The 114,200-nt window shown below is 60.0% G+C and carries 105 protein-coding genes and 4 pseudogenes (1 of these 109 running past the window's edge); 59 read left to right on the top strand and 50 right to left on the bottom strand.

The genetic code is table 11. The features are described from left to right. From M2267_RS13110 to M2267_RS13095, 4 genes are all read right to left on the bottom strand, one after another. Positions 1–893 carry the 5' portion of an HAD family hydrolase gene (locus M2267_RS13110; RefSeq protein WP_429114907.1) on the bottom strand. 94 nt of this gene lie to the left of the window's left edge, so 893 of the gene's 987 nt are visible here — the first part of the coding sequence; it begins with the start codon at positions 891–893; its stop codon lies beyond the left edge, outside the window. A gap of 75 nt (positions 894–968) precedes the next feature. Further along, positions 969–1,241 carry a hypothetical protein gene (locus M2267_RS13105; protein ID WP_429114906.1) on the bottom strand — a complete coding sequence of 91 codons (273 nt, stop codon included), beginning with the start codon at positions 1,239–1,241 and terminating at the stop codon, positions 969–971. 205 nt (positions 1,242–1,446) lie between these two features. Continuing rightward, the gene (locus M2267_RS13100; protein WP_429114905.1) at positions 1,447–3,192 is read right to left on the bottom strand and encodes a tetratricopeptide repeat protein; all 1,746 of its coding nucleotides are present in this window, start codon (positions 3,190–3,192) and stop codon (positions 1,447–1,449) included. A gap of 382 nt (positions 3,193–3,574) precedes the next feature. After that, positions 3,575–5,350 carry a tetratricopeptide repeat protein gene (locus M2267_RS13095; RefSeq protein WP_429114904.1) on the bottom strand — a complete coding sequence of 592 codons (1,776 nt, stop codon included), beginning with the start codon at positions 5,348–5,350 and terminating at the stop codon, positions 3,575–3,577. Between the two features lie 666 nt (positions 5,351–6,016). On the opposite strand from M2267_RS13095, the gene M2267_RS13090 reads away from it, so the two are divergent. The 9 genes from M2267_RS13090 to M2267_RS13050 all read left to right on the top strand — a co-directional run bounded on the left by M2267_RS13090 (position 6,017) and on the right by M2267_RS13050 (position 15,761). After that, positions 6,017–7,591 carry an arylsulfatase gene (locus M2267_RS13090; protein ID WP_429114903.1) on the top strand — a complete coding sequence of 525 codons (1,575 nt, stop codon included), beginning with the start codon at positions 6,017–6,019 and terminating at the stop codon, positions 7,589–7,591. Positions 7,592–8,063: 472 nt separating this feature from the next. Beyond that, a complete protein-coding gene (locus M2267_RS13085) occupies positions 8,064–9,062 on the top strand; it encodes a LacI family DNA-binding transcriptional regulator (RefSeq protein ID WP_429114902.1) in 999 nt (332 codons plus the stop codon). Between the two features lie 40 nt (positions 9,063–9,102). Then, the gene (locus M2267_RS13080) at positions 9,103–10,407 is read left to right on the top strand and encodes an ABC transporter substrate-binding protein (RefSeq protein WP_429114901.1); all 1,305 of its coding nucleotides are present in this window, start codon (positions 9,103–9,105) and stop codon (positions 10,405–10,407) included. 72 nt (positions 10,408–10,479) lie between these two features. Beyond that, on the top strand, positions 10,480–11,412 hold the full coding sequence (locus M2267_RS13075; protein ID WP_429114900.1) for a carbohydrate ABC transporter permease: 933 nt from the start codon (positions 10,480–10,482) through the stop codon (positions 11,410–11,412). Further along, a complete protein-coding gene (locus tag M2267_RS13070; RefSeq protein WP_429114899.1) occupies positions 11,405–12,298 on the top strand; it encodes a carbohydrate ABC transporter permease in 894 nt (297 codons plus the stop codon). Before M2267_RS13075 ends, M2267_RS13070 begins: the two co-directional genes overlap by 8 nt. Before the next feature lie 2 nt (positions 12,299–12,300). Next, positions 12,301–14,007 carry a GH32 C-terminal domain-containing protein gene (locus M2267_RS13065; RefSeq protein ID WP_429114898.1) on the top strand — a complete coding sequence of 569 codons (1,707 nt, stop codon included), beginning with the start codon at positions 12,301–12,303 and terminating at the stop codon, positions 14,005–14,007. Between the two features lie 13 nt (positions 14,008–14,020). Next, complete coding sequence (locus tag M2267_RS13060; protein WP_429114897.1) at positions 14,021–15,067, top strand: ABC transporter ATP-binding protein; 1,047 nt, start codon at positions 14,021–14,023, stop codon at positions 15,065–15,067. Between the two features lie 158 nt (positions 15,068–15,225). After that, the gene (locus tag M2267_RS13055) at positions 15,226–15,474 is read left to right on the top strand and encodes a CopG family ribbon-helix-helix protein (protein WP_183928836.1); all 249 of its coding nucleotides are present in this window, start codon (positions 15,226–15,228) and stop codon (positions 15,472–15,474) included. Continuing rightward, the gene (locus tag M2267_RS13050) at positions 15,471–15,761 is read left to right on the top strand and encodes a type II toxin-antitoxin system RelE/ParE family toxin (RefSeq protein WP_429114896.1); all 291 of its coding nucleotides are present in this window, start codon (positions 15,471–15,473) and stop codon (positions 15,759–15,761) included. Before M2267_RS13055 ends, M2267_RS13050 begins: the two co-directional genes overlap by 4 nt. 341 nt (positions 15,762–16,102) lie before the next feature. Here M2267_RS13050 and groL read toward each other — a convergent pair whose 3' ends face one another. Beyond that, positions 16,103–17,731, bottom strand: coding sequence for a chaperonin GroEL (gene groL / locus M2267_RS13045; protein WP_429114895.1), 1,629 nt, complete (start codon positions 17,729–17,731; stop codon positions 16,103–16,105). A gap of 54 nt (positions 17,732–17,785) precedes the next feature. Further along, complete coding sequence (locus tag M2267_RS13040) at positions 17,786–18,100, bottom strand: co-chaperone GroES (RefSeq protein ID WP_429114894.1); 315 nt, start codon at positions 18,098–18,100, stop codon at positions 17,786–17,788. A gap of 280 nt (positions 18,101–18,380) precedes the next feature. Between M2267_RS13040 and M2267_RS13035 the strand changes: the two genes are divergently transcribed. The 5 genes from M2267_RS13035 (at position 18,381) to M2267_RS13015 (ending at position 21,575) form a co-directional block, all read left to right on the top strand. Beyond that, positions 18,381–18,653, top strand: a complete 273-nt coding sequence (locus M2267_RS13035) for an usg protein (RefSeq protein WP_429114893.1) — start codon at positions 18,381–18,383, stop codon at positions 18,651–18,653. 207 nt (positions 18,654–18,860) lie between these two features. Then, on the top strand, positions 18,861–19,334 hold the full coding sequence (locus M2267_RS13030; protein WP_429114892.1) for an Hsp20 family protein: 474 nt from the start codon (positions 18,861–18,863) through the stop codon (positions 19,332–19,334). Between the two features lie 70 nt (positions 19,335–19,404). After that, on the top strand, positions 19,405–19,761 hold the full coding sequence (locus M2267_RS13025; RefSeq protein WP_429114891.1) for a DUF982 domain-containing protein: 357 nt from the start codon (positions 19,405–19,407) through the stop codon (positions 19,759–19,761). Beyond that, entirely contained in the window at positions 19,754–20,056 is a 303-nt protein-coding gene (locus tag M2267_RS13020; protein WP_429114890.1) for a DUF982 domain-containing protein, read from the top strand. The genes M2267_RS13025 and M2267_RS13020 overlap by 8 nt, the downstream gene beginning before the upstream one ends. A gap of 739 nt (positions 20,057–20,795) precedes the next feature. Continuing rightward, entirely contained in the window at positions 20,796–21,575 is a 780-nt protein-coding gene (locus M2267_RS13015) for an ABC transporter permease (RefSeq protein ID WP_429115112.1), read from the top strand. A gap of 45 nt (positions 21,576–21,620) precedes the next feature. Here M2267_RS13015 and M2267_RS13010 read toward each other — a convergent pair whose 3' ends face one another. From M2267_RS13010 to M2267_RS12995, 4 genes are all read right to left on the bottom strand, one after another. Next, positions 21,621–22,640, bottom strand: coding sequence for an ABC transporter substrate-binding protein (locus M2267_RS13010; protein WP_429115111.1), 1,020 nt, complete (start codon positions 22,638–22,640; stop codon positions 21,621–21,623). Positions 22,641–22,733: 93 nt separating this feature from the next. Then, positions 22,734–24,497, bottom strand: coding sequence for a flagellin (locus M2267_RS13005; protein WP_429115110.1), 1,764 nt, complete (start codon positions 24,495–24,497; stop codon positions 22,734–22,736). A 317-nt stretch (positions 24,498–24,814) separates the two neighbouring features. Then, positions 24,815–25,468: a hypothetical protein gene (locus tag M2267_RS13000; RefSeq protein WP_429114889.1), complete on the bottom strand. Its 654-nt coding sequence runs from the start codon at positions 25,466–25,468 to the stop codon at positions 24,815–24,817. A 376-nt stretch (positions 25,469–25,844) separates the two neighbouring features. Beyond that, positions 25,845–29,990: a PAS domain-containing protein gene (locus tag M2267_RS12995; protein ID WP_429114888.1), complete on the bottom strand. Its 4,146-nt coding sequence runs from the start codon at positions 29,988–29,990 to the stop codon at positions 25,845–25,847. A 352-nt stretch (positions 29,991–30,342) separates the two neighbouring features. Here M2267_RS12995 and M2267_RS12990 point away from each other — a divergent pair, with 352 nt between their 5' ends. From M2267_RS12990 to M2267_RS12975, 4 genes and pseudogenes are all read left to right on the top strand, one after another. Then, positions 30,343–33,345 (top strand): PAS domain-containing protein, encoded by a 3,003-nt coding sequence (locus tag M2267_RS12990; RefSeq protein ID WP_429114887.1) that lies wholly within the window; start codon positions 30,343–30,345, stop codon positions 33,343–33,345. Continuing rightward, positions 33,342–33,974, top strand: a pseudogene (locus tag M2267_RS12985) (response regulator transcription factor); the annotation flags it as partial. The gene M2267_RS12990 and the pseudogene M2267_RS12985, both read left to right, overlap by 4 nt. Continuing rightward, positions 33,975–34,376, top strand: a complete 402-nt coding sequence (locus tag M2267_RS12980; protein ID WP_429115109.1) for a response regulator — start codon at positions 33,975–33,977, stop codon at positions 34,374–34,376. Positions 34,377–34,481: 105 nt separating this feature from the next. Further along, positions 34,482–35,120: a response regulator transcription factor gene (locus M2267_RS12975; protein ID WP_429115108.1), complete on the top strand. Its 639-nt coding sequence runs from the start codon at positions 34,482–34,484 to the stop codon at positions 35,118–35,120. Positions 35,121–35,444: 324 nt separating this feature from the next. Here the strand turns inward: M2267_RS12975 and M2267_RS12970 are convergent, their stop codons facing one another. The 6 genes from M2267_RS12970 to M2267_RS12945 form a co-directional block, all read right to left on the bottom strand. Next, positions 35,445–36,080: a response regulator transcription factor gene (locus M2267_RS12970; RefSeq protein ID WP_429114886.1), complete on the bottom strand. Its 636-nt coding sequence runs from the start codon at positions 36,078–36,080 to the stop codon at positions 35,445–35,447. Between the two features lie 139 nt (positions 36,081–36,219). Continuing rightward, positions 36,220–36,681 carry a Rid family hydrolase gene (locus tag M2267_RS12965; RefSeq protein WP_429114885.1) on the bottom strand — a complete coding sequence of 154 codons (462 nt, stop codon included), beginning with the start codon at positions 36,679–36,681 and terminating at the stop codon, positions 36,220–36,222. 116 nt (positions 36,682–36,797) lie between these two features. Continuing rightward, the gene (locus M2267_RS12960; RefSeq protein ID WP_429114884.1) at positions 36,798–37,649 is read right to left on the bottom strand and encodes an alpha/beta fold hydrolase; all 852 of its coding nucleotides are present in this window, start codon (positions 37,647–37,649) and stop codon (positions 36,798–36,800) included. Positions 37,650–37,918: 269 nt separating this feature from the next. After that, the gene (locus M2267_RS12955) at positions 37,919–39,082 is read right to left on the bottom strand and encodes an adenylate/guanylate cyclase domain-containing protein (protein WP_429114883.1); all 1,164 of its coding nucleotides are present in this window, start codon (positions 39,080–39,082) and stop codon (positions 37,919–37,921) included. A 165-nt stretch (positions 39,083–39,247) separates the two neighbouring features. Beyond that, positions 39,248–40,177: an MBL fold metallo-hydrolase gene (locus M2267_RS12950; RefSeq protein ID WP_429114882.1), complete on the bottom strand. Its 930-nt coding sequence runs from the start codon at positions 40,175–40,177 to the stop codon at positions 39,248–39,250. 570 nt (positions 40,178–40,747) lie between these two features. Beyond that, positions 40,748–42,343 carry a winged helix-turn-helix domain-containing tetratricopeptide repeat protein gene (locus M2267_RS12945; RefSeq protein WP_429114881.1) on the bottom strand — a complete coding sequence of 532 codons (1,596 nt, stop codon included), beginning with the start codon at positions 42,341–42,343 and terminating at the stop codon, positions 40,748–40,750. Between the two features lie 202 nt (positions 42,344–42,545). Here M2267_RS12945 and M2267_RS12940 point away from each other — a divergent pair, with 202 nt between their 5' ends. The 8 genes from M2267_RS12940 to M2267_RS12905 all read left to right on the top strand — a co-directional run bounded on the left by M2267_RS12940 (position 42,546) and on the right by M2267_RS12905 (position 51,655). Further along, entirely contained in the window at positions 42,546–43,298 is a 753-nt protein-coding gene (locus M2267_RS12940; RefSeq protein WP_429114880.1) for an SDR family oxidoreductase, read from the top strand. Between the two features lie 109 nt (positions 43,299–43,407). Then, on the top strand, positions 43,408–44,502 hold the full coding sequence (locus M2267_RS12935; protein ID WP_429114879.1) for an HlyD family secretion protein: 1,095 nt from the start codon (positions 43,408–43,410) through the stop codon (positions 44,500–44,502). Beyond that, entirely contained in the window at positions 44,499–46,094 is a 1,596-nt protein-coding gene (locus M2267_RS12930; RefSeq protein ID WP_429114878.1) for a DHA2 family efflux MFS transporter permease subunit, read from the top strand. The genes M2267_RS12935 and M2267_RS12930 overlap by 4 nt, the downstream gene beginning before the upstream one ends. A 108-nt stretch (positions 46,095–46,202) precedes the next feature. Beyond that, positions 46,203–47,150 (top strand): MBL fold metallo-hydrolase, encoded by a 948-nt coding sequence (locus tag M2267_RS12925; RefSeq protein ID WP_429114877.1) that lies wholly within the window; start codon positions 46,203–46,205, stop codon positions 47,148–47,150. 187 nt (positions 47,151–47,337) lie between these two features. Then, positions 47,338–48,825, top strand: a complete 1,488-nt coding sequence (locus tag M2267_RS12920) for a cyclic nucleotide-binding domain-containing protein (protein ID WP_429114876.1) — start codon at positions 47,338–47,340, stop codon at positions 48,823–48,825. 143 nt (positions 48,826–48,968) lie between these two features. Continuing rightward, positions 48,969–49,379: a cupin domain-containing protein gene (locus M2267_RS12915; protein WP_058323728.1), complete on the top strand. Its 411-nt coding sequence runs from the start codon at positions 48,969–48,971 to the stop codon at positions 49,377–49,379. 57 nt (positions 49,380–49,436) lie between these two features. Then, on the top strand, positions 49,437–50,195 hold the full coding sequence (locus M2267_RS12910; RefSeq protein ID WP_429114875.1) for an SDR family oxidoreductase: 759 nt from the start codon (positions 49,437–49,439) through the stop codon (positions 50,193–50,195). Between the two features lie 266 nt (positions 50,196–50,461). Next, a complete protein-coding gene (locus tag M2267_RS12905) occupies positions 50,462–51,655 on the top strand; it encodes an MFS transporter (RefSeq protein ID WP_429114874.1) in 1,194 nt (397 codons plus the stop codon). Between the two features lie 10 nt (positions 51,656–51,665). On the opposite strand, the gene M2267_RS12900 is transcribed toward M2267_RS12905, so the two are convergent. Then, complete coding sequence (locus M2267_RS12900) at positions 51,666–53,186, bottom strand: PAS domain-containing sensor histidine kinase (RefSeq protein ID WP_429114873.1); 1,521 nt, start codon at positions 53,184–53,186, stop codon at positions 51,666–51,668. 253 nt (positions 53,187–53,439) lie between these two features. Here M2267_RS12900 and M2267_RS12895 point away from each other — a divergent pair, with 253 nt between their 5' ends. The 3 genes and pseudogenes from M2267_RS12895 to M2267_RS12885 all read left to right on the top strand — a co-directional run. Further along, the gene (locus M2267_RS12895; RefSeq protein ID WP_429114872.1) at positions 53,440–53,916 is read left to right on the top strand and encodes a carboxymuconolactone decarboxylase family protein; all 477 of its coding nucleotides are present in this window, start codon (positions 53,440–53,442) and stop codon (positions 53,914–53,916) included. An 18-nt stretch (positions 53,917–53,934) separates the two neighbouring features. Next, positions 53,935–55,206 (top strand): alpha/beta hydrolase, encoded by a 1,272-nt coding sequence (locus tag M2267_RS12890; protein ID WP_429114871.1) that lies wholly within the window; start codon positions 53,935–53,937, stop codon positions 55,204–55,206. A gap of 311 nt (positions 55,207–55,517) precedes the next feature. Further along, positions 55,518–55,751, top strand: a pseudogene (locus M2267_RS12885) (alpha-hydroxy-acid oxidizing protein); the annotation flags it as partial. Between the two features lie 178 nt (positions 55,752–55,929). Here the strand turns inward: M2267_RS12885 and M2267_RS12880 are convergent. Then, positions 55,930–56,055 carry a hypothetical protein gene (locus M2267_RS12880; RefSeq protein WP_256436324.1) on the bottom strand — a complete coding sequence of 42 codons (126 nt, stop codon included), beginning with the start codon at positions 56,053–56,055 and terminating at the stop codon, positions 55,930–55,932. A 73-nt stretch (positions 56,056–56,128) separates the two neighbouring features. On the opposite strand from M2267_RS12880, the gene M2267_RS12875 reads away from it, so the two are divergent. The 3 genes from M2267_RS12875 (at position 56,129) to M2267_RS12865 (ending at position 58,327) form a co-directional block, all read left to right on the top strand. Next, positions 56,129–56,965 (top strand): alpha/beta fold hydrolase, encoded by an 837-nt coding sequence (locus M2267_RS12875; protein WP_429114870.1) that lies wholly within the window; start codon positions 56,129–56,131, stop codon positions 56,963–56,965. A gap of 99 nt (positions 56,966–57,064) precedes the next feature. Further along, positions 57,065–57,523 carry a Rid family hydrolase gene (locus M2267_RS12870; RefSeq protein WP_429114869.1) on the top strand — a complete coding sequence of 153 codons (459 nt, stop codon included), beginning with the start codon at positions 57,065–57,067 and terminating at the stop codon, positions 57,521–57,523. A gap of 75 nt (positions 57,524–57,598) precedes the next feature. Further along, positions 57,599–58,327 (top strand): gamma-glutamylcyclotransferase, encoded by a 729-nt coding sequence (locus M2267_RS12865; RefSeq protein WP_429114868.1) that lies wholly within the window; start codon positions 57,599–57,601, stop codon positions 58,325–58,327. Between the two features lie 40 nt (positions 58,328–58,367). On the opposite strand, the gene M2267_RS12860 is transcribed toward M2267_RS12865, so the two are convergent. After that, on the bottom strand, positions 58,368–59,267 hold the full coding sequence (locus tag M2267_RS12860) for a LysR family transcriptional regulator (RefSeq protein WP_429115107.1): 900 nt from the start codon (positions 59,265–59,267) through the stop codon (positions 58,368–58,370). A 109-nt stretch (positions 59,268–59,376) separates the two neighbouring features. On the opposite strand from M2267_RS12860, the gene M2267_RS12855 reads away from it, so the two are divergent. From M2267_RS12855 to M2267_RS12830, 6 genes are all read left to right on the top strand, one after another. Then, a complete protein-coding gene (locus tag M2267_RS12855) occupies positions 59,377–60,309 on the top strand; it encodes a VOC family protein (RefSeq protein ID WP_429114867.1) in 933 nt (310 codons plus the stop codon). A gap of 313 nt (positions 60,310–60,622) precedes the next feature. Beyond that, on the top strand, positions 60,623–61,312 hold the full coding sequence (locus M2267_RS12850) for a hydrolase (protein ID WP_429114866.1): 690 nt from the start codon (positions 60,623–60,625) through the stop codon (positions 61,310–61,312). Positions 61,313–61,375: 63 nt separating this feature from the next. Then, positions 61,376–61,654 carry a XapX domain-containing protein gene (locus M2267_RS12845; RefSeq protein WP_429114865.1) on the top strand — a complete coding sequence of 93 codons (279 nt, stop codon included), beginning with the start codon at positions 61,376–61,378 and terminating at the stop codon, positions 61,652–61,654. Next, positions 61,654–63,636 carry an amidohydrolase gene (locus tag M2267_RS12840; protein WP_429114864.1) on the top strand — a complete coding sequence of 661 codons (1,983 nt, stop codon included), beginning with the start codon at positions 61,654–61,656 and terminating at the stop codon, positions 63,634–63,636. The genes M2267_RS12845 and M2267_RS12840 overlap by 1 nt, the downstream gene beginning before the upstream one ends. A gap of 160 nt (positions 63,637–63,796) precedes the next feature. Further along, complete coding sequence (locus M2267_RS12835) at positions 63,797–64,240, top strand: DoxX family protein (RefSeq protein ID WP_429115106.1); 444 nt, start codon at positions 63,797–63,799, stop codon at positions 64,238–64,240. After that, positions 64,237–65,835 carry an MFS transporter gene (locus M2267_RS12830; protein WP_429114863.1) on the top strand — a complete coding sequence of 533 codons (1,599 nt, stop codon included), beginning with the start codon at positions 64,237–64,239 and terminating at the stop codon, positions 65,833–65,835. The genes M2267_RS12835 and M2267_RS12830 overlap by 4 nt, the downstream gene beginning before the upstream one ends. 268 nt (positions 65,836–66,103) lie before the next feature. Here the strand turns inward: M2267_RS12830 and M2267_RS12825 are convergent, their stop codons facing one another. Further along, entirely contained in the window at positions 66,104–66,625 is a 522-nt protein-coding gene (locus M2267_RS12825) for a DUF6428 family protein (protein ID WP_429114862.1), read from the bottom strand. Positions 66,626–66,668: 43 nt separating this feature from the next. Here M2267_RS12825 and M2267_RS12820 point away from each other — a divergent pair, with 43 nt between their 5' ends. Further along, positions 66,669–67,010, top strand: a complete 342-nt coding sequence (locus M2267_RS12820) for an ArsR/SmtB family transcription factor (protein WP_429114861.1) — start codon at positions 66,669–66,671, stop codon at positions 67,008–67,010. 19 nt (positions 67,011–67,029) lie between these two features. Beyond that, positions 67,030–68,229 carry an arsenite efflux MFS transporter ArsK gene (arsK, locus tag M2267_RS12815; RefSeq protein WP_429115105.1) on the top strand — a complete coding sequence of 400 codons (1,200 nt, stop codon included), beginning with the start codon at positions 67,030–67,032 and terminating at the stop codon, positions 68,227–68,229. A gap of 176 nt (positions 68,230–68,405) precedes the next feature. Here the strand turns inward: arsK and M2267_RS12810 are convergent, their stop codons facing one another. The 9 genes and pseudogenes from M2267_RS12810 to M2267_RS12770 form a co-directional block, all read right to left on the bottom strand. Continuing rightward, entirely contained in the window at positions 68,406–69,434 is a 1,029-nt protein-coding gene (locus tag M2267_RS12810) for an EamA family transporter (RefSeq protein WP_429114860.1), read from the bottom strand. A gap of 261 nt (positions 69,435–69,695) precedes the next feature. Next, positions 69,696–70,424, bottom strand: coding sequence for an arsenical resistance protein ArsH (arsH, locus tag M2267_RS12805; RefSeq protein ID WP_429115104.1), 729 nt, complete (start codon positions 70,422–70,424; stop codon positions 69,696–69,698). After that, positions 70,399–70,821 carry an arsenate reductase (glutaredoxin) gene (gene arsC, locus M2267_RS12800; RefSeq protein ID WP_429114859.1) on the bottom strand — a complete coding sequence of 141 codons (423 nt, stop codon included), beginning with the start codon at positions 70,819–70,821 and terminating at the stop codon, positions 70,399–70,401. Before arsC ends, arsH begins: the two co-directional genes overlap by 26 nt. 2 nt (positions 70,822–70,823) lie before the next feature. Continuing rightward, complete coding sequence (gene arsB, locus M2267_RS12795; RefSeq protein WP_429114858.1) at positions 70,824–71,882, bottom strand: ACR3 family arsenite efflux transporter; 1,059 nt, start codon at positions 71,880–71,882, stop codon at positions 70,824–70,826. A gap of 1 nt (position 71,883) precedes the next feature. Further along, positions 71,884–72,411 carry an arsenate reductase ArsC gene (locus M2267_RS12790; RefSeq protein ID WP_429114857.1) on the bottom strand — a complete coding sequence of 176 codons (528 nt, stop codon included), beginning with the start codon at positions 72,409–72,411 and terminating at the stop codon, positions 71,884–71,886. 15 nt (positions 72,412–72,426) lie between these two features. Next, positions 72,427–72,867, bottom strand: a complete 441-nt coding sequence (gene arsN2 / locus M2267_RS12785) for an arsenic resistance N-acetyltransferase ArsN2 (protein ID WP_429114856.1) — start codon at positions 72,865–72,867, stop codon at positions 72,427–72,429. Next, the gene (locus M2267_RS12780; protein WP_429114855.1) at positions 72,864–73,217 is read right to left on the bottom strand and encodes an ArsR/SmtB family transcription factor; all 354 of its coding nucleotides are present in this window, start codon (positions 73,215–73,217) and stop codon (positions 72,864–72,866) included. Before M2267_RS12780 ends, arsN2 begins: the two co-directional genes overlap by 4 nt. Positions 73,218–73,351: 134 nt before the next feature. Then, positions 73,352–73,567: pseudogene (locus M2267_RS12775) on the bottom strand (helix-turn-helix domain-containing protein); the annotation flags it as partial. A 572-nt stretch (positions 73,568–74,139) separates the two neighbouring features. Next, positions 74,140–74,973 (bottom strand): N-acyl homoserine lactonase family protein, encoded by an 834-nt coding sequence (locus tag M2267_RS12770; protein ID WP_429114854.1) that lies wholly within the window; start codon positions 74,971–74,973, stop codon positions 74,140–74,142. 133 nt (positions 74,974–75,106) lie between these two features. Here M2267_RS12770 and M2267_RS12765 point away from each other — a divergent pair, with 133 nt between their 5' ends. Further along, the gene (locus tag M2267_RS12765; protein WP_429114853.1) at positions 75,107–75,970 is read left to right on the top strand and encodes a helix-turn-helix domain-containing protein; all 864 of its coding nucleotides are present in this window, start codon (positions 75,107–75,109) and stop codon (positions 75,968–75,970) included. Positions 75,971–76,178: 208 nt separating this feature from the next. On the opposite strand, the gene arr is transcribed toward M2267_RS12765, so the two are convergent. Continuing rightward, a complete protein-coding gene (gene arr / locus M2267_RS12760; RefSeq protein WP_429114852.1) occupies positions 76,179–76,592 on the bottom strand; it encodes an NAD(+)--rifampin ADP-ribosyltransferase in 414 nt (137 codons plus the stop codon). Between the two features lie 126 nt (positions 76,593–76,718). Continuing rightward, positions 76,719–77,528 (bottom strand): aminoglycoside 3-N-acetyltransferase, encoded by an 810-nt coding sequence (gene aac(3) / locus M2267_RS12755; RefSeq protein WP_429114851.1) that lies wholly within the window; start codon positions 77,526–77,528, stop codon positions 76,719–76,721. A 235-nt stretch (positions 77,529–77,763) separates the two neighbouring features. Here aac(3) and M2267_RS12750 point away from each other — a divergent pair, with 235 nt between their 5' ends. The 9 genes from M2267_RS12750 to M2267_RS12710 all read left to right on the top strand — a co-directional run bounded on the left by M2267_RS12750 (position 77,764) and on the right by M2267_RS12710 (position 86,144). After that, positions 77,764–78,018: a type II toxin-antitoxin system Phd/YefM family antitoxin gene (locus M2267_RS12750; protein WP_429114850.1), complete on the top strand. Its 255-nt coding sequence runs from the start codon at positions 77,764–77,766 to the stop codon at positions 78,016–78,018. Then, a complete protein-coding gene (locus M2267_RS12745) occupies positions 78,018–78,425 on the top strand; it encodes a type II toxin-antitoxin system VapC family toxin (RefSeq protein ID WP_429114849.1) in 408 nt (135 codons plus the stop codon). The genes M2267_RS12750 and M2267_RS12745 overlap by 1 nt, the downstream gene beginning before the upstream one ends. A 699-nt stretch (positions 78,426–79,124) precedes the next feature. Then, on the top strand, positions 79,125–79,733 hold the full coding sequence (locus M2267_RS12740; RefSeq protein ID WP_429114848.1) for a hypothetical protein: 609 nt from the start codon (positions 79,125–79,127) through the stop codon (positions 79,731–79,733). Between the two features lie 385 nt (positions 79,734–80,118). After that, positions 80,119–80,313: a hypothetical protein gene (locus M2267_RS12735; protein ID WP_429114847.1), complete on the top strand. Its 195-nt coding sequence runs from the start codon at positions 80,119–80,121 to the stop codon at positions 80,311–80,313. Between the two features lie 122 nt (positions 80,314–80,435). After that, entirely contained in the window at positions 80,436–81,221 is a 786-nt protein-coding gene (locus M2267_RS12730) for an ABC transporter ATP-binding protein (RefSeq protein ID WP_429115103.1), read from the top strand. Between the two features lie 498 nt (positions 81,222–81,719). Beyond that, a complete protein-coding gene (locus M2267_RS12725) occupies positions 81,720–83,225 on the top strand; it encodes an ATPase domain-containing protein (RefSeq protein WP_429114846.1) in 1,506 nt (501 codons plus the stop codon). After that, on the top strand, positions 83,173–85,254 hold the full coding sequence (locus M2267_RS12720; protein ID WP_429115102.1) for an ATP-binding protein: 2,082 nt from the start codon (positions 83,173–83,175) through the stop codon (positions 85,252–85,254). The genes M2267_RS12725 and M2267_RS12720 overlap by 53 nt, the downstream gene beginning before the upstream one ends. Before the next feature lie 300 nt (positions 85,255–85,554). Then, positions 85,555–85,746: a CsbD family protein gene (locus tag M2267_RS12715; protein WP_429114845.1), complete on the top strand. Its 192-nt coding sequence runs from the start codon at positions 85,555–85,557 to the stop codon at positions 85,744–85,746. Positions 85,747–85,808: 62 nt separating this feature from the next. After that, a complete protein-coding gene (locus tag M2267_RS12710) occupies positions 85,809–86,144 on the top strand; it encodes a hypothetical protein (RefSeq protein ID WP_429114844.1) in 336 nt (111 codons plus the stop codon). A 117-nt stretch (positions 86,145–86,261) separates the two neighbouring features. On the opposite strand, the gene M2267_RS12705 is transcribed toward M2267_RS12710, so the two are convergent. Beyond that, on the bottom strand, positions 86,262–87,638 hold the full coding sequence (locus M2267_RS12705; RefSeq protein WP_429114843.1) for a sensor histidine kinase: 1,377 nt from the start codon (positions 87,636–87,638) through the stop codon (positions 86,262–86,264). Next, entirely contained in the window at positions 87,635–88,297 is a 663-nt protein-coding gene (locus M2267_RS12700) for a response regulator transcription factor (protein ID WP_429114842.1), read from the bottom strand. Before M2267_RS12700 ends, M2267_RS12705 begins: the two co-directional genes overlap by 4 nt. 131 nt (positions 88,298–88,428) lie before the next feature. Here M2267_RS12700 and M2267_RS12695 point away from each other — a divergent pair, with 131 nt between their 5' ends. From M2267_RS12695 to M2267_RS12685, 3 genes are all read left to right on the top strand, one after another. Then, entirely contained in the window at positions 88,429–88,935 is a 507-nt protein-coding gene (locus M2267_RS12695; protein ID WP_429114841.1) for a hypothetical protein, read from the top strand. A gap of 74 nt (positions 88,936–89,009) precedes the next feature. Beyond that, on the top strand, positions 89,010–90,263 hold the full coding sequence (locus tag M2267_RS12690; protein WP_429114840.1) for an MFS transporter: 1,254 nt from the start codon (positions 89,010–89,012) through the stop codon (positions 90,261–90,263). Between the two features lie 27 nt (positions 90,264–90,290). Next, positions 90,291–91,541 (top strand): arsenic transporter, encoded by a 1,251-nt coding sequence (locus tag M2267_RS12685; RefSeq protein WP_429114839.1) that lies wholly within the window; start codon positions 90,291–90,293, stop codon positions 91,539–91,541. A gap of 240 nt (positions 91,542–91,781) precedes the next feature. Here M2267_RS12685 and M2267_RS12680 read toward each other — a convergent pair whose 3' ends face one another. The 11 genes from M2267_RS12680 to M2267_RS12630 form a co-directional block, all read right to left on the bottom strand. Further along, positions 91,782–92,681 carry an NAD(P)-dependent oxidoreductase gene (locus tag M2267_RS12680; protein ID WP_429114838.1) on the bottom strand — a complete coding sequence of 300 codons (900 nt, stop codon included), beginning with the start codon at positions 92,679–92,681 and terminating at the stop codon, positions 91,782–91,784. 607 nt (positions 92,682–93,288) lie between these two features. Then, positions 93,289–93,567, bottom strand: a complete 279-nt coding sequence (locus M2267_RS12675) for a hypothetical protein (RefSeq protein WP_429114837.1) — start codon at positions 93,565–93,567, stop codon at positions 93,289–93,291. 1,298 nt (positions 93,568–94,865) lie between these two features. Next, positions 94,866–95,114 (bottom strand): DUF982 domain-containing protein, encoded by a 249-nt coding sequence (locus tag M2267_RS12670; protein WP_429114836.1) that lies wholly within the window; start codon positions 95,112–95,114, stop codon positions 94,866–94,868. A gap of 152 nt (positions 95,115–95,266) precedes the next feature. Then, positions 95,267–95,761, bottom strand: a complete 495-nt coding sequence (locus M2267_RS12665) for a ferritin-like domain-containing protein (RefSeq protein WP_429114835.1) — start codon at positions 95,759–95,761, stop codon at positions 95,267–95,269. Positions 95,762–95,886: 125 nt separating this feature from the next. Then, positions 95,887–96,075 carry a hypothetical protein gene (locus M2267_RS12660; protein ID WP_429114834.1) on the bottom strand — a complete coding sequence of 63 codons (189 nt, stop codon included), beginning with the start codon at positions 96,073–96,075 and terminating at the stop codon, positions 95,887–95,889. Between the two features lie 332 nt (positions 96,076–96,407). Continuing rightward, positions 96,408–97,739, bottom strand: coding sequence for a PQQ-dependent sugar dehydrogenase (locus M2267_RS12655; RefSeq protein WP_429114833.1), 1,332 nt, complete (start codon positions 97,737–97,739; stop codon positions 96,408–96,410). Between the two features lie 72 nt (positions 97,740–97,811). After that, a complete protein-coding gene (locus M2267_RS12650; protein ID WP_429115101.1) occupies positions 97,812–98,930 on the bottom strand; it encodes a YihY/virulence factor BrkB family protein in 1,119 nt (372 codons plus the stop codon). A gap of 39 nt (positions 98,931–98,969) precedes the next feature. Beyond that, positions 98,970–99,302 (bottom strand): hypothetical protein, encoded by a 333-nt coding sequence (locus M2267_RS12645; protein WP_429114832.1) that lies wholly within the window; start codon positions 99,300–99,302, stop codon positions 98,970–98,972. A 417-nt stretch (positions 99,303–99,719) separates the two neighbouring features. Then, positions 99,720–101,522, bottom strand: a complete 1,803-nt coding sequence (locus M2267_RS12640; protein ID WP_429115100.1) for a PAS domain S-box protein — start codon at positions 101,520–101,522, stop codon at positions 99,720–99,722. Between the two features lie 214 nt (positions 101,523–101,736). Continuing rightward, complete coding sequence (locus tag M2267_RS12635) at positions 101,737–102,363, bottom strand: MOSC domain-containing protein (protein ID WP_429114831.1); 627 nt, start codon at positions 102,361–102,363, stop codon at positions 101,737–101,739. Positions 102,364–102,524: 161 nt separating this feature from the next. Then, a complete protein-coding gene (locus tag M2267_RS12630) occupies positions 102,525–102,770 on the bottom strand; it encodes a DUF982 domain-containing protein (RefSeq protein ID WP_429114830.1) in 246 nt (81 codons plus the stop codon). A 205-nt stretch (positions 102,771–102,975) separates the two neighbouring features. Between M2267_RS12630 and M2267_RS12625 the strand changes: the two are divergent. Then, a pseudogene (locus M2267_RS12625) lies at positions 102,976–103,383 on the top strand (low affinity iron permease family protein). Positions 103,384–103,386: 3 nt separating this feature from the next. On the opposite strand, the gene M2267_RS12620 reads toward M2267_RS12625, so the two are convergent. Continuing rightward, complete coding sequence (locus M2267_RS12620; RefSeq protein ID WP_429114829.1) at positions 103,387–103,902, bottom strand: DUF6894 family protein; 516 nt, start codon at positions 103,900–103,902, stop codon at positions 103,387–103,389. 236 nt (positions 103,903–104,138) lie between these two features. On the opposite strand from M2267_RS12620, the gene M2267_RS12615 reads away from it, so the two are divergent. Further along, entirely contained in the window at positions 104,139–104,300 is a 162-nt protein-coding gene (locus M2267_RS12615) for a KGG domain-containing protein (protein WP_429114828.1), read from the top strand. A gap of 309 nt (positions 104,301–104,609) precedes the next feature. On the opposite strand, the gene M2267_RS12610 is transcribed toward M2267_RS12615, so the two are convergent. Continuing rightward, positions 104,610–105,080, bottom strand: coding sequence for an NUDIX hydrolase (locus M2267_RS12610; protein WP_429114827.1), 471 nt, complete (start codon positions 105,078–105,080; stop codon positions 104,610–104,612). A 183-nt stretch (positions 105,081–105,263) separates the two neighbouring features. Between M2267_RS12610 and M2267_RS12605 the strand changes: the two genes are divergently transcribed. From M2267_RS12605 to M2267_RS12595, 3 genes are all read left to right on the top strand, one after another. Further along, complete coding sequence (locus M2267_RS12605; protein ID WP_429114826.1) at positions 105,264–106,157, top strand: SDR family oxidoreductase; 894 nt, start codon at positions 105,264–105,266, stop codon at positions 106,155–106,157. 66 nt (positions 106,158–106,223) lie between these two features. After that, complete coding sequence (gene ligD, locus M2267_RS12600; protein ID WP_429115099.1) at positions 106,224–108,860, top strand: DNA ligase D; 2,637 nt, start codon at positions 106,224–106,226, stop codon at positions 108,858–108,860. 8 nt (positions 108,861–108,868) lie between these two features. Continuing rightward, positions 108,869–109,771: a hypothetical protein gene (locus M2267_RS12595; RefSeq protein WP_429114825.1), complete on the top strand. Its 903-nt coding sequence runs from the start codon at positions 108,869–108,871 to the stop codon at positions 109,769–109,771. Between the two features lie 137 nt (positions 109,772–109,908). Here the strand turns inward: M2267_RS12595 and M2267_RS12590 are convergent, their stop codons facing one another. From M2267_RS12590 to M2267_RS12575, 4 genes are all read right to left on the bottom strand, one after another. Then, a complete protein-coding gene (locus M2267_RS12590) occupies positions 109,909–110,721 on the bottom strand; it encodes a Ku protein (RefSeq protein WP_429114824.1) in 813 nt (270 codons plus the stop codon). A 15-nt stretch (positions 110,722–110,736) separates the two neighbouring features. Next, positions 110,737–111,633 carry a Ku protein gene (locus M2267_RS12585; RefSeq protein ID WP_429114823.1) on the bottom strand — a complete coding sequence of 299 codons (897 nt, stop codon included), beginning with the start codon at positions 111,631–111,633 and terminating at the stop codon, positions 110,737–110,739. A gap of 156 nt (positions 111,634–111,789) precedes the next feature. Then, on the bottom strand, positions 111,790–112,395 hold the full coding sequence (locus M2267_RS12580) for a general stress protein (RefSeq protein WP_429114822.1): 606 nt from the start codon (positions 112,393–112,395) through the stop codon (positions 111,790–111,792). 19 nt (positions 112,396–112,414) lie between these two features. After that, complete coding sequence (locus M2267_RS12575; RefSeq protein WP_429114821.1) at positions 112,415–112,735, bottom strand: PepSY domain-containing protein; 321 nt, start codon at positions 112,733–112,735, stop codon at positions 112,415–112,417. A gap of 845 nt (positions 112,736–113,580) precedes the next feature. Between M2267_RS12575 and M2267_RS12570 the strand changes: the two genes are divergently transcribed. Further along, complete coding sequence (locus tag M2267_RS12570) at positions 113,581–113,844, top strand: hypothetical protein (RefSeq protein ID WP_429114820.1); 264 nt, start codon at positions 113,581–113,583, stop codon at positions 113,842–113,844. Positions 113,845–114,200: the final 356 nt, after the last annotated feature.

Below are 114,200 nucleotides of genomic sequence, written 5' to 3'. Positions count from 1 at the left end.
CCGAAATGAGATTCTCGATCATAGGCGAACTCACGTTCTGCATCGTCATGATGAACAATCAGGGCAAAACTCTTGCCTGCCCGCGAGGTCGTCCATTCCAGCATCTGGAAGTCTCCGTCGGAGTTGCCGAAGGCCGCGATCGGCCGCTTCCCAATATGGGTATATATCCCGATGGGTTTGCCCGGTCCGTCGTCCACGAAGTCGACCTCAGGCAGTCGCACGATCGCAGGTTTGCCGTCCTTCACCTCGTACTTCGATGTGATAGAGGAGCCGACCACATTCTGCGGCGGGATGCCGTAGACCTCTTCCGTCCAGGGCCGCATAAATTCAATGCCTCCACCTGAGACGATGAAGACCTCGAACTTGTTTTCCTTCAGATACGAAATGAGTTCGAGCATCGGCTGGTAAACCATACTGGTATAGGGCGCTCCCGTCTTCGGATGCTTCGCGGACGCAATCCAATCGCCGGCGACTTTCGCGAACTCGTCGCTTGTCATGCCGGCATGCGTGGAGGCCACCAACTCGACAAGGCCTTTTTCGCCTGATGCTGCGAGACCTGCCACGTCGCCTGCAAGCACGGATCTAAAGGGCTCGACGTCCTTCCATTCCGGGTGCTTCGGAGTTAACGATTCGACCCTGTCGAGTGCGAAGGCCAGTTGAACATACATTGGATGTTCGCCCCATAGCGTACCGTCATTGTCGAACACCGCCACGCGTTCAGTGGGCGCGACATAGCCCCTGCTGCCTTCAGTAGAGACCTGCGAGACGAAATCGACGATTGCCTGTTTCGTCGCACCGTCCTTCCACGACGGGAGATCGTCTGCACTGGAAATTGACGATGCGAACGTCAGGGACAAAGCGGTCAATGCCGCCAATTGTTTTACGAAGCTCATGGACCGGTCTCCAGGTATAGGCGTGAATGGTATTGGCGAGCGTCAGCACGGGCAGTCAAACTGCGGCAGTCTGAGCTAATCGCGGTCTTGTTTTCCGTCCCCAGATTGGTTCTCCCGCAATCTACTCAGCGCGCCTTGGATGAACTCTTCTATTTCTGTTTCAATCTCCTCAGTGAGCAGTCGGAAGTCGTGCAGCTTTTGCTCGTCGGTTCGCCAGCGTTCCAGGGCAGTTCTCGCTGTCGCATAGTCTTCGCAGAGACTCCTAAACTCCGGTATCCGGCCATAGAGTCGTCGGATGGTCAGTTCGTGCATCTGAAAATGTTCGACCACCGTGGATAGGTCCGACATGACGGAATCCCAAATTTGGTACCCCTCGATGAACAAAGATTTCGCTGGCTATCGACCGGATGGAAGGTGCGAACATGTACGAACATGTTTCCGGAGGCACCATGGGCAAGATTCTTCCTCTCATGGAGCCACGGTCAATGCTATCTGACTCTCGGTCAGGATATCTGGTTAACTGAGAGATTGGGCTCGGGCTCGATGTCGCAAGCTATTGCTGCATGCGGGAGACATGGACGCCGGCTTTGCGGAGTCCGTCATTGAGAAGAGCGATCAGGCCAGGTGCGAAACCGCGAGCGGTAAGTTCGCTCTCTATGGACCGGGGTGACTCACCCATATTCCAACGAACCCTGTTGAGGGCGGCGGCCGCCTCTCGTGTCAAACCGAGCTGACCGGCCGCTGCGACGCGTAGGACGCTGCCCGCAGTATCTGCGGGATTTGCGAGCTGACGCGCATTTGTGAGCGCTTCGCGATATCTGCCGCTTCGATAGGCTTCGAGTGCAAGGGTAAGTGCTGCGTCGCGATGCAACGGTTCGCAGCCCACCTGGGCTAGCCGCGCGAGGCGCACGCCTTCTGAATATTGCCCGCTGACAAAATGCAGCAGGCCAAGGCTCGCGGGAATGGTGTCATCGAGAGGATTGAGAACTACAGCCTGGCGACCAGACGTGAAGGCGGCCTCCCTTTCACCAGCAGCGAAGCGTGCCTGCATTTGGGCGACGTAGCTCAGGCTTGATCGCGGAGCGAGTGCTACCGCCTTGTCCGCGAGCTTCAGCGCCCGCGCTGCCACGGTCCGCGAGACCCTTGCGTCTCCCGTCGCCACCAATACCAAGGCCAAGCTTGCAAGGACGTCCGGGTCGGTCGCCCGAAATGTAACCGATTGGTCCAGGCAGTCATGCGCCGAGGCCAGGCCCTTCTTATCGAACTGTGCCATTGCGACATACGCAAGGGACACGCACCCTGAACCAATCGTCGGCGTCACTCGCTGGCGCGCCGCCTCCAGGCTGGTGATCACGCCGTCCTCTCCGGCGATCGCTCGCGCCAGCCGGGCCAACAATTTCTCCTGAACTTCCCTTGCGTTGCCGCTGTCGGTCTTCTCCTTCGCGGTGCCCGCTCTTAGCGCTGTATTGCCTTCCGTTTCCACGACCTGCCACGAGAGCCGATGTTCCTCAACGCCAATACTGTAGGTTACCGTGAGCTTATACTCCTTGCTTGCAGGCCGTTTCACCGCCGGCTTTGACGCCATATCGCCCGCCGCTGACACTCGCATTAAGGTTTGCACAGCAGAGAAGTGCGACAGCGCGTGGACAAGATTACGGCCCACGTTGCTCGGATCTTGGCCAACGGCGCCACTTGGCAAGGAAACGTCGATGACAATCGTCGGCTTAGTTGAAAGAAGCGAGTCCCACGACGAATATGAGCCAGCGGTAAGGTGAAGAGCTCCGGCCACTATCGCAAGCGCTGGGACGACGCTTGCGAGGAAGCCGCCCGATATGCGGCGCGCCGGCTGAAGCATAACTGGAGCATTCTCGTTGCATTCTTGCGCTTCGCTTCTGACTTCCACTGGAACAATTGGAGCTTCAGAAGGGATCGGGCAGCTGTGTCTCACAAAACGAGGAACGTAATTTCCCTTCGCGAGCTCGACGCGTATCGCGACCTCATCGCCAGCGGACTGGTAATACTGGCTGAGGGCCGCGCGGAGTCTTGCCGCCTCGACACGCACGATCGGATCGATCATCGGGTCAAAAGAGGTTGGTCGGCCGAAAACATCGACTGCAATCGTATACGCTTTGACCTGTCTGCGGCCGGAAAAGAATTCTTCCACCACATACCGCAGAAGTTTTCGATGGCGCTCAGTCCCGCGAAACTGCTCGTCCGCAAGCATAGATTCGAGTGCCGCACGTGCGTCACGTTCAGCAACTTCGCTAGAAGCCGAGCCGTTACTATCTCCGTCTTCCATAATGCGCTGCTCCCGTCTGCCGACAACTCCAAAGAGAGTGCATATTCAGGCGAACTCTATGCGAGAGTCGCGGCAAGGTGAATAATCAAAATGAGATTGGGAGGCGTGCTGGACAGTCTATCGGAAGATAGCTGCTGCTGGCTCTCATGCGCCGGATGAGGTGTCGTTGGAAGTTCGTGATCCCGCGCGATACATAGGCCAATCGCTCACGGTTGAAGGAAGATCACAATCTCCAGATCGGGTCCAGGTTTGTCGCGCATAGGGTCGTGCGTTGAGCGCGAATGACGCGTCGGACCTCAACAGCATACAAAATTTCGGTAGCCATGTAATATTTAGGTAGATCTTCTTCATTGACTCAGCTGCCGCACGAAGCCGGCAAGTGCTAAGGTGCGGGTGTCCTCTCCCATCCGGCCCGTACCAGTCCCTCCATCAGCGCATCAACTATTGTCGCGGTTGCTTGCGCTTGCCGATAGATAACTGCAGGGTCCCGCGCCATTCGCGGTGACAGGTCGGCCATCTTCTGCAGTGCTCGCTTGGCTCCAGCCTCGTTATTCAACGCGCCTTCGGCGATTGCCACAAAAGACCAACTCATGCCTGAACCATCAGCCGTTGCAGAGACTGCGCTTTGCAGCATGGATTCGTACTCCTTGCGGAGGTAGTGGTCGACCGCGATCAAGTGATAATACCACCCGGGTGGATTTACGGACCGATCGATAGCCCTTTTAAGGAGCGGTATCCCTTCGTCGAAGCGGCCCCTTACAGCCAGTCTCCAGCCCAGTTGGGCCATCGTGTCTGGGTCATTCGGATTCAATTCAAACGCTTTCCTTTGCGCCCGCTCGCTTTCCTCGAACTTCCCCAAATAATGGTAGATGGAACCGAGGGCCTTCAGGGAGGCGATATTGTTTCGGTCGACCGCGTTGGCGTGAAGCGCTGTAGCAAGGCCAAGATTTAACGCCGCCTGGGTGTCTCCATCAGGTGTCCAGCCGAAACGCCCCGCGTCCATTTGCAGCCATCCGAGCATTGCCCATGCTTCGGCGTACGATGGATCTTGTTTGACCGCTTGCTCGAGGCATGCAAGGGACGGTTCGTAAGCTTGGAAAGAAAGTGAACGTCGGTAGGAATAGGCTCGCAGTACGCATTCGTAGCTGGTGATACTCGGGGAAAGGGTCTCCGGCAGTCTGCGGCTGTCTTCGGTTCGGATAATGCCGTAGGGTTGCCCTACGGTCGAAACGACCGCGTCAGCAATTTCGTCCTGCACCCCCAGAAGGAAGCCTCCCGTATAGCTGCGTTCGTATTTTCCGATCCAAACGACCCGCCGCGTACTGACCTCCAGAAGGCGGGCGGTGATGCGCAAGGCATTCGAGCCAGGGGGCAATTGTGCACTACCATCCAACACGTATGTCAGTCCGAGACGGTTCCCGATCTCGATCGGATCCACGGTTGCCTCTTCCACGGCGTCTGGAACATAAAGGCGTAGATCGGGGAAACGGCTCAATCCAGTCAGCACTGCGTCAGCGATGCCCCGCCCGATCACCGACTGTTGCGCCGTGAGGCCGTCGGTAGAGAACGGGAGCACAGTAAGCGCCGGACCTCGAGTGTATGCACGCCCGTTGCTACCGTTCACATACCACAGCACGGAAGATACGCTGAGTACACCGGCTAAGCCGAAAAGTGCGACTGCGAGGAGCCATCCTCTCTTCAATCTCGGCTTAAGTTCAGCGCGCTCGGAGCCGTTATGATGTTCCTGCCGGGGCAGGGTGCCAGGCAACGAGTCTGGCCCGGGCAAAAGGGGTTCCTGCGCCCACTCGATTACCGGTGTGTATTGTCCCTTGGGAACGGTGATCCTAAGAGGATTGTCTCTTCCGGCGGAAACATAGTAAGTGTCTAGGTCATGGCGGAGCCGACGCGCTTCTAGGCGGACAACCGGATCGGTTTGTGGATCAAAGCTCTCGTCCCGACCAAACACGGTGGTGGCTATCGTGTAGCCTTTGAGACCACTGTCGCGGCCTGCCAGAAACTCCTCGACCAAATACTTAAGGAGTTTCCTGCGACGAGGCGTCGATTTGAAACCCGGGCTTTCAAGGATCCGATCGAGTTCGTCGCGCACCTGCTTTTCGATAGGACCCAGAACTATTGCATCGGCCAAGTTCGACGTCATGAGGTTCCTCGCAAGACGCTGCTTGTACACTCACTGCGTTGGGCGATCAGCGCCACCCTCTCCATCTTCACGTTTTAGCGGGCTAAGATAAGTACGTAACTGTAAATTTGCGCAACTGCGCTGACACTTTCTCACTTCGGACGCGGCATCCACCTGTCCCCCGTCGGCGTCAAATCTGAATTCCGGGTGGGTACAATTCTACCTCAGTGCGGGGGGGCTTGACTGAACGGACTGATCGAGCGCATTCGGAAGTTAGTCGGCGCTGATCACTGGCGGTTGGCATCCGGCCGCGCTTGGTGAGATGCGCGGCACGTTCTCGATCCCACGTGCGCCGGCGTCGCTATCAAGCATCGATTGACCCAGATGGTCAGGTCCGACGGTCATTCGCGTCGCTGAAGGCGCGGTAAATGCAGGCGGATCACGGGCAAAGTTGGTGAACGGCTATCGTGCACGCACGCGTATCTCGCAACATGTTCGCACATGTTCGTACCTAGACAAGGCGCGAACGGGGCTGCTCTCTTCCACCGGGCATGGTCTCATTTGGTCAACGTGTGCGTCGCTCTTGAAAATTTCGCCGACCCGCCCTTCACCAGTCTGGCGAACGTCGATCGGCCGCAGGGACCGTGCGGACAACACGGCGTCCGCCGAAGATATTGGAGGCTTGAGATGCGAATAAAAGCCAAGGTTTGCGGCCTGCTGCTTGCAGCAAGTGCGCTGACGACAGCCTTGCCGTCCTACGCCCAGGAGCAACCGACAGAAAAGCCGAACATTCTCGTCATCTTCGGTGACGATATCGGCCAAACAAACCTATCCACCTACAGCTTTGGTCTGATGGGTTATACCACCCCTAACATCGACCGGATCGCAAATGAAGGCTTGAAGTTCACCGACTACTATGCCGAGCAGAGCTGCACGGCGGGCCGTTCGACTTTCCTGACCGGACAGTCCACCTTGCGCACGGGTTTATCGAAGGTTGGCCTTCCAGGCGCGGACGTGGGCCTTCAAGCTTCGGACGTGACGATTGCTTCGGCGCTTAAGGACCAGGGGTATGCGACTGGCCAGTTCGGGAAGAACCATCTTGGCGATCGCGACGAGTTCTTGCCCACGGCGCATGGTTTCGACGAATTCTTCGGCAACCTCTATCATTTGAACGCCGAAGAGGAGCCGGAAAACTTTAACTATCCTCAGGACGCAGAGTTTCGGAAAAAATTCGGGCCGCGCGGTGTGATCAAGGCTTCCGCTGATGGCAAGATCGAAGATACCGGCCCCCTCACGAAAAAGCGCATGGAGACCGTGGATGACGAAACTTCCGCGGCCGCAATTGATTTCATTGATCGCCAGGTGAAAGCCAAGAAGCCGTTCTTCACATGGATGAATACGACGCGTATGCATTTTCGAACTCATGTCCGGCCCGAAAATCGCAGCAAACCTGGTCTGACCGCACTTACTGAGTATGCAGACGGCATGGTTGAGACCGACAAACTCATTGGGAATATTCTCAACAAACTCGATGAACTCGGCGTGGCAGACAACACGATCGTGATCTACACCACTGACAATGGCCCTCATCAAAATTCATGGCCGGACGCCGGCACCACAGCGTTTCGCAGTGAGAAGAATACCAACTGGGAGGGTGCCTTCCGCGTGCCGGCAATGATCCGTTGGCCCGGGCAAATAAAGCCGGGATCAGTTGCCACGGGCATCTTTTCAGGACTGGATTGGTTTCCGACGCTGTTGGCAGCAGCCGGCGATAACGACATCAAGAATCGCTTGCTGAAAGGAGCAACGATCGCCGGCAAACAATACAAGAACCATCTGGATGGCTACAATCAGCTCGACTATCTCACCGGCAAAGCCGACCAGAGCGCGCGCAAGGAGTTCTTCTACTTCAATGACGATGGCGACATGGTCGCCATGCGCTACGAGAACTGGAAGATCGTTTTTGCAGAGCAGCGTGCGACCGGGACACTACGCATTTGGGCGGAGCCTTTCACTCCACTCCGTGTTCCCAAGATTTTCGATCTGCGGGCTGATCCCTATGAACGGGCCGACGTAACGTCGAATACTTACTACGATTGGGTCCTTGATCATGCTTACTTGTTGGTGCCGGCCCAAGCATTGGCTGGCCAGTTTTTGGGGACATTCAAAGATTATCCACCGGCCCAGCGGGCTGCGAGCTTCTCGATCGATCAGATCCAGGAATCTCTGAAGAAGTCGTTCGACTCGATGGCCGCAAACTAACGACAGCCAATACTCCGCGAGTTTAGAGCGCCATCATTTAGGTGGCGCTTTTTCTTTCCTTCGTGCTGGATCCGACGTGAGCGACAAACAGACCCCCGCTGGCAGGGCTGATGGTCCGTCGAAGGGCAGCAAACGCCGCACGCGATGACGTCTGGATCACCACCGGCGCCGAAATCCTCGCGCACTACGAAGCCGAAACCGACGCAGCATAAGGTCTCAACGGTCGCACGCCAAACCCGCGCGAATGGACTTCAACCGATCAATACATGAATGCCGTTCGAAGTCAGATTTGAACGGCTGATCTTTTAGAAGTGCGCGGCGTGGCGCCGTGCCGGATTTGTTTCCGTTTTGTGCCTACAGGATCGCATAATGTATCGAGTGGCACTGGCATGGGGCGCGCGGTGGGCTTGACAAAAGGCCGCCGTTCAAAATATAGGGTAATCGTTAACCCAAGTTAGGTCGTGTAAGAATCATGGCAATCTCGCTTTCTGACATAGCGGAGCGTGCGGGCGTCTCGGTGAAGACAGTCTCCGGCGCATTGCACGGCGGGTCAGCGCGCATGTCGGAGGATACGCGCCAGAAGGTGAAGGTGATCGCCGAGGAACTGGGTTACGTAACCAATCTCGCCGCGCGCGGTGTGCGCCAGGGATGGCTGCCGCTGGTCGGCGTCGTTTCCGACGGGTTGATCACGTCGCCGTTCGCCACCGAGATCGTGCGCGGGCTCGATGGTGCGGCGCGCAGTGCCGGCATGGCGGTGTTTGCGGTCAACCACAGCAGCGGACAGTCGGTCGGGTCGGTGGTCGACGAAGTGCAGCAGTTCCGGCCTCGTGCCGTCGCCTATGCCGCCATGTACCACAAGGACGTCGACCTGCCGCCGGCACTGGCGGGCTCCGTCGGCGTGATGATCAATTGCCGCGAGGCCTCAGGCCGCGTCACGTCACTGGTGCCCGACGAAGAGGGTGGGGCGCGGGAGATCGTGCGTTACCTGCTCGCCTCCGGCCGCCGCCGCATCGCCTTCATCAACCTGCCGGGCATCCTTGCCGGGAAGCTCCGGGAAAAGGGCTTTCGTGCCGCCCTTGACGAGGCAGGCGTCAAACCGATTTCTGTGCTTCCGGCCGTGCGCCGCAGCGTTTACAGCGATCGCGCCCCGAGCCTCGTCGCGTCGCATATCGAGACATTGCTGGCCACCGGTCAGCGACCGGACGCGATCCTGTGCGGCAATGACCGTGTCGCGATGGAAGTCTATGCGGCCCTTGCGCGCGCCGGCCTGCGGATTCCGGACGACATTGCGGTGGCCAGCTTCGATAATCAGGTCGAGTTGGCCTCGCGGCTGGATCCGCCGCTGACGACAATGGCCCTGCCGCACCGCGCGATGGGCCGCCTGGCCATGGAGATCCTGCTCGCAGGGGAGCCTGAGCCGCCGCATCTGCGAAAGCTGCCGTTTCATCTGGTCGAGCGGGCATCGGTCTAGCAACCAACATTCTGTCGAATTGAATAGGAGGAGAAGATCAATGACGACTTATTTGGGTAATCGTTTACTTAGTGCGCTTTTCGCGTCTTCTGCACTCTTGTGGAGTGCGGGTTTCGTCGAGGCGAAATCCGTCATCCATGTGATGCACCAGGGCGATCCGGGTTGGGTGAAAGCCTATGGCGACGTCGCCAAGCGCTTCGAGGAAGCCAATCCCGACATCGACGTCGAGATGATCTACGCGCCGCACGATGCCTATAACGAGAAGTTCAGCGCCGCCGTCATGGCAAAGCAGTTGCCGGACGTGATGGAACTCGACGCGCCATTTCTCGCCAACTACGTCTGGTCGGGCTACCTGCAGCCCATCAAGCCGCTCGTCGACAAGGATGTGCTCGACGACATGACCGGTTCGAACATCGCCCAGGGCACCTATCCGATCGACAAGGACCTCTATGCGATCGGCCTCACGGACTCTTCCGTCGTCCTCTACGGCAACAAGAAGTATCTCGAAGCCATCGGCGCACGCATTCCGAAATCCGTCGACGATGCCTGGACGCGCGAGGAATTTGAAGGCTATCTCGAAAAGCTCTCCAAGCTTGAAGGCGTGAAGTGGCCGATCGACACGTTCCGCGGATACGGCATCAAAACCGAGTGGATCACCTATGCCTACGGACCGCTGCTTGAAAGTGCAGGCTGCGACCTGATCGATCGCAAGGCCTGGAAGGCGAGCGGTACGCTCGACAGTGAAGCCTGCGTCAAGGCGCTGACGATGATGCAGACCTGGGTGAAAAACGGCTGGGTCGTTCCCACCTCGTCTGGCACCAACCAGTTCTATGCAGAAGGCCAGCCGGCAGCGCTTGCCATGGGTGGGCACTGGTTCTACGCGGAAGCCGCCGCTGCGATGAAGGACAATATCGTCGTCATGCCGCTGCCGAAGATCGGCGACAAGGGCGTCAGCCCGAACGGCACCTGGATCTGGGGCATCTCCGCGAGCTCCGAAAATCCTGAAGCCGCCGGAAAATTCCTGAGCTTCCTTCTGAAGGACAAGGACTACCGCGACTATGCCAAGACCCAGTCGGCCTATCCTGGCCTGAAGAGTTTCGCCGCTGAATCCCCGCTCTACGCGGACGGCGGGCCGCTCGCCGTCGCCTTCGAGCAGGCCTCGAAGACCGCCGTCGCCCGTCCGCCGCACCCGGCCTATCCGACGATCACCTCGGCCTTCATGCAGGCGGTCGACAAGATCTTCAACGGCGGCGACGCGCAGGAGGCGCTGACGGCTGCCGCGAAGAAGATTGACCAGGATATCGAGGACAACGCCGGTTATCCGCCGTTCGACGAGCAGCAATAGGCGAAAAGCGCAGGGCCGTCCCGCTGGCCGGACCTGCGCCATCTCGGGAGGATGAGCGATGAGGAGGAGACCATGACCTTGCAACAGACGTCCGCGACCGCGCTGCCGCGCCCCGCCAGGCGGCGCGACCGGCAGCGGTTCTGGCAGGAGGTCGCGATGATCGCACCGGCCGTGCTGCTGCTCGCCGTCTTCCTGATCACGCCGTTTCTTCTGTCTTTCTGGACGGCGATGACCAATCAGCCGCTGGTGCCGCGTCCGACGCCGGTGCGTTTTGTCGGCCCCTTGAATTTCCAGCGGGTGTTCAGCGATCCGCTGTTCTGGACGTCGCTCTGGAACGTCACGCGCTTCACGGTGTGGGTGCTGCCGGTCCAGTGCGGCCTTGCGTTCGTGACAGCGCTTTTGCTGCACCAGAAGCTGCCGATGCAGAACCTTCTGCGCGGCATGTTCTTCCTGCCGGCGATCACCTCGATGGTTGTCGTCTGCGTGATCTGGGGCACGCTCTTTCAGTATCCGAGCGGCCCACTCAACCAGATCGTCGGTTTCCTCTCCGGTGGCATGATCCAGCCGATCGACTGGCTCGGCGATCCCGACTGGGCGATGTTCTCGATCGTGTTGCTCTCGGCCTGGCAGGCCTATGGCTTCCAGATGATTATCTACCTCGCCGGCCTGCAGGGCATTCCGGAGGAGCTTTACGATGCGGCCCGCATCGATGGCGCAAGCGCGCTTCGCCGCTTCTGGCATGTCACCATGCCGGGCCTGCGTCCGACCCACGTCTTCGTGCTGGTCATCACGACGATCCAGGCCTTCAAGCTTTACACGCAGGTCGCGATCCTCACCCAGGGCGGACCGAAGGAGAGCACGGAGACCGTGGTGCACTACATGGTGCGAGCAGGCTTCGAGGAACAGAAGCTCGGATATGCATCCGCCGTCTCCGTCATTCTCTTCGTCATCGTTCTTCTGATCGCGCTTCTCCAGCGCAAACTCCTGAGGCGCTTCGATGTCTGATCTCGTTCTCAGCCAGCCGGCTGCGCTGGCGATCCCCCGCGGCAACGGCAAGACCGGCCTGCGTATCGTCCAGACCGTCTGCATCTTCATCATCGCGCTTGTGATGATCTCGCCGCTCTTCATGCTGCTGATCGCCAGCCTCAAGGATGACCGCTTCCGCATCCTTGCCGACATGGGCAGCTTCCGCGCCTTCTGGGTCGCCGACCCGACCCTGTCGAACTACCGCGAGATCGCCAATTTTTCCGGCGAACTTGCCTATGGTCGCTATCTCATCAACTCGCTGGTGATCCTCGTCGTCACCGTCGTGTCCGGGCTGATCATCAATTCCATGGCCGGCTTCGTGCTCGCCTGGGGGACGCTTCGCGGCAAAGCGATCCTGCTTGCCCTCGTGGTCGCGCTCTACGTCATCCCGCAGGAAAGCATCATCATGCCGCTCGTCGTGATGATGTCGCGAGCGGGACTGACGGATACGTTCGCCGTACAGATCCTGCCATGGGTGGCTAGCCCGCTCTATGTCTTCCTGTTCTACCAGTTCTTCGCGCAACTGCCGAAGGAGCTCTACGAAGCGGCGGAGATGGACGGGGCGTCGGCGTTTCGCATCTACCGGTCGATCTACATGCCGCTCAGCCTGCCGGCGCTTGCGACAGTCTCGATCCTGATGGGGATCGAGAGCTGGAACCAGTATCTCTGGCCGACGCTCGTCACCCAGACCGATTATGCCCGGCCGATCTCGGTCGCGATCGCCACTTTCTTCGGACAGGACAGCATTTACTGGGACCGCGCCATGGCCGCATCCGTTCTGATGATGATCCCCGTCCTCATTCTCTACCTCGCCTTCCAGCGCTGGTTCGTAAGTTCGTTCGTCGGCTCCGCCGTGAAAGGTTGACTATGACTTCGCAGACAAAACCCGCGAGCCCCGTGCTTGAAATCGTCGAGGCCGAACTGCCCGCCGGAACCGTGCTGCATCTCTGGCTGAAGGCGCGCGAGATCGGCGCCGAGGCCAAACTGTCGGTCGCCGTAGACCGCAGTGAGATTGCCGGTCCGTCCACGCGCCGCGCCGGGGAGTTCGAATTCTTCGCGGTCACGCTCGGGACGGGTGGTCGCACGGTGCTTGCCTATGATGCGGAAACAACCGCGCTCTCCATCGCCTATGCGTTCCACCCGCGGACGGTTGTGGAGGAGGGGATCCGCGTCCTCCATCGCGACGTCCGCACGGCGCCGCCCGAGATTGCCCACGGCTACCACTTCCGCCCGCCCTTCGGCTGGATGAACGACCCGAACGGCTTCGGCCGGTTCAAGGGCCTTGGCCATCTCTTCTATCAGCACTATCCGCATGGGCTGCGCTGGAATACCATGCACTGGGGCCATGCGGTCTCCAAGGACTTGATCCGCTGGACGCATCTGCCGATGTTCCTGTTTCCGCCGGATCACCTGTCGCAAAAGGACGATGGCCGGGGCGGCGCCTTCTCCGGCTCGGCCATCCCCGTCTCCGGACCGGACGGAGATGGCATCCGGGTCTTCTACACCGAACATGTCCGCGACCGGCAACCGGAAGAGCAGATCCAGCTCTCGGCCGTCAGCCGTGACGGCATCGTCGCCGGCCCGTCCGAGGTGATCCTGCCCGTTCGTCCGAAAGGCCTGAATCTCACCACTGATTTCCGCGATCCCTATGTGTTCAAGGGCCCGGATGGCCGGTGGAAGATGCTGCTTGGCAGCCGCGACCGATCGGGCGGTGTCGTCCTGCTTTACGAGACGGCGGATCTGCAGGGGGCCACGGGCTGGACCTTCCTCGGCATCATCCATCGCGAGGACGGTTTCGGCATGACCGCGGCGGAGTGCCCCTGCATGGTGCCGGTGGGCGGCAAGGCGGATGATCCGGAGACCCGCTGGGCTCTGATCTTTGGCCTGCTCACAAGCCGTGACCCGGCCACCGGCCGGCGCAACCTCACATCCGTCACCGTCGGGCGTTTCGACGGCCGGGCGTTCACGGTCGAATTCGAACAGGAACTGGATTTCGGCTCCGACGCCTACGCCCTCCAGGCCTTCGTCGACGGCGACGAGCCGGTCGGCATCGCCTGGCTTGCCAACTGGACGGATTTTTCCAAGAAGGACGATTTCCCGACGGCGATGACCCTGCCGCGTCGCGTGCTCCTCGACGGCGACGCCGTGTTGACGCCGCCGGTCGCGGCCGTCGAAAGCCTGCGCCACCGGCTGCTCGATGAAACGGCACTTGCTGCCGGCGAAACGGTTCCCCTGGAAGGTGGCGCAGTTGAGATCGTGCTTGCACTGCCCGAGGCTGGCGCGGCCTTCGAGCTCGCGCTCGATCACCCAGATATCACGCTGGGTGTCAGGCTCGACGGCGACGGTCTTGCAATCCTCTTCGATGCCGGTACCGGCAAGCCGCCACCGCGATATCTGGCATCCGGCGCCAGGCCTGCGCAGCTGCGCATCTTCCTCGATGCGGGCTCAATCGAGGTCTTCGCCGACAACGGCCGCTGGACAGGCACCAAGCGCATCCCGGGATTTGCCGCCGCGCGCTCGGCAAGGCTGATGGGCGCGGTCACGGGCGCAAAAATCTGGCAGCTCAAACTTTGAGGGAGGAAAGACAATGGCATCGGTAGCGATCGATCGCGTTCTGAAACAATACGGCGCGGCTTCCGTCATCCACGGTGTCTCCGTGGATATCGAAGACGGAGAATTCGTCACGCTCGTCGGACCTTCCGGCTGCGGCAAGTCCACGCTTTTGCGCATGCTGGCGGGGCTCGAAGACATCAGCGGCGGCGAAATCCGCATCGACGGCCGGGTCGTCAACGAGGTGGCGCCAAAGGAGCGGGACATCGCCATGGTGTTCCAGAGCTATGCGCTCTACCCGCACATGACGGTCGCTGAGAACATGGGCTTCGCCCTCAAACTCCAGGGCCGCGACAAGGCGACGATCGAGAAGCTGGTGAAGGAGGCCGCCGGCATTCTCGCGCTCGAGCCGCTGCTTGACCGCCTGCCGAAACAGCTCTCCGGCGGCCAGCGCCAGCGTGTTGCCATGGGCCGCGCCATCGTCCGCCACCCGAAGGTGTTCCTGTTCGACGAACCGCTGTCCAATCTCGACGCCAAGCTGCGCGTGACCATGCGCAGCGAGATCAAGGAACTACACCAGCGGCTTGGCACCACCATTGTCTATGTCACCCACGACCAGATCGAAGCGATGACCATGGCCGACAAGATCGTGGTCATGCGCGCCGGCCGGATCGAACAGATCGGCAAGCCGCTCGACCTCTACGACCGGCCGGACAACACCTTCGTCGCCACCTTCATCGGCTCGCCGTCGATGAACCTCTTTGAGGGCAATGTCGGCGATGGCGGCTTTCGCATTGACGGTGGCGTTTCCCTGCCCCTTCCATCGTCATTGGGCAACGGTGAAGCTCGCACCTACGGCATCCGCCCGGAGGACCTCGACCTCGCGGATACGGGCATCCCGGCAACCGTCCTGACCGTCGAGCCAACGGGTGCAGAAACGCATCTTTCGGTCCGCGTCGGCACGCAGACAGCGGGGATCGTGCTGCACCGGCGGGTGGAACTGAAGCCCGACCAGCAGATCCAACTTTCACCGAAAAACCAGAAAATCCATTTGTTCTCCGCGGAAGGCAAACGGATCAACTGATCATTTGGCCCCCAGACGTGGGTCGCCAATTCGAATCTTTTCAAGGGGTTCCCGGGCAGTCCGCGGCTTTGTCCGCTGTTGGAATTCTTTCAAGGCGAACCTTGACGCACCAGAGCGGTTCACTGATAATCAAGGTGAACCAAGGAAAGTCAGGTCCTATGACAGCTGCATTTACCGTGCGTGTGAAAGATGAAACCGCGAGCAAGTTGGATCAACTCGCTGAGAAGCTGGATCGGTCCCGCTCTTATATGGCTGCCGAAGCCATCGAAGCTTTCGTTGAGCAACAGGAATGGCAGCTTGCCGAGATTGAAGCGGGGTTGGCCGAGGCGGACCGGGGTGAGTTCGCCAGCGATGAAGATGTCGCGAAAGTAGTCGGGAAGTACGTCAAGTCTGCCCGCCAATCATGAGTGGGAAGCGTATTCGCTGGACGCTGCGGGCGTTGCGGCGACTTGATGAGATCGGCGCGTATATCGAGAAAGACGATCCAGATGCGGCCGCTCGGGTCGTGGCGCGGATTGTCGCTGCCGTGGATGCCTTGGCGGAGTACCCTGCCAGTGGGCGCCCTGGTCGTATCAAGAGCACGCGCGAGCTCGTGCTGGCCGACATTCCATACATCATTCCCTACCGCGTAAGTCGCGACGTTGAGATCCTCACCGTCATGCACGCCCACCAGCAATGGCCGCGAGTTCTCTAGTCGACCAACAAAAAACGTGTCGGCGAGGATGAGCGATCATCGCATCAGCCTGCCCAGGCGACGTAACGCGTTCCCAGCTGCGTCGTTTGGCGGGAAGTCCATGTTTTCGACAGATATGACGATTGTGTCACGTTTGTTCCCGTTGTGTGCGTTCAGTATCGCATAATGTATCGACTGGATCGCATCGCGGGGTCGATCGAGACCGGGGGGGAAGGTGCGGGCATGGATTATCTGATCTGCCTCGAAGACCGCAAACTTCGACAAGAGTGAACCCGTCGTTGCGGGGGGCGATCGTGGAGCCGGTCAGGCCCGTCCTTGGGAGAACGGGCCTGAACCATCCGTCAGAAGTCCATTCCCGGGCCGGCCGGTAGTACTGGCGCGACGTCCTTCTTCGGCTTCTCTGCGATCATCGCTTCGGTCGTAACCAGAAGGCCAGCGACGGAGGCAGCATCCTGTAGCGCTGTGCGCACGACCTTGGCCGGGTCTATGACGCCCTGGGCATAGAGATCACCATATTCGCCGGTCTGAGCGTTCCACCCGTAGGAGAAGTCCGTCTTTTCGCGCAGCTTGCCGACGATGATGGAGCCTTCGGCGCCAGCATTTTCGGCGATCTGCCGAACCGGTGCTTCCACGGCGCGCCGGACGATCTCGATGCCGACCTTTTGATCTGGATTGGCCGAAGGGAGATTGTCGAGCGCCCTGACGGCCCTGAGCAGCGCGACGCCGCCGCCCGGAAGAATGCCTTCTTCCACCGCGGCCCGGGTAGCATGCAGCGCATCATCGACGCGGTCCTTCTTTTCCTTCACCTCCACCTCTGTCGAGCCGCCGACACGAACGACCGCAACGCCACCAGCGAGCTTGGCAAGTCGTTCCTGCAGCTTCTCGCGATCGTAGTCGGATGTGGTTTCCTCGATCTGTGCGCGGATTTGTGCGACACGGCCATCGATATCGGCCTTGGCGCCGACGCCGTCGATGATCGTGGTGTTCTCCTTCTCGATCGCGACCTTCTTTGCCCGGCCGAGCATATCGAGGGTGACATTCTCGAGTTTGATACCGACGTCGTCGGACACAACCGTGCCGCCGGTGAGAATGGCAATGTCCTCCAGCATGGCCTTGCGGCGATCGCCGAAGCCCGGAGCTTTGACCGCTGCGATCTTCAGGCCGCCGCGCAGCTTGTTGACGACCAGGGTTGCAAGCGCTTCGCCTTCGACATCTTCTGCGATGATCAGCAACGGCTTGCTTGACTGCACGACCGCTTCGAGAACTGGCAGCATGGCCTGAAGGTTGGAAAGCTTCTTCTCGTGGATGAGGATATAGGGATCGTCAAACTCGGTCCGCATCTTGTCGGCATTGGTCACGAAATACGGGCTGAGATAGCCGCGGTCGAACTGCATGCCTTCGACGACTTCGAGTTCGGTTTCCGCAGTCTTGGCCTCTTCGACAGTGATAACGCCTTCATTGCCGACCTTTTGCATCGCCTCGGCGAGATATCGGCCGATCTCCTCGTCGCCGTTGGCCGAGATGGTGCCGACCTGGGCAATCTCGGAGTTGTTGGAGATCTTTCGCGCGTTGGTCTTCAGTTCATTCACGATCGCATCAACGGCAAGATCGATGCCCCGCTTCAGGTCCATCGGGTTCATGCCCGAGGCAACCGCCTTGGCACCTTCCTTGACGATCGCTTGGGCAAGCACGGTGGCCGTGGTCGTCCCGTCACCGGCGAGATCGTTGGTTTTGGAGGCGACTTCGCGCAGCATCTGCGCGCCCATGTTTTCGAACTTGTCTTCAAGCTCGATTTCCTTGGCAACTGACACCCCATCCTTGGTTATGCGCGGGGCGCCAAAAGACTTGTCGATGACGACATTGCGCCCCTTTGGGCCGAGCGTCACCTTGACGGCATTGGCAAGAACATCGACCCCACGCAGCATGCGTTCACGGGCATCGGTATGGAACTTGACTTCTTTCGCAGCCATTTTTTCTAACTCCTCAATAGGCAGCTATTTGACTAATGGACTTCGTAGGCTGGCTCAGGCTGCCTGCTTGCTCTCAACCTGGGCTTCGAGGACACCGAGGACTTCGCTTTCTTTCATGATCAGCAGATCCTCCCCGTCGATCTTGATCTCGGTGCCTGACCACTTGCCGAATAGGATGCGGTCGCCGGCCTTGACGTCGAGCGCCTGTATCTGGCCCGCTTCGTTGCGCGCGCCAGCGCCGACAGCAACGACTTCGCCCTCCTGCGGTTTCTCTTTCGCCGTATCGGGAATGATGATCCCGCCGCTGGTTTTCTCTTTCGAGCCAACCCGGCGGACGAGAATACGGTCATGCAGCGGTCGGAAAGTCATGTTTTCCTCCATGGACAAACAGGTATGACGTTGTTCCCCATCACCGGACCGGATGACCAGTCCGGACGGGTGCAAAACCTCGTTTGAGCATCTTGCGCGAAATCATCTGGTTTTGCGGTTTTTGGATTTCAAGAGGGCGCCCCAAAAAAACAGCACTCGCTTCTCATGGCTGCTAACACGCTGTAAAGGAACAACAAAGTCCTCGTCGCGTTTAGATTTCCCATTGATGACCGCGAACAATTGCGCCACCTTGGCGCTTGTTGAGAAACGGAGATGAAGCATGCGATTTTCATCGGATTTCGAGCGTCAAATAAACGGCTATGGATTGACCACCGCGCATATCCTTTACCGCATTCCCGATTTCGAATCCGTTTTGCAGACCTTTGTCTGGCAGAACTACGATCTCGCTCCTGACTTTCCGGAAATGCAGAAGTTCCTCGATTTCTGGCAAGCCAATCTCGATGGCCCCCTTCATTCTGTACGGTATTCCCATCAACGTCTGATTGGTCCCAATGAATGGCGCCGCGTGGATGGCGAGTTCAGGGTGAATTGAGACGCTTCCCTGAAAGGAGCCGGGTCCGCACAGGGGCTGCGCCCTAGGGGTGGTTGAGGGCTTTGTAAATTTTTTCTTCCGGCCCCTTGAAACCAAACTTGTGCCTAACCAAATCGCTTGCCGCCAGCCGCTGAATGAGGGCTGGACTTGCTGGAAGCGCCGTCTTTCGGCGCTTCCGTTCCCATGTTGCTCTAGGAGGATATGGTTATGGCAACAACTTACGACTACGCACCGCTTTTCCGTTCGACCGTGGGGTTCGACCGACTCTTCAATCTGCTCGAAACCCAGCGCGCGCGTTCGATCAGCGATTGGCCCCCCTACGACATCGCCAAGACCGGAGATGATAGCTATCGGATCTCGATTGCGGTTGCCGGCTTTACCCGCGACGATCTCGACATCACGTTTCAAACCAATCTTCTGACAGTCGTCGGCAAGAAGCAGGAACCCTCTTCCGATGCGTATCTGCATCGCGGGATCGCCGGTCGACCGTTCGAGCACCGGTTCGAGCTTGCGGACCACGTGCGGGTGACAGGCGCTGATCTGACCAACGGTCTCCTGGAGATCGACCTGGTGCGGGAAATCCCGGAAGAGATGAAACCGCGCAAAATCGCGATCGAAAGCGCTGCGGCGGCTGAACGGTCACAGGCGCCGATGCAAATCGAGGCATCGAATGCCGCATGACTTATCCCAATAGACTGGGCGCCGGTCCTTAAGGCGCCCATCGACATCGCGGGTTGGAAAGGAGAGCACGATGAAACCCGATATGTTCGAGCGGCCAGTTGGCATCCTTGTGGGTCTCGGTTTTCCCGTAGAAATCCGGTCAGTGATGGACGCTTACCGTCTCCTCGTAGAGTGGCGGCACTCTTCGGGGGACGCGGCCCATTCGATGGCGCTTAAGGCCTGTCTGGCTGCATTGCGCGGCGAGGTTGAAGCAGAGACTGTGCGGGGCCTCTTCGTCGCCTTCGCCGAAAGACACCATCTGCTGGCACCAGTAATGGACACGAGCGGACGATTTGCGCCGCCGACTTTTCAGATCGGCACTGCTCCTCGCACAAGCGTTGGAGCGTCTTCGTTTGGCATCAATGCGAAGGGAGATCACCATGCTTAATCCCGAACTGCTGCTCATGGCACCCATCTCGGTTGAGATGAAGGACGGTACACGACAGGTCTTTGCATCTGTCAACGACGTCCTCGACTTCCTGGAAGGCGAATGGACGATTTATCGAGGTCGGAAGTATAGCCAGGCGGTGCAAACCTGTCGTCGCGCGCTTAATCGAATGACGCCGGTTGCCATCGCCCGCGAAGCGTTCGTTGAGGCCTGCCGAGACGCCGGAATGCCTACCGATGCCGAGCGACCCCTGGGCGCCAGACCTGATGCTGGTGGCCACCATTCCCCCATCTAGAATGGCGAAGGTCATGACTCCTGAAGCGCCAGCCCGAGACGATGTCATCCAGCATTGCCTCGTCGCTGGCGCACCTCATGCTCGACATGGAGCCTCGAGATGGAACAGCTTACCATGAAACTCCTCACCGATCGCGTGATCGAGATCATTCGCCCTGCGCCCGAAAAACGGGAAGCGCGGAGCACTGCGATGTGTCTGTGTTGTCATAAAAAGTTCCCAGCCTCACGCATGGACGTCGACGGCTGTGGCATTTGCGAGGAATGCCTCGCGCCTTAGTGGGCCGGTGGGCGATCACCATGTTGAATCTGTCCTGGCGTTCTTCGTTCGTAGAGGCCCCGCCCGTCCGAACGGAAGCGCCCTTCGGAGTAGAGCGGCTCCGACGTTGGTCGAGGGAGGAGGGTCTTTCTGCATATCAGTCGCGTTGACGAGCTCAGACAACCAAAGCTCATTGATCTCGTCGCTCAGTAGGCGACGCAGTGACACGCGCAATTTCTTCAGCAATGATATCGCCGACGTGGCCTGTACACTGCTTGTTCCGGTTTCGTGCGTCTACAATCGCATAATGTATCGACTGGGACGGCCTACCATGCTCATTGCGGGCGCACGGCCTCAGTTCACACCGACAGTTTCGGGTCGCGAAGCAAGGTTCGAGAAACTTAGCTTCGGTACGGCATCCGATCAATCGCTGCGATTTGCAGCGACGCTGCTGTAGGTCCGAGGTAGAGACAAATTGAAGAGATTGCTCGACATCTTGTCGTCTCGAACCCTTACATATCTTGTTGGCGCATGCGCGATGATCGCGAGTTGGGCAGCCTACGTCGAGCTGTCGGGCGTTCCTGCCTACCTCGTGCCGAGTCCGGTCACCGTCGCTTTGGCGATTCTAACGGATTGGCACCTCTTGGGGCCGGCGCTCCTTGTGACCGTGCAAACGACTTTGACTGCGCTCACCCTTGCGATCGTCGGGGGCGGAGGCGCGGCCGTGGTGCTGGCGCAGTCGCGATGGCTCGAGAGATTGCTGTCGCCTGTCCTGGTCACCTTGCAGGTCACGCCCATTGTCGCCGTAGCGCCATTGATCCTGATCTACGCGCCGACACCCTGGATCGCGCAGTTGACATGCGCATTCCTCGTCACCTTCTTTCCCGTCATGCTGAACACGCTGCAAGGCTTGAAGGGGGCCGATCGAAACCATGCGGATCTGCTGAAAACGTACAGTGCGTCCGGCTTGCAGACCCTCGTTCACCTGAAGCTGCCATCGGCATTGCCTAGCTTTTTTTCAGGTCTCAAGATCGCAGGCGGCCTTGCCCTGGTGGCGGCCGTTGTCGGCGAATTTGCGGCCGGGCAGGCCGGTGATAACGCGGGCCTGGCCTTTCGGCTGCTGGAAGCGCAATACCGCCTGAACATGCCGCGGCTTTTTGCATGTCTCGTCCTGCTCGCCCTGCTCGGCGTCGCGATATTTAGCCTCACGTCCCTGCTTTCGAAACTCGCGCTGCGTCGTTGGCACGAGAGCGAGCAGTCTTGATGGTTTCGCGCCGGAAGCGACGCCATATTGGTGGATGTCTGAAGGCTAATCTTTGAGCGACATGCCGACGCGCTTGCAGGAAAAGCGCGTATCGAAGGCCCTGGTGTGGTCCGTATCGGGCTTCAGCAGTTTCACTTTCACCAATTCGTCGAACAAGTCTTTGTAGCGTTCGCCAGTCAGGCAGCCGATGCCTTTGTCGAGCGCATCGCCGGAATCGACGATCCCATATTGCTTCATCTTGTTGATGGCGTAGTCGATCTGGCCGTCGCTCATTTCGGGATTTTCTTTTTTGATCAGCGCGTTTGCCGCTCCGTTGTCCCGGTAGATATAGCTGTACCATCCCTCTATCGAGGCATCGACAAACCGTTGGACGAGGTCAGGCCTCATGTCGACCAGGCTCTGCTGCACGGTGATCATCGTCGCATAAGGCTTGTATCCGCTGTCGGCGAGCAGGAAGATCTTCGGTTCCTTGCCTGTTTGTCTTTGGATTTCGTAAGGCTCTGCGGTGATCAATCCCTGCTGCGCCGATCCTTTGTCGGCAAGAAACGGGGCGGGACTGAAATTGTAGGGCTTGAACTGCTCGTCGCGGAAGCCCGAGAAATTCGCCTTCATCCACTCGAAATACGCGCCAAATCCGCCATGCGTCATGTAGATGGTTTCGAGGCTTGCAAGATCCGCGAACTCTTCAATGCCGGCGTTGGGATGAGCAAGAATGACCTGAGCGTTCTTTTGATAGAAGGCGGCCACATCGACGAGGGGAATGCCCTGCTCGAGCCCGACGAGTTGTTCCTGCTGGGTGCCGAGATAAAAGTCGAGCTTGCCGGTCAGAAGGAGCGCGCGATTGTGGGTGCCGGGGCCACCCTGCAGGATTTCTACGTCGAGGCCATATTTCGCATAGGTGCCGTCGGCGAGCGCCTGGTAGAACCCGCCATGATCTGCCTCGGCCAGCCAGTCCGTGCCGAAGCGGACCTTGTCGAGGGCGTGTGCAGACACGGGGGCGGAAATCGTCCAGATCGTCAGCACGGCGGCAAGTGCCGTCGTGCTGGAGTGGGCAGGCGCGTTCATTGGAATTCCTGATGCGGCGGGTATGCGAAGCGAACGCGCGGGTTGTATGGCAAAACAGGCCGCCAAAGAAAGCCGGATCCAGCGTGAGCGATGTTACCGGAACAGTTGCAGGATGTTTCCGGCATCGGAGTTCGCTATCTGAAGGGATTGAATGGCAAGCTGCTCTTGCGCCTGCAGCGCCTTCAGCCGTGTCGAGGCTTCGTTCATGTCGGCATCGACCAGGCGGCCAACGCCCTTGTCGATGCTATCCATGAGGGTCTGAGCAAAGTTCTCCTGCATGTCGATGCGGGTCTTGAGCGCGCCGAGCGTTGCGCCGGCATCGATCACGTCGGCGGTCACCACCTCGAGATAGCCGATGTAGACGTCCAGCTTCTGCGGATTGGCGACGATGTCGATGTCCAGGACGTTTTGCTCGGCAAGCGGCTCGATGTTGACCGAGATGCCGGTAAAGCCGATGGATGTTCTGGCACCGGACAGGCGATCGACGGTCTTGTCCGAACGGACGGAGATCGCCGAGGAACCCGTTGCCTCGATGATGACGTCCGGCCAGTCGGCGCTGATCAACGATCGCAGCAGGGTGACCATTTCGTCAGAGGTCTCGACCTTGCCGTTTGTCTTTCCAAGCAATTGATTGACATGGGTACGGTTGAAGCCGTGATCCGTGGCCGGCGCACCATTGACGCCGAAGCTGAAGCTGAGTTCCACGCCATCAAGATTGTCGCCGTCCTTGTGGACCTCGAAGGGCGTAAATAAGAGCGACATGCCGGATCCGCGCGTGCCGTAATGCAGGGAATTGGACATGCCGCCTGACCCGACATTGCTGACGAAGTTGCTGATTTCGACAGATGATCCGTTCAGCCCCGAATTTTCCTGCGTCTGGATGCCTATCTTGTTGATGATCGGATTGCCGTTGTTGTCGACATAGGTAGTGGCGGAAGCTCCGGAATTCGCTTGTGACAGCGCATGGTTCAACAATGACGCATATTGCGTGTAGCTGGAGATCACGCCGTTCGCGGCGGGAAACAAGGTGTCGACCATCGTGCGATCGATGACGATTTGCATGGTCTTGCCGGGATGGTGCGGGGCGTCCACATCGGCAGGGTTGTCGGCGTCAACGGTGATGTCGAAGCTGATTGTGTCGCCCGCGCCAACGCTCAGCGGGCCGGTAAAGTTGAAGTCCTTTACGGCGCGCACGCCAATTACTGTGTTGGTCGTATCCATGTGGATGATGCCCTGAGCATCCATGTAGGTGTCGTAGTTTCTGATCCCGCCAAGCGTGAGCATCTTGCGCGTATCGGCCTGCAAGAGGCCACCACTACTCTTGTTGAACAGCGCAATTTCCGACAAATGAAAGTCTGTCTTGCCAATCGTGACGCCGTCCTTTGACCGAATGAAGGACGAGGTGAGCGACACTTTGTTCAGGTCGCTGTCGTTGATGTTGGCGATGTCCGTGTCGAGCCAATTCACGCCGTTGAAGCTCGCCGACTGTGAGACGCTGACGATCTGGCCCTTCAGTTGATCAAGCTCCGCCTGGATCTTCGCGGCATCGACGCCCGGCTCCTTGGCCGCGATGAGCTTGCTCTTGAATTCCGACAGGACGTCGATCACCGCCTCGATCGCCGTATAAGCAACGTCGACCTTCGCGGCGCCAAGGCCGAGCGCATCCGCGACGGCTGAAATCGCCTTGTTGTCCGAGCGCATGGTAGTCGATATCGACCAATAGGCCGCGTTGTCGGAGGCGGTCTCAACCCGAAGCCCCGAACTCACTTGCTGCTGGGTTTCGGCCATGCCTGTGCCGATCGTCCGCAACGTCTGGAGCGCGGCCATTGCCGCCGTATTTGTCAAAATGCTGGTCACGTTAAAAGCCCCGTGGATATGGGCCAGCCCCCGGACTTCGATGAAGACCGGCACGAAAAGGCTAGCGAGATGGGACACTTTCAACGGTTAACCACAAGGGTGCCCGCCATAATGGCGAGACCGTCCCCTGAGAACGAGGCAGTTCGATGCTCAGGGCAGCTCGGATGACGTCAATGGCAACAACCACACCGGGCATTTGATTAACGTTTTGCGCTGGAAATGGTTAACAAAAGGTTAACGGCATTGTTGGGGCCGCGACGGAGCACGTTGCAAGGCGGATGACGGCGACCTGCGGTGTAGCGCGCATCGTCCGCTTGTCAGCGTGACGGTTCGTCTGAGCGGGGGAGCTGCGCAAGGACAGTCGCGACCAAATCGAACTCCGGCTCAAATCCGCCGAGAAGCTCTGCCAATGCCTTTGACATTTCGTCCGCGTCGCGAATGTCATTCAAATCGATGGTGTTTCTTCGAAGAAACCGCGAGTAGAGACGCCCCTTGTCGGATGCGCCGGCGGGAAACTCGATCCGGACCAAATCTTTCCCGGACGCGGCGGCCTTGATCGCGTCGATCATGGTCTTGCGGACCTTATGATCTGCAATCGGGCCGACTTCCGCATTCAGTTTGAGATGCCCCGTGATGCCATCATCTCCGGTGCGTAGCTCGGCCCAGACGATCAACGGATAGCCTGCCCACCAGTTTTTGCAGCCCCGCCATTTGCCCGGCGTCTGGTTCAACGCCCGCTGCCATTCGGCGGGCAGAAAGCTCACGTGGCTCTGGGTGAGCTGAAAATAGACAAAATCACGGCTCCCAATCCGGACTGTTGAATCGCGCTGAGCATTGTCACCGAACAGCCGGTGAACGGCGAGCTCGAAGCTCGGGCCGGAACCCTGTTCCCTGACGAGGTCCAGTACCTTTTTATGATCCCTGTAAAGCTGGCGTGCCAAGGATTGAATATCGGAGCGTTTGTTGTTCAATTGGCCTGGTACCTCACACAGTGGAAGGAGATGGCCGAGACGCACTGCGCTCGGCGCAATCGTCTTCGTCGCACAAAATCGACCGGAACTGCAACTTCCGTGCGAAACTCTTCGTCGGCGGTCGGCGTATCACTCCCGCCGCACGGCAGGAAGGCAACGGATCAATTAGAAGTGTCGGCCCGGCGGGTGGTGGCCCGGCGCAACGCCTAACTGCCAGTGGGCGCCAGTCGGTGTTCGGCACCCCTTATTTATAGAAAGAGCGCGGTCTGCATACGTTCGGGATTTGTGCGGCTGGGATCGCATAATGTATCGACTGGAATGCTATGGTTGGCGGAATCGAGAAGGAGTGGCTGTTGAGCGAGGCGGGATGCACTTCTCATTTCTCGATGGTGGCTTCCACCGGTAGGGTGAAAACGAAAGTTGAGCCCTGGGGTTCGTTCTTTTCTGCCCACAGGCGTCCGCCGTGAGATTCGACGATCGAACGGCAAATCGCCAATCCCATGCCCATGCCGTCGTTCTTCGTGGTGAAGAACGGTTCGAATATCCTGTCGGGGTTTTGGACTCCTGCGCCCCGATCGCTCACGGCGATCCGGATCGCGTCTTCGATACGCGTGGCGTGCAGGCTGACCACGCGCAGATCCGCTGTGGATGTCATCGCTTCTATACCGTTTCGGATCAGGTTGACCAGTATCTGCTGAAGTTGCACGCGATCCACCGCCACCTGGGGAAGGTCGCCTTCAACGTCAACCTGGATTTGAACGCGGCGCCGCATGCCTTCCTCGGCCAGAAGGCTGCGTACCTCGGCAATGACGCTGTCCACCGTGGTGCTCATCCCGGGCTCAGCGGACCGCGAGAACAACGCACGAATGCGGCTGACGACGTCTGCGGCGGCATTTGCGTCGCGCGTGATGCGCTCCACCGTCCTTTGCGCTCGTTCAAGGTTCGGCGGTTCAACAGAAAGCCAGCGTTGGCATGCATGCGAATTTGTCACGATCGCTGCCAACGGCTGGTTCACCTCGTGGGCGATCGAGGCGGAAAGCTCGGCGAGGCTGGCGGCTTGAGACGCACGTGCGAGACCATCGCGCGCAGCCCGCAAATCTTCCTGGGCCCTAACTTCGCTGTCGATGTCGATGCAAATGACGTTCCACTGGACGATCAGCCCCTCTGCGTCCCTCATGGGCGCTGCCCGGGTTTCCACCCAGCGATATTCTCCGTCCGACCGGCGAAGTCGATGCTTCTGCGCATAGGGCGTGCCGGTGGACAAGGCATGGCCGCAGTTCTCGTGGACCTGAGGCATATCGTCGGGATGGACGGCAGCACCAAGCGCACGCGACGGTCGTGCTTCTCCCAAGGCGTCCGGTGCTTCCAGCTGGTATCCCAGATACTCGCAAAGCTGCTCGCTGCGGTAGACGGGGTCACCGTTCGGGTCGGTGCATTCCACCATCGCAGGCAAGGTTTCGATGAGTTGTCGAAGCGAGCGCTCGCGCTCGCGCAAGACCTGTTCGACACGGAGCTGATCGTCGATGTCGTGACAGATGCCGAACCATTGCAGGATCTGGCCGCCGGCGTCCCGCAAGGGCGCGCCTCGGCCCGACATCCAGCGATAGACGCCGTCGGCACGGCGCAGGCGGTAGGTCCAGGAGAAGCTCTCGCCGGTGACGAAAGCCTTCTTGAGAGTGGCATCCATCTTTGCTGCATCATCCGGGTGAAGCGCGGCCGTGATCGCAGAGGCGAGAGCACTATCGGATCCCTGATAGTCCTTCACGTCATGCCCCAGGAACTCAATCAGGCTCTTGCTGAAGAACACCGGTTCACCATCCGTGTTTAGCCGCCAGAGTGGGCTGGGCACCATGTCGACCAACTGCGAGAGTTCGCGTTCTCGATCAAAGAGCTGTTGCTGGACACGCACCTCGTCGTCGACATCGATGGCAACGGCATACCATTGCACGATCGTTCCGTTTTGATCGCGCAGCGGCTCGCAGCGCCCTTCCACCCAGCGGTACGTCCCGTCGGCGCGCAGCATGCGATATCTGTTGGAGAAGGGTGCGCCGGCGGTGAAGCCGTGCGTGGCGTTTTCCCTGACGGATGCGATATCGTCCGGATGGACGACAGCACGCATCATTTGGCCGGCCCGGGCCATGCCCGGCTTGGCGATGGCGTCGGATCCGAGGAAATCCACGAGCCGCTTGTTCAGGAAGCTCAGTTCGCCGCCAGCAGTTTGACGGGCTATGAAGGCTGGCACCATGTCGACCAGCAGAGACAGCTCCCGCTCGCGTTCGTGCAATGCGTTTTGCGCCCGCATCTGATCGTCGATATCAAGCGAAACGCCATACCACTCCTCGATCTCTCCGTCCTGATTGCGGCGGGGTTCGACCCGGCATTCCACCCAGCGATACCCGCTTTCAATTTCGAGCCAACGAAAACGTAAGGTTGCGCTGCTACCGGTTTTAAAGCACCTTTGCAGCGTGTCCCCGACGGCCACAGCGTCGTCCGGATGGATCAGCTTCTGAAGCAGGCTTTCGATGCTCTTCTCCCCGTGCGCTTCGAAACTTGCGACAACAGAGCGGAAGCGGTCTCTGAACTGTTTGTTGAAGTAGACCGAGCCGGTCGATGGCGTCGCGCTCCAGATGCGGACCGGCACTGCGTCGATCATCAGCTGAAGCTGCCTCTGACTGCGGCGCAATGCGTCCTCGGCGTGCGTCAGGTCATCGATGTCATGGCACATACCGTACCATTGGACGATTTTCCCGGCGTGATCCCGCATGGGCTCTGCTCGGCTCGACATCCAACGAAAGAGGCCGTCGGCTCGGCGCAGGCGATACCGCATGGCAAAGGCTTCGCCGGTTTCGAGGCTATGTCGAAGCTGGTCGACGAACGCGTCCGCCTCGGCGGGATGCACGGAGGCTTCGACCATGGCTGCCAACCGGGATTGCCCCGGTTTGTCCGTGTCACAGATGTCGAGGCCAAGAAAGTCGACCATGCGCTTGTTGAAGAAGGTCGGCTCGCCATCAGGCGTCAAGCGCCAGACGTGACTCGGCACCATGTTGACAAGCTGCAGCAACTCCTGTTCCCGTTCGCGCAGTGCAGCCTGCGCGCTCACGGCGTCCTCTATGTCGACGGAAACGCCATACCATTGCAGAATCGTTCCGGCTTCGTCACGCAAGGGCGCTGCCCGGCTCTCGACCCACCGGTGCGGGCCATCTGCGCGTCGCTGACGGTACCTTCCTGCAAAGGTCGAACCCGCCTCGAACGCCCGCTTCAGCGACTCGTCGATTGCCGTGCGGTCATCCGGGTGAATGTCTGTCAGGGATCGCTTGCCGTTGGCGGCAACCAGATCCGTCAACGTCAGCCCCGTCGTGTCGGTGGCCCACTTGTTGAGGTAGCTCGGCGTTCCGTCAGGCGTAGCGCTCCAGATCAGAGCCGGAACGGCGTCGATCAAGCGTTGCAGCCGCTGTTCGCTTTGACGAGCGGCGAGCAGCGCCAGCTGGTGCTGTCTGGAAATCGCCGCGACGACGAGCGCCGAGAAGGCGGAAATCACGAGGAAGATCTGCAGCATGACCTGCTGTTGCCGTTGCGATCCGGCGTCAACGATGAACTGGCTGTCTCCGGATATCGTCAGCGCCATCGTCATCAGCGTCAGGAGCGTCAAGGCGACTGCGGCGCCTCGAAATTCGAAACGTGCGGAAGCCCATAGCAGGAACGGCAAGATGATGTAGGGGGAGGGGAGGAAGCGAGCGCTCAAGGAAAGGGCTGCAACGCCCAGGAAGATGAAACAGAGAACAGCGGCCTCCGTCCAGTGTGCCACCGACAGCCCGGTTTCTCCGCGCCAGGAGTGGACGAGGACCAGCACGAGTGGCGCGACCAATAGGATGCCGGTTGCATCCCCAATCCAGAATAGCGGCCATACCGACGCGAATGTCTGCGACTTCACGCCGAACCAGGCAAGGGTTGCGCTTCCGACGGTTGCGCTTGCGAGCGGGGCCACTCCGGCGCCCAAAACGACGAAAGCGAGGACCTGCTGGAGGGTTTCCAGCCGGACGGGACGACCAGTGGCGCTGCTGACCAGCATGGCACCGGCGGATGCGCAGAGCGCGTTGCCGACGAAGATCAAGAAACCTGCCGGGAGCGGGCTGTGAAACCACACGAGCTGGGCAAACATCTCGGCAAGGCAGCCGCTGATGATCCACCATGGCCAACTGTAGGGAGACGTGAGGATGAGTGTGGCCATGAACACGCCGCCGGGAGGCCAGATCGAGACGGTGATGCCCGGGACGATAGCAAGCACATTCGCGAATCCGCAGCCCAGCACGTAGGCGGCGAAGAACGCGACCAGATGCAAGAGCTGCGGTCGGCTTGATCGGAACCGACGCCATTGGGATGCCTGCTCGACCGACGGTCTCTCGGTGAGCGCGCGCAGCAGCGCGCTTCCCGCAGTCTCTGGCGACGTTCCCTCGAGCCCTTGCGCCGGATGATTGACGGTCTCTGAATGGCTGTCGCCAATTGCTCTATACGCTGATTCCATCGGCTGCTCCGATCGGACAGAGAAAGCCTGGGCATAGTCGGCCCCACCAATGCACTATCAACGAAGTCTGGCGGGGCAAACCAACCATCCCCTTAACCTACCGCAATCACGGTCACGCTGCAGCCTATGGAAGTCTATGAGTGGCGTGCTGACAGGCGAGGCCAGGCGCTACGCTTCGCCTATGCTGAAGTACAGCTTAGAATATACCGCTCAGTTGTCATAGATTTCCATAGGATGCAGGCGAGACGCGGCGAGAATAGGATGTGCAGCTAGTTCGCGCAGTCCGGATCTTGAGAAACAACTGCTATGCAGAGCGCTGATAGTGGCTTTCCTCGTCCTGCAGGAGAAGGCAATGACGAAGGCGTTCGATTCCCCTGACAAAATCGGGCTGGAAGCTATTCAGGCGGTGCGGATCATCGAAAGCGTGGTCGGCAACGCCTGGGCGGCGGACTCGGCCGGCGAGATCGTTTGCGTCAGCCCTGCGGTGCTGTCGCGGCTGGCCTTGACACTCGAGGAGTTCGGCTCCCAGTCGGATGGTGGTTCGCTTGGCTGGAGGCGAATGATCCATCCGGATGATTACGAGCGGTCAGTGGCGCTCTGGCGCTCGTGCCTTGAAAACGGCCAGCACTTTAACATCGAACACCGAACGCTGCGCACAAGCGGTGCTTACGGTTGGAGCCGCACGTCTGCTCAGCCCTTGCGCGATGGTGACGATCGCATCCTTGGATGGTATGGCGCGATAATCGACATTGAGACGTCCGCCGCCGCTCGTTTTGCCGATGCGGCGGAGGTGGTTGCGCAAGAATTGCCAGACTCATTGAGCGCAATTCACCCCGATGATCGAACTGAAGCGGCACACGCAGCCGCGCGGGCATTCTGGACCGGCGTTCCGCAGGTCACTAGACACAGACAGCGACAGCCCAACGGCAAGTATCGGTGGACGGAAACCCGCGCCGAACCCGGGTACAGCGTCAGCGTCGATATCGATGAGTTGGTGACGGATCGCGAGCCTCGTATCGTTACGGCAATCGATGCCGCGGCCGAGCCAGAACCATTACGGTCGGCGAGAGCGGTCGAGAGCATATTCGGCAACGGCTGGGCGTTCGATGCGCGTGGACGCTGGATTTACCTGCATCCGTTTGCCCAGAACTCGCTCGGCGTCACTCCAGAGCAACTGAACGTTTCCGTTGACGAAGGTCACACGGCCTGGAAACAATTGCTGCATCCGGACGATTACGAGCGGACTGCGGCAGTATGGAACCGATGTTTGGAAACGGGGGATGATTTCAACGTCGAGTTCCGCTTCCGTCGCGTATCGGGAAGTTATGTCTGGGCGAGAACTGCCGCCCGGGCCGCCCGCGACACCGGAGGCCGCATCGTGGGTTGGTTCGGCATCGCGCTCGATATCGATGTTTACAAGAAGACCGTTGAGGCGTTGCGTGGCCGAGAGCTGGAACTCTCGCAGCTTGTCAACATGGTCCCGGTTCACATCCGCCGACTGGGCCCCAACGGCGAACCGACCTTCTTCAACAAGCGCCTGCTTGATTTCTATGGCTGGAAAGATCTCGCCCAGCTGGAAACTCCGGCGGGCAGCAGGCTGGCGACGGCGATGGAAATGCTCGTGCATCCGGACGACTCCGCGCATCTCCTGGAAGCGGTCCGCCACTCTGTTGCGACAGGCGAATCTTACGGAATGAAGTATCGATTGCGCCGCTCGGACGGCATCTACCGTTGGGTGGACGGACGCGCGGTGCCGCTGATCGACCAGGAGGGCGCGATCGTAAACTGGTATGCGATCTCGATTGACATCGATGACGAGATGCGTGCGCAGAACGCGTTGCGCGACCGGGAAAGGGAACTCCTGCAGCTCGTCGACATCGTTCCGAGCCTGCTTTGGCGCCTGAACCGGCAGGGCGAACCAACGTTTTTCAACAAGCGGCTGATGTCCTTTCTCGGTCTGGACGAAGCGAGTTCCGAGCAAACAGAGCCCGGTCGTCTGGCGGCAGCCTTCAGAGCGTCCGTGCACCCGGACGATGCTTCCGGTCTCGAGGAGGCACTGGGTCAGTCCGTCGCCACCGGCGAGAACTTCTCAAAACGGTTTCGTCTGCGCCGGTCGGATGGCGTCTATCGCTGGGTTGAAAGCAACGCGGAACCCTTGCGCGACGACAGTGGACAGATCGTACAGTGGTATGGGCTGTCGCACGATATCGACGACCAATTGCGCGTCGAGGAAGCCTTGCGCGAACGGGAGCGGGCACTGTGGCAGCTGGTCGAGACGTTGCCGGCGATGATCGACTGCGCCGCACCAAACGGCGAGCCGGTCTATCGCAGCCAGCAGTTGCGGGAGTTTCTCGGCTATAATCTCGAAGACCTGGATGGAACGGGCAAGTCCCGGCTGGACGCGACGCTTGATGCCGGAGTGCACCCCGACGATGTCGCAGGCGTCAAGGAGAGATATGCGCATTCGCTGGCCACCGGCGAACCCTATGCGCGCAAGCATCGTCTGCGCAGGTTCGACGGCGCTTATCGGTGGGTCGAGACCAGAGCGGCCGCCATGCGCAATCTGGAGGGCGCGATCGTCCAGTGGAACGTCATTTGCCTTGATATCGATGGCGAAGTTCAGGCCGAGGACGAATTGCGTCTTGCGCAAGAAAGATTGTCCAGAGCCAGTCAGTCGGCGAGCCTGGCCGAGCTTTCGGCGTCAATCGCGCACGAGGTGAACCAGCCGTTGGCGGCGATCGTGGCCAACTCCAATGCCTGTCACCGTTGGTTGCTGGCCGAACCGCCGAATCTCGAGCGGGCAAAGATCACCGCCGAACGCATTATCCGTGACGCCAACTCTGCTGCGGAAGTGGTCAGCCGCATCCGCGCTTTGTTCAAGCAGCGTGTCGAGCCGCAGAGCGATACCGATCTCGTGACCGTCATTGCCGAAGCCGTTCAACTCATAGCGGAGGAGGCGATGCGGCGTCGTGTTCGGGTCGACGTGGATATCGAGAAAACCCTTCCTTCCGTTGCGGTAGACCAGGTGCATATTCAACAGGTGCTGGTGAACCTCATTCGCAACGGCATGGACGCGATGGACGTTGTGGGCCGCGACCGGGTCGTTCGTGTCCAGGTCCGACGCGTGGGGGATTTCGTCGCGACGGAGGTCAGCGACAATGGCACGGGGGTCGAGTTTCCGGAACGGGTATTCGAATCCTTTTTTACGACGAAAGTGAACGGAATGGGGATGGGCCTGGCAATTTGTCGTTCGATCATCGAAACGCACGGGGGGCGGCTGTGGGCACAAAACAATGAAACAAATGGCGCAACCTTCACGTTTACCTTGCCGATCGAAGTGGAAGCAGCGGCATGACGAACGACGAATACACGGTTTTCATCGTCGATGACGACAATCGGATCCGCGAGGCCTTGTGCGAGCTTTTGGCCTCGCACGGCATCCAGGCGATCGCCTTCGGATCTGCCGGAGACTATGTCAATTCGGAGAAACCGGATGCGCCTGCCTGTCTGCTTCTGGATATCGAGTTGCCGGACATCAACGGTCTCGATCTTCAAAGTGAAATAGCCACGGGAGAGCATCCGCCGATCGTCTTCATAACCGGTCACGGAGACATACGTTCGTCGGTGCGGGCCATAAAGGATGGCGCGGTCGACTTTTTGACCAAACCGTTTACCGACGCGGATTTGATGGCGGCCATTCATGCGGCGATTGCCGAGGACGAGAAAAGACGGGCCGAGCGCGCGGAGTTCGGAAAGCTGAGGCGACGCTATCTCGACCTGACGCCGCGCGAGCGCGAGGTGCTGCCGCTGGTCATAAGCGGGCTGCTCAACAAGCAGGCGGCCGCAGAACTCGGCATCAGCGAGGTGACCCTGCAGATTCACCGGCGAAACGTGATGCAGAAGATGAAGGCAGGCTCATTTGCCGACCTCGTGCGTATCGCCGAACGTTTGAAGGTACCCATTACGCATGCCCGCAAGACAGGCGTGAAATCGATCGCTTTGCCGCATCGCCAGGTCGTCGCCATCGTTGACGACGATCCGAGATTGCTGGAGTCGCTGGAGGATCTGTTGGAGTCGGCCGGTTACTCGGCGCGCAGCTTCTCGTCTGGCCGATCGCTCCTTTCGGCCGGGCTACCGGGTCTGGATGCGCTGATTACCGATATCGGCATGCCGGGAATGGACGGGTTCGAACTGAGGGACCTGGTCAGGACGAAAGAGCCGAAACTTCCTGTTTTCCTGATGACCGGGCGACACGAGATCGCCGATCAACTGAGTGTGCGCGACCAGACGTGCTGCTTCAGAAAACCGTTCGACGCGCAGGTTCTGCTGGCCACGCTCGCCGCGGCATTGGGCGACCGGCCAATGGAGGGAAACGATGAAACGTGAGGTGCCGCTTGCGCCTAGGGTCGTTCCGCTCGCGCGCCGTCAAGGCGGACGCCCGCTCTTCGTGATCGTCGATGATGCATGCAGTGTGAAACAGAGGCCAATCTGATGCAACACGCTCGAACCAAGACGGAAGAGCCTGCGGAACCGATCGTCTACGTCGTCGACGATGACGAGGCGATGAGGGAAGCGCTGCTCGATTTGTTCATGGTGACCCAAAAGCGGGTGACTGCGTTCTCGAATGGGCCCGAGTTTCTGGAGACGGCGGACATCCGGGCGCCCGGTTGCCTTGTCCTGGATTTCAACATGCCAGGGGGCACGGGTCTGGACCTCCAGGAGCATCTCTCGCTTGCCGGTAGTCGCCTTCCGGTGATCTTTCTGACGGGGCATGCCGATGTTCCGACCAGCGTAAAGGCGATGAAGGCTGGCGCGATGGATTTCATCACCAAGCCGTTCGCCGATCAGGATCTGCTCGAGGCGGTGGAGCGGGCCATCAAGCTCGACGCCGAGCGCCGCAAGGTCGAGGCGGAACGCGACCGGATCCAGGCGCTGGCGGATACACTTTCTCCGCGCGAGCAGGAAGTGATGTTCGCCGTGGTCAGTGGCCTGATGAACAAGCAGGTAGCCTACCAGCTCGGCATCAGCGAAATGACCGTGAAGCTCCATCGGATGAGCGTCATGCGCAAGATGCAAAGCCGTTCGCTGGCGGATCTCGTGCGCAAGATTGAGCTGCTGAGACGGAATTGAGCAGCCGACAGGCCTGCAGGAATCGGTCCTTGCCAGGGAAAGAGAGGCCGCCTGCCCATGGGCAAACGGCCCCTAGGTGTGCCGGCCTTTTGCGGTTGTGCCGCGGGGAGGGGGCTACGACACTCGGGTCATCACCTACCAACGGAGGTGCCGGCTAGGGATGATGATGGAAGCCTACTGCCTTTCACGCATCCGCATCACTATACATTCGTTTAGCGGGCCCGTTCGGATCGCGGTGCTGGTCATCGTTCTGGACAGGCGACGCTGCGGGCATGCATTCCGGCCCGGAACAAGCACGGTCGGCCATTGCCGTAGGCCACAACCTCACTGAAGCAGTTCCGACTTCCTGACGAGGTCGCTGAAGGTCCGGGCCTGCATCTTCTTCATCGCGCTTGCGCGATGAAGCTTGACCATGATTTCGCTGATCCCCAGTTCGTATGCCGCCTGCTTGTTCATCAGACCTTCGGTGACAAGCTTCATGACCTGCCTTTCCCGGGGGGTGAGGCTGGCCGCGCACTGACGGGCATGCTTCCTCCTTGCTGCCACTTCCCGCTGCCTTTTTCCTTCCTCCAAGGCAGCGGCGACCGCGCAAAGCAGGTCATCCACCTCGAAGGGTTTCAACAGGAAATCGACGGCTCCCGCCTTCATGGCAGTGACGCTCGTCGGAACGTCTCCATCGCCGGTCATGAAAACAATCGGAAGGTCGAAACCCGCATCCGACAGCTTCCTTTGGAACTCGATACCGCTCATGCCTGGCAGCTTCACATCGAGCAACAGGCACCCTGCGGCCTCGGGATCGCCCCGTTCGTCGAAATCCGCGGTATCGACGAACGCCTCGGCCTGGATTCCGGTAGAACCAAAGAGTTCCAAGAGCGCCGAGCGAATTCTTTCATCGTCGTCGATAATGTGGACCACGTTCACGTCGGTGACCGCTTCCATGGGGATTGAACCTTCGGGCATCGTTTAGCTCCCTTGATCGTCCAGAACCAACATCCGCACATTTTATCCCACGTGGATTTGCTGGCTATAAAACGAAGGTTTGCCTTCCCGCTGACATTCTCAGACCCTTCCATATGTTCCGTCAGCCGATGGCTCGCAGTCAGGCGCTACAAAGCGCAACACACGGTGCGATCGCCCGAAAGGTGACCTCGATCAGCTGTGCGGGAAAGGCCAGGCGGGAAACACCGATCAGGTTGCTCGCGCATTCCGGCATTTCGGCTCCATACATTTCCTTGCGGACCTTGCCGGCAGCCGCGAACGCGGCGTCGACATCGAGCACGTAAAGTGTCTCTTCGACCACGTCGTCGAGTGAAGCGCCGAATTCGGCAAGGACAGTGACGGCATTGGCGTAGGTCTGCCGCATCTGTTCTTCCATGTTCGAAAAATCGACCGGTCTTCCGGCTGGATCCAGCCTTGCCGGAGCGACGAGGTTGCCGGCCCTGTCATGGCTTAGCTGTCCGGAGACATAGATGATGCCTTTAACCTGCACGGCCTGGGCATAGCCGTAGGCCTTTTCCCAAGGTACACCGAAGTTTGCGGTCCTTTTGATCGGGGAACACATGAGATCCTCCATTTCTTCCTCATTGGCGGCGATCTCAATTCGCAACCGTGCGAAGCCCAGTTCTCTTTCAGTCCGAGTGTGGCAACGAAGGGCGCCGGAGGCGCCCTTCCATGCAACTATTTGGTGATGAAGCTGAGGATGTCCTGGTTGATGACGTCCGCGTGTGTGGTCGCCATGCCGTGAGGGAAACCCTTGTAAATCTTCAGGGTGGAGTTCTTCAGAAGCTGAGCCGAACGGGGGGCGGAAATCGCAAGCGGAACGACCTGGTCGTCATCGCCGTGCAGAACCAGCGCCGGCACGTCGATCATCTTTAGGTCTTCGGTAAAGTCGGTCTCCGAGAAGGCCTTGACGCCAAGGTAATGGGCGTTGGCCGCTCCCATCATCCCCTGTCGCCACCAGTTGTGGCTGATCGCCTCAGACGGCGTCGCGCCCGGACGGTTGAAGCCGTAGAAGGGGCCGTTTGCGATGTCGAGATAGAGCTGCGCCCTGTTGGCCGCAAGGGCCTCGCGGTAGCCGTCGAGCGCTTCGATCGGAAGCCCCTCGGGATTGTTCGGCGTCTTCAGCATCAACGGTGGCACGGCGCCGATCAGGACGAGCTTGGCCACGCGCCCCTTGCCGTGGCGAGCGACGTACCGGGTCGCTTCGCCCCCGCCCGTCGAATGCCCGATATGGATTGCGTTGCGCAGATCCAGTTGCCGCACGAGAGAAGCCACGTCGGCGGCGTAGTGGTCCATGTCATGGCCGCCGCTCACCTGTTCCGATCGCCCGTGACCGCGGCGGTCATGGGCAATGACGCGATAGCCTTTTGCGAGGAAGAAGAGCATCTGGTTGTCCCAGTCATCTCCGCTCAACGGCCAGCCGTGATGAAACACGATCGCTTGCGCGTCGCGCGGTCCCCAATCCTTGTAGAAAATCCTGGTCGAGTCCTCTGTCGTTAGGTATCCGTGACCGGGTTGCTCGGCTGTCATGGCCATTCCTTTCTGTGCTGGTCGTGCCGCATCAAATGGTGGTTTCAGGCCGCAATGCTCAGCTCCCGAGACACGGCCTCGCGGAGGGCGCGGTCGTTAGCGGAGGACCGTTTCGACGCCCTGGCGCGGACCTGTTTCTCCGGGAGTAACGGCTGGCAAGCGACGTGAAGACGCTAGCACCTGGTGCATGGTGGGAAAGGTATACCTTGGTTTCGGCGACCTCTCGCGGCCGCTTAAGGGCCCGAAGGTCAACGCGATGGCTTAGGACTTTAAAGGCGTAAGGCGTGGACCTCGACGGCAGTCTCCATACCCTCGAGCATGTGTCGCCCGAGCGGTTCGGTCTGCCCGTGGCAGGCTGCCGCATCCACGAAGTCTGCCGAAAGAAGGACGGGACGGTGCAGGCGCTTGGTCAGAGCCTCGAGCTTGAAGGCCCTGTTGACGGCTGACCCGATCACGGTGAAGTCGAGACGGTGTCTTGAACCGATGTTGCCGTAGCTGACCTCACCGAGGTGGACGCCTATGCCGAAGCGCATCCGGTCGTCCTGCGTCCAAAGCCGGGATGCCGCCTGAAACCCCTCCCGGACCGCCGCGATGAGGTGCATGCAGGCCTGCGCCTGGTCCATGGGAAAAATGGCGAGCAGACCGTCTCCGATAAATTTCAGGATTTCTCCGCCATGCTGTTCGATCGGCTCTCCGACGGCGTCAAAGAAGTCGTTCAATATCTCGATCAGCTCGTCACGCGGCAATCGGTTGGAAAGACGGGTGAAATCTCTCAGATCAAAGACGAGGATCGCAGCATCGATCGTCGCGCCGGTCCCGCGCCGGGTTGCGCCACGCAACACTTCCGCAGCGGCATGAGAGCCGACGTAGGTGTCCAGCAGCGTGCGGGCCAGCTGGCCTTTGACGCGGATTTCGGTGACTAGCGAAAGCCAGGGCAAAAGCGCGTCGAACAGCGCCAGTTCCTCTGCGCAAAAGCCGCCATGCCGGTCGGTGGCAGAGGTGAGGAGGTGGCGACGGCCCTGCGTATGATCGAGTGGCCAGGCGGCGTAGTCGGTGTGGCCGGCGTGCCTCAGGTCCTCATAGACCGCAAAACGATGTGGACCGACGATCTGCAGCTTCTGCCGAACGCGCAGTCCGCTGACGATCGCCAGTTGAAAGGGGCTGCGACGAAAGGCGTCGGTTGCCTCGACGTCATAAGCGATGGTCTCGACTTTGGCGATCGACTGTCCGGGCACCCAGGTCAGGCGTGTACCCAGCCATTGCGGATGGTGCACGCGAAGGTGAAGCGTCGCCCTGCTCAAGGCGACGCCGCAGCGCATGAGCCGACCGCAGAGTTCGGCAAAAACCGTCTCTGCCAAGGGCTCGTCGCGGATCCCGGTCGCGAGCCAGCGCAGGATCTGCTCGCGCGTTTCAGTCTTCAGTTTCAATCCCATGGCCTTCGGCAATCGCATCCGTGTCGATGGGAAGTTCGGAGCGCCAACCGTTCGATCAAATGAGAACGACCGGTCGATTGATGTCTCACTGCGCACCGTGGGTAGCAATCGACAGGTTGTTCTAGTGAGAGCAGTCGCTGGTTCGCTCGGGCGAAGGCCTTTCGGTTAGTAGTCCCACCATGCCGGAACCCAGCGGTAAAGGTCGCCGGCGGTTGCCACACGGCCGACCGACGGGAACGGCATGTGCGTGGAAACCAGCCACGAGCCGGTCTCCGCCAGTTCTTTCATGAGCCGCAGTCGAACGCGGGTCGCCTCTTCGGGGTCGTGTTCGAAGCCGTTGTGCCACTCGGGGTGGTCGAAGGAGACGGGGAACAGGGCGTCGCCGCAGAACATCAGCCGCTCGCCATCGGACGAAATGCGCACCACGCTGTGCCCGGGGGTGTGGCCGCCGGTACGGGTGACGACCACGCCTGGAGCAACGTGTGCTTCCTGGTCGAAGGTCCGTAAATGGCTGCGATACGCATTCATGAATTCAAGGGATGCCCTGCGCGCCAGGTCGGCGAGCGCCGGCGGCATGGCGGTCTGCGAGAAATCGGGCGCCTGCCAGAACGTGGTCTCGGCGGCGCATACGTGGACGCGCAGATCCGGGCGCATGCGCTCCTTGACGCCTTCGACCAGCAGCCCGCCGACATGGTCGAAGTGCATGTGCGTCAGCACCACGTCGGTCACGGCGGCAAGATCGACGCCGGCGGCCTCCAGTCGATAGACGAACTGTCCGGCCCGCGGGAAATCGGGATACTCCTCGCCAAGACCGCTGTCGATGAGGATCGTCTGGTCGCCGCTGCGCACGACAACGGCGTTCAGCGCCCAATCGAAGGCAACCTTTGACAGAAACCTGTCGTCCAGCCACGCGCCCCGCACCTCGGGGTCTGCGTTGGTGGCCATCGACTCGGCCGGTGGGGTCAAGATGCCATCGCTGATGACCAAGACGTCGATGTCACCGACCTGCACCGCATAGCGTGAAGGAACCAGCTCATCCGGTACGGGTCTTTCCTGCGAGACGATCTTTCGAGAACGCGTTTGTACATTCGACATGATGTGCTCCTGTTTTCGCGGTTGAAATGCGCCGGTCAGGGTTACATCGCGGAGTCTAGGGTCGGGTCCTTGGGCGGTCGAGCTACACCTGAGTATGGGTCCGTCCGTGTTCGCTCCCCATCAAGCGCGTTCTTGCGCTTCAATCAGCCCGCCACGCGCTTTGCCCGGGCCAACCTTGGAGGGAGCCGACCTCCCCAAACCTGCGTATAGTTTTGGCGGTCCGGTCAGTCGCCTAGCCTTGGTCCGGTATGCGCAAGCGACCGTCGTTCGGTGCGTGACATCACGAATGTGCCGGATGGCGAGATCGCAGGCGGATTGCACTTCATGACACCCACAGAGGTTAAACTGATCGCTCTGTCCGGCGCGCAGTCACGGCTGGACGTATCCGAGTACTGCCGAAGCGCGGGCATCTGCGAAGCCGAGGAGCGACGACTGCTGTTGCTCCTTGGGAGGGAGGCGTCCTGCCACGAACTCCAGATGAACATCGTACAGCGCCGAATGCGAGCGCGTTAGCGACCAGTCAAGGTTGCTTCGCCGAACACACGCGCTGCGGGCGGCAAGCAACAATGCTCAGTCGGGCAACCCTGCGCGTCGCAATCCATCGGCAAACCGCTTGAAATCGTCTGCTCGATGGATCGGCAGCCAATCGCGCAGATTGGAAACGCGCAAGGCAGGATCAAGCTGCCGCAGGCGCTGCATGTAGCGCCTTGCCTCGTCGGGACGACCGGCAAGCGCATGGCTGGCCGCCGCAAGCGCGACCGCCACGAGCAGGCTTGGCAAGTTCGCAAGTGCCTTCTCGGCCCAGACCAGCGCATCGTCGTAGTGTCCGGAAAAGAAATGCGCGATCGCCGTTCCCGTCTGCATTCGGAACATCTCCGGATCGAGCGGGCTCAGGCGAACGGCATGGGCGAGATCCTTGATCGCGCTCTCCGTCTCACCCCGAAAGACGCGCAGCACGCCACCCAGGAACCATGCGAGTGCGAAGTTCGGATTGAGCAGCCGGGCCCTGTCGATCAACGCTATGCCGGCGTCGAGATCGTCGGTGAGATGACCAAGCGCGTGACCTCCTCTGGTGAGCGCCACGGCGTCGTCCCGGCCAAGCTCAACCGCGCGCCGCGCCAGCCGCGCCCCCTCGGCGATCTCGGCCGTGCGGTCGACCATCCAGCCATTGAGCTTGCGCCAGAAGAAGCACCAGGCGGCGCCGGCATAGGCTGCGGCAAATTCCTCGTCGAGCGCGATCGATTTGTAGAAGAGAGGCAGTGCAGCTTCGAGCGCCCCGCGGGTGCCGCTGTGCAGTTTCGCCATGCCGCGAAGATAGTAGTCGTACGCGTCCAGACTTTCGGTCGGCTTGCGCTTGGCCCGCTCGATCTCGATGCGTTCGAGTTGCGGCGCGATCGCGCCGACGACGCTTTCAGCTATCCCATCCTGCAGTTCGAAGATGTCGTCGAAGGTGCCCTCGAAGCGCTCGGCCCAAAGATGGGCCCCGGTCGTGGCGTCGACGAGCTGTCCGGTGATGCGGACCTTGTTTCCCGATTTGCGCACGCTCCCCTCCAGAACGTAGCGCACGCCAAGCTCGCGACCGACCTCGGCCGCCTCCACGGTCCGGTCCTTATAGGTGAAGCTCGAATTGCGTGCGATGACGAACAGCCAGCGGATCCGCGAAAGCGCGGTGATGATGTCCTCCACCACCCCGTCCGTAAAATACTCTTGCTCCGGATCGCCGCTCAGGTTCTGAAAGGGCAGGACGGTTATCGAGGGTTTTTCGGGCAGGGCGAATGCCGGCGCCGCCACGCGTGCTTCGCCAGAACTGCCATCGACGACACTCAGGTCCCGCGCAAGGCCTTCGGTTTCGGCCTCGACGAGGCTGACATCGGCGACGAAGCGGAAGCCCTTGCGGGGGATCGTGCGCACCAGATGCTGCTCGTCGCCCCTGTCGCCGATCGCCTTGCGAACGGCGTTTATGTGGCTGGTGATGGTCGATTCCGACACGATCCGACCGCCCCAGACGGCGAGCAGCAGATCATCCTTGCCGACGACCCTGTCGCGGTTTTCGATGAGGTGTTGCAACAGGTCGAAGACCTGCGGGCCGACCGCGACCACCTGCCCGCGCAGGGTCAATTCCCGGCGTTCCGAATCGAGCAGATAGCCTGCGAACTTGAACTGCACATCAGCCTCCTGGCCCGCCTTGCCTGAACCACGATCGTGCGTCGGCAAGGCTTTGCCTTGGGACCACACAACCCCTTGGACGGACAATCAAGCTATTCTCAAGGATAATTCAAGATGGTTCCAAGGACTTCCGCGGCGCGCACGGACACACTCGGCCCAGATCGGCAGCAATGGTGCAACCGAGAAAAAGCAGAGTGAACCCATGAAGATCGTCGTCATCGGAGGCACCGGCCTTATCGGATCGAAACTTGTGAAAAGCCTGCGCGAGCGCGGCCACGACGTGCTTGCGGCTTCGCCGAACACGGGCGTCAATACGATCACGCGTGAAGGCCTGGCTGCAGCGATGGATCGCACGGATGTCGTCGTCGATGTCGCCAACGCTCCGGTTTGGGACGACAAGGCTGTTCTCGACTTCTTCGAGACGTCGGGGCGCAATCTTTTGGCAGCGGAAGCCGCGGCCGGCGTTCGCCACCACATTGCGCTGTCGATCGTCGGCAGCGAACGGCTGCCCGACAACGGCTATTTTCGAGCGAAGGTGGCGCAGGAAAACCTCATCAAGGCATCCGGAATTCCGTACACGATCCTGCGGGCCACGCAGTTTTTTGAGTTTGTCGGCGGTATTGCCCAATCGTCGACGGTCGACGACGAGGTTCGAGTTTCCCCGGCACTGTTCCAGCCCATCGCTTCTGACGACGTTGCTGCAGCGCTTGCCGATGTCGCCATCGAAGCGCCGGTCAACCGAACGATCGAAGTCGCCGGACCGGAGGCCATGCCGCTCGACGAGGTCGTCAGGCAATTTCTGCGGGCAACGAAGGACGGTCGAAAGGTCGTTCCCGACGTTCATGCGCGCTATTTCGGCGCGTTGCTCGATGACCGATCGCTGACCCCCGGCAACGACCCGCGGCTCGGCGCAATCCGCTTCGTCGATTGGGTCGGACAGCAGGCCGGGCTCTGAAGTCGCGAGCATCTAGATCCGCAAGCTGGCGGCGTCCGGTCGACGCGCGGCTCTGACATCCTCCTTGCAGTGCGGCCGCGGCCGACGAAATTCAACGGGAACCGAAACGATGGACACGCTCGAGGACAGGATTGCCAATGCCACGGGAAGCACCTCGACCGGTGCGACCGGAAAGCGATCCAGCAAACGGAAGAAGCTCGGCATGTTGCTGTGCCTGGGTGCTGCGGTGGCCATCGCAGGCGGTTGGGCCTGGTCGCGTCCGGGCGGCGAGGCATCGACGGATAATGCCTATGTTCGCGGCGATGTGACCTCGCTGGCGCCGAAGATTGCCGGGTATGTCGTAGCCGTCGAGGTTCAGGACAATCAGAGTGTCCGGACCGGCGATGTGCTTTTCCGGATCGATGACAGGGACTATCGGGCTCGGCTCGCTCAGGCTGCGGCCAATGTCGAAGCTGCGAAGGCTCGACTGGTCAATGTCGATGCGGAGACCGAGCTCCAGCACGCCCTAATTCGCCAGGCCGAAGCCCAGAAGCTGTCGGCCGTCGCGGAGATGAATCTCGCCGCCAAGGCATATGAACGCCGGCGCGAACTGATCCGCAGCAACACAATCAGTCAGGCCCATGTCGACGAAAGCGATGCGGCGCGGTCGAAAACGCAGGCAGGCGTATCGGCGGCCGCAGCAACCATCGAAGCGCAGAAGCAACGCATCGCCGTCCTTGCAGCGCAGCGGGAGGCCGCCGTCGCGGCCGTGGCCCAGGCCGAGGCTGCGCGCGATCTTTCCCGGATCGACCTCGAAAGCACGATCGTGCGCGCCCCGGTCGGTGGCATCATCGGCAACCGTCAGGTCCGCGTCGGCCGTTTCGTCGCACCCGGAACTTCCCTGCTCGACATCGTTCCCGTCGACGACGTGTGGGTCGTCGCCAATTTCAAGGAAACGCAACTCGAGCACATCCAGCCGGGCCAGCGTGTCCGGATCACCATCGACGGATATCCGGGGCAGGTCCTTGAAGGCCGGGTTGACAGCTTTGCGCCGGGCAGCGGTTCGGCCTTCAGCCTGCTGCCATCGGACAACGCAACCGGCAACTTCGTTCGCGTCGTCCAGCGGGTACCGGTCAAGATCCGCTTTGCGCGGAACCCATTGGCTGGTCGCCTCGTGCCCGGTCTGTCGGCAAGGGTCGACGTGGATCTCGGGAGCGGGTCATGACCACGCACGTAGCCGGCAGAGTGAAACACAACACATCTGTATCGGGCACGCTGCTCGTCGTCGGCATCGTGCTCGCGGCGTTGACTGAGGCGATTGCCAGCACCATTCTTTCGCTCAGCCGCGGCGACATCATCGGCGACATCTATGCCACGCCGGACGAATTCGCCTGGCTCGACGTCGGTTACACGGCCTTCAAGCTCATCGGCTTCATGGTCGCGGCTTCGATGTTCAACCGTATCCGGCCGATCACTCTCGTCATCGGTTCGACGCTCGTCATGGGGCTCGCATCCGGGATGGCGTCCGCGACGACGTCGTTCGAATTCCTGGTTGCGCTGCGGGTCATTCAGGGACTTGCCGGCGGTGTCCTCCTCGTCGCGGGGCAGGCCACCATCTTCTTCGCCTTTCGCAGCGCCCATCAGCCGATCCTTCAGGCGCTGTTTGCGATGGGCGCCGTGGTTGCCCCCGCAACGCTCGCCCCAGCACTTCAGGGGTGGTTGCTGGACAACCAGTCCTGGACCTGGATCTTCTACTGCAATGTCGTGCTGTCTCTCGGCGCCGCCGGACTTCTGTTGATGGTCCAGGATCCGGTACCCGTCACGATGCGACAACGTCCCTTCGACTGGGTCGGGCTGGCGCTGGTTTCCGTCGCGCTCTTCTGCTTCAGCTATATCCTTAGTCAGGGAAGCCGCTGGGACTGGTTCGAAGAGCCGCGCATCCTTTGGCTCTCGGTCGCGGGCGTGGCCTCACTGTTCTTGTTTCTCGGGCAGCAGGTATTGCGCAAGGGCGTTGGCCTCCTCGACTTTAGCCTGTTCAGATCTGACGATTTCGCCTTTGCCTTCATCGTCAGCTTCGTCGCCGGCGCGGCACTGTTTGGCAGCGCCTTCCTGATCCCGTCTTTCGCCGTATCCGTTCTGGCCTTCACGCCGACCGATGCGGGCCTGCTGCTCCTGCCGAGCGGCGCCGTCTTCGTCGGGTCCCTCATCCTGGCCGCCTTCCTGATGCAGGTCCGCCGGCTCCCTCCATTCGCAACCGTGCCCTTCGGTATCCTGCTGATCATGCTGTCCATGTGGATGCTGTCGGGATCGACGAGTGAAAGCGGTGCTGCCGACATGATGGCCGCGATCCTTTTGCGCGGCCTCGGACTTGGTTTCCTGTTCCTGTCGATCACGCTGATTGCCTTTACCAATCTCGACAGGCGAAACCTGGCCTCCGGGATCGGACTCTTCAACACCGGGCGCCAGCTCGGCGGCCTTGTCGGCGTTGCCGGGCTTCAGACCCTCATCGACCACAACGTCGCTGCCAATGTCGCGGTCCTCGGCGCGCACGTCAACGCGGGAGGGCAGGCGGTCATCGACCGTCTGGCTGCAACGACCGCCATGCTGGCGGCGCGGGGCATGGATGCCGTTCCTGCCAGCCGCGGCGCGATGGCGCTTCTTGGCCGGGCTGTTGCCGGACAGTCAATCGTGATTGCCTTCGACACCGCGTTCATTGTCGTGGCGCTGCTGTTCGTGGTCGCAGCGCCCATGCTCGTGGGCATCAAGATCGGATTGGCACGGCGCGCCAAAGCACGCCGGACACACACCGACCGTTGACCGACCGGGCCGCCCTAAACCGAGGTATAGCTCGACCGTCAACATTGCTCGAACCTAGAGTCCGCAAACGTGAACGGCACGTTTCATCAGGGCAAACAGGAGAACAGCATGACGCCGGCAGAAGCAAGATCACACACGAACACGGCCGCGGAACCCGCGCTGGCCGGGCGGTCGGCTCCGGAAGAGCTGGTTCCGTCGCGTTATGCCGTGCGGGTCGGTGACATCGAGGTGCTGGTGGTCAGCGACGGGGTGTTGCCATTGCCAACCACGATGTTGGGACACAACGCCGACGCCGCCGATCGGGCAGCGTGGCTTGGCGAAATGTTCCTGCCGGCCGACGCCTTCGATTGGTCGCTGAACGTGGTCGTGGTACGAAGCGGCGCACAAACTATTCTCATCGATGCTGGGCTTGGCCTGGATCCGGACCTGAACCTGCCGCGTGCGGGGCAACTGATCAGGCGGCTGACGGCTGCAGGCATCGACCTTGGGTCCGTGACCGATGTGGTTCTGACGCACATGCACATGGACCATATCGGCGGACTGCTCGTCGATGGCGTGAAGGAGCAGTTGCGTCCGGACTTGCGGATCCACGTCGCCGCCGCAGAGATCAAATTCTGGGAATCGCCCGATTTCACCCATGCGGTCATGCCGCAGGGTTTCCCGGACGCGCTCAGGGCAACCGCCAAGCGTTTCGCGAACGAGTATCGCAACCATCTCCGACCGTTCGAGGACGCGTGCGAGGTCGCGCCGGGCGTGGTTGCCGAGCGCACCGGCGGCCATACGCCCGGACACTGCGTGGTCCGCGTCGCCTCGGGAGGCGACCGGCTGATGTTTGCCGGCGACGCCCTGTTCGCCGTCGCCTTCGACCATCCCGACTGGTACAACGGCTTTGAGCACGACCCCGAGGAGGCGGCTCGCGTTCGGGTGCGTCTCATGAAGGAACTGGCCGAGACCGGATCGTCGCTGGTGGCCACGCACCTGCCTTTCCCATCCGTCGGGCATGTAGCGATCGATGGCAATCGCTTCCGGTGGGTTCCGGTGTTCTGGGACTACTGACGTCTCCAACGGAGCGATTGGCGCGCGACTACCGCCGGTTCGCCTCGTCCTCCGCCCCCTGCAGAGCACGGCCGATGGTTTGAAGTTGCATGGCGACAAGGGCGGGCTCGCCCTTGTCGGTGCCAGAAGACAGTGCCGCCGCAGGCCGCAGAGGAGGGAGGAGCGTCGCCTCGCCAGGGAAGTGGAAATGGACCAGCAAACGCAATTGTTTCCCGTGCTCGTCTGTGTTCTGGGCATTGCCGGAATTGTCGTCTGGCATCTGCTGGGCAGGGCGCGCCCCACGGCGCGGTTGGTCGTGCAGATCGCCTTCTTCGCATCGATGACGGTGGTGCTCGCCTGTAGCGGTCTCAATCCGTTTCGCTACGACCGGACCGATCTCGACGGTGTTCAGACACTGTTCGTTGCGGCAAAGACGCTCTGGTGGGTTCATCTCTCCTGGGCGGGGATCGGGTTCGTCCGGCTTTACCTTGTCCTCGACGGCCGACCGCGGGAAGCGCGACTGATCCAGGATCTGGTCGTGGCCGTCGTCTATCTCGGCGTGCTACTTTCTATCCTGGCATTCGTCTTCGGCGTGCCGATAGGAGGCTTGCTCGCCACCTCGGGCGTCATTGCGATCATTCTCGGTCTCGCGTTGCAGAGCACTTTGGGTGACGTCTTTTCGGGCATAGCGCTGACCCTCGGTCGCCCTTATGTCCTTGGTGACTGGATCTGTCTCAGCGACGGAACGGAAGGCCGGGTGGTTTCAAGCAACTGGCGGTCGACGCATCTGCTGACCGCAGCCCACAATCTTGTCGTCCTGCCCAACAGCGTGCTGGCAATGGTGGGGTTGACCAACATCAGCCAGCCCGACGAGAACCACCAGATCATCGTCTCGGTTCGCGTGGTCCCGACCCGCATGCCGCGCATGATCGTCGACGTGATGCATGCCGTTCTCGACAGTTGCAACGCGATCGTGAAGCAGCCGCCTCCGACCGTCGGCCTTGTGGGGATCGATGCCAGCGCCATCACGGTGGAACTCCAGTTTCGGGTCACCGGCCCGGCACAGCGCGGCCCGGCGCGCAACGAGATCATCGACCTGGTCTACCGGCATTGCAGGGCAAACGGGGTGCAACTGGCTCTACCGCCCGAAAGCACGCTCATGCAAAGCCATGGCAGATCCGACCTGCAGCATGCCGCCGCGCCGGCGCAGGACCTGATCGACGCGATCCCGATCTTCTCCAATCTCAGCCAGGAGGAACGCAATACGCTTGCGGTCGCGGCAACGCCGCGCAGCTTTGCCGCTGGGGCCGAAATTGTCAGAGAAGGCCGGTCGCTCGAAAGCCTGATGATGATCAAGAACGGCGTTGTGGCGATGAAGAGCGGCGATGTGGAAGTTGCGCGCCTCGCCCCCGGTGATTTCTTCGGCGAGGACGGCCTGTTGGCGGGAGTGAAGGAGAAACACGACCTTCATGCCGTCACCCGCCTCGCCGTCTATGAAATCGATCAGGCAGCCTTCGCGCCGCTCTTGGCGCAGCGCCCGGAAATTGCGGAGGATCTGGCAATCCACCTGGCGCAACGCGAAGCGATCGGAGCAAGTGCGCAACTGCCTGCGAACCAGCGCGAGCGGCGCAAGCTCGACCTCCTTCATGCGATCCGATCCATCTTTCGAAGCCAGCTTGAAAGCGCGAACGGCTGAAGCGGAGACGTGGCGGTTTGCACGCGGACGATCTCTGCCGAGACGAAATCGCCGCTGCGGCAAACCTACGTATATCTGTTTCTCTCCGGAGGCCGGCCATAGGATCCGACGCATTGCCAACAACGTGAATGGAGGAGAAATCCATGCGAAAACTAGCGATTGGCTTGTTGTTTGCGACGCTGATCACCGGACCGGTAGCCGCCTCCGACGAGCCCTATAATGCCAAGGTTACCGTGGTGTTCGACCACGCCCTTCCGAATGTGCCGGGCAAGAGCATGCGCGGCGTTCTGGTCGAGTACGGCCCAGGCGGCCATAACCCGTCGCACACCCACCCCAAGAGCGCTTTTATCTATGCAACGGTGATCGAGGGCAGCATCAAGAGCCAGATCAACGACGGTGCGGTGAAAGTCTACAAGACCGGCGAGAACTGGATCGAGGTCCCGGGCGACCATCACCGCGTCAGCGCGAACGCCAGCGACAGCGAGCCGGCGAAGATCCTGGCCGTTTTCGTTCTCGATACGACCGAGACGAAGATGGTGCTGCCCGCGAAGTGAACCCCGTCTTTCCATTCAAACACCGCGATCCATAGACAAGCTGCAAGGAGCAGAACCATGAAAATCGTCATTATCGGCGGCACCGGCCGCATCGGCTCAAAAGTTGCAGAGCGCCTCAGAAGCAAGGGCCACGACGTTGTTCAATCGGCGCCGTCCACGGGCGTCGATACGCTGACGGGTGAGGGGTTGGCCGAGGTGCTGGCCGGCGCCCAGGTGGTGCTCGACGTCAGCAACTCGCCATCCTTCGAACCGAGTGCCGTTCTTTCGTTCTTCGAGCGGTCGACCGCAAACCTCATTGCGGCGGAGCGGGCGGCCGGTGTCGGCCACCACGTCGCGCTTTCCATCGTCGGTATCGAACGGTCGCCCGACAATGGCTATTTCCGCGCCAAGGTCGCGCAGGAGAACCTGGTCAAGAAGGGCGGCGTTCCGTACACCATCGTCAGGTCGACGCAGTTCCTGGAGTTTCTCGGCGGCATCGCCGATGAGGCAACGGTCGACAAGACCATCACGGTCTCATCCGGCGCGTTCCAGCCGATCGCCGCAGACGACGTCGCGACCCTTGTCGCAGAAGCGACGATCGGCAAGGCTGAAAACCAGACGATCGAAATCGCCGGCCCAGAAAAGAAGCCCATGAGCGATTTCATTTCCGAGTATCTGGCGGCTACCGGCGATAGCCGCAAGGTTGTCGTCGACCCGGACGCCAAGTACTTCGGCGCGCGCGTCGACGATCAGGCTCTGGTTCCTCTTGGATCCGCCAAGCTGGGCAAACTCGACTTCAGGACATGGAATACCCAACAACCTCAGGCGGCAGCCTGAGATCTTTCCGTCGGGGGCGGTGTGGTGACGAGACGCAACGCCGCCGACACCTTCGTCTCCGGCGGCCACGCGCTCGACGCGAAGGAAGAAGCCAAGGTTAACGAGCCGCATCGTTGTCGAGCATGGTAGAAATGGCAGCCGGGGGTCGGTTCGAAGCTCGCAGACCCGATGTTCGACAGAACCCCGCCCGTGCCGGCAAAGTGCCGGTATCATGATATGCATGCCAGGTTGCTTCGACGAACAGGAAACGGTCGGGAGACCGGGCCATGGCCAATTTTTCAATCGAACCCGCCGCGTCTCGCGACCCGCTTTCACTTGTGGTGGGTGCAACGGCCTGCCAGGTGATCGGGGGCCTCGTTCCGCAGATGTCGCCCTTTGTGGTCGCGGGACTGATTGACGGTCTTGCGCTGTCCGAACGCGACGCCGGCATCATCGCCTCGGTCGAACTCCTGGCGCTGGCCGTTACCGCGATCCTCGTCGCGCCAGTGCTGCCGCGTCTCTCGAGCCGGCGCACCGTGATGTCTGCGCTCGTCGTGACCGTGGCGGCACAAGCCGCCTCTGTCGTATCGGACGGATGGACTTCTCTGGTCTTTTTGCGCAGCATTGCGGGCATCGGCGAGGGAGCGCTCTATGCCATGTCGCTTAGCCTTGTCGCGTCGCATTGCCGCAATCCCGAGAGGACCTTCGGTCTGTTCCAACTCGTCTGGGCAATCGGCAGTGTGGCGCTGTTTGGCATCGGCGGCGAGGTGACGGCAACCTATGGTCACCGAGGGATCTTTGCACTGCTGGCGGGGTTGACGCTGGCGCTCTCGCCATTTCTTCTTCTCATACCGGATCTTAAGACCCTTAAGCATCCCGTCACCCGGGCGCCACCGGCTGTGCCGCTCTTCGGAAGCCTGCTGTTTGCGGCGATCGTTCTTTACGTCGCGGTCTCCGCCGGTCTCTTTGCCTTCAGCGGACCGATGGGCGAACGCATCGGTCTGGACACGGCCGCGGTCGGATACATCCTCCTTGTCTCGACCTTGGTTGGGCTTGCCGGGGCAGGCGCGGCGACGGCACTGAACGTTCGCTGGGGACGAACGATCCCGATCTCGGCATTCTGCCTTGGCTACGTGGTGGTAGCGCTCGTCCTTTGTCTCTGGGAAAATGCGGTTGCCTACAGTGTTGCGGTCGTCGTCTCCGCCGTCCTTTACTATTTTTCGCTGCCGTATCTTTTCGGCCTGGCCGCAGCGCTGGACCAGAGCGGGCGCTGGGCGGCCGCAGCCGGGTCGGCGTACCTGCTCGGATTTGCCGCCGGACCAGTCTTTACGGGGGCCGTAATTGCAGCTTCGGGCTATGCAAGCCTTGCAGCGGTGTGCGTCGCCATGACGATCGCTGCCTGGGCCCTTGCCGTGTCCGTCGTCGCCCGCGCCTTCAATGGGCGTCGCCTAGTCGGCCGCCTCCCCAATTCGCCGGCTTAGGCTGACATCCCTAGTTCGACGAGGCGACGGGCAGGGCGAAGGCGACCGTCGCGCCCGATATCTCGTTGTTGGCCACCCATAGCTTCCCGCCATGCGCCTCCACGATCGATCGACAGATCGGCAGTCCCATGCCCATGCCGTTGCCCTTCGTCGTGAAGAACGGTTCGAAGACGCGCTCCGGATCCTTGAAACCGCTTCCGGTGTCCTCAACCGAGATCCGGATGGTGTCGGGGTGATCGTGGCTCGACGCGATCTTTAGCGAGCGCAATGGGTTCGTGGTGTCCATCGCCTGGATGCCGTTGCGGATGAGGTTTACCAGGACCTGCTGCACCTGCACCCTATCGAGCGCCACCTTGGGAAGATGTTGGTCCAGGACCAGGTCGATGCGGGTCGTCGTTGCAGCGATCTCGTCTGACATCAGATCGAGCACCTCGTAGACGAGGCGGTTCACATCTTCGACCGACCGTGACTGCGGCTGGTGTTTGAACAGCGCACGGATGCGGTTGACGACTTCGACGGCGGCCGCAACGTCCACTGTGATGCGCTCTGCTGCGCGCTTGCCGCGCTCCACGTTCGCAGGATCGGCCGAAAGCCAGCGCAGGCATGCGTCAGCGTCGGCAGCGATTGCTGCCAGCGGCTGATTGACCTCGTGCGCGATTGAAGCGGAAAGCTGCGATAGATTGGCCGCCTGGGTCGCCCGCGAAAGCTTCTCGGCCGAACGGCGCAAGGCGGCCGTCGTTTGCACCTGATCCTCGATGTCGTGGCAAAGACCGAACCACTGAACGATGTTGCCGTCCTGATCCCGCATGGGCTCGGCACGGCCGGACATCCAGCGATAGGCACCATCTGCTCGAAGCAACCGGTACCGCATCGAAAATCTCTCCCCGGTCGCAAGGCAGCGGGTGAGTTCGGTATAAACGGCGTCCGCGTCGTCGGGATGGAAAATCGTATCCATGACGGATGCAACGTCGCTCACGTTTGAGAGATCAAGACCCAGATAGTCCGCCATGCGCCGGTTGACGAGCGTCGTGGTGCCATCAGGTGTCAGGCGCCATAGATTGCTCGGAACCATGTCGACAAGCAGGGATAGCTCAATCGAGCGAGCACGAAGGCTCTCTTCGGCTTCCTTCTGGTGCTCGATATCGATGGTCTGCCCATGCCAGACCGCGACACGACCGTGTGCGTCCTTCGTCGCTCTGCCCGACGCGCGAAACCAGCGAAACGAGCCGTCCACGCCGCGCAGACGGTGAGCGCTGTCAAGCGGCTCGCCCGTCTCCATGCTCCGCCGCCAGGTGGTCGTCGCAAAACGCTGATCGTCCTTGTGGATGCGTTCAAGCCACGCACCGTGGTCTTGCAGGCCATTGCCGAAATAGGCGTCCATGCTCCGGTTGCGATAGATGAACCGGCCGCCCGGATCCATCGACCACATGTGGCCCGGTACGTTGTCGAGAAGATCGAGCGCGAACTCGGCGTTGCTGCGAGCATCTTCGCGGAAGGGGGCCTCCTTCCTCAGTCCATCGTCGTTGGACATATGCCGCTCCGCAGAAGACAACGGTCAACAAAGGGACTTCACGCCGAAGCTCGGCGGTGGACCGGCAGAGCCTTGGTGAATGAGTGGCCGCATTATATCTCGAAGGCCCTCGTTTTCAATCTGACGCGCTGCATACGGACGGCCGGCGGTCGGCGGCGCATAAACGGATGTATAGCTGCCGCAGGCGGTGCACGTTCGGCATGATGGCAAACGACCATATCGGTCGGATATGTCAGGCGGAGGACGTAGTACCATGATCCAGCGGTTCAATTACTCCAAGCTTTCGCCCGGCATGGTCAAAGCCATGATGGCGCTCGGCAACGAGATCAGGAATGGCTCGATCGAAGAGACGATACTGATCCTCGTCGACATGCGGGCGTCCCAGATGAACGGATGTGCGTTCTGCATCGATATGCATGCCAAGGAAGCGATCATCCATGGCGAGCGGCCACTGCGTCTGTTCCATATTTCGGCCTGGCGTGAGTCCACCTTGTTCTCGCCGCGAGAACGGGCCGCGCTGGCTTGGACCGAGGCGCTGACGAAACTCGCCGACGGTGGCGTTTCCGATGAAATCTACGAGCGGGTGAGCGGTCAACTGTCCGAGCAGGAGATTTCCGATCTCACGTTCCGGATCATGGCGATCAATGCCTGGAACCGCATGAGTGTCGCGGCCCGCACCGTACCTGGTTCCGCCGACAAGGCTTACGGGTTGGACAAGGCGGGTCTCTAGATGGATTTCTGTCGGGCAATGGCAGTGCTCCTCGCGCTTGTCTGCCTTGCCGGCTGCGCCGCGCAGCGCGCGGCGGTTGTGACCGCGTCTTCGGCAAATGAGAGCGCGCAGACCGTCCGATCGCAACCAAGCTCCGCAACCTCGAACCTCCTCTACATCACGGACCGTGCCCCCGTAATCGCTTCCGGCAATTCGCTGTCCTATGGTTCCGAGCGAGCAATATTCTTAAGCTTCGGTACGGTGTCGATCGCTGCCAAACGCAGTACAGGTACCGGCAAAAATGCGCTGCGTGTCGGCGCCGTTTCCGAGACCGGCCGGTTTCCGGCAACGCCCTACGGCGTCGTTGCGACGGCGAACGGCCTACGCCGCACGCCGCAGGCGGTGGCGGCGCACGAACGGGCCGTCGCATCGCTGCGGGTCGAAATTGGACGGCGTCTCGCTACGGCTGAGCGCAAGGAAGTCGTCGTCTTCATTCACGGGTACAACAACACCTTCGAAGACGCCGCACTCGCCACCGACGAGATTTGCCGATCGCTGCAATACCAGTTTGTCTGCATTGTGCTTACCTGGCCCGCAGGAGGCGCCGGCGGCTCGTTCTTTGGCTATAACATTGACCGTGAGTCGAGCGAATTTGCGGTTGCGGACTTCAAAAAGGCCGTTCGTGTCATCGCGGGAACGAAGGGTGTCGAGAGGCTTCACCTCGTGGCTCATAGCCGCGGAACCGATGTGCTGGCGACCGTCGTTCAGCAGCTTGCCATCGAAGCGTATGTCAGCCGATCCTCGCTTTGGCAGCGTTACAAGATCGCCAATGCTGTGTTTTTCGCTCCCGATATCGATCTCGACGTCGCGTCTTCCAAGTTGTTTGCTTGGGTCTCTGACCCAGACCTTGCCTTTGGAAGCAAATCCACCCCAAATGTATTGCCCTCTCAAGGCTCCATGCACCTTACGGTCTATTCTTCCCCGAAGGATGAGGCGTTGAAAGCCTCGACGCTGATCTCCGGCAGCGCCTTGCGGCTTGGTCAGCTTGCTGTCGGCAACCTTCCCCGTGACAGGAGCGAGGCAGCGTCCAAATGGGCAGGATCGCACATGGGAGGGCTGGTCGATTTCGTCGAGTATTCCGGCGGCAGCGGCTTTATCGGCCACAGCTACTTCCTGTCCGACGACACGATCAAGGCAGACTTGATCGCGCTTATTCGTGACCGAGCGAAGGCCGGCGATCCTGGACGCCAGCTTGTCGAAATCAAGCGCCCTTTCTGGCGGACTTCGGATACTGGACAAGCTGCGCGCTAGTCGTTGGCTGCTCCGAATCTTTTGGAGCTGTGCAGCGTCGTTCGCTTTAGCGACGTTCCTGTTTTGCTTCACCCGTATCGCATAATGTATCGAGCGGAACGGGCTAGGCCGACTGCTTCGATGTAGTCGCTAATGCCTCGATCATTAGAACAAGTCGCTGAAGGTCATCGCTTTTCAACGCCTTGAGCGCAACGGCGATACGACAACGCCAGCGAGCAGGTCCGGATCTTCGATCGCCGCATGATCGGATTCTCCACCCCACTCCAGACCGTTCGATGCAAGCCGGGGCGAAAGCGAGCTTCCATAAGAGTGTCGACGGCGGCTTCCGGCGGGGCACCGATGTAATCAAGGCGCTCGCGCTGGGTGCGCGCTTCGTTTTTGTCGGGCGGCCTTTCCTCTACGCTGCGGTCGCCGCCGGCTCTTCAGGGATTCTCAAAGCCATCGACATCCTGAAATCCGAAATCCATCAGGACATGGCGCTCCTCGGAGCCGTGTCTCTAGACGACATTGATGATGGTTTCGTCGTTCGCCGTGATCGCCGCTGAGCGGGGAAGGATTCTGAGCCGAGACCTGGCTGGTCTCAATGACGGGGTGTGAGGTTCGAGTCCGCTAACGCCAGAGCCATCGGGACCGTCGATCACTGCCACCATTTCAGATACCGCAATAAAATCGAAACTATTGGCGCAATTGTGAGCGCCCCACGCCTGCGGCAGTATCAGGCCGTCAGACGAATTCAGTGTCGCCTGACGCCTCAACGAAGAAGCCGCAGGCAACCGAAATGACCCAGACCTTTTCTTCCATGACACGCAGGAGCGCACTTCTTTCCGCCGGAGCCGCCGTCGCAGCCATGGCGATTTCGCCGTCTCTCAGTCTAGCAGCCGAGGCTGTATCAACATCCCGCTCAATCGAAGGAACCAAGACAATGGCATTTGTAACCACCAAGGACGGCGTCGAAATATTCTACAAGGACTGGGGTCCGAAGGACGCTCAGCCGATCGTCTTCCACCACGGTTGGCCGCTGTCGTCGGACGATTGGGATGCCCAGATGCTGTTTTTCCTGTCGAAGGGTTATCGCGTCGTCGCCCATGACCGCCGTGGTCACGGACGTTCCGCCCAGGTTTCCGACGGCCATGATATGGAGCACTACGCCGCGGATGCTTTCGCCGTCGTCGAAGCGCTCGATCTTAAGAATGCCGTCCACATCGGTCACTCGACGGGTGGTGGCGAGGTCGCCCGCTATGTCGCCAAGCACGGCCAGCCGAGCGGTCGCGTCGCCAAGGCGGTTCTTGTTTCCGCCGTACCTCCACTGATGCTGAAGACGGAAGCCAATCCTGAAGGCCTGCCGATGGAAGTCTTCGACGGTTTCCGTTCGGCGCTTGCTGCCAACCGCGCGCAGTTCTTCCGTGACGTTCCGGCCGGCCCGTTCTACGGCTTCAACCGGGATGGTGCCAAAGTCCAGGAAGGCGTGATCCAGAATTGGTGGCGCCAGGGCATGATGGGCGGCGCGAAGGCCCATTACGACGGCATCAAGGCTTTCTCCGAAACCGACCAGACGGAAGACTTGAAGGCCAACACCGTGCCGACGCTGGTCCTGCATGGCGAAGACGACCAGATCGTGCCGATCGCAGACTCCGCAATGAAGTCTTCCAAGCTCCTGAAGAATGGCACGCTCAAGACCTATCCCGGTTTCTCGCACGGCATGCTGACCGTCAATGCAGATGTCCTCAATTCCGATCTCCTCGCCTTCGTGAAGGCCTGATCGCTCCGGCGGCGGGTGCGGCCTCCCATGCATCCGTCGCCGCAATGAACCACGAGTGCCTACTCGGCGCGAGCCACCATTCAATGCAAGGACGCTATCATGACGAACAGCAACCCGTCCAAGAAAGTAGAGAACCATGGCGTCGCTTGGGAGCGCGCCTTCGGATACGTTCAGGCCGTGCAGGTCAAGGACACCATCTATGTCTCGGGCCAGTTGAGCCACGATGACGACGGCAATCTTGTCGCTCCGGCGGAACTCGATGAGGATAAGCGGCCTGCGGACTTCTCGCAGATGGAGAGCCAGATCCGCCAGTCCTACGTCAACGCAAAGACCTTGCTCGCCAGATATGGTGCCACCCTCGATGATGTCGTTGAAGAGACATTGTACGTGCTTGATGTTCCCAGTGCGTTTGTGGCTGGATCCAAGGTCCGCAAGGAAATGTACGGCACCGATGTGCCTCAGTGCGCCAGCAACCTGATCGGGGTTTCGGCGCTGGCTTTCCCCGAGCAGATCGTCGAGATCGCGTTCCGGGCAGTCATCAATCGACCCGCCGATTGATCGGGCGGCAGCCACTCCATGAACCGCCGGAGGCGATGAGCCTCCGGCGGCAAACTCGTTGAAACGGTTGACACGATGGCAAATACACCGGCCGCCAAGGCGCCCGCACCTGCTACCATGGACCTTACCCCTGACCTCGTCGCCAAGACCATCAGAATTGTAGAAGACGAGGGACCGGAACCCAATTGGAGTCCGATCACGCCCGAGCAGCTCAACGACCTCGTCAGCAGGGTTGAGGCAGAGGCCGGTGACGAGGAGATATGGGTGTTCGCCTACGGTTCCTTGATGTGGAACCCGGGTTTCGAGGTGACTGCCAGCGAAGAGGCCGTCGCTTACGGCTGGCACCGTGCGTTCTCGTTGAGGATTGAGCGGCTCAGGGCCACCTCCGACGCGCCCGGCCTCATGCTCGCACTTCGGCCAGGAGGAAGCTGTTCGGGTCTTGTCCTCAAGCTTCCGTGCACGACCAAGAGGGAGAACTTGCGCACTCTTCTGGCGCGAGAGCTTCGATATGCCGAAGTGTGCGGCATGGTGCGGTGGGTTGCGGTCAAGACGCCGACGGGTGTGCGGCGGGCGCTCACGTTCTGGGCGAGCGGCAGGCAATCTACGCTCACGCAGAAGATCCCCCTCGATGAGGCGGCAGGGTTGATCGCCCAGGCATGTGGACCTGCCGGATCTTGCGCGGAGTACCTGCACCGGACGGTTTCAGATCTGGCGGATCGCAAAATCTATGATCGAAACCTATGGAAGCTACAGCAAATAGTCGCACATAGGCTTCGAGCACTCCAATTGCATGATCAAATCTGAAACGCGCGTGCCAGATCACGGTGACCGGCATTTGCGTGCGTCAGTCCAACATGACCATCTTTGCTGCGACCTGATCTTCGAAGAACTTGGAGAACGACGCAATCCTTGGCGGGAGGGCTTGGTAGGGCGGATAGAACAGCGTCAGCCACAGGTCCGGCGGCGACCATCCCTTGAAGACGTGGACAAGGCGACCGCTGCTGATGTGATCGGCGATGTTGAAACCTGGAAGCAACGCGACACCCGCGCCGTCGGCGGCCATGTCCGCCAGAACCTCTCCGCTGTTCGCGCTGAAGGCTCGACCTGCCGAAATCGTGATGCTTGAGCCACCGTCCGACAGCACCCAGTTCTCGCGCCGGCTTTCGCCGCTGTAGGCGAGGCAGTCATCGGGCGTGAGTTCGTTCGGGTGCTGCATCTCGACGAATCTGCTTCCGGGAGCGGCAACCAGGATGCGCGGCACCACCCGGATTTTCCGCCAGATCGTGAACTTGTCCGAAGGCTGCGACGAGATGCGGATCGCCAGATCGTAGTCGTCGTCGACGATGTTCACCAATCCATCTGACAGCGAGATCTCGAAGCTCATCTTCGGAAAGTGTTCCTTGAACCCAGCCAGGATCGGCGGCAGCACTGTCTTGCCGAACCATGTCGGCGCGCTGATACGCAGCCGGCCCTCGTCCGACTTGTGCGCGTTCATCACTTCGCGCCGTGCGTCCTCCAGAGTCTTGAACGCTGGCTGGATCTGCGCCGCAAAGATCGCGCCGTCGGTTGTCAGCGATACCTGTCGCGTCGTCCGTACGAAGAGCTGCACGCCAAGTTCCGCCTCAAGCGCGGCGATCGCCCGTGTGACGGCTGCTGGCGTCATGTCCAGTTCGCGGGCGACCTGGGCAAAGTTCCGCTTCTCAGCGGCGAGCAGAAAGGTTCGGAGAGCTTTGTAATCGTTCATCTCATTGTTTCGTAAATTGCAATTCAATCGAAAGGAATATTGCAATTCTGGCCGGCCATCAACGGGGCTACATTCTTATCAACACCGGAACACACCGAGAGGCTTCAGGATGATCAAGGACATCAAGGGACTGCACCACGTGACTTCGATGGCATCGGACGCGCGGCAGAACAACCGCTTCTTCACCGGCACGCTCGGTCTTCGTCGCGTCAAGCAGACGGTTAACTTCGACGACCCGAGCGTCTACCACCTCTACTATGGTGACGAGACGGGCTCGGCGGGATCGGTAATGACCTACTTTCCGTTCGCCAACATGATGCTTGGCCGCCCCGGTGTCGGTGAAGTCGGCGAGACTCAGTTCTCCGTTCCCGAGGGATCGCTGAAGTTCTGGCAGGATCGCTTCATAGCCCAAGGCGTGGACGGTCTGGAACGCGATACCGTTTTCGGCGCCGACCGGCTTCGCTTCATGGGACCGGACGGCGACAGCTTTGCGCTTATCGAGTTCGCTGGCGACAGCCGTGTTCCATGGCTGGCAGATGGAATTCCAGATGATGCGGCCATCCGCGGTTTCGCTGGCGCGCGCTTCAGCCTGCACGACACCGCTGCAACGGAGGAGCTGCTCGGCTTCATGGGCTACGAGCGCGCCGAGAAGGAGGGCGACGTTGCACGCTTCATCATACCCAACGGTAACGGAGCGGATACGATCGATCTGCTGGCATTGCCAAAGACCCCGTTCGCGCGACAGGGTGCAGGTTCGGTGCACCATATCGCCTTCGCCGTAGACAACCGCGAGAAGCAGCTAGAAGTGCGCAAGGCGCTGATGGACACCGGTTACCAGGTCACCCCCGTCATCGACCGCGATTATTTCTGGGCCATCTACTTCCGCACGCCGGGCGGTATCCTCTTCGAGGTCGCCACAAACGAGCCCGGATTCAACCGCGACGAGGATACAGCTCATCTAGGGGAAGCCCTTAAGCTTCCGGCCAGATACGAGGAATACCGCGAACAGATCCAGGCCAATCTCGTGCCGCTGGCGGTATAGCCGGCAGTCACCGAAAGTTTGGAATGACAGCGCCGTGATCCGAAAGGACCGCGGCGTTCTTCCTTTTCGTACATCCGCCTACCAACGACTGTTTCAAAAAACGCAATTCAATCGAAAGTCTTATTGCAATTCCTTTGATAGTGGCAGGGCGGTAAGTTTGTTTTCAGCAGCCAAGACGACGAGTGCATCGGCCCGGAACGAAGCCAGCAACACTCGAAGAACTGCAGAACGAGCGCCGCTCGACGGCGTCCGATCGACCGCTGCTGACCATTTTCTGGCACCGTACGCGGGCCGCAACCGAAGAGGAAAGAACATGTCCAAGCTTGAAGTCCTGACCCCGGCGAACAGCCAGCTCATCTTCATTGACCAGCAGCCGCAGATGGCCTTCGGTGTCCAGTCAATTGACCGCCAGACGTTGAAGAACAATGTCGTCGGCCTCGCCAAGGCCGCCAAGATCTTCGATATCCCGACCACGATCACCTCCGTCGAGACCACCTCCTTCTCCGGCCACACCTATCCCGAGCTGCTTGCCATCTTCCCGGAAAACGACATTCTCGAGCGCACGTCGATGAACTCCTGGGACGACCAGAACGTCCGTGACGCGCTGGCGAAGAATGCCTCCAACGGCCGCAAGAAGATCGTCGTCTCCGGTCTGTGGACCGAGGTCTGCAACACGACGTTTGCTCTTTCCGCTCTCCACGATGTTCCCGAGTACGAGATCTACATGGTGGCTGATGCTTCCGGCGGCACTTCCGCGGACGCGCACAAATACGCGATGGACCGGATGGTGCAGGCAGGCGTGATCCCGGTTACCTGGCAGCAGGTCCTGCTCGAATGGCAGCGCGACTGGGCACGGAAGGAAACCTACGATGCGGTCACCACGCTCGTGAAGGAGCATTCCGGCGCATACGGCATGGGCATCGACTACGCCTACACGATGGTTCATGGCGCAGAAGAGCGCGTCAAGCATGGCAAGCGCATCGGCCCGAACCCCGCAAAGTAGAGGTTGATCCAACCGCTCCGATCACACGGTCGGAGCGGCCCTTTTGCAACCGGAGATCGCCCCATGAAGCTCTACCTCCTATCGCTTGGCGCAGGCCTGCTTGTTGGCATCGTCTACAGCCTCCTCAATGTCCGCTCACCCGCGCCGCCCGTCATCGCCCTCGTTGGCCTTTTGGGCATTCTGGTCGGCGAACAAATCATCCCTTTCGCGAAATCTCTCTGGACAAGGGAGCCGGCGGCCATTTCGTGGATTCATCAGATCAAGCCGCACATGTTCGGCCATTTGCCGAAGGGCAACGACGTTGCTCGTCTGACCAAGGTTCAGGTAGAGGAGCGGAGCTAATGACGACGCGTCGATCCTTTCTTGGAGGCGCATCGAGCCTGGCGTTCTCGAACCTCTTCTCACCGGCGATAGCCGCCGATCCCAGCCAGACCGGAGTAGACACAATGCATCCCGACCTGATCCTCCACAATGGCCGCGTGACGACCCTTGACCGGACCAATCCGAATGCGACGGCGATCGCCATCAAGGACGGGCTGTTTCTGGAAGTCGGATCCGACCGCGAGATCATCGCGCTCGCAGGTTCCAACACCAGGGTCGTCGATCTCAAGGGCAAGCGTGTCCTGCCCGGTCTCATTGACAACCACACCCACGTCGTGCGCGGAGGTCTGAACTACAACATGGAGTTGCGCTGGGACGGCGTGCGCTCGCTCGCCGACGCGATGGATATGCTGAAGCGGCAAGTGGCCATCACGCCTGCGCCGCAATGGGTGCGCGTGGTCGGCGGCTTCACCGAACACCAGTTCGCCGAAAAACGCCTCCCCACCATTGAGGAAATCAACACAGTCGCGCCCGACACGCCAGTCTTCCTTCTTCATCTCTATGACCGGGCGCTGCTCAACGGCGCCGCTCTTCGTGCCGTCGGATACACCCGCGATACGCCGAACCCGCCTGGCGGGGAGATCACCCGGGACGCCAGTGGAAACCCCACGGGCATGCTTCTCGCCAAGCCGAATGCGGGTATTCTGTATTCGACACTTGCGAAGGGTCCGAAGCTTCCTCTCGACTACCAGGTCAATTCGACCCGCCACTTCATGCGCGAACTCAACCGCCTCGGCGTGACAGGTGTCATCGATGCAGGCGGCGGCTTCCAGAACTATCCTGACGACTATGAAGTCATCCAGAAGCTCTCGGACGAGAACCAGATGACGGTGCGGCTGGCCTACAACCTCTTCACCCAGAAACCGAAGGAAGAAAAGCAGGACTTCCTTAACTGGACGTCCTCGGTCAAATACAAGCAGGGCAATGACTACTTCCGCCACAACGGCGCCGGCGAGATGCTCGTCTTCTCGGCTGCCGACTTCGAGGATTTCCGCCAGCCGCGTCCGGAGATGGCCCCGGAAATGGAAGGGGAGCTTGAGGAGGTCGTCCGCGTCCTGGCGGAAAACCGCTGGCCCTGGCGTATGCACGCTACCTACGACGAGACGATCTCTCGCGCCCTCGATGTCTTCGAGAAGGTCAACAAGGACATCCCGCTCGAAGGTCTGAACTGGTTCTTCGACCACGCAGAAACGATCTCCGACCGCTCGATCGACCGGATCGCAGCCCTTGGCGGCGGTATCGCCACCCAGCACCGCATGGCCTACCAGGGCGAATACTTCGTCGAGCGCTACGGGCACGGCGTCGCGGAAGCGACACCGCCGATCAGGAAGATGCTCGACAAGGGCGTAAACGTCTCGGCTGGCACAGATGCCACCCGCGTCGCCTCCTACAATCCTTGGGTCTCATTGTCGTGGATGGTGACCGGCAAGACCGTTGGCGGCCTGCAGCTCTATCCGCGGGCCAACTGCCTCGACCGTGAAACCGCGCTGCGGATGTGGACCGAAAAGGTCACATGGTTCTCCAACGAGGAGGGCAAGAAGGGGCGCATCGAGAAGGGCCAGTTTGCCGACCTCGTGGTGCCGGACAAGGATTTCTTCTCCTGCGCCGAAGACGAGATCTCCTTCCTTGTCTCGGAGCTGACCATGGTCGGTGGCAAGATCGTCTATGGCGCGGGCGACTTTAAAGCGCTGGACGGGAACGATATCCCGCCCGCGATGCCGGACTGGTCGCCTGTCCGCAAATTCGGCGGCTATGCGGCTTGGGGGGAACCGGAAGGGGCAGGCGCTCGTTCCTTGCGCCGCACCGCGATCTCCACATGCGGATGTGCGAGCGATTGCGGCGTTCACGGCCATGACCACGCCGGAGCCTGGACATACAAGCTCCCGATCGCCGATCTCAAAGGTTTCTTCGGCGCTCTCGGCTGCTCCTGCTGGGCAGTCTGAGCAAACGTCAGCTCGGGTGACCTGGTCACCCGAGCGTCACTCGATAATTGCATATTCGGCAATTAAATCGAAATTATTGCTGCAATTGTTGGCAATGCGACAACCAGACAATATCGCTCCATTGAATGCAGCCGCTCGCGGCGAACACGCAGGAGCAGATATGATCTACCAATCTCTAAAATCCAACTCAGTCCGGAGCGGTTTGGCACGCGTCGTCGCCTCGCCTGTCGTGCGGACGGTTTCGCTGCTGGCACTTTGCACAGCCTATATCCAGGGTCCGCTCACCAAGATCTTCGACTTCAATGGCGCGTTGGCGGAGATGGATCATTTTGGTCTGCAGCCGGCCGCGTTCTTCGCGATCGCCGTTATCGCATTCGAACTGACGGCTTCCGCCCTGGTGGTCTCCGGCTTCCTGCGGTGGGCGGGTTCCCTGGCGTTGGCCGGCTTCACGCTTCTCGCGACCTTTATCGCGCTGCGCTTCTGGGAGATGGCTCCGGGCCTGGATCGCATGATGGCGACCAACGCCTTCTTCGAACATCTCGGTCTCGCCGGCGCATTCGTCTTCGTCGCCGCATTCGATCTAGCCAAGGGAGAAGGCAAATGAGCGCTGCAAAACCATCCGGGGGCACCTTCGCTCCTCTCGCGCAACCTGTCTTCGCGGTGCTCTGGATCGCAACCGTCCTTGGCAACACCGGAAGCTTCATGCGCGATGTCGCAAGCTCCTGGCTGATGACGGACCTGTCGGCATCCCCTGCCGCAGTCGCCATGGTTCAGGCGGCCGGAACCCTGCCGATCTTCCTGCTTGCAATCCCTGCGGGCGTTCTCACCGACATCCTCGATCGTCGCAGGTTGCTGATCGCCATCCAGGTGCTGTTGGCCTCCGTCAGTATCTCCCTGATGGTTCTCGCCCAGACGGGCATGCTTTCGGTCAGCGCGCTGATCGGCCTGACCTTCCTTGGCGGCATCGGTGCCGCGCTCATGGGGCCGACGTGGCAGGCAATCGTTCCGGAATTGGTGAAGCGCGAGGACGTGAAAAGCGCAGTTGCTCTCAATTCGCTCGGCATCAACATTGCCCGTTCCATCGGCCCTGCCGCGGGCGGTCTCCTTCTTGCCGCCTTTGGAGCCGGGATCACCTATGGCGCAGACGTTGCCAGCTACATCGTGGTGATTGCTGCTCTTGTCTGGTGGCCCCGCGCGAAGAATGCCAATGACGCGCTTCAGGAAAACTTCTTCGGTGCCTTCCGCGCAGGACTGCGCTACACCCGCTCGAGTCGGCCGTTACACGTCGTTCTCATGCGTGCCGCCATCTTCTTCGCCTTCGCCAGCGCCGTCTGGGCGCTCTTGCCACTTGTTGCCCGTCAATTGCTTGGTGGCGATGCCAGTTTTTACGGCATCCTCCTTGGTGCAGTCGGAACTGGTGCGATCGCTGGTGCGCTAATCATGCCAAAATTGCGCGTGCGCCTGAGTTCCGACGGTCTTCTTCTTGGTGCGGCGGTGATCACTTCCGTTGTCATGGGTGTCCTGTCGCTTGCTCCGCCGCAATTCGTCGCGCTCATCGCACTTCTTTTCCTCGGAGGCGCATGGATCACCGCCCTGACGACACTTAATGGCGCCGCGCAGTCCGTCCTGCCAAACTGGGTGCGAGGTCGTGGTCTCGCTGTCTATCTGACCGTCTTCAACGGTGCGATGACGGCCGGAAGCCTCGGCTGGGGTGCTGTCGGTGAGGCTGTCGGCATTCAGTCCACCTTGGTCATGGGAGCTGTCTGCCTCCTGATCGCCGGGTTCGTCATGCATCGCGTGAAACTCCCGGCAGGCGATGCCGACATGGTGCCCTCGAACCACTGGCCAGAACCTCTTGTCGCCGAACCTGTCGCCCACGACCGTGGCCCGGTTCTGATACTGATCGAGTATCGTGTCGAGAAGCAGCACCGCAGCGCATTCCTGCACGCTCTCGACGATCTTTCCTACGAGCGTCGGCGCGATGGAGCCTATGGATGGGGTGTCACCGAAGACTCAGCCGACCCCGAGAAGATCGTTGAGTGGTTCATGGTTGAGTCCTGGGCTGAGCACCTTCGCCAGCACAGGCGGGTGTCCAACGCCGACGCCGATCTGCAGGGCAAGACAGTTGCTTACCATGTCGGCCCCGACAAGCCTGTCGTTCGTCACTTCCTGACGATAAATCGACCCAGTATCGCATAACGGACAAACCAGGCGGCGGCTGCGGCCGCCGCCTGGTTTGTTATCCCACGCTGCCAGCCGCGCAAGCTATGTTCTCGACGCCTCGCCGATGAACCAGTAGATCTGTCTGTTCTCTGCCCAGGGGCTCGGTTTCAACGGATACTTTGGCACCCCCAGACATGGGTCGCCAGTTCGAATCTTTTCAAGGCGAGGGTTTGAAGTGGGCTCAGGGGCCGGAATCGGACTTCGCCGCTACGACATCCGTTGCCCCAAAGCGTACATGGCTTGACTAAGCGCAACACTTCCTGTCCGCCGAGGAGCCGCAGCATGGGTTCTCAGTGGAGGTTTGCTTGCCCAACCAACGGTCCCGTGGCTTGCAGCTCGCAGGACGCGGCGTCAACGCGACGTGGAGAGCGCGGTCTTCCGCAACAGGAGCAGTCGCGCAGAACAACTGCATCGGCCGGACGCCATCGCTGACTTCGAAGGTCAACTTGGCAGAGCCGTCGAGATGCACGTGTTCGGAAACCTTGCGGACGATGGCTGAGAACTTCCCGGCTGTCATATGGGTCCGCTCGCCCTCGTCGATGTCCCACAGCTGCACGAAAATTTCCGACCAGGCTTCCGGATTTGCCCCGCAATCAAGTGCGGAGAACTGGCCGGCCTTGACCTCGGTCACGTGATAACCGGGCTTCACGGGCTTACCGTCGTAGGTGAAGACCAAGGGCAGGTCCGGAGTTTCTGCGGCTCTGCCGAGTAGCTCCCCGAGTGAGATATCGGTTTTGTCGGATTGGCTATTGTCGATCGTGCTCATTTGCGGCTATCCTCAATTTCAATTATTCAAGGATTATTGAAATATGGATGATCGTCAAGCCCTCTCCTCCTTCGCCGCGCTTTCACAGGAGACCCGACTGTCCATCGTGAGGACCCTGGTCGTCGCCGGTCCGGAAGGTCTGGCCGCCGGCGCGATTGCCGAACGCATGGGCGTCTCTCCGTCAAACGTTTCGTTCCATCTCAAGGAACTTGAGCGCTCCGGTCTCATCGCCCAGCGCCGAGAGTCGCGCTCGATCGTCTACAGCGCGAGTTACGACACGTTGGCCGACCTCGTGACGTTCCTGATGGAAGACTGCTGTGCGGGGCATCCCGGCATCCGCGGGTCCGTCGAGCGATCCATCAGTTGCTGTTCAGGCGAAGCATAGCCCGTCAAGGAATACGTCATTGCATACGATCAAGGTTCCGGCGGGTCTCGTCTCCGCCCTCGGTGTTACGCAGATCATCGGCTACGGCACTCTCTACTACTCCTTCAGCATCCTCGCACCCGGAATGGCCAACGACCTCGGCATCAGCCTGGAACGGGTCTTCGCCATCTTCTCGGTCTCGCTTTTCATCGGCGGCCTGTCTGCACCGTTCATCGGCAGGCACATGGACAAGATCGGTGCGGCGACGGTGATGACACTGGGATCGGCCCTTGCGGCGTTCACCTTGACGCTGTGTGCATGGTCGCCGTCCGTATCGCTCTTCGCCCTTGCGATCGTTCTGCTGGAGGTGTCCTCCGGGATGGTCCAGTACCAGGCAGCCTTCGCCACACTGGTCGAAAGTGAACCTCGTACTGCCTCCCGCAGCATCACCTACCTCACGCTCATCGGCGGCTTTGCCTCCACCATCTTCTGGCCGATCGCCGCGACACTGACCGGATACCTGTCCTGGCGCGAAATCTATCTGGTGTTCGCCGTCCTGAACCTTCTCGTCTGCATGCCATTGCACTACTGGATTATGCGCGCCGGAAGAATCGGTTCGAAGACGGACGAGACAAGAACCCGCGAGGTCGTCGTTGGCGCTCTTGAGCCACAGGCGCGCCGCCGTGGCATGTTGCTGGTCTCCTTTGCCTTCTCTCTTTCGGGCTTCACCCTCGCCGCAATCCTTGCCCACATGGTGCCGATGCTCGGCGCGATCGGACTCGGCAGTGCGGCCGTCGTGATCGGCTCCTTGTTCGGTCCGGCCCAGGTCCTGAGCCGCCTGATCAACATGGTTTTCGGAAAGAGCCTGTCGCCGCCGGCGCTGGCGATTGTCTCTGCGGCGGTGATGGTCGTCGGTGCGGTTATACTCGGGGTGTCGGGTGATTGGCTGCCTGGTGCGGTGGCTTTCGCCATCTGTCTTGGGCTTGGGTCAGGGATCAACAGCATCGCTCAGGGGAGCTTGCCACTCTATCTCTTCGGGTCGGCTGGCTACGGCGCGATCACGGGCAAGATGGCCGCGGCAAGGTTGGCGACTGGCGCAGCCGCCCCGTTCGCGTTCGCGGCTTCGATGGATCAATTCGGGATCGCCGTCTCGCTTTTCCTCATCGCGGCCCTGGGTGCGCTCGGAATCCTCGCATTTGCCGCTGTAGCATCTTCTGTTCGGGGCGCGCGCGTTGCCTGATGAGAGGATGGCTGCCCGTCCTCCTCGGATCGATAGACGTCTCGGTAGAACAGTCTCTATGGGGTTGCGGCGCATGTCCCGGCCGCCCTGTGACCAAGCGACCCCATCACCCTGAGCTAATTACTCCTTGGCGATGGCCCAGACTTAGCTGTTGCCATCACCAAGGGGTCAACGCCTTACGGCTTTCGTCGATCGGCGTTCCTTTTGTCTAGTTCTGACGCTTGTTTCCGAGTGAGCCCGATGTCGTCAAGTTGGCGCTCGTCGAGCATCGATAGCGTCTGAGATCGTCGAATAGCGGTCATGCGGCCGGCCAACTCGATAGAAGGTTCGACGATATTTCGCCTCAGCACCATCATGACAGCGCCGATGATCAGGAGGGCTCCCAACCACTGTGGTGGCGTCAAGCGTTCGCCCAGAAAAAGGAACGACCCGACCACCCCGAACACCGGGATGAGGCTGAAGAAGCTGCCGGCAACGCTCGCGGGCATTGACCGGAGCGCATGCAGATACAGCCAATAGGCAAGTGCATAGTAGAGCAGCCCTGAGAGAACAATCGTTGCAACGTCCTGGATTGGCACGGCGGCAACGTCGCGCGCGGTGATCGCGTACAGTTCAAGCGTCCAAATGATAATCATCCAACTCAGTGCGACGGTCTGTTGGATGGCGACCGTGAACAGCGGACTGGCGGTTAGATTGCGCGCCAGTACCGTGTAGATCGCACAGCACAGCACGCCGGCCAGGATCAGCGCTGTTCCCAGGTTCGTGCGAGAAGACGGCTCACCTGTTAGGAGGCCGCTGATCAGAAAAACCCCGCTTGCCGCAAGAGCCACAAGACCGGCGAGTTGGCCGTCAATTCGCTCTCTCAGAAATATCCAGGCAAGGCCGAGAATGAGGATCGGCTCGAAAGCCCAGAGCAATGTCGCAATGCTCGCACTGGTCTCCGCTAGGCCGAACATGCTGAACGTATAGGCCCATCCAGGATTGAGAAGGCCGAGCAGCCCGATAGGCAACAACAAGCGCGCGGCAGGAATGTCCGGCTTTGTGAAAACAACCGCCAACCAAAGCGCGATGACACTCGGTGTCAGTTGGAAGACGAGAATTGTGACAGGTGGAAACGACGAGAGGAGTGTCTTGCTGAGTATTGTTCCGAGAGCCCAGCACAGGCACGCCCCTACGATCGCCACACGCGGCGAAAGCGAGAGCATGGCAGTCTCCAAAGAAGGTCTGAACGAGGGTTGCTAGACGCCTTTGATTAGGCGTCGTCGTCACACCGATCGTATGAAGGCCGTCTTTGGGGACGTATGCTCATCTCACCTTGAACACTCGTTGTTCGCTCGACTGAGTTGCACCCTGCTTATATCACGCCACCCAGCGTTCCAACAAATCGCTCTCTTAGATGGCGAAAAACGGACAAGGGACAGGCGTACCGCCATTGAGAGCGATCCCCGTCACCTTGCCCGTTCAAATCAAATCGACCGGAACGACACACGCTTTTCGAGTTCGGCCGCATGTTCCTTCCGCTCGCTATAACGGTCGGTCAGATGCGCCGAAGCGTCCCGTGTCAGCAGCGTGAACTTCACCAGTTCCTCGCAGACATCCACGACGCGGTCGTAGTAGGACGACGGTTTCATCCTGCCGTCGGCGTCGAACTCCTGGTAGGCCTTGGCGACGGACGACTGGTTGGGGATCGTGATCATCCGCATCCAGCGGCCGAGCACGCGCATCTGGTTCAGGGCGTTGAAGGACTGGCTGCCGCCGGAGACTTCCATGATTGCCAGCGTCTTGCCTTGAGTCGGGCGGATCGATCCGAGCGACAAAGGAATCCAGTCGATCTGAGATTTCATGATGCCCGTCATCGCACCATGACGCTCGGGGCTGACCCACACCTGGCCTTCCGACCATTGCGTGAGCTCGAGCAGCTCCTGCACTTTCGGATGGCTGGCCGGGGCCTCGTCTGGAAGCGGCAATCCTCGTGGATCGAACATCCGCACCTCGCACCCTAGACGCTCGAGCAGACGTCTGGCTTCATGCGCGAGCAGCCGGCTGTAGGAAACCTCCCGGAGCGAGCCGTAGAGGACCAGGATGCGCGGCTTGTGCGTCGAAAACGCTGGACGCAACGCGTCGATGTCAGGCTGATGAAGATGCCGCTCCTGCAAGGCGGGAAAGGTCTCAGACAACGCGCTTGCCCTCCTGATCGAGGACCTGTTCGCCATCTTCCTTGAAGAAGGCTCCCTTGAACGCATCCGGCAGGATGTCGAGAACGACTTCGGAAGGGCGCGCGAGCCTGGTGCCGAGCGGCGTGACGACGAACGGACGGTTGATGAGGATCGGGTCCTTCAGCATCGCGTCGAGCAGTTGGTCGTCCGTCAGCTTCGGGTCGTCGAGACCCAGCTCCGTGTAGGCAGTGCCCTTCTCGCGGATCGCCTGGCGGACGGTCAGCCCAGCATCGGAGATCATTCTTGCCAACACGTCGCGCGACGGCGGGGACTGGAGATACTCGATGACGGTGGGTTCGATCCCGGTTGCGCGGATCATCTCCAGCGTGTTGCGGGACGTGCCGCAGGCGGGGTTATGATAGATGGTGGCGTCCATTGTCATGTCCTTTCGGTGATGGTGTTGCGGGAGACGGCGGGTGCTGCCTCGTACCAGCCCTTGGTGCGGTTCACGGCCCAGACGACCGTGAGCATCACGGGGACCTCGATCAGCACGCCGACGACGGTCGCCAGCGCAGCACCTGACTGAAAGCCGAATAGGCTGATGGCTGCGGCGACCGCGAGTTCGAAGAAGTTGCTGGCTCCGATCAGTGCCGAGGGCCCGGCGACGCAATGGCGCTCCCCCGACATCCGGTTCAGGAGGTAGGCCAGGCCTGAGTTGAAGTAGACCTGGATCAGGATCGGGACGGCCAGCAGCGCGATGATCGTCGGCTGCGAGATGATCTGCTCGCCCTGGAAACCGAAGAGAAGGACGAGCGTCGCCAGCAGTGCCACAAGCGAAAGCGGCTGCAGCTTCGCCAGCATGGCGTCCAGCGCCTTCGTCGTGCCGTCGGCGGTCCGCCGCATTCTCAGGACCTGAGCGATGATGACCGGGACGACTATATAAAGGACGACCGACAGAACGAGCGTGTCCCACGGTACGGTGATCGCCGACAATCCGAGAAGTAGTCCGACGATCGGGGCGAAGGCGACGACCATGATCGCATCGTTGAGTGCCACCTGGGACAACGTGAACAGCGGCTCGCCGCGCGTCAGGTTGCTCCAGACGAACACCATCGCGGTGCATGGCGCAGCGGCAAGGATAATCAGGCCCGCGATGTAGGAGTCGATCTGATCAGCCGGCAGATAAGGACGGAACAGCCATCCGATAAACAGCCATCCGAGCAGCGCCATGGAGAACGGCTTGATGGCCCAGTTGATGAACAGGGTCACGCCGATGCCACGCCAATAAGTGCTGACCTGCGCCAGCGAGAGGAAGTCGATCTTGATGAGCATCGGGATGATCATCAGCCAGATCAGGATAGCGACGGGCAGGTTCACCTTCGCGACCTCCGCTGCGCCGATGACCTGGAAAACTCCGGGCATCAGATGGCCGAGGGCGACGCCGACGACGATACAAAGGAAGACCCAGATGGTGAGGTAGCGTTCAAACTTAGACATTTCACTCGGCCTTTGCGGACTTGACGGAAGCGCCATCGAGTGAAGCGATCTGGCGGACATGCTGCTCGAGCGCCAGGCGATCGATGGAGGCAAGAGGCAGATTGATGAAGGCCATGATGCGGTTCTTCGGCAAGCGGGCGGCCTGCGCGAAGGCGCGCTGGATTTCGGTTTCGGAACCGACAACCGCAGCCGGGTCTTCGACACCCCAATGCGCGGTGATCGGGTGACCGATCCATACCGGGCAGGCCTCGCCGTGCGCGCTGTCACAGACGGTAAAGATGAAGTCCATTTCGGGCGCGTCCGGCTCAGCGAAGCTGTCCCAGCTCTTCGACGAGAAGCCAGTCGCAGAATAGCCGAGAACGTCCAGTTCCTTCAGGGCATGTGGATTGACTTCACCCTTGGGCTGGCTGCCCGCGGAAAAGGCCCGGAAGCGTCCGCCGCCCTCCTTGTTGAGGATGGATTCGGCGAGAATAGAACGTGCGGAGTTGCCCGTGCACAAGAAGAGCACGTTATAGGTCTTGTCCGTCATGGTCGTTTTCCGTGGTTAGGTCGGAGGTCTGTCGAGTTTCATGATCGTTGCCGATGCCGGACAGATGCCCGACAGCTGACGGGTCGCGAGAACGGCGGGCGGCACGTCGGCGCGCTCGATCACAGCGAAGCCAAGGGTTTCGAAGAACGGTGCGGCGGAGGTCGTCGCCAGGAAGACTGCAGAGTCCACATTGACGGCCTTCAGCGTTTCCCTGGTCAGCGATTTTCCAAGCGCCTTGCCACGATGCTCGGGCAAGATGACCATCGACCGGAGGAGGATCGCATCGCCGCACAGCTCGATGCCAGCATAGCCAACCGTGCCGCCATCGGAACAAACCGCCCTGAAAAAAGAGCGCCCAGCGTCTTCGAGGTCTTCGGTTGGAAGACCGGAAGCCGACAGCGCCAGTTTCAGTTCGGGATCGCTTCCCGGGACTGGCTCCAGTCTGATGTCGCTCATGACGGTTTCACCTCGGGAGTATAGCAGGGTGTGAGTTCTGCGATGAGCGGCGCGCAGAGTTCCGCCGAGCCGCCGCAGCAGTCTTTCAGCAGGAAGAGGGTCAGGTCGCGCAGCCCCTGAAGGTCCGCCCGATAGATGATCGAACGGCTTTGTCGCTCACCTGTCACCAGCCCCGCACGCGACAGGGTCGCAAGGTGCGCCGACATGGTGTTCTGCGGGACATCGAGAATCCGGGCTAGCTCGCCCGCAGGCACGCCATGAGGCTCGTGCCGGACGAGAAGCCGGAACGTCTCGAGTCTGGTGGTCTGGGCGAGTGCGGCAAGCGCCGCGATTGCTGTATTGCTATCCATATATCCAGAATATAGGATATATTGGTTGTGTCAACTACCTCTGAGAAGGGGCCGATGTGCCTACTCCGCGGGGGTCGGAAGAGGCGACACTCTGCCGTTCGCCAGATGTTCACGTTCTGGGCCGAGAAGATCGCATAGTGCTCAACGGCAATCCGCTTCTGCTCGTCCGAATACCGTCGCTTGGTGCGAACATAACCTGCCGACAAGCCGGGACCGCGTTCGTACTCGCGGCACCATTGCTTGAGAGCATTCTTCGTCGGATAGCCCAACTGACGGATCGTGGCCTTCACGCGTCTGCCAAGCTTGATGTAGAGCTGCACGGCTCTCATGCGGTCTTCGTACGAATACATGAACTATCTCCTGTTAGTCCAAGAATTCGTCCGCACCTCCCTTATCGGCATCCACGCCGGAACACACCCTGCAAGGGGAGCGGCCTTCAGAGGGATATTCTCTGGGTTTGGGGTCCTTCTGAAAGGGGGTGACCACTGCGGTTGCGCGAATGGCGAATGGCTGGGCAGCCATTGGGTGAGGCCAGCTCGGCGGCGGATCGCATTCAACCATGATCGATGCGTTCGCGGAACGACCGCCGGCTTCGGCCTCAGCCGACGCACAGAAGCAGGAATTGGAGATATTCGCGATGTAAAGCAACTATAAGTTGTATGTATCACAGAAAGAACGAATCTGCTGATGCCAATGACGGCTAGCAAACGAAAGGTCACTATTATGAAAGTAGTTCTGACGCAGCTGAAAGCTCCGAATGCGACGATCCGTGCGATCAAGTTCCAAGTGCAGGGCGACAGCAATCGTTTCCGGTACTAACCGGCGAAGGAGGCTCGTGGGTTCCGCCGAAGATGTGAGGTCGTGTCTGACCCAAACTCGCGTGTCGACTAACCACGATCATCCTGCGGCGATCGCGCTGACGCTATCTAGCGCTCTTGGGGAACGCGGGCAGCTTGTCGATGTCCGATGCGTCGTGCTGCACGATCAGCGTCGCATCGAGCGAGTTTGCGGTGTCGATCAGTCTCTCCATCGATGCGAGTGTGTCCGCACGGTCGAAGTTGAAGGTCGGAACGCCGCGATTAGCGAACTGTTCTTCAAAATGGACGACATCACCGGACAAAAGGACCGGCCCAGTCTTTTCGAGCCGCACGAGCAAGCTGGTTTCGCCCGGCGTGTGGCCGGGAGTCGACAGGATCACCACCGATCCGTCTCCGAAGACATCGCGATCACCCGAGATCGGGTCGACTTCCGAGTGGCCATCGAGCCAAGGCTTGATGGAACTGGGATCGACGGCAAAGGGCAGGGGATCAGCCTTGAACTGGGCGAAATCCGCGGCGCCGATCATCAACGTGGCGCCGGGGAAGCTGGCCGCCTGACCGACATGGTCAAAATGGTTATGGCTGATACCGAGCCGGCCGATCTGTTCTGGCTTGACACCGATTCTGGCAAGTTGCGTCGGGAGATCTTCGACGAGCGTCGGCGCAAAAACTGAGGCCGCATCAGGCTTCGCCCCGATCAATGCTGCCGGAAGTCCGGCATCCCAAAGCATATAGTCCTTGCCGTGACGAACCAGATAGCAGCTATCGGTCAGCGTCCTCTTTTCTCCGGCATATTTGAATGTATCGGAAAAGGCGCCGAGATTACGGACTTCGATGCTGCCGCAATCAAGGCGCCAGAGCTCTGTGTCTGCCGCGCTCGCCGGAGCGCCCGAGATCAGCGCGGCTACAGCAAATAGGATTGTTGTCAGGGGTCGCATTCAGGTCTCCTTCGGTTGAAGACCAGCTTGTGCCCGAGTTCGGCGAAGGGGGTGGCCCCGCTACGATCGGTCTTGAGCCCGAAACGCTCGCATCGGTATTTTTTATCCCGCCGTCGTCGCCTATGGTGTGCGTATGAACATTCATTCCAAAACCCAAGCCGTTGACCTGAGCGCGCTGCTCTTGGAGCAACTGCGACCATTGACGGCTCCGAGCGGAACCGATGGGCGCTATCAACACGGAAACCGTTTGTTTTCATACTGTTCACTCGATCGAGAGCGACTGAAAGCGGTCGAGCTCCCGCATCCGATCATCGGCATTATCCTGCGCGGGCTTAAGGAAGTATGGCTGGGGGGTACGGTTCATGTACTTGAGCCAGGGACCGTCTTTGTCATGCCGCGCGGGGTCCGCATGGACGTGGTCAACATACCGGCGGAGCGCCATTCCTATGAATCCCTGCTGTTGGAAGTGCCCGCGCTGCCGCCGGGCATATCGCCGCTGATAGGTGGTCGGCGCGCCCGTGGCGGCGACTGGCAGTTCGGCGTTCCCCTCGATAGCGATCTCGTTGACGCATTGGTTCACGCCGCCACTTCGATCGCCAGCGATGCCGTCGGTGATGTGTTGAAGACATTGCGGCTGGCGGAAGTGCTCACGTTGATGCAACCGCTTGCCGCCGCAAGACCGCTGTTTGAAACGAGCTTGTCCGAGGAGGTTGCGTGGCTGATCCGCGCCGCACCGTCGCAAGCATGGACGGTAGATCGTGTTGCAGCTCGACTTGGCCTGGGTGCTTCGACACTGCGCCGCCGGCTCACAGCGGAGAGCAAACCCTTCCGGGAGATCCTGCGACATGAGCGGCTGCAGGCTGGTCGAACCGTGCTCGCGTCCGGCGCGTCGAGCCAGGCTGCGGCGGAGGCTGCCGGCTACAGTTCACGCTCCCATTTTGCCCGCCGTTATCGCGAAACCTATGGTACGTCGCCGGTGCGGCGCAGTGTTGGTTAAACAATGCCAGCTGCGTTTTTGCCTTATCGGATTCCGCGGGCGGATTACGGGTGTCAGGTTCGATTCCCTTCAAAACGTAGGGTGAAAATAGGCCCCAGGCCGCGAGTGAGCTAAGCAATTTGTGGCGTCCTCGACGCGAATTAAGAGCAGTGCGTTTATCGGCTACAGTCGCTTCCATGCGCCATGATGCCACTGCCGGCAGGCGACGTTAATCGATGATCTCGGCACCTTCTGCGTTCAGACGCGCCAGGCCCTCCTTCATTTCCCGCAGTCGCTGGGCCGTGTGTGCTTGCCATTTCGTCACTTCAGCAATCACGCGCAATGGATCGTGGGAGCGATAGGACAGTGTCGGGTTACCCGGGAACTTCTTATCCGTCAGGTTCGGATCCTCCTCGATGGCGCCGGTCGGTTCGACGACATAAATTCGTTCCGTTCCGCTGCCACCCGCCAATTCGGCGCCCCAGATTGCCGCATCGAGCGTGCCTGTAAAATACACCCACGACAGGGATTTCGCGTCTGTGAAATTCGACCGATAACCGACGGCGATCAGATCACCGGGTGCGAGAGCGGCTTTGGTTCCATGGAAGAACGATGGGGCAAACATGGTTGCGGTAGCAGACATAGAGTCCCTCCTTGATGTTAAGCGCTTCTGTTCAGTGTCGCGGGGCCCGTATTTTCGGCCGGGCGCACCCTGGGTACATAGTCGTTGATAGGGTGCGGGCGAGCATCCCGCATGCCATGCGTCGGATCAGGGCGAGCCAAAGTGCCGTTGAAGATAGTCGACACCGAACGAAACGATATCCCGCGCTTCAAACAAATAGCAGTGCGCCTTACCAACCAGGCCTTCCCGATGGCGTCGCAGCTCCACATAGGCATTTGTAATTGTCTCGACGGCGTCCGGCTCTCCTTCGATAGCGAAACAATCGAGAATGCCGTTGGAGTCGAAATCCTCGGCGCGTTTCCATCTCACTCCGCCGTCCTCGCTGCGGATCGGCATTTCGTAGCTCACGCGTCGCTTGTTCGGGATGCGGGCAATGGCCTCGGCGTAGTGCAGGACGCTAACGGAATCGAGCGGGGCTCCGAGCAACAGAACCTTTCCGGCACGCTCGACGAAACGGTCCAGCGGCGATCCAGGTCCGAAAGCCTGCCCAAGTTCGTGAGGCCGCGTCAGAGTGCCGGCCAGAGGCCCCACCGCGACCATCGAGGCATCCGGGTGCGCGCTTCGCCGGGCGCCGGGTGCCTGGAGGAGGAACCGGTTGAGCAGCCCGAAGCCGCGATACGTGCCTGATATGGCTGGATCGAACGGCGGCCATCGGTGGCGCAGTTCCGCATCCATCCGTGCGCCATTGAGCGTTTCTTCGTAAGGCGACCGGTCCCACGAGGCGTATCCCATCAAGCTTCCCGCGGGGCCAACGGCATCGAGCAGGGCAGACACTACCGATGCTGCGCCTCCATCGACCGGCCCGATCGCCTTCAGCGATGCGTGAACCATGACGAGAGCGCCGGATTGGACACCCAGCCGGGAAAGGTCCGCCGCAATTGTTTCCCTTGTGTTCATTCCGCTGCCATCCCCGGTATGGCTTTCGACGCGCTTAAGTCGCCTACTTCATACGAAAAAACCGGTTGGCTAACCACCATATAGGTCCTTTCGATCGTGGGACCGGCAAACTCGAACCTGTGCTGCCCTAGCGCCGCCGTATATTTACGGACTTACCAAACTTGACGAACTTCCGCGTCTTACCTAAATTGTGGCGCAGGAAGCTAGACAGTCTAGCCGGATCGGGGTGCGATTCATGGAATGGCAACTACAGGACGCCAAGAACCAATTCTCCAAAGTGATACAGAAGGCGCGCCATGAGGGGCCGCAGACTGTCACGCTGCGCGGCGAGCGCACGGCCGTCGTGCTGTCCGCTCACGACTACGACGCCCTACGCGCTGGCCGGCCGACGTTAGTCGATGATCTGCTTAGTGGTCCAGCTTGGGACGATGATCTCGCTGCTGCGGTGGATGTACGCGTCAAGACGCCAAGCCGCGACGTGGCCTTCTGATGTATCTGGTTGACACGAACATTGTCTCAGAGGCGCGACGTGGCACGTCGCAAGCCGTGTCCTGGCTGCGCGCTGTCGATCCGCTCAGTATCCACTTGAGTGTGCTTACCCTCGGCGAAATCATGCGCGGCATTGCCCTGAAACAGAAGTCGGACCCTAATACTGCCGCGCACCTCACCGAATGGCTACGCAAGCTGCGCCACGACCATGGCGACCGCATTTTGCCTATAAACGACCAGATTGCGGTCGAATGGGGTCGCATCGCTGCAATACGACCCCGTGGCGATATCGACGGGTTGATCGCCGCGACTGCCATCGTTCACGACCTCATCCTTGTCACACGTAACGTCAAGGATTTCGAAGACACCGATGCTTCCGTGATCAATCCTTGGGAGACGTCGGCGTGAGGCACCTGGCGCGCGCCGGACACCCGTATTCACGTATCGTCTTTTGGCCCGTTGAAGTCACATGATCGATCAATAGGATCTGTTCATTGGTTGGCGTGCGTGCCTGTTCAGACTTGGTTGCGCCCGATCGATGTCTTCCGGTAAGGTCTTCCGATCAACTGCGCTGTTTCATCATTGATTGGTGCTTCCGATCCATGATGAATTGAACTGCGCGACATACGTCGCTTCAACGACGAGCAACGGCTCGCCTAGCCGCGATACGTCGATCTCAAATCCAAGGCCCGGCGCCGTCGATATGGGAACGGACGGCTCCCTTTGATTGAGTTCACAACGACTCACTCTGGCACATTCGGTGCCGTCCTCCGAACAGAAGCAAGCACTCAGCGAGGGATCTAGGCTCACAAGGGATTGGTGCAACGCCCGTTACAGAAATGCTGTATCGCCAGCCTAGCGGCCAAGCAACGCGTGTGATTTTGGAAAACAAAGATTGAAGCGCGTGCTTGAAGTCGGTTCAGCGCGACGCGCTTTAGGTCGAATGTCTTGGTACTGCATTAGTTTTTGCTAATTGATGCTTTTCCAACACCAGGGAAAAGAGTAGCATTGGTGCCGTTACAGAGGGGATGACGCGAGCACAACGGGCCGCGCAATCGCATTCTCCGCTTCGGTCTTGCACGGCCAGATCATATCTGGGAGGAATGCATGACAAGAACAGCTCGCCTTGGGCGCTGCGGCGTCCTCGTTTTAACCGGTCTTTTGGGAGCATGGCTTGGCGCCGCTACGGCGCGGGCCGAAGATACGAGCAAGGCCGACCTCGAAGCCTTGAAGAAATCGCTGGCCAAGTATGAGGACTACACGGCCGCTGTGCGCGACCTCTATCTGTCGACCGTCGGCTGCGTCTACTACAGCGGCGAGAAGATAGCCGGCGCGATGGACTATCCGAAGGGCGCCATGGGTATCCATTTCGTCAACGTCCCAAGTGTCGGCCAGAAGCTCGACCCGATGAGGCCCAACGTCCTGATCTACGAGCCGACGAAGAAGGGCTTGAAACTGGTCGGGGTGGAATGGCTGGTGCCGTTGACGCCGGACGTCAAGGAAGCCCCAAGCCTGTTCGGCCAGAAATTCATGGGGCCGATGGAGGGACACTACCCGCTGATCCCGAAGGAGTTCGTGCACTACGATCTTCACGCCTGGCTGTTTGCGGACAACCCGAACGGCATGTTCAGTCCGACGAACCCGAAGGTGAAATGCGGCAAGGCCGATTTTCCGATGCTGGAGAAGCCGACCAAGATGATGCCCGGGCCGATGTAAGAGACCGTGAGGCACACAGCGAAAAGGCCCCGTTCGAGGCCTTTTCTCAGACTGCTGACAATCCCCTGGCTTTAGCCGGGGGGGGTGATTCACTGGGTCATGTTGAAGGGAGCTGACACGTTGTTCATGCTTTAACGGTTGACGATAACCGGACGTGATGAGCGCGCCGAGCATCAGCTACAAGAACCACCGTTCCCGCCGCAGATCATCGCCTACCTGGCATGATTGTATTTCCGGTTTCCGCTAAGCCTGCGACTGGTGGAAGGTGCAGAGGCCCTATTGGATCGATGGCTGGTTCAGCCGCGACCTCGTGCAAATCACGCACAAGGTTAACTAGGCGAAGTTTGGCATTACCAAGGTCGAATCGCTCAAGCTGGACGTCTCGGTGCGTTTCATCTTCGACGGCCTGATTAAGGGGATGTTCACCGCAAGACGCTTGGCGCGCGATGTGAATTCGGCGACCTATGCCTCTTTTGAGGCGTTCTCGATCGCCGCGGTTCTTTACGCGGTCATCGCGTTCACCCTCATCTCCCTGTTTCGTGTGACGGAGCGCCGGCTGCTTGCGCTCACGAGGGCGTAGCGCGCACACCCTGGGCAATAAAATTCGTGCAGTTACCCTGACATGGGCGCGTCAGACGAGGCGCCCGCCGCTGGCCGGTGCTTTCCCAAGGAGCTATGATGACCATCGACAGAAACGCAGCAATGGACGAGCGACCGATCGCGGTCAACGTCACGGATCTTCACAAGCATTATGGTCAGCTTGAGGTATTGAAGGGCGTGTCGCTATGCGCCCGCAAGGGCGACGTCGTTTCGATGATCGGTTCTTCGGGATCGGGAAAGAGCACGTTTCTGCGTTGCATCAACTTCCTGGAGATGCCAAGTGGCGGGTCGATTGCCGTTGCGGGTGAACAGGTGAAGCTGGAACAGAAGCGCGGCCAGACGAAGCAGGTTGATCGCCGACAACTTGAGCGCGTTCGCACCCGCCTCGGCATGGTGTTCCAGAGCTTCAATCTCTGGCATCACATGACGGTGCTCGAAAACCTGATCGAAGAGCCGGTTCATGTCCTGAGCGTCACCAAGGTAGAGGCAACGGAACGGGCCGAAGCGCTGCTGAACCGGGTCGGCCTTTATGACAAGCGAGGCCAATATCCAGCCTTCCTGTCCGGCGGCCAGCAACAGCGCGTGGCCATCGCCCGGGCGCTGTGCATGGAGCCGGAGGTGATGTTGTTCGACGAGCCGACATCGGCGCTCGATCCCGAATTGGTCTCCGAAGTCTTGAAGGTCATCCGGAGCCTTGCCGAGGAGGGACGCACCATGATCCTCGTCACCCACGAGATGAAGTTTGCACGCGAAGTTTCGAGCCGCGTGATCTATCTCCACAAGGGCGTGATCGAGGAAGAAGGCACGCCGGAGCAGGTCTTCGGCTCTCCGAGCAGCGAGCGGTGCCGGCAGTTTGTATCAGCGCCAGGCAGCGCTGAGCGTTTTTGAATGGGCGCGTGGCCGAGTCTTGCTTCTGGTCAGGAGGACGAGCGGTAGCGGCGGGAGATTTTGACGCCTGTGCGTCGTGGCGAAATCAAGAAGGGAAGACCTCTTACGATACAAGCGGTTGGTTCAGCCTGTGCTCGGCCCTACGAGGCATGTTTTCCCTCGGCTTCATCGTTGCCGTTCGGAGCCATTCCTATTCGCGATCGCTAATCGTCTTTTTTCACCAGGGCTATTGCACGAGGGAATTCGCTACCTATATGAAGATATGCGCATATAATCCCCGCCCTCCGGGGACTGAGAGCGCATCCGGGCTTCACCATTAGTGAAGCTACACTGGCCTCGTCGAGTCCCCCGACGAGGCCTTCGTTTGTTGGGGCAAACTCGAGATCGTGTGAACTTACCTCATCGCCCGTGGGATTGGCTGCTGTCCGACATTGGCGCGCTTGCCTGTTGTCATCGCCCCGCGCGACCCTAGTTATTGGGGGTCAACGGAGGGTGAAAATGGATACAAGCGTTTCCGCGAAGGCAAAAACAGGTGTGGAAGGTCTGGACGACATCCTCTCGGGCGGCCTGTCCCGTCGCCACGTATTCCTTCTTGAGGGATCTCCCGGTACGGGAAAGACCACAATCGCGCTGCAGTTCTTGCAGGAGGGCGCCGCGCTCGGCGAAAAGTGTCTTTACGTCACGCTCTCTGAAACCGAGGAAGAGCTACGCGACAGCGCTTTGTCGCACGGAATGGAACTCGACGGCAACATACAGGTGTTCGAGCTCGTTCCGCCTGAAAGCCTGTTGAACGCCGAACAGCAGCAGAGCTTGCTCTATTCGTCCGATCTCGAACTTGGTGAGACCACCAAGATGATCTTCGAAGCTTTCGACAAGCTTCAACCAAGTCGCGTCGTTCTCGACAGCCTCTCGGAAATCCGGCTTCTTGCGCAAAGCTCACTTCGCTATCGGCGGCAGATCCTTGCACTGAAACATTTCTTCTCAAGAACGGGGGCGACGGTACTTCTTCTCGATGACATGACCTCCGAAAGTCTCGATAAGACGGTCCATAGCGTCGTTCACGGGGTCGTCCACCTTGAACAGCTGGCGCCGAGCTACGGGTCGGAAAGGCGACGGCTGAGGATTACCAAGTACCGCGGCCAGGCATTCCGTGGTGGCTATCATGACTTCACAATCAAGACCGGAGGCGTATCCGTCTTTCCGCGGTTGCGCGCACTCGAGCATCGCACGGAGTTCACGCGTTGCACGTTGGAAAGCGGTATCCCCGAACTCGATGCCTTGCTGGGCGGCGGGCTCGAGCGCGGATCAAGTACCTTGCTGATCGGGCCGACGGGCACAGGCAAAAGTCTATTCGCTCTGCAGTTCGTCGATGCGGCAATCAAGCGCGGTGAAAAAGCCGCCCTCTTCGTCTTCGACGAAGAACTTGGTCTGCTGTTCTTGCGCACGAATGCGCTCGGCATCGATCTCGAAGAATACCAGCGCCAGGGAGCAATTCATATCGAGCAGTTGGATGCAGCCGAACTTTCTCCTGGCGAGTTCGCCCAGCGTGTGCGCGATCGTGTCGCCAGCTTTGATGCCAAGACGGTCGTCATCGACAGCATCAACGGCTATCAGGCTGCCATGCCGGAAGAGAACGCGCTGATCCTCCACATGCACGAACTACTACAATACCTAAATCGGCAAGGCGCAAATACGTTCGTGACGGTCGCGCAACACGGGCTGGTTGGAGATATGAAGTCACCAGTGGATGTGACCTACCTTGCCGACACGGTCGTGCTGTTGCGGTACTTCGAGGCGCTCGGCAAGGTTCGGCGGGCTATCTCTGTCGTCAAGAAGCGGACGGGCATGCACGAAGAGACCATTCGGGAATTCAGGATCGGCAAGGGCGGCCTCTCGCTCGGCGAACCCCTTTCGGGCTTTCAGGGTGTCCTGGGCGGTGTCCCGACTTTTGTTGGCGGGAAGCAGGTGCTGCAGTCCAACGGGGGCGAGGACCATTCCAAATAGAAACGCCATTGCGCTGATCCATGCACCCTTGGGACGGGATGCCCAAATCGCGGGTTCGCTCTTGAGGGAAGCCGGTATCCATTCGAAAGCCGGCGAAGACCTTCCTGCTTTCGTTTCTGCTCTCGATGAGAACATAGCGTTCGCCGTGGTCACAGAGGAGGCGCTGCGATCGGCCGACCTTCGTCCTCTCTCGGCCTGGATCCAGTCGCAACCGAGCTGGTCTGATCTCCCGTTCATCATCCTGACGCATCGCGGCGGTGGGCCTGAGCGCAATCCTTCTGCAGCCCGCCTGTCGGAGGTATTGGGGAACGTGAGCTTCATCGAGCGCCCCTTCCATGCCACGACATTTATCAGCGTTGCCAGGTCGGCGTTTCGGGGCCGCCGGCGTCAGTATGAAGCGCGACTGCGCCTCGACGCGCTGGACGAGAGCGAGCGGCGGCTCCAGACGGCGCTTGAGGCGGGTCACCTGGGCGCGTGGGAACTTGACCTCGCCACCTATGCGTTAACCACATCGGCAACGTGCCGAAGGGTGTTTGGTCGGTCCTCCGAGGCGTTTACTTACGATGATCTTGTTGCGGCCACTCACCCTCAGGACATCGAAAAGGTGAAATCTGCCATGCAGGCCACCATCGAGACCGGGGCCGACTTTGCAGTCGAGTATCGCATCTCCTGGCCCGACAGATCCGTTCACTGGGCGGAAATGCGCGCGCAGCTTTATCGCGACCGGAGTGGCAATGCGGTCAAGGTTGTTGGCGTCTCTTCGGATATCACCGCCCGAGTATCGTCCGAAGAGCAACTGAAGCGCCTCAATGAAACCCTTGAAGAGCGCGTAGCGGAACGAACGGCCGAACTACATAAAGCGCACGGCATCGTCATGGAGGAGGTCGCCCAACGCGAGCGCGCGGAGGCACAGCTTCGGCAGGCTCAGAAGATGGAGACCATCGGTCAGTTGACCGGTGGTGTCGCTCACGATTTCAACAACCTGCTGATGGCGGTGTTAGGAAACCTCGAGCTTCTGCGCAAGCACACCCACGGTGACACGAAAGCCACACGATTGATCGACGGCGCGCTTCAGGGCGCAACGCGCGGGGCCTCGCTGACGCAACGGCTTCTGGCATTCGCGCGCCGGCAGGACCTCAGTGTTGACCCCGTAGATCTGCGCACGTTGGTGAGGGATATGACCGATCTTCTCAAGCGGTCAGTCGGCACGAGCATTGCCATAGAAACGGTCATCCCAGATCGGATGGATCCCGTACTCGCCGACTCAAACCAGCTGGAGCTCGCGCTCCTCAATCTCGTGGTGAATGCCCGAGATGCCATGCCGAACGGCGGCAGGATCAGCATAACGCTACAGGTGGCAAGCCTTGCGAAAGACGACGATGAGCTCGCACAGGGCCGATACGGCGTGTTGTCCGTCGCCGACGAAGGCCACGGCATGGATGAAGAGACGCTGAAAAAGGCGATAGAGCCATTCTTCTCGACAAAGGAACTGGGCAAGGGTACGGGCTTGGGCCTGTCGATGATCCATGGGCTCGCGCTTCAGCTAAAAGGGACGCTGCGGCTCAGCAGCACGCCAGGGAAAGGCACCACAGCCGAACTCTGGATCCCGGTTTCGGATGACACTCCAATCGTGTCCACCCTCCCGCGGCCGATGGAGGAAGAACAATCGATCGGGTCGTTACGCGTTCTTCTCGTAGATGACGATTTCCTGATCGCTATGAGCTCAGCCGACATGCTCATTGATCTTGGCCATGAGGTAGTCGAGGCGCATTCGGGAAAGGAGGCACTTGTTCACCTGAGCACCGACGGCCGTTTCGACCTAATGATCACAGATTACTCGATGCCGGAGATGACGGGTGGAGAGCTGGCAAAGGCGGCGCGCGATCTGTTTCCAGATTTGCGGATCTTGATCGCGTCCGGATATGCCGAGCTGCCTCCCGGGATTGATTTGGACTTGGCGAGGCTCGCCAAGCCCTACAGTCAGCAGCAACTCGCCACGGAGATCGAGCGTGTCTTGAGAGACGCATGATTAAAGCGGCCGGCAAGCGGGCTAAGCCGGACCAAGTCTCTAAAATCCGACTTGACGAGATCCTGAAGCCTCGGAAGCTTTGAACAGTCGACCATATCCGAAGAGGCGCATCGGTTAGTCTCGCCAGAGCAGAACCCGCGGCAACTTACCGACCATCGGCTTGGATTCAAGGACTTCCATTTCAGAAACGTGGACGATCGCAATAGATAGAAATTCCGCCCACGGCGGAACCAAACCTTCGTTCGCTCCCTTTATGGCAAGCTGCATCGCTGTTCGTTGCACGGTTTTAGGAGACAGAGAATGGGAAGCACATCGGACAAGGTCAAAGGCACGGCAAATGAGGTTGCTGGCAAGGTTCGCCAGGCCGTTGGCAAGGCCGTCGACAATCACGAGGAACAGGTAAAGGGCAAGGTCCAGGAAGCAAAGGGCAAGGCCCAGGTTGCCAAGGGCGAGGCGAAGGACGCCGTCAAGAAGATCGTCGACAAGGCATAAGCACGCCGGTCTCATCTCCCCCTAAAGCCCGCCGCGTTGCGGGCTTTTTACCGAGGATTATCATGAACGCTCGCTTTTCTCTTGTGGCTCTTATTGTTGGACTTGCGGCTGGAAACGCGGCCGCACAGACCCCGACCGATCCCGTGGTTGCCGCGTGCAAGTCAACAGGACTCCTGGCGTTGCAGGAACGGACAAAAGAAATCACCGATCTCGTCATCGATGTTGAAAGTGTCGCCGTCAGCAAGGCGGACACCAAAGTCGAAGATGTCCCGATCAAGACGGTCGTGCTCGGGGAGGCTTACATTGCCCGCAAGGGCACCACCGGCAAACCTGATCGTTTCGTCTGCCTGCTCGGCGAAAAAGGCAAGGTCCTGCTGACGTTCTTCACCGCCCAGTAGCCAGATATCTCTTCCGTCCGTTCCATAGTGCCGCGGGCCCGCGTTGCCTGATAGCATTGTATCCAGATCCGCGGGCGCCGCGCGGCATGGCCCCATCGTGAAATATCTCAGTTCCGTTCAAGCAGGAGAAGCTGCGTCGGTGCCGGCCAGGCTCACAGAAACCAACAAACCACCGCTGCCTTGATTGCAGGCACTGACGCCGCCACCATAAAGTTCAACGATCTCCCTGGCGATGTTCAGGCCAAATCCACTGCCTGGCACCGTCTCGTCCAACCGTCGACCCGGTTGAAACGCCTCGATTATCTCCTCTTGCGTCATGCCTGGTCCGTCATCGACGATCTCGATCGTCACGACCCCGCCTTGTGCGGTCCCTGAAACCTCGATCGAGCTCGCACACCATTTGAAGGCGTTGTCGAGAAGATTGCCAAGCACCTCGTCAAGGTCTTCAGATCCACATGCAACTGAGAGCCCCGGTCCGACGTCCAGGGTGACGGCAACGTTCTTGTCGGCGTGAATGCGTGACAGTGCCGCAATCAGATCGTCCAGTCGTGGCCGGATGAGGACAGGGGATCGGTCCACATCGCCTGCGGTGACGCGGCGGGCATCCGCAAGATGGTGGCGGATGCGCCGATCCATGCGCTCAGCCAGCTTCCGAATGGCCCCGTCAGGGTCATTGCGATCGTCGAGCGCGAGCATGAGGCTTGTGACCGGGGTCTTCAACCCGTGCGCCAAATTGGCAAAATGCACGCGCGTGTCGATCAAGCGTTGCGCGTTCTGACCGATCAACCGATCTATTTCGAGGGACACGGGCTGGAGTTCCTCGACTTCGGCTTGCTGCAGCCTCGATCTGGTTCCTGCCCTTACGGCGGCAATGTCGGCGGTCAGTTGCCGGAGCGGCCTCAGCCCATAGCGTACCTGAAACAAGGATCCGATCAGAAGAGCGGCGCCGAGAATGAGCATCGCGGGAAGCAGCCACAGCAGCGAACGGGTTGCGGGATCGCGAACTGCGGATCGCGGCGCAGTGACCGTGATTTGCAACATGCGGTCGCCGACGCCGGTTTTGACCGTTCTCACGTGCAAGGGCTGCCCCTGTGCGTCGGATATCTCGCCGGGTTGAGGCGCACCGCTGAGCAACCGGCGCCAGTCGAGCGGACGCCCGGGTGCGTCGATGGTGCCGCCAGCCAGTGACCGTGAGGTGAGCCGGACGCCTTCGCCCGACACCTGCCAGTACCAGCCCGAACCCGTGCGATCGAAGGGAGGGCCATCGAGCGACGCACCAAGTCCCACCGTGCCATCGGGCCGAATTGAAAGAGCGCGCCTCAAACCGCCGATCTGCATGTCGAGGCGCTGGTCGACCTGTTGTCCGACGACACCTGCAACAATCAACCACAGGATGGCTGAGGCGATCACCATCGCTGTCAAAACGAACACCGCTGAGAACGCGATCAATCGTCCCGCTATCGTTTTTCGCCTGATGATGTTCGAAAGCATCATGACGCGGCCGTCAACATGTATCCCCGTCCGCGAACCGTCTCGATGTGCTCTGCGCCGATCTTGCGGCGAAGGCGGGCGATGATGACCTCAACGGAGTTCGAATCCACGTCGGCGTCGCCGTCGTAGACGCGCTCCAGGAGCTCGCGCCTATCGACCACGATTTCCTTGCGCAGGATAAGACACGAGAGCACGCGCCATTCGAGCGCGGTCAGCTTGATCGGGATTCCGTCCTTCTCGAACGTGCCCACCTGTGCGTCAAAGACCAAGGCGCCGCAAACCACTTTCGCGCTGGCGTGACCGTTTGCGCGGCGAACAAGAGCCCTTAGTCGCAGAATGAGTTCCTCCACCCTGAACGGTTTCATCAGGAAATCGTCAGCGCCCGCCTTGAAGCTCGCCACCTTGTCCGACCACCCCTCACGGGCCGTCAGGATCAGAACGGGGAATGTGCGGCCGGCCTCGCGCCATGTTTTGAGGACGGAGACACCGTCCAATTTCGGGAGGCCGAGATCGAGCACCACAACGTCAAAGATCTCGGTCAGGCCGGCGTGCTGGGCATCTTCTCCATTGCGCGCCACATCGACGACGAAGTTCTCCGACCTCAAGCTGGCGGCGATGCGGCCGGAAAGATCGCTGTCGTCTTCGACGAGGAGCACGCGCATGGGAAGTCCGATCCGGGCTGAGCTTGATATCCTTTACCTGCTTCAGCCTTAACTCAAGCTGAACCGGTTGGTTCAGGCTGGCGGCGGCGGATGTGGCGTAAAACCTGATGATCGAGAACCAGGAGATTGCCATGTCCAATTCGAACGACACCATCGCAAGCGACCACCATGAGCCGCGCGGGCCTGGGAAACCGCCGCGACCCCAAAGGCGCAAGCATTACGTCGCACTTGGAATAGCGGCGTTCACCATGCTCGCAATTGGCGCCGCAGCGGGCGCGGGGGCCATGAAGTTGACGCGTCCTGGCGTCGAGCTTGCCCCCGTGACACCCGTCGCCATATCCGCCATGGCGGACTCAAGCCTGGTGACCGTCAAGGGCAAGGTTGCCGAAGTCTTCGGCAACAAGTTCATCGTCCAGGACGACAGTGGCCGCGCGCTTGTGGAAACGGGCCCCGAAGGCGAGGGCGAGAAGATCGTAGCGCCAAGCGAGATCGTCACCGTTCAGGGACGCTTCGACGACGGCTTCATACGTGGCAGCTACATCGTCCACCAGGATGGCCGCACGGAACTTCTGGGACCTGGAGGCCGGCCACCGCATCGCCGCCCGCTTGAGGATGCCCTGAAACACCTCAAGCTCTAGGGAACATTGCCGAATAGAGCGACGTTTATCGCGGCTGTCGACCAGTCAAAAAGGTTGAACCCGAGGAGACCGGCATGCTTTCCGTTCAAACGACCCGGCGTGCCGGTCGCTCACTTGTCGCACTTGCCGTCCTGAATTTCTTCCTTGCCGATGCCCGTGACGGGCTTGGTCCCTTCCTCGATGGTTTTCTCGCGACGCACGGCTGGTCGCCGATGACGCTCGGAATCGTAGCGACGACGGGTGGAGTGCTGGGCATGCTGGCGACCCCGCTCTTCGGCGCCTGGGTCGATGCCTCGCGTCGCAAGCGCATGCTGATCGTCGTGCCCGTGGTGCTTGTCACTGGAGCAGCGCTCTGGACGCTCGTTAGCCCGAGCAACATCGCGGTCTTCGGCGGTCAATCGGCAACGGCGATCGTCGGCGCGGTGATCGGGCCCGCCTTGATGGGACTGACGCTCGGCCTTGTCGGAGAGCAGGCATTTTCGCAGCAGGTATCAACGAACGAGTTCTGGAACCATGTTGGAAACCTGTTCTCACTGGCCGGAATCTATGCCGTGGCCGTCGCATTCGGTTTGAGCGGTGTCATCGGATTGATGATCGCGACAGCCGTCGCGACGATTGCCGCCGTTGCAACCATTGACCCTGAGGAGATCGACCACAACGTTGCCCGTGGTCTTGGAAACGATGAGGGTGAGCAGGATGTTTCCGGCTTCTCCATGCTTGCCGGCAGCAAGGGGCTGATCCTGCTTGCAGTGATCTTGATGTTCTTTCATTTCGGCAACGCGCCGATGAGCCGGCTGATCGCCCAGGACTTTTCGATCCAGTTGGGCACGCCGTTTCGCACCACCGCGATCATTACGGGCATCTCTCAGCTATCGATGATCATGATGGCGCTGGCCGCACCGGTGCTCATTCGACGCTTCGGGCTCAGCACGGTTTTTGTGGTCGCCCTCATGGCGCTGCCGATCCGCGGAGCGATTGCGGGATCATTCAGCAGCTTTGCAGCAATCTATCCCGTCCAACTGCTCGACGGTGTCGGGGCAGGGCTGATCGGTATCGCCACGCCGATCGCTGCGGAACGGATCCTGTCGGGGTCGGGTCGTTTCAACGTCGGTCTTGCCGCGGTCATGACGGTTCAGGGGATTGGCGCTTCGCTCAGCAATATCGTCGCCGGCTGGTTGACGGATCGCGGCGGCTACGGCCTCGCCTACTGGGTCCACGGCGGTGCGGCACTTCTTGCCCTGGCCGCGTTTTTCCTCGGCCGCACAAGCATAGTGCCCGCGCGAAAACGGATCGATAAATCGCTCGATCGCCTGGGGACATGCGCGTGACGAGCGCCATCGCATCTGAGGATATACATGGGCGCGACGGTGATGACGTGGGGCATCGGCGGGTTGACCGTGCTTGCAGTGGTCTCGCGTCCGTTCGGATGGCCAGAGGCGATCTGGGCGGTGACCGGCGCTTGCCTTTTGGTCGCCTGTCGACTGATTGGACTTGCCGACGTGTGGCTGGGCCTGACGAAGGCAACGGACGTTTGTCTGTTCCTGGTTGGGATGATGCTGCTTTCGGAACTTGCCCGCCAGGAGGGGCTGTTCGACTGGATCGCTTCCGTCGCAACAGCGCATGCGAATGGATCGCCAAGGCGCCTCTTCGTTCTGATCTATGCTTTCGGCATTGTCGTTACGGTGTTTCTATCGAACGACGCCACGGCTGTCGTTCTTACGCCGGCCGTTTACGCTGCCTGCCGAACCGCCAAGGTCAGAGATCCTCTGCCCTATCTCTTGATCTGTGCGTTCACCGCAAATGCAGCAAGTTTTGTTCTACCAATTTCCAACCCTGCCAACTTCGTGATTTTTGGTGATGGCGACATGCCCACGCTGTGGAACTGGCTTGTCCGATTTTGGCTGCCCTCACTCGTGTCCGTCATCGTGACTTTCGTCGCCCTCTATTGGACCCAGCGCTCTGCCCTTGCAGCCGACAGCGTCAGTTTCGCCGAGCGCCCAACGCTCTCAGGAAATGCCAGGCTTACCGGGGTCGCAATTTTGGCGACCGCGGCCCTTCTCGCTGTTGCGTCCGAACGGGGGTACGCTTTGGGGCTGACAACGTTTGTGATCGGCTCTGCATCTGTCGTTGTCGTTCTTTTCTTGAAGCGACGAAGCCCTTTCGCGCTTCTGAGTGGCATTTCGTGGAGCGTACTGCCGCTCGTCGCGGGTCTGTTCATTATCGTTGAAGGGCTCGATGGTTCCGGGCTGACCGAGCGGCTTGGTGCGATCTTGGCGGATCTCGCTTCGACCAGCCCGAATGTCGCTGCAGCCGGCATCGGCGGGCTCGCGGCCGTGCTCTCCAATGCCATCAACAATCTGCCTGCAGGGCTTCTGGGAGCTGGCGTCGTGCACACGGCAGGCGCTTCCGACAAGATCGCCGCTGCGCTGATCGGCGTGGATCTCGGGCCAAATCTGTCGATCTCTGGATCGCTCGCCACGATGCTGTGGCTGGCGGCGCTCCGCCGGGAGGGGCTCGAATGCAGCGCGCGCGCCTTTCTGAAGCTCGGCGTGATCGTAATGCCTCCCGCACTGTTTTTGTCCTTGCTGTGCCTGGTATTGACGTGATCGAATGATCGACTGGGATTTTGAGCATAATGCGCGGTCGTGACGGTGGCTTGAGGCAACAGTTTAACGTTCTCTTTAGCGGGTTCTCGATGCAGCTGCCGTCCTTGGGAGCGAAATAACGGACGCCAAGACCGGTCGCGCCAACGGCTGAACGGCAGGTGGCGTTGAACAATGTCGACTCCATTGGCTTGCCGCTACGAGCTAATCGAGTGCCCGGCAAACAGCATGCTTCATCGCTTGTCACCCCAGCCGTGGCGGAAATCCCTCAGCCCGCAAGTCCTCTCCAACAGCGTCTTCCAGCAGCTTGACGATCTGCGTCGACGGGGCAGCAGCGCCATAGGCCTCCTTTCCATTAATAAATATCTCATTGGTAAGATCAGCGAGTTGCAATGGAACGTCGAAGTCGCGGCCGAGTTTCATGGCAAATCCGAGATCTTTCAAAGCGAGGTCCAAGGTAAAGCCGATGTCGTAGCTGCCGTTGAGAATAAGCTGGCCTTCTGTCTCGTGAACGAAGCTGTTGCCGGAACTTGCCTTGATCGCTTGCCATGCCTGCGCCAAATCGAGGCCACCGCGTTTGGCGAGCATAAGCGCCTCGCCGTCGGCGACGAGGTGGATGAATGCCAGCATGTTGGTTATGACTTTAATTATCGCCGCATTGCCGAGCGGGCCCATATAGAAGATCTTATCTCCCATCGCCTGCAGCGCGGGAAGATGTTGGGCGAAGAGATCCTTTTCGCCGCCGGCGAGCATCGTGATCTTGCCTTGTGCGGCAAGATGGACACCGCCAGTGACGGGCAGCTCCATGGTAGCGACGCCCTTCGCTGAAGCTTGCGAGGCGAGCCGAAGAATCTCCTCGCGGCCGACCGTGGACATCTCGATCCAGGTCAGCCCTGGTCGCGCCGTCTCGAGGATTTGGTCGAGAATCGCCTGCGAAACCTGCGGCGACGGTAGACATGTCAGAACGGCGTCGCATTGGCGAGAAAGCGCGCCGGGGGAAGCTGACCATGTCGCACCTGCCTGGATCAGCCTGTCGGCTGTTGTGGGATCCCTGTCGTGGACGACGACCTCGAAGCCTGAGCGCTGAAGGCTAGCCGCCAGATGTCCGCCCAGGTTTCCAAGCCCGATGAAACCATAGCGCATTGCATCTCCTTTCCGCCTTGCGGGCAACCGATCATGGCGCGAGCGGTTCGGTGACGAGTTTCGTCCCTTTCCTCCAGCGAGAGCCTACGTCGCCGGAGGCGAACAGCGCCGCGTGTGGGTCCGGACGCCGCTGGTATGGTCGGGTCCGCTGTTTCAATCGAAAGAGAGATTGATGCGGTGAGTTTGCGGAACTCTCAAAGCTAAGCTTACCACCAATGTGCGATTTGTCCCACGTAAGGCCTGTGAACCGCCTTCAACACGTGGCAGCGACGACGGGCAATTCTTGACGGCCTCATGGATAGGGTCGAACTCCGAAGTCGGATCAATCAGTAAATACTCTTGAATGTTGAGTGAGCGAGCGACGTTGTTCCTCGGCTATTCCACTGAAGCGATCTGCCGACGAAAATAGACTGCAACGTGCTCGGCGCTTGGCTACTGAGGGTCAAAGGGTTGCGACAGAATGGAGCGAACCAAAAAAAGGCCCCCGGAGCGGGGCCAAATACTCAGACCTCAATCTAGGGACTCGACGAGTGAAGCCCGATCATGTGCTCAGCGGGGGTGACACGCTGGACATAAACCAACGCGCGATTACGGGAAAAAGTTCCTGCTACGCTCCTGGAACTGCTCGAGCAAACAGTCGATCGAGAACACCGACGACTTCGGCCTGCAAGTCCAGGCAGAGTTGCTGAAAATCGTGTATGCGATCCTCTTGTCGAAGGGGCAGTTCCCTCTGGAGCGTATCCAGCGTCTTCGCCGCCAGCGCGTATTTTTCGAAAAGGTCATTTAGTTGATCGTCCTTGGCGGACCGCAACTGTTCACGATGACGGGGCAGGGCCATTGCCAGCCGCGCCCGTCCAAGATGCATCAAGCCCAAAGTTTCCTCCATAATTGATCCGCCAACAGGCGGAGTAGGCGCACATCTCGGGGCTGTCTCAGCCACTACCCGGCATAACGGCTTCATCGTCCTTGTCGGGCAGCAGGCCAGCCCCTGGCGTCTTGCTCTTATCGGTGAGGCGATCCGCAGCGTGAGGGCCGGGCTCGGGGAGATGTTCGCCGCCCTTTGGTTCCTTGCCTGTTTCCTCAACTGCCTTTTGCCTTTTTGTCTTTATTCATTCCGGTGTCCCTTCAAATACGACCTCTAGAAATGCAAAGCGCGCCGATCGGTTCCCCAAAGATTAGGACATCGCGCAAGCAATTTGCGTGCGTCTGGTCTTCGAGCGGATGCAGTCCAAAAAAAGGGCCCCGAAAGGTTGCGTGACGGGGCCAAAGCTACCGGTGCACCTCGCTTCCGTAGGAAATATTCGTCCATCGAAATTGCCATCGGAAGCGAAGGACGGCGTTCGCTCACAGGTAGAGGACGAGAACCAACTTAGGATGCCGCAACCCGGTGAACATAGAAGGCACTTCCCTGACAGACCATCGGGTGATGTCGGCAGGTCGAGGCGCTACGCCGCGACGGAAACCATTTCCCATCAGATGTTCTAGTCCGGCTTGCGCTGGACGCAAGCGAGCATCTTGACCGCCAACGGATAGATTTCAAAGAGGTTCGCGATGCTTGACTGAGCGCAATCGCCCGCAGTGATCGGGGTAGGGCCATCGCCAAGCCAGTCCCCGTCCGAGATGGACCGATCCCATTTCCAGGATCGCCTATTCATCGGCAGGGCCGCGAGCCTGCAGCGTTCGATGTAACGGTTGATCGCCCGCCGGCGGCGCTGATGGTGACGAGGGTCTCCTCGAAAACCACAGGGCACATTCCAAAAGGCACTCCTCATCTGTGTGACCGAGGTGGAACTCGTCGATGAGGAATCTCGCCAGGTGATCGCTCCGCTCCGACCGTTTAGGCAACGCCGACAAAAGACATGCTCGATCAAATACGCGCTGCAACATTCTGGAATCTTGCTCGCCCAGGCCGAACTGGGAGAATTGCAAAAGTATGTCCATTCTTGACCTCCCATGAGAGGCGACGAGGGCGCTCGCGGGAAGCGTATGCCTGTCCGCAGTGACGGGGGCCCAGCTTGCCTTCGATTGAGAGAACGTGATGGACGTTGGGTGGTTCCGCGGTAAACCCAGTTTGGGCTAGTCCGCGGCGAAAATGCGTCCGAGTTCTGAGCTCGAAAGACCTACCGCCCGAGTTGGCAGGACGAGCCCATCCCCACATGCGCGGCATAACGCACGCGACGTGCCTCAGGATGCGATGTCGTCTTCCAGTATCGGGAACGATGCTTCTAGTGCGGCGCCGACAAAGGCTTGCCGTGCGAGGACAAGCTCATCGCCGCGCTCCAGAGCGGCCCGGCAGCGATTTCTAGCTCGCTCGTAGAACCATCCGCCCTGTGGCATTTCGCTCAGATATTGCAGCGCATCCCGCGGCCCGTCGATGCGACGTTCGCCTGTCGCTCCGAGCCTGACGGGACGATCCCAAATCAAGGCTTGCATGCGTTACCTCCGATTCGCCGAAGAACGTCTGGCCCTACGTTTTGTTCCAACGCGACGTGGCGGTTCGCTAGAGGGCGGCAGCTTGCGCCTGGCCGAATGCCGGGCGCGTGCCGAACTGAGAAAGTAAAAGGGACGGTCGCGCACGATGGCATTTAGGCGGCCTTGCTTCCCGTGGTTGCCTTGTTGATCGACGTGACCGCAAGGTTGGTCAGCTTGTTGTTCGTCGCTTTTTCCTGGTCGAGGATCTCCGATAGAAGGGTATGAGCCTCCTCGTGTCCGAGGTCCTTTGCCCATTCCCGAAGCGATCCATAGCGAGCAATCTCGTAGTGTTCTACGGCCTGGCATGCAGCCAGAAGGCCGGCGTCGAGCGCGGTGCCCTTGGCTTCCGATATCAGCCCATCAGCCTCCTTGATCAATCCCTCGATTGCGTCGCACTTTTCGCCGGCGGGTTTCTTGCCAATGGATTTGAAGACCTGATCGAGCTTCTTGATCTGGTCCTTCGTTTCCGAAAGATGCTCCTCGGCCGCCTTTTTGAGCTCCGCGCTCTTCGCAGCCTTGGCGACTTTCGGGAGTGCCTTGGTTATTGCATTTTCCGCGTAGTAGACGTCCTGAAGTGTGTGTTCGAAAAGTTCTGCAAGCGAGTTCATACTAGCTCTCCTTTGAGACTGAACGCCTCAGAAGAAGCCGTAGCTTCGCTTTTCGTTCCAGGCGGTGAGCTATTTTTGGACGTCGGGGCGCGACACGCGCCGTAGCGATCGTGTCACGCCTCTGATCAGTCGACCTGCTTTTCGCCGGCGCTCTTGCCGTCGGAGCTTTTCGACCGCTCCTCAAAGCGCTCCGCCCCCTTCTTCAGGGGCGATCCTTTGGCCCTCTCGACTTTGCGTTCCTCGGCGGCCGCTTGTTTTTTTAATTCTTGCGATGATTCTCGGCCCTTGGCCGACTGTGACTTGGGGCTTGCCATTTTGTCGCTCCTCCAACCTCTGACCGCATAACGTTTGAAGCGTCGTTGTGTTTCGCCTTCTGCCAACTGATAGAAGATGAGGCACGGCTCGTTAACGCGGGCTGGTTTTTATCCGGCTCGCGGATGGGCACATCGGCCATACCGAAGGACCTAGGGCATGCGACCGAAGACATCGTCAGCAACCGCTGCGTTTCAGCACCTTGGGGCGGTAAAGATCCTTTGATCACTTCGTCACCGATCAGGCCATGTCCGGTCAGTATCTGCCCTCTTGGCGGCGAACCGTAAATCGCAGAGAAAGTGAAGCAGTGAGTGCGCCTGCGGCCGACCGAAAGCTAGTCCCGACTGACGCGCCAGATGACGTTGCCGACATCGTCGGCAACGAGCAGGGCGCCTTCCTTGTCAATCGCAACGCCCACAGGGCGGCCCATGGCTTTGCCATGGTCGATGAAGCCGGTGAGGACATCTTCGGGCGGGCCGCTCGGTTTGCCGTTTTTAAAGGGGACGAAAATCACCTTGTAACCGCTGGGGACGCTTCGGTTCCACGAACCATGCTGGCCGACGAATGCGCCGTTTGCAAACCTGGGCCCAAGCGTCGCCCCTTTGGAAAATGTGAGGCCCAGCGAGGCGGTATGAGCGCCAAGGGCATAATCGGGTTTCACGGCCTTGGCGACGAGGTCAGGCCGTGGCGGTCGCACGCGGCTATCGACGTTCTGGCCAAAATAGCTGTAGGGCCAGCCATAAAAGGCACCATCGCGCACTGACGTCATATAGTCGGGCACCAGGTTGTCGCCGATTTCGTCGCGTTCGTTGACCGCGACCCAGAGCCTTCCGCTCTCTGGGTTCCACGAAAGCCCGTTGGGATTGCGAAGGCCAGAGGCAAAGACGCGGGTGCGGCCGCTTGCCTTGTCTACCTCGAGCACCGCGGCACGGTTCTTTTCGGCCGCCATGCCATTTTCCGCAACATTGCTGTTGGACCCAACTGTCACGTAGAGCTTGCGGCCGTCCGGGCTCGCGATCACATCCTTGGTCCAATGGTGGTTGAGTTCTCCGGCCGGCAGGTCGGTGATCTTCTGTGCCGCCGTGCGAGCATGCGTCTGCCCGTTTGAATAGGCAAAGGCGATGAGTGCATCCGTGTTGGCGACGAAGAGCTTGCCGTCGGACAACGTCATCCCGAAAGGCGAGTCGAGACCTTGAGCGAAGGTTCTGCGCATCTCAGCTACCCCGTCGCCATTGCTGTCGCGAAGCAGTGTGATGCGGTTTGCGCTTTTGGTGGCGGCGCCCGCCTGCTTCATCGCCAGGCCCATGAACACCTTCTTGAGACTGAACCCCTCGTCGTGTTCTGCCGGAGCATTGCTCTCGGCCACGAGGACGTCGCCATTCGGAAGCACGTGCAGCCACCGCGGGTGGTTAAGACCTGCCGCAAAGGCATCGACCTTTAGGCCTTTGGCTGGCAGCGGAGTTCCCCGCTTTCCCCACCCGACCGCCGTGGCAACGTTGACGGTCGGGATGATCGATGGTTTTGGTTCGGGCAGGGTCGGATTGAAACCGTAGCCGATTTCTTTCCCATTGCCCGGAGATTGTTGCACCGAGTGGCCCGCGCAGCCCGCCATCATCGTGCTGACACCGAGGGCAACGACGACTATTCGCGGAACATGGAGCCACATGGGATGTCCTCGGCAGGGCATCGCGACCTGCAAATATAGGACGCGATGCAGTGTCACATTATTCCATTCACATCAAATTGAGCACCGCCGACGGAGTGACCTCGCCGTTTTGCCGATGGTATCAGCCATGCGCGCGCCCCGAAGACCCATGGGAAGCGGCGTACCGGTCGTCGAGTCTCTTGATGTCTGATGTTCAAGTTCGGCATTGACCTCGGCACCCACGATCAACAGCGCAACGGATAACCAGAGCCATATCAGGAACCCGACGAGCCCACCGAGCGCTCCGTAACTGGCCGCATAGTCGGCAAGATTGTTGAGATACCAGGCATAGCCCAGAGACATTGCGACCCAGGTGGCCGTCGCAAAGATTGATCCCCAGGTCAACCAGCGGATTTTTGCCGGCTGCCGACTGGGGCCAACCCGGTAAATTACAGCCGAGCCCATCAAAGCCGCGATGACCACAAGTGACCTGCCCGTGACGAGGATCATGGTTTCGTTTGTCGGATCAAGCGACGTCATTTTGAGGACCGTTGGCAACGCGGCGGCAACACCAATCATGAGAACAAGCGCCATCATCGCGCAGAGCGTGAAAACGATGGCAATGAGGTTGAGCCTGACATACCCGCGCTTCTCGACCTCCTGATAGGCGACGTTCATCGCATCGAAGAGCGCGAGCGTACCGTTTCGAGCGCTCCAAAGAGCAATGGCGAAACCGATAAAAAAAGCGAAGCTCAAAGTTGCGTCCCGCATGTGCACGAGTGCGAGGAGCTGTGTTGCCAGAATGTCGAAGGCGCCAGGTGGAAGAACATAAGCAAGGGATCTCAAGTGCTCGGCAATATCGACCGGATCCGCGAGCAATCCGTAAAGCGCGACGATCGCTCCCAATGCGGGGAACAGCGCCAAGAGGAGATAGAAAGTCACGCCGGCGGCAACAAAGGCCACACGGTCGTTTGATACTTCCTGCACCACGCGCCATGCGACGTCGTAGAGACCCTTGGGTGGAATTTCCTCGGGAACCTCGGCGTTGCGGCCGCGATCTTGATCGAGTGTCTCGCGCGCGTGACCGAGGGCCTCTCCCCGCATCGCACCCTGGGTGTCTCGGTTCACTTGCAGCAGCCAAAGTGCGATCGCCGCGACCGCGAAAATGCCGACGGCGATTTGCCGATCGGTGGTCTGGGATTTCAAACGCATCGACAACGGGTACCGTCCTTTTCGGTCCAGCTCAAAGCTTCAGCGTGGCCGCAAAAAAGCGCTCCAGACATATCCGACGACACCAGCCGCAATCAGAGCCGAGAAGAGGTGGTGCCTGATCCTGTTGTCCGCCATCTGCTTGACGGCGGTCGCCTCGAGAATGGTCAGTCTTGAGCTGCCGGCAGCGATCGCGGCCAGTTCGGTGCGAAGCTTGTTCACCTCCGAACGCAAGGCCACCAACTGGACTTCTCGATTGTCGTAGGAAGACCGAATATCGATATCAGCCTTCGTCGGCTGATCTGTCTCGTCCAGTGGCGTTTCGGTCAATTCGAGTGGTTCATAGTCTGGTGGGTCGCGTGTCGGATCCGTCATGTGGTTCAGTCCTCCGTGGGATCCTTGTCAACCATGAAGGACGGTCATTGTTCCACCGTCGCGTCGCTCGACTGCCGTGATACTTGCTTGGCTGGCGTGGGGACGCGTCACGGCGGGAGCATCGAAGTTTCCAATGCGACCGTCAGGTCCCAGGCCGTCTTTTCGGGCGGAAATTCCCATCGCCTCGAGATGGTGGGCGACCCGTGCGGTCGCAGATTTGACGGCCGGCATGGCTTGCTGCGCCGTCGGCCGGCCGTTGCCGCCGCTGCCACCCGTTATCTCCGCGAAAGGAGTGTATTCCTCAAATGACACGCGCGAACCGGGCGGAGCAACGATCGCCAATTCGCGATGCGCCGGGGATTTCGAGCAGTCGTGGTCGCGGTTGGCGTTTGAGCAAAGCTTGCGGACGAGGTCACATTACCTTTCACCTTCGGTGCTTTCCGCCTGGTTCCATCCGCTTTGCAGATTGGCATCGACTTCGCATACCAAGCCTTCAGGGCGATAGGTGATCTTGACCTTTCCGTTCAACTCGGCCGCCAAGAGCGTCTTGATGAGACGTGAACCAAAGCCGGAACGTGATGGCTCCTTGACCGCTGGACCGCCCGATTCCGACCAGCGCAAAGTCAGTCGCCCTGGCGCATCCGCATGAAGCGACCACGCGATCGAGACCCTTCCTTCAGCTGTCGAGAGGGCACCGTACTTGGCGGCATTTGTCGCCAGTTCATGGAGTGCAAGTGAGACAGATATGACCACGCGTGGCGACAGTTGGACCTTCGGCCCTGAAATTTCAAATCGCTCAGGCGGGAACGGGGCGAGCGACTGTTCGATAACCGCGCGCAACTCGGCCTCCTCCCAGGTTCCCCGCATAAGGAGGTCATGTGCTCGTGCCATCGAAACGATCCGCGCTTCGAACCCTTGTAGTTCAGATGGGTCAATCACGCTGGCGCCCAGCGTTTGGCGAGCGATCGCAAGGACCGTTGCAAACAGGTTCTTCACGCGATGATTGAGCTCGCCGACGAGAACGGTCTGAAGGCGTTCAGTCTCCTTGCGAGCCGTTATGTCGTGAGCGAGCTTCGAAGCTCCAACAATGCTGCCATACGCATCGTAGATAGGCGACACGGACAGGAGCACGTCGACGGTTCGACCATCCTTGTGAAGTCTTTTGGTCTCATAGGGTTCGACCTTCAGGCCGGCGCTCACCTGGCGCAAGATAGCAGGCTCTTCGTCAATACGATCCTCCGGCACCAGCGTCATGATAGAGCGTCCGACAATCTCCTCTGCCAAATATCCATAGAGTCGCTCGGCGCCCCCGTTCCAACTCGTAATCCTCATCTTGAGGTCGATCCCAAGAATTGCATCGTTGGAAGAGGCGATGATGGCAGCGAGGCGCCGCTCGACCTCCTGGGCCCGTTTGCGTTCGGTAACGTCGACGATGACGGCGGCGGCCCGTTGAAACCCGCCCTGTTTGTCGCGCAGCACGGAAACAGAGTTCGTTACCCATACGAGCCCTCCGTCCTTTCGCACGTAGCGCTTTTCCATTTCGAAGCTGTTGCCGTTCTGCGTCATTTCGTAAAACAGCCGGGCACTCTCCGCCATGTCCTCGGGAAACGTGATGTCGTGAACCCGCATCGTCAGCAGCTCGGCTTCGCTATAGCCGACGATGTCGCAGAAGCGACTGTTGACAAGGAGGAAGCGGCCCTTGAGGTCGGTCTGGGCGATGCCGGCAGCCGATTGCGAGAAGATCGCACGCAATTGTGCCTCGCTCGCCTGCAGGGCGCTCTCGAACCTTACGCGCTCGGTCGTCTCGTTGACGATGCAAAAAACGCCCCGCACGGCCTTGTTCTCGTCGCGCACGGGCGAATAGGAGATGTCGAAATAGACGGTTTCTGGATAGCCATGTCGTTCGATGTAAAAAGGCCGGTCCTTCGCCACGACCGTTTCGCCGCCGTCAAGAACACGACGAAGTAGCGGTTCGAGATCGCTCCAGAGCTCGCCCCAGTTCTCCCGGGCCGGCCGCCCAAGCGCGCGAGGATGCTTGTCTCCGATCGTCGGAGCATAGGCATCGTTATAAAGAGCGATGAACTCTTCACCCCAAAACAAGACGATCTGGGCTTGGGCCGGCAACATGATGTTGACGGCGGCCTTGAGGCATGGCGGCCAGTCTTTGGCAGGGCCAAGAGGACTGCCCTCCCAGTGATGTGCCTCGATCAAGCGGGCCATCTGATTGGACGCAGCGGTGGTGTTGATGCTCTCCAGTTGATCTCTCCTCATAAGGGCGGCAAACATACTTCAACCCTTTGAGAAATCTGCGTCAATAGCGAACTGTTTGGGGGGCGGGGCTCCAGCGCCAGGCTTTGGCATCCACGCTTCGTCGAGGCTGTAATCTGGCGGAAAAGACCATTCAGGCGCCCTGCGATCGAAGTCTCGGCCTGAACTAAAACTTGATAGAGCCCTGGGCCAGGGACGCTCGTACCCTGGCGTGCACCGGCACCTGCAGGTAGCGCTGAATGAGGTCAGGTGACGCCTCCTTGCCATGATGCTGCATCATCTCAAACAACAGGATCCGATCCCCATCGAACCGTTCATGTGCCACCAGCCGGCCCGCAGCGATGACACCGCTTTTTATGACGCGACAGTAGAATCCGGGACGGCCGGCTGCCAGATATCTCTTCGCAAAGGCAGGGTCGCCCAGCCGCTCGCTCAAGATGCGGCACGGCATTCTTGGCGCCGTCGCCTCAAGAATGGCATTTCCGATTAAGAAACGGTCTCCGACGGCGACGTTCCGATTGTCCAGCCCATCGATGCAGAGGTTTTCACCAAACGCCCCGTAGCTGATGTTTTGGCCCAAGGCGTCTTCCCACCAGAGGCGGGTGATGTTGCCTTCCACACACACCGCCTGTTCGGGTCCGCCATGGTGTTTGCGGTTGCAGACGGTATCGCCTTCAAGCCCCTCAGGCCCTACCGAAACCGCGCTCATGACAGGATGTTTGTTGATGCCTGTCGGCGTCTTCTTGCCGAGGCGCAGCTGAGGGTTTCCCACGCAGACAGCCAGCACCCTCATTCGTCCTCTTCCTTCGAATTTCGGTTTCGCGCTAAAGTAGGGCGACCATCGCAGCAACGGTTATGATCGCCAGTACCGCCAGAACAGTATCCAAAAGGATCATACGGCTGATATTTCGATGCGCTCGAGACATGGCGTCACCTCATCATCTGGTTTCAATCTCACCGCAGTTTCGTGACCTGGCCTTCCGAAATAGCCTTGATAAACGCGTCCCTGGCCATATCCCAAGGGTAATCGCCAAGCATTGCATCGGTGCATTTGTTGAGCGCTTCTGTATAGGCCACCCCGTGATCCACGGGCCAGCAGTCGCTCAGCAAGTTCGCCGCTTGAGCGGGTGTCCAAACAATCTGAACCCCGTCGAGCGCAGGGAGCTGGATGATGACGCATTCGTTCCAGGTTTCTAACATCGACCCTTCCTTTGTGGTTGAGATAACGAGGGGCGGGTCCGATCGTTCCCAAACGTCGCCCGTGTGAACGTGGGCGATCGGGGTAGGCCCACATGTTCGACGTTCGGAACTTGAAATGGTCCTTGGGGGTTATAAGGAACAGGTGATGCGCCCGTCGCCCAACTGTGGGCTCGAACGCGCCGCCCTTGCCATCGGCGAGGAGAACATGTCGGATAACCGTCACTTCTTTTCCAGATTTGCCACGTCCGTTGCGGATCTTTCTGGCAAGCCGAGCACATTCGTGGCTGCCGTCGTCGTTGTTCTTCTGTGGGCGATCGCCGGCCCGTTTTTTTGGCTTCAGTGACACGTGGGAACTCGTCATCAACACAGGTACGACGATCATTACCTTTTGATGGTGTTCGTCCTCCAGAACTCTCAAAATCGTGATGGGAAGGCGATGCAAGCAAAGCTCGACGAGCTCATTTTGGCATCGAAAGCCCGAAACGAGTACGTCGGCATCGAGAAGCTGGACGAACAGGAACTAAAATCCCTGATCAAGGCCCTTGACAAAGCGGCAGAGGGTTCGGGACAGAACCTTCAAGACCGATCCGGCCCTGTGGCTGGCCGGACATAGTGGTCATTTGCCAGATCGGCGTGCCGCCTCCGCTTCATCCGCGTCTATCCCGAAGAGAAATTCTCCCCCTTCGCCTCGCACGCGAACGAGCCAGCCCGACGCGACCTCTCCGCTCTCCTTCAGGTCGCCCAAGAGATCTACCGCTGAGCGAAGCGCCTCTTCTCGCGCCGCTTTAAGACTCGGCATCCTCGACGGGGGAGTTTGTGTGCTGCCCTCGCCATCGCGGTACTCGTATATGTACATCTGATCCTCATTTCCGTCGCTGATCGCGGCAATGGAGATCTCGTCGAAATTGCCGTTGCTCTGCGCGTCGTAGTCGTTGAGCGCAGTCTTGTACCTCGCGGTCTCGATGAGCACATTTTTCGCCCGCTCGATTGCCTGCGGATCATCTTCCGGATAGACGGCATTCGCCATATCGACCAAGACTGAGGCGCCATCTTTGCCATTGAATACCACGCGGATGACAGTCTCTCCGCTCTGGGCGAATACGCGTTCAACGTGAACGCCAACTATCTCCATGTTAACGGCTCCTGTTGACCGCGGCCACTTGGGCTGCCTCCTGAACTCGACAACGTGATTTTCAGATACATTAATCGCGATGGAGCCTCGTTGTTCCCAAGCGACGGGATGGTCGGCTTTGTTGCGACCGAGACGGAAAGATCAAACAACGCTTCGATTGCGGAACACTCGACGGCGTGGCCGGTTTGGTCAGGTCTCGCATCGAGCGAGAATTCAGCAAACGAAGGAGCCGATACATGCCCAATCAAGCTCGCGACCAAAACGGTCAAAAATCAAAAGCCGGACAGTCTGCCAAACCCGCGGCAAAGTCGTCCAAATCTGCGGAAGGCTCGAAAGGAAGCTTCAAGGACGATAAAGAGAAGGCCGCGGAGGCCGGCCGAAAGGGCGGCAAGGCCTGAATGTTCAAGCGGGCACCGGCGCGCGTCAACTCTCGGTGCCCGCTTTGATTCAGCAAGTGGATGTCCACTCCCAGGCAACCGAAATCCAGGCCCCGAGGAACGTTTTTATTGCAGCGGAATTCCCTTATGAGGTCGCAGGCCGTGTCAAGCGGACACGATGGAGATGGAGAACATCAGGATTTTTCCGCTTTCTCCTTTTGGCCAACGCAATGGCAGTCGAGCTCCCCACCCATCCGGCCTGCGACCGTCGCTGTGAGTTTGGGGAGGAATGCCGCTGGCAATTGATCGAAGCCTTCGTACTGGATCCCTTCATCGGAATGACGAATGCGCGAAGCGTACGATCTGCTCTCTAAGGGAGGGTTCCGCCACGCGCCGTGCCGCTTCACGATAGTCGAACCAGGCGAGCTTTCGCTCGTCCTTCTCCGGAAAGTTTCTGACAAGGCGAGACACTTCAAGCGCGTGAATCTGCACTCTGCAGGAAATCCGGACGCCCGTGTCCAGGCGTTTTCGGTAGGCGTAGTGGCCAAGGGCAGCCCTCTGGCACGTTCCTTTTACCCCGGCCTCCTCGAAGGCCTCACGTGCTGCAACCTCGTGAGCGCGTTTTCCTTTCATGGGCCAACCTTTCGGAATGACCCAGCGGCCCGTGTCGCGGCTCGTTATCAGAAGGATTTCGAGAGTATGGCCGGGAAAATGCCTGTAGCACAATGCCGCGTATTGCAGTCGCGGCGGACGGCGAAGCATCAGCTGCACGTCGGCAAAAACCCTGTGCAGCAAGGCCATGGTCTGAAATCTCCCTTGTTGCAATTGAACGTGCCATTTGCCTCAGACGGGAACGGCGAGGCAGGCAGTTTGGTTCCGTTGCCGCCAGCTGATCAGCGGGTGGCTCAGTCTCCGGTCGGGGCCGGCCGGAACCCCAGTCCAATCGACGAGTTTAAGAGGTAATCGCCTTATGAGGATTGTCCGATGACCGATCGCCTGACCATGCAAGATCCCCGAACGCAATATCCTGCACCGCCATTCGACCCACAGCCTCAATCGATGCCAGGTCTCGTTGGCAAGATGCATCCGAGGCCCGATCACGGTGAGCAGTCCTACAAAGGTTCAGGTCGCCTGAAAGGACGCAAGGCCCTGATCACCGGTGGAGACTCAGGGATCGGACGGGCTGCGGCAATAGCGTTCGCACGTGAAGGCGCTGATGTCGCCATTTCCTATCTCCCCGACGAGGAGCCGGATGCGAAAGAGGTTCTCGAATTGATCGAGGAGGAGGGACGAAAGTCCCTGGCGCTTCCTGGCGACATAAAGGAGGAGAGCTGGTGCCGCGAGTTGGTCGCGCGCACGCTTTCGGAGTTCGGCGGCATCGATATCCTCGTGATCAATGCTGCTCGTCAACAGTTTCGAAAAGACGTGTCGCTTGTGACGTCGGAGGATTTCGATGCCACGTTGAAGACCAATCTCTACGCGCTCCACTGGATCGCCCAGGCGGCCGAACCGCACCTGCCGCCCGGCGCCTCCGTCATCACCACCGCTTCCATCCAGGCGTATCAGCCGTCACCAATCCTCCTCGATTACGCCACAACCAAGGCCGGCATCGTCGCTTATACCAAGGCGCTCGCCAAGCAACTGATCGACAAAGGTGTGCGGGCCAACGTCGTCGCTCCTGGCCCCTTCTGGACGGTCCTGCAGCCGAGCGGCGGTCAGCCGGACGAGAAGGTCGAAAATTTCGGTAAGGACAGCGACTTCGGCCGGCCCGGTCAACCGGTCGAGCTGGCGCCGATCTTCGTGTTTCTCGCTTCGCAGGAAGCAAGCTTCATCAACGGCGAGGTCTATGGCGCCACCGGCGGAAAAGGCGTCGACTGATGCGAAAGCGGCCGGCGCAGATATGGAGGCGCCTACCGGTCCTCAACAGGATGTGAGGTCATGCCGATGACGAAAGACAGATTGTCGGTCTACAGGGACAAGCGCGATTTCCGCCAAACGCGGGAACCGAGTGGTGAACGAGGGGTCGCATCGTCAAATCAGCCGCGCTTCGTCATCCAGAAGCACGACGCGAGCCGACTGCACTATGATCTAAGGCTTGAACTGGACGGCGTCTTCAAGTCGTGGGCGGTTGCCAAGGGACCCTCTCTCGATCCGAATGACAAGCGCCTCGCGATCGAGGTCGAGGATCACCCGCTGGACTATGGCGACTTTGAAGGAACGATCCCGAAGGGCCAATACGGTGGCGGAACGGTGATGCTGTGGGATCGGGGTCATTGGGACTACGAAGGGGACGACAGCCCCGAGGAGGCCCTGGAGAAGGGTGATTTCAAATTCTCACTGGAGGGAAAGCGCCTGAAGGGCAGTTTCGTTCTCGTTCGGATGCGCAACGACCGACACGGCGGTAACCGGGCAAACTGGTTGCTGATCAAGCACCGTGACGATTTTTCGGTCAAGAGAAATGGCGCAAAACTACTGGAGGAGCACGCAACCTCCGTCGCTTCCGGCCGAAAGATGGAGGAGATCGCCAACGGCAAAGGACGCAAACCGAGCGCCTTCATGATGGCCAATGCTGCGGTCGAGGCGGACGCCGTCTGGGACAGTCGCCAAGGATTGGCGGCAGCCGAGCGCAACAAGAAGCCGCGCGCGCGGGTCAAGACGCCGGCGAAAGGCGCTATCCCCGAATTTATCGCACCGCAACTCTGCCAGACAGTCGAGCGTCCGCCGCCCGGCGACAAGTGGCTGCACGAGATCAAGTTCGATGGCTACCGCATCCAGCTGCGCGTGGCTGATGGCGTGGCGACGCTGAAAACACGAAAGGGGCTTGATTGGACGGCCAAATACTCCGAAATCGCCAAGGCCGCGTCTGACTTGCCCGACTGCATCATCGACGGCGAAATCTGCGCGCTCGATGAAAACGGTGCACCGGATTTCTCCGCCCTCCAGGCGGCACTGTCCGAGGCAAAGACCGGCAACCTCGTCTACTTCGCCTTCGACCTTTTGTTTGATGGCGATGAGGATTTGCGAGCGGACCAACTGGTCGATCGGAAGCAACGCCTTAAGACAGTGCTCGATGAACACGGGCAAAATCCTCGCCTCCGCTTTGTCGAGCATTTCGAGACGGGTGGAGATGCTGTGCTTCGCTCCGCCTGCAAGCTCTCCCTGGAGGGGATCGTATCGAAGCAGACGGACGCACCTTATCAGTCGGGGCGGGGAGAGACCTGGGTCAAATCCAAATGCCGGGCGGGCCACGAGGTGGTGATCGGCGGATACGCCAGGACCAACGGCCGCTTCCGGTCTCTGCTCGTCGGCGTCTACCGGGGAGATCATTTTGTGTATGTCGGTCGAGTTGGAACTGGATTTGGGGCAAGCAAGGTTTCGAGCCTGCTTCCCAAGCTGAAGGAAAAGGAAGTCGCGCGATCCCATTTCACGGGCATCGGCGCACCGAAGGGCGGCAATGATGTCGTCTGGCTGAAACCGGACCTGGTTGCGGAAATCGAGTTCGCCGGGTGGACGGCCGACGGGCTTGTGCGGCAGGCTGCGTTCAAGGGTCTTCGGGAAGACAAGCCCGCTGGGGAGGTGGAAGCAGAAAGACCGGCCCCGCCGCAAAGCACGCATACGCCCAGCCCAAAGCCGAAGTCCAAGGCGGTCCCGACCCGGAAAGGGCAGAAGGCAGAAATCTTGGGCCTCCTCCTTTCCAGCCCGGACAAGCCGCTTTGGCCGGACGCTGCAGATGGCCATCCTGTTACGAAGGAAGACCTTGCTCGATACCACGAGGCAGTTGGTTCCTGGCTCATTCCTCATGTTAGAGGCAGGCCCTGCTCCATCATCCGAGCCCCGGATGGAATTGCCGGGGAGACGTTCTTCCAGCGCCACGCCATGCCCGGCACCTCGAACCTTCTCGAGCTTGTCGAAGTCTTTGGTGACAAGAAGCCGTACCTTCAGATTGATCGCGTTGAAGGATTGATCGCGGTTGCACAGATTGGCGGCCTCGAACTTCATCCCTGGAACTGTGAGCCCGGCCATCCCGAAGTGCCCGGGCGCCTGGTCTTCGATCTCGACCCGGGACCCGATGTGCCATTTTCCGCGGTCGTTTCGGCGGCAAGGGAAATGCGCGACCGGCTCCATGATTTCGGGCTTGTCGGGTTCTGCAAGACGACGGGAGGCAAGGGGCTTCACGTCGTGACGCCACTTTCGGTTCGCAATCGCAAGTCGCCGACCTGGGCTGAGGCAAAGAGCTTTGCGCACGACGTCTGCGAGCAGATGGCTATGGACAGTCCGGACCTTTACCTGATCAAGATGTCGAAAAGCCTGCGAAAAGGGCGCATCTTTCTCGACTATCTACGCAACGATCGCATGGCGACGGCCGTTGCGCCATTGTCGCCGCGCGCAAGAGCAGGCGCCACGGTTTCGATGCCGTTGAACTGGACGCAGGTGAAGGCAGATCTCGACCCGACGCGTTTTACCGTCCGCACGGTGCCGGCGCTCATTGTAAAGAGCACTGCTTGGGAAGATTACGGCGCCAGCGAGAAGCCGCTGGAACAGGCAATCGAGAGACTCGGAAAGGCGCGGGCAGCCGCGTGATACCCGTGATGAAAGCCGAAGACGATATCAACACCAAGAACGTGGAGAACGTGCCGATTGGTGCATCGACCGATCTTCCACATGATCGGGTCACCGTCGAACGATTTCGCGAGACATTTCCGCGTGCGCGCTGGAGTGACCGCCTGAAGGCCTGGTTCGTGCCGGGTCGGACGGCCGAGCGCCGGATCAACCGCTGGCTTGCAAAGATCGAGGCCGAGCAGGACCATTTTGCCGACGACAAGGGGCGCGACGCCTTTGCGTTTGAGCCGATCGAAAGCCCATATCTTGTGGCCGGACCTTTGGCCCTGGAGATCCGCACGCCCTATTCCAAGTCTGTCGTCAACGACATCCGCGAAATACCGTTTGCGCGATGGGACCCCGATCGCCGTCTTTGGACGGTCCCCTACCGTGCGCTTTCTGAACTTCGGCAACGCTGGCGAGCGATCGAATCTGCAGCCAAACACAGCGAGCCGGAGGCAAGGAAAGAGCGGATGGAGGCGCGCAAAGGGACGAGAGAGGAGAAAGCATCAAAGGCGCGCGCCAGCGAAAGAAGACGCAAGCGGTATCCAATCCCCTTGGATGATCTGCCGCCGTTCGAAAGCGCGATCGCGACCCATTGGGGAGTGGTGTTCTTCAATGGCTCGGATGGGGAATTTGCGGATGGGCAGACGATCAACGCGTTCTATTTTCCGACCAGGGACGCTGAGGGTTATATCTGGGCCACGTGGCGCCCGGGGTCGCTCGAGGAACTGATTGCGACGTGGCCCGCGAAGGCGCCGCCCATGGCGGCCGAACTCAAGCGGGGGTGGTGGTTTCCGACGATCGAGGAATTGCGCGTCGCGCGTCGGGCGGCCCGCTCGAAACTCAACGCCAACAAGCGCAGAAGCGAAAAGAGCAGCGCCGGTGGATAGCCGGCAAGGGGCACTTGAGTGGTCCCAGCCGTTGCGGCCGATCACTCCTCGCGAGTTGGTCGGGTGCTAGTGCGGCAAATGGATTGCAACCGGGCATCCGTTCGACGGCGTGCGCCCTGGCGCCAAAACCCATGCTGTCATTTGCGCCTTCGCTTTTCGGCCGCGACCGATTTCTTGAGAGCGTCCATGATGCTGATGACATTGCTCGGTTCCGATGGCGCGCCCGAAGTTCCAGGCTTTGACTTTGCTGGCTTTTTCAAGCCCTTCTTCTTGGCAGCGATGATATCCGCCAAACGCTCCTGAACCGGATCGGCGACCATCTCAGCGCTCCAGTCCTTCGTCATCTTTTTGATCAGTCGCTGGACGAGTGGCATCATGTCCGGATCGGCCTTCTCGTTATTCGCCGCCGTCAAATACTGGTCTTCGTCGCGAACCTCGTCGCCATAGCGCAACGTCCAAAGCACGATGCCCTTGCCACGGGGTTCAAGCATGACAGCGCGCTCGCGACGCGAAATGACCAGCCGCGAAATTCCGACCATCTTCTGGGCCTCCATCGCATCGCGGATCACCGAAAAGGCCTCCTCTCCAACCGGTTCATTGGGAGAGAGGTAGTATGGGGTGTCAAGCCAGATCCACTCGATGCTGTCACGCGGCGTGAAGGTCGAGATATCGATGGTTTTGGTCGTGTCGAGCGCGACGTTCTCCAGTTCCTCGTCCTCGAGAATGACGTAGTCGTCTTCACCGCGCTGATATCCCTTGACCTCGTCTTCCTCCTTGATGTCCTTTCCGGTTATTGCGTCAACGAACTGGCTGACGACCCGGTTCTCGGTCTTGCGATTGAGCGTGTGAAACCGGATCCTCTCATTGTCTGTCGTCGCAGGCATCATCTGAACCGGGCAGGTCACAAGCGAGAGTTTCAGATAGCCTTTCCAATAGGGGCGAACGGCCATGGGGCAGTCTCCTCTTCAACTCGCGCGGCGCGACGGGTTGGCCCGCTTGCCCGTTGCAGACGCCTTTGTTGCCTTGCGCTTGGAGGCGCCGGTTTTGGCGTTGGCCGCCTTGCGCTTCGACTTCGGTGGCTTGGCCGAGGACAGATCAGCGCTTTCGCGCAGCGCCTTCAGCAAGTCACCCGGTTTGGATGCGGAAGGCGTCTCCTTCTTTGGAAGCGAGCGGCCCTCGCTTTTCGCCGTCACCAGTTCGGCAACGGCTGCCTCGTAGCGATCGTCGAAAGCGCTGGGGTCAAAGCTGCCCTTCTTGGTGCGGATGATGTGCTCAGCGAGTTCGAGCATTTCTCCCTTGATCTTGAGGTCGGGAAGCTCTTCGAACGCCTCGGTTGGGGACCGAACCTCATAGTCGAAATTCAAGGTCGCAGCGATCAGGCCCTTTCCGTGGGGACGGATAAGCACAGAGCGGATGCGGCGAAAGAGAACTGTCCTGGCGATTGCGGCAACCTTTGCCTTCGCCATGCCGTCGCGAAGCAGCGCAAAGGGCTCGCCACACATTTTGTCCGGTGCCAGGTAGTAGGGCTCGTCGAGATAGGTCGCATCGATCTGCGCGCAAGGGACGAAGGCCTCGATGTTGAGGGTCTTGTCACTCTCCGGGACTACTGCGGCAACGTCCTCGGGTTCAAGCACGACGTCGCGCCCACCCTCGACCTCGTAGCCCTTCACCTGGTCGTCCGCCTCGACGACATCTCCGGTTTCACTGTCCACGAACTGACGCTTTACCCGATTGCCCGTTTTTCGATTGAGCGTATGAAAGCTGACGCGTTCTGACGAAGAGGCTGCCGTATAAAGGGCGACCGGGCAGGTCACCTGGCCGAACTTGATGTAGCCTTTCCAGTTGGCTCTCGGAGAAACCATGACGACCTCCTGACCTGGTCTAATCGTTCAACACGGTCGGCTGGCAAACGTTCCATGTCAGGACTATGAAGCGGGCTCGGTAATCGGCGTGTTCGTCGGTGTGCAAAGAGTAGTCGGCCCCGCGTGGGGCCGAATTCCAGGTGGTCAGTCGATCGCTTAACGCAGGCTTTGCAAGCGAATACGCTCCTTCTCGACCTCGTCCACCGTGTAGGGATCGAGCGTCTCATCGAAGCGTGTCCAGCCCTGTTCGCCATAGGAGGCGCGGCGCTGTTCGGGATCAACCCAGCTGCCCCGGCGCAAAACAGCCTGAGCATCTGCGTAGAGATCGTCGTCGACACGGGCGGTGACGACGGCGCCGCCGCGGCGCACGCCCTCAGCATAGACATGGGCATGCTCTTCCGGAACGCCCGATTCCGTCATCGCGCCGATGATACCGCCGGTGGCACCACCCGCGACAGCCCCTGCTGCTGCACCTGCTGCGGTGGCGGCAAGCCAACCGGCTGCTACCACCGGACCGACACCCGGGATGGCCATGACGCCGAGGCCCGTCAGCAGCCCACCAACGCCACCGATTGCAGCGCCGACACCCGCGCCGGTGCCCGCACCCTCGGCGGCGTTGCTTTCGTTTGCGGTCCCATAGCGGTCGCCAACGTTATTGGAAACGATGCTGATATCGTCCGATGGCACGCCGCGATCTTCAAGGGCACTGACTGCCGCGCGGGCGTCGGCATAATCGTCGAAAAGTCCGGTAACGGTTTTCATAAGGGATCTCCTCGAGAAATTAGTTGGCAACGATGTTGCCCTGATAATCGAGCGCGACTGCAACCGACTTTCCGTCCTTCATCGCAGTGGCACGCCAGACGCCGGTCTCGTCGAGTTTCAACCCCGTGATCTCGCTATAGCCGGCCTTCCCAAGGCGATCCTTGGCCTGCTCCTCGGTAAAGCTGTTGGAGCCGGCAACCGGTGCTGTCGGGTTGGTTGTGTCAGGTGTGGCGACCGCCGGCGTATCGCCATCCGTAGTGGCGGGAGGGGTTGCGGTTTGAGCAAGCGCGCCGAGGGTCGACGCGCCGAGGAATACCGCGGCGAGCAGCAGATTTTTCATGATGTGGTTCCTTGTTCTCAGCCCAAGAAGGCAGTGATCAAACTCAGCTGGAGCGTATTGGTTCCGCGGTGTTTTCGGTGAAACGGGCGCCCGGAGCCGTCGTGACTGACCCTTTTGGGCGGTCACGTGTTGGAACCACTGCATGGCGCAGACCGTTTCATGTTCATGATTGGTGCACGTGAGCAACAGGAGCGGAAGCTGGTCGCAATCTTGCGAGCTTCGGCGAGACTGCACTTCCCCGATGCCGACCAGGCAGATGCTGAGGTTGAGCGCGTCTTGCTTCTCGCAATCAGAGAAACTGAAGCCGGTCGTCGGCGACCTGACAGGAAGCGATGGCTCCTTCGAATGATGGATGTCCCCTCGTGAGATGCGGATGCGTGGGGGGAGACAGGGAGGTAGCGGTTGGGCCGATCTGTCCGACTACTGTTTGGAGGTCGTGCCCTTCTGCATCAGCATCTTGCATTTCCTCGATCCGGGGCCGTCGCTCGTCATCATCCTGGTCGGAGCAAAAAACAGATCAGAGAGGCAGAAGAGCAGCAGTTTCGTCGTCGAGCGAAGGCAGGGATCGCGACAATGACTGCGATGACGGAAGCCATTTCATTTCACACTTCACGCGTTCCACGATCGGAGCTTCTTCGATTGGTGGTGGTTCCCAGCACCGCTGTGGCGCAGCGGATCTTTTCTCGGTTTGGGCGCGGTCGAATTCATCTGACCAGGCTCCTTCCGCTTTTGACGCCAGCCCCGCGTTTCATCCATTGTTCCGCGGGAATGGAGGTCACTCACCGGAACAAAGGGCGTCTGAGACTGTTTGGCCCCCTGTCGATCAGTGCACGAGGAATAATATGATGACCCAGGCTGAAACAACGCGCGATCATGAAGAGATAAGACGTTGGGTGGAGGCGCGGAAAGGGCGTCCCTCAAGGATCAAGGGCGCGGCTGAAGACGGCATTTTGCGCATCGATTTCGGCGATCGGGACGAACATCTGGAGCCGATCTCGTGGGAAGAGTTTTTTCGGATTTTCGACCACAATCGACTGTCATTTCTGTACCAGGACAAGACGGCCGAAGGCGGCTTGAGCCGATTCAACAAGTTTGTCGATCGGACCTAAATCGATGTTGCGACCTGAAACATATTCGGGGGAGTTTGACGCGCTATTCGGGCTTAACCTGCTGGGTGGGCGACGTGCCGTTGGCACTATCAGGCTGCTCGGTGCTCCTGTCCGTCAGTTCGACCGCTCCCCATGCAAGCAGGACTAGAGCCAGGCTCGCTGCCAGAACCATGAAAACGCGTGCGCCCATACCAGCCTGGCGGGTTTCTGTCGCAGCGAAAGTTGCCCTTTTGGCATCGTGCGTCGCAGATCGCGGGTTGCTGCGTATTCCGATGATGCCGGACGGCTATTCCAATCTGAAGCCGGACAGGTATTCCGATCGCATACCGGACACGATTCCGATTTGAAGCCGGACA

Source organism: Ensifer sp. KUDG1, from assembly GCF_050434285.1.
Classification (GTDB): domain Bacteria; phylum Pseudomonadota; class Alphaproteobacteria; order Rhizobiales; family Rhizobiaceae; genus Ensifer.
This window is presented reverse-complemented; position numbering and strand designations above follow the sequence as displayed.

Bases quoted from the DNA above. Each gene is read 5' to 3' on its own strand.
- M2267_RS13105 (WP_429114906.1), bottom strand. From the start codon at position 1,241: ATGTCGGACCTATCCACGGTGGTCGAACATTTTCAGATGCACGAACTG.
- M2267_RS13100 (WP_429114905.1), bottom strand. From the start codon at position 3,192: ATGGAAGACGGAGATAGTAACGGCTCGGCTTCTAGCGAAGTTGCTGAA.
- M2267_RS13095 (WP_429114904.1), bottom strand. From the start codon at position 5,350: ATGACGTCGAACTTGGCCGATGCAATAGTTCTGGGTCCTATCGAAAAG.
- M2267_RS13090 (WP_429114903.1), top strand. From the start codon at position 6,017: ATGCGAATAAAAGCCAAGGTTTGCGGCCTGCTGCTTGCAGCAAGTGCG.
- M2267_RS13085 (WP_429114902.1), top strand. From the start codon at position 8,064: ATGGCAATCTCGCTTTCTGACATAGCGGAGCGTGCGGGCGTCTCGGTG.
- M2267_RS13080 (WP_429114901.1), top strand. From the start codon at position 9,103: ATGACGACTTATTTGGGTAATCGTTTACTTAGTGCGCTTTTCGCGTCT.
- M2267_RS13075 (WP_429114900.1), top strand. From the start codon at position 10,480: ATGACCTTGCAACAGACGTCCGCGACCGCGCTGCCGCGCCCCGCCAGG.
- M2267_RS13070 (WP_429114899.1), top strand. From the start codon at position 11,405: ATGTCTGATCTCGTTCTCAGCCAGCCGGCTGCGCTGGCGATCCCCCGC.
- M2267_RS13065 (WP_429114898.1), top strand. From the start codon at position 12,301: ATGACTTCGCAGACAAAACCCGCGAGCCCCGTGCTTGAAATCGTCGAG.
- M2267_RS13060 (WP_429114897.1), top strand. From the start codon at position 14,021: ATGGCATCGGTAGCGATCGATCGCGTTCTGAAACAATACGGCGCGGCT.
- M2267_RS13055 (WP_183928836.1), top strand. From the start codon at position 15,226: ATGACAGCTGCATTTACCGTGCGTGTGAAAGATGAAACCGCGAGCAAG.
- M2267_RS13050 (WP_429114896.1), top strand. From the start codon at position 15,471: ATGAGTGGGAAGCGTATTCGCTGGACGCTGCGGGCGTTGCGGCGACTT.
- groL (WP_429114895.1), bottom strand. From the start codon at position 17,731: ATGGCTGCGAAAGAAGTCAAGTTCCATACCGATGCCCGTGAACGCATG.
- M2267_RS13040 (WP_429114894.1), bottom strand. From the start codon at position 18,100: ATGACTTTCCGACCGCTGCATGACCGTATTCTCGTCCGCCGGGTTGGC.
- M2267_RS13035 (WP_429114893.1), top strand. From the start codon at position 18,381: ATGCGATTTTCATCGGATTTCGAGCGTCAAATAAACGGCTATGGATTG.
- M2267_RS13030 (WP_429114892.1), top strand. From the start codon at position 18,861: ATGGCAACAACTTACGACTACGCACCGCTTTTCCGTTCGACCGTGGGG.
- M2267_RS13025 (WP_429114891.1), top strand. From the start codon at position 19,405: ATGAAACCCGATATGTTCGAGCGGCCAGTTGGCATCCTTGTGGGTCTC.
- M2267_RS13020 (WP_429114890.1), top strand. From the start codon at position 19,754: ATGCTTAATCCCGAACTGCTGCTCATGGCACCCATCTCGGTTGAGATG.
- M2267_RS13010 (WP_429115111.1), bottom strand. From the start codon at position 22,640: ATGAACGCGCCTGCCCACTCCAGCACGACGGCACTTGCCGCCGTGCTG.
- M2267_RS12995 (WP_429114888.1), bottom strand. From the start codon at position 29,990: ATGGAATCAGCGTATAGAGCAATTGGCGACAGCCATTCAGAGACCGTC.
- M2267_RS12990 (WP_429114887.1), top strand. From the start codon at position 30,343: ATGACGAAGGCGTTCGATTCCCCTGACAAAATCGGGCTGGAAGCTATT.
- M2267_RS12975 (WP_429115108.1), top strand. From the start codon at position 34,482: ATGCAACACGCTCGAACCAAGACGGAAGAGCCTGCGGAACCGATCGTC.
- M2267_RS12970 (WP_429114886.1), bottom strand. From the start codon at position 36,080: ATGCCCGAAGGTTCAATCCCCATGGAAGCGGTCACCGACGTGAACGTG.
- M2267_RS12965 (WP_429114885.1), bottom strand. From the start codon at position 36,681: ATGTGTTCCCCGATCAAAAGGACCGCAAACTTCGGTGTACCTTGGGAA.
- M2267_RS12960 (WP_429114884.1), bottom strand. From the start codon at position 37,649: ATGACAGCCGAGCAACCCGGTCACGGATACCTAACGACAGAGGACTCG.
- M2267_RS12955 (WP_429114883.1), bottom strand. From the start codon at position 39,082: ATGGGATTGAAACTGAAGACTGAAACGCGCGAGCAGATCCTGCGCTGG.
- M2267_RS12950 (WP_429114882.1), bottom strand. From the start codon at position 40,177: ATGTCGAATGTACAAACGCGTTCTCGAAAGATCGTCTCGCAGGAAAGA.
- M2267_RS12940 (WP_429114880.1), top strand. From the start codon at position 42,546: ATGAAGATCGTCGTCATCGGAGGCACCGGCCTTATCGGATCGAAACTT.
- M2267_RS12935 (WP_429114879.1), top strand. From the start codon at position 43,408: ATGGACACGCTCGAGGACAGGATTGCCAATGCCACGGGAAGCACCTCG.
- M2267_RS12930 (WP_429114878.1), top strand. From the start codon at position 44,499: ATGACCACGCACGTAGCCGGCAGAGTGAAACACAACACATCTGTATCG.
- M2267_RS12925 (WP_429114877.1), top strand. From the start codon at position 46,203: ATGACGCCGGCAGAAGCAAGATCACACACGAACACGGCCGCGGAACCC.
- M2267_RS12920 (WP_429114876.1), top strand. From the start codon at position 47,338: ATGGACCAGCAAACGCAATTGTTTCCCGTGCTCGTCTGTGTTCTGGGC.
- M2267_RS12915 (WP_058323728.1), top strand. From the start codon at position 48,969: ATGCGAAAACTAGCGATTGGCTTGTTGTTTGCGACGCTGATCACCGGA.
- M2267_RS12910 (WP_429114875.1), top strand. From the start codon at position 49,437: ATGAAAATCGTCATTATCGGCGGCACCGGCCGCATCGGCTCAAAAGTT.
- M2267_RS12905 (WP_429114874.1), top strand. From the start codon at position 50,462: ATGGCCAATTTTTCAATCGAACCCGCCGCGTCTCGCGACCCGCTTTCA.
- M2267_RS12900 (WP_429114873.1), bottom strand. From the start codon at position 53,186: ATGTCCAACGACGATGGACTGAGGAAGGAGGCCCCCTTCCGCGAAGAT.
- M2267_RS12895 (WP_429114872.1), top strand. From the start codon at position 53,440: ATGATCCAGCGGTTCAATTACTCCAAGCTTTCGCCCGGCATGGTCAAA.
- M2267_RS12890 (WP_429114871.1), top strand. From the start codon at position 53,935: ATGGCAGTGCTCCTCGCGCTTGTCTGCCTTGCCGGCTGCGCCGCGCAG.
- M2267_RS12880 (WP_256436324.1), bottom strand. From the start codon at position 56,055: ATGGCTGCGACGGCGGCTCCGGCGGAAAGAAGTGCGCTCCTGCGTGTC.
- M2267_RS12875 (WP_429114870.1), top strand. From the start codon at position 56,129: ATGGCATTTGTAACCACCAAGGACGGCGTCGAAATATTCTACAAGGAC.
- M2267_RS12870 (WP_429114869.1), top strand. From the start codon at position 57,065: ATGACGAACAGCAACCCGTCCAAGAAAGTAGAGAACCATGGCGTCGCT.
- M2267_RS12865 (WP_429114868.1), top strand. From the start codon at position 57,599: ATGGCAAATACACCGGCCGCCAAGGCGCCCGCACCTGCTACCATGGAC.
- M2267_RS12860 (WP_429115107.1), bottom strand. From the start codon at position 59,267: ATGAACGATTACAAAGCTCTCCGAACCTTTCTGCTCGCCGCTGAGAAG.
- M2267_RS12855 (WP_429114867.1), top strand. From the start codon at position 59,377: ATGATCAAGGACATCAAGGGACTGCACCACGTGACTTCGATGGCATCG.
- M2267_RS12850 (WP_429114866.1), top strand. From the start codon at position 60,623: ATGTCCAAGCTTGAAGTCCTGACCCCGGCGAACAGCCAGCTCATCTTC.
- M2267_RS12845 (WP_429114865.1), top strand. From the start codon at position 61,376: ATGAAGCTCTACCTCCTATCGCTTGGCGCAGGCCTGCTTGTTGGCATC.
- M2267_RS12840 (WP_429114864.1), top strand. From the start codon at position 61,654: ATGACGACGCGTCGATCCTTTCTTGGAGGCGCATCGAGCCTGGCGTTC.
- M2267_RS12835 (WP_429115106.1), top strand. From the start codon at position 63,797: ATGATCTACCAATCTCTAAAATCCAACTCAGTCCGGAGCGGTTTGGCA.
- M2267_RS12830 (WP_429114863.1), top strand. From the start codon at position 64,237: ATGAGCGCTGCAAAACCATCCGGGGGCACCTTCGCTCCTCTCGCGCAA.
- M2267_RS12825 (WP_429114862.1), bottom strand. From the start codon at position 66,625: ATGAGCACGATCGACAATAGCCAATCCGACAAAACCGATATCTCACTC.
- M2267_RS12820 (WP_429114861.1), top strand. From the start codon at position 66,669: ATGGATGATCGTCAAGCCCTCTCCTCCTTCGCCGCGCTTTCACAGGAG.
- M2267_RS12810 (WP_429114860.1), bottom strand. From the start codon at position 69,434: ATGCTCTCGCTTTCGCCGCGTGTGGCGATCGTAGGGGCGTGCCTGTGC.
- arsC (WP_429114859.1), bottom strand. From the start codon at position 70,821: ATGGACGCCACCATCTATCATAACCCCGCCTGCGGCACGTCCCGCAAC.
- arsB (WP_429114858.1), bottom strand. From the start codon at position 71,882: ATGTCTAAGTTTGAACGCTACCTCACCATCTGGGTCTTCCTTTGTATC.
- M2267_RS12790 (WP_429114857.1), bottom strand. From the start codon at position 72,411: ATGACGGACAAGACCTATAACGTGCTCTTCTTGTGCACGGGCAACTCC.
- arsN2 (WP_429114856.1), bottom strand. From the start codon at position 72,867: ATGAGCGACATCAGACTGGAGCCAGTCCCGGGAAGCGATCCCGAACTG.
- M2267_RS12780 (WP_429114855.1), bottom strand. From the start codon at position 73,217: ATGGATAGCAATACAGCAATCGCGGCGCTTGCCGCACTCGCCCAGACC.
- M2267_RS12770 (WP_429114854.1), bottom strand. From the start codon at position 74,973: ATGCGACCCCTGACAACAATCCTATTTGCTGTAGCCGCGCTGATCTCG.
- M2267_RS12765 (WP_429114853.1), top strand. From the start codon at position 75,107: ATGAACATTCATTCCAAAACCCAAGCCGTTGACCTGAGCGCGCTGCTC.
- arr (WP_429114852.1), bottom strand. From the start codon at position 76,592: ATGTCTGCTACCGCAACCATGTTTGCCCCATCGTTCTTCCATGGAACC.
- M2267_RS12750 (WP_429114850.1), top strand. From the start codon at position 77,764: ATGGAATGGCAACTACAGGACGCCAAGAACCAATTCTCCAAAGTGATA.
- M2267_RS12745 (WP_429114849.1), top strand. From the start codon at position 78,018: ATGTATCTGGTTGACACGAACATTGTCTCAGAGGCGCGACGTGGCACG.
- M2267_RS12740 (WP_429114848.1), top strand. From the start codon at position 79,125: ATGACAAGAACAGCTCGCCTTGGGCGCTGCGGCGTCCTCGTTTTAACC.
- M2267_RS12730 (WP_429115103.1), top strand. From the start codon at position 80,436: ATGGACGAGCGACCGATCGCGGTCAACGTCACGGATCTTCACAAGCAT.
- M2267_RS12725 (WP_429114846.1), top strand. From the start codon at position 81,720: ATGGATACAAGCGTTTCCGCGAAGGCAAAAACAGGTGTGGAAGGTCTG.
- M2267_RS12715 (WP_429114845.1), top strand. From the start codon at position 85,555: ATGGGAAGCACATCGGACAAGGTCAAAGGCACGGCAAATGAGGTTGCT.
- M2267_RS12710 (WP_429114844.1), top strand. From the start codon at position 85,809: ATGAACGCTCGCTTTTCTCTTGTGGCTCTTATTGTTGGACTTGCGGCT.
- M2267_RS12705 (WP_429114843.1), bottom strand. From the start codon at position 87,638: ATGATGCTTTCGAACATCATCAGGCGAAAAACGATAGCGGGACGATTG.
- M2267_RS12700 (WP_429114842.1), bottom strand. From the start codon at position 88,297: ATGCGCGTGCTCCTCGTCGAAGACGACAGCGATCTTTCCGGCCGCATC.
- M2267_RS12695 (WP_429114841.1), top strand. From the start codon at position 88,429: ATGTCCAATTCGAACGACACCATCGCAAGCGACCACCATGAGCCGCGC.
- M2267_RS12690 (WP_429114840.1), top strand. From the start codon at position 89,010: ATGCTTTCCGTTCAAACGACCCGGCGTGCCGGTCGCTCACTTGTCGCA.
- M2267_RS12685 (WP_429114839.1), top strand. From the start codon at position 90,291: ATGGGCGCGACGGTGATGACGTGGGGCATCGGCGGGTTGACCGTGCTT.
- M2267_RS12680 (WP_429114838.1), bottom strand. From the start codon at position 92,681: ATGCGCTATGGTTTCATCGGGCTTGGAAACCTGGGCGGACATCTGGCG.
- M2267_RS12675 (WP_429114837.1), bottom strand. From the start codon at position 93,567: ATGGAGGAAACTTTGGGCTTGATGCATCTTGGACGGGCGCGGCTGGCA.
- M2267_RS12670 (WP_429114836.1), bottom strand. From the start codon at position 95,114: ATGCAAGCCTTGATTTGGGATCGTCCCGTCAGGCTCGGAGCGACAGGC.
- M2267_RS12665 (WP_429114835.1), bottom strand. From the start codon at position 95,761: ATGAACTCGCTTGCAGAACTTTTCGAACACACACTTCAGGACGTCTAC.
- M2267_RS12660 (WP_429114834.1), bottom strand. From the start codon at position 96,075: ATGGCAAGCCCCAAGTCACAGTCGGCCAAGGGCCGAGAATCATCGCAA.
- M2267_RS12655 (WP_429114833.1), bottom strand. From the start codon at position 97,739: ATGTGGCTCCATGTTCCGCGAATAGTCGTCGTTGCCCTCGGTGTCAGC.
- M2267_RS12650 (WP_429115101.1), bottom strand. From the start codon at position 98,930: ATGCGTTTGAAATCCCAGACCACCGATCGGCAAATCGCCGTCGGCATT.
- M2267_RS12645 (WP_429114832.1), bottom strand. From the start codon at position 99,302: ATGACGGATCCGACACGCGACCCACCAGACTATGAACCACTCGAATTG.
- M2267_RS12640 (WP_429115100.1), bottom strand. From the start codon at position 101,522: ATGGCCCGCTTGATCGAGGCACATCACTGGGAGGGCAGTCCTCTTGGC.
- M2267_RS12635 (WP_429114831.1), bottom strand. From the start codon at position 102,363: ATGAGGGTGCTGGCTGTCTGCGTGGGAAACCCTCAGCTGCGCCTCGGC.
- M2267_RS12630 (WP_429114830.1), bottom strand. From the start codon at position 102,770: ATGTTAGAAACCTGGAACGAATGCGTCATCATCCAGCTCCCTGCGCTC.
- M2267_RS12620 (WP_429114829.1), bottom strand. From the start codon at position 103,902: ATGGAGATAGTTGGCGTTCACGTTGAACGCGTATTCGCCCAGAGCGGA.
- M2267_RS12615 (WP_429114828.1), top strand. From the start codon at position 104,139: ATGCCCAATCAAGCTCGCGACCAAAACGGTCAAAAATCAAAAGCCGGA.
- M2267_RS12610 (WP_429114827.1), bottom strand. From the start codon at position 105,080: ATGGCCTTGCTGCACAGGGTTTTTGCCGACGTGCAGCTGATGCTTCGC.
- M2267_RS12605 (WP_429114826.1), top strand. From the start codon at position 105,264: ATGACCGATCGCCTGACCATGCAAGATCCCCGAACGCAATATCCTGCA.
- ligD (WP_429115099.1), top strand. From the start codon at position 106,224: ATGACGAAAGACAGATTGTCGGTCTACAGGGACAAGCGCGATTTCCGC.
- M2267_RS12595 (WP_429114825.1), top strand. From the start codon at position 108,869: ATGAAAGCCGAAGACGATATCAACACCAAGAACGTGGAGAACGTGCCG.
- M2267_RS12590 (WP_429114824.1), bottom strand. From the start codon at position 110,721: ATGGCCGTTCGCCCCTATTGGAAAGGCTATCTGAAACTCTCGCTTGTG.
- M2267_RS12585 (WP_429114823.1), bottom strand. From the start codon at position 111,633: ATGGTTTCTCCGAGAGCCAACTGGAAAGGCTACATCAAGTTCGGCCAG.
- M2267_RS12580 (WP_429114822.1), bottom strand. From the start codon at position 112,395: ATGAAAACCGTTACCGGACTTTTCGACGATTATGCCGACGCCCGCGCG.
- M2267_RS12575 (WP_429114821.1), bottom strand. From the start codon at position 112,735: ATGAAAAATCTGCTGCTCGCCGCGGTATTCCTCGGCGCGTCGACCCTC.
- M2267_RS12570 (WP_429114820.1), top strand. From the start codon at position 113,581: ATGACCCAGGCTGAAACAACGCGCGATCATGAAGAGATAAGACGTTGG.